Source organism: Paracoccus aminophilus JCM 7686 (assembly GCF_000444995.1).
Lineage (GTDB): Bacteria > Pseudomonadota > Alphaproteobacteria > Rhodobacterales > Rhodobacteraceae > Paracoccus > Paracoccus aminophilus.
In genome coordinates, this window is sequence record NC_022041.1 from 434828 (window position 1) to 546418 (window position 111591).

Genomic DNA, 111591 nt, shown 5'->3' on the forward strand with positions numbered 1-111591 from the left:
CTGATCGGCGCACGGCGCGGCGATCTCTGGCTGCGTCCCGAGCGTCCCATTGCCCAAGCTGGGCTGATCGGTGCCTTCTACTTTGCCGTGGCGATTGCCGTGACCGGGATGCCGCCGCTTTCGGGGTTCATCGGCAAGCTGATGGTCATGGAGGCGACCGCCGCCGCGGCCCAATGGGTGCTGATCTGGTCGGTGATCCTGATCTCGTCGCTGATCGCGATTGCCGGGATGATGCGGGCGGGCTCAGTGGTGTTCTGGAAAGCGCGCGAGATCGGCGCGGCCGCCGAGCATCCCAGTGACCCGCACGCCGGGCTGAAGCTCGAACCCGACGAGCCGGTGCAGGACGCCGCTGACGCGCCGTCGCCCGCGCTGGCCTTTGCCGCGGTGGGCGCGCTTCTGGCGGGGCTTGCGCTGCTCACGGCCTTTGCCGGGCCGGTTGCCGATTACGCGCAGGCCATCGCCGCGCAGCTGCAAGATCCCGGTGCCTATGTCGGCGAAGTTCTGATCCGACAGGAGGGCACACGATGAAGACGTGCTTGCGCCGCCTGTTCCCGCATCCGCTGTTGTCGCTGATGGTGCTGGCGGTCTGGATGATGCTGGTCAACCGCTTCGCTTGGGGCTCGCTGGTCTTTGCCGCGATCCTCGCTGTGGTGATCCCGCTGGCGACCGCGCCCTATTGGAAAGGCTTGACCCGGTTTCGCAAGATCTCGGGGCTCGTGGGCTTTGCCGCCGTCGTCGGCGTCGATATCGTCAAGGCCAATCTCGCCGTGGCGAAGGTCGTGCTGTTTCTGCCCAAATCCGCGCTGCGCCCGGCCTTTATCAGCGTGCCCTTGGATCTGCGCCACCCCGAGGCGATCACCATGCTCGCGAGCGCCGTCACGCTGACGCCCGGCACGGTCTCGTGTGATCTTTCCGAAGGCCATGACGCGCTTTTGGTCCATTGCCTGCATGCCCCCGATCCCGATGCCGTGCGCGACGAGATCAAGACCCGCTACGAGGCCCGTCTGAAGGAGATCTTCCCATGATCCTCTATGCGCTCTGGTTCGCCTTCGGCTGTTTCGGTCTGGCGATGCTCTGCTGTCTTTACCGCGTGATCGTCGCACCGGGGCTGACCGACCGGGTGCTGGCGCTGGATACGCTGACGATCAATGTGATCGCGCTGATCACGCTTTTCGGCATCCTGCACGGCACCAGCGCCTATTTCGAGGCGGCGCTGATCTTCGCCATGTTCGGCTTTGTCTCGACCGTGGCTTTCGCCAAATTCGCCCTGCGCGGCGATATCATCGAGTGAGGCGGGCATGGAGTTGATTGCGGAAATCATCGTCTCGGCCCTGCTGATCGCGGGGGGCTTTTTCGGGCTGGTCGGATCGCTCGCACTGATCCGGCTGCCCGATCTGATGTCGCGGCTGCATGGGCCGGGGATGGCGACGACCTTGGGCGTGGGTTCGGTCCTGATCGCGGCGCTGATCTGGTTTCCGGTCTTTGGCGGCGGCTGGAGCTGGCATGAGCTGCTCATCACCATCTTCCTTCTGGCGACCGCGCCGATCACCGGCCATTTCATCGCCAAGGCGCATCTGCATCTCAACCGGATGAAGGATCAGGTGCCGAAACCGCCGAAAGGCGATTGGGCGACCTTCAGCGCCGCAGAGAAAAGCGGGGCAGAGAAAGATAACGCTGCCCGCTAGGGGCCTCAGAACGAGAAACGCCGCCCGAGAAAGGCGGCGTTTGCGTTTCACGGGAAACGGTGAGCGGGGTGCTTAGAGCAGGCCCGCATGTTCCAGCGCAGCGTCGATCTTGTCGCGGGTCGGGCCGGTCAGCGCGACCAGCGGCAGGCGCACGCGCTCGCTGCACAGGCCCAGACGCGACATGGCGTATTTCGCACCGGCCACACCCGGCTCGATGAAGATCGCCTCATGGAGCGGCATCAGCTTGTCCTGATATTCCAGCGCCTTGGCGTAATCGCCCGCGAGCGTGGCGTTCTGGAACTCGGCGCACAGGCGCGGCGCGACGTTTGCGGTGACCGAGATGCAGCCCGTGCCGCCATGGGCGTTAAAGCCAAGCGCGGTGGCATCCTCGCCCGAAAGCTGGATGAAATCCGCCCCGCAGGTCGCGCGCTGCATCGAGACGCGCTCGATCTTGCCGGTCGCGTCCTTGACGCCGATGATGCGCGGCAGTTTCGCGAGCTCGCCCATGGTCGCGGGCGACATGTCGATGACCGAGCGGCCGGGGATGTTGTAGATGATGATCGGCAGGTTCGAAGCATCATGCAGCGCGCGGAAATGCGCGATCATGCCTTCTTGCGTCGGCTTGTTGTAATAGGGCGTCACGATCAGCGCCGCATCCGCGCCCGATTCCTCCGCATGTCTGATCAGGCTGATGCCTTCGCGGGTCGAGTTCGACCCGGCACCTGCGACGACCGGCACGCGCCCTGCGGCGACACGCGCGACCTCGCGGATGACCAGATTGTGCTCGTCATGGCTGAGCGTCGGGCTTTCGCCCGTGGTGCCGACAGGAACCAGCCCGTGGCTGCCCTCGGCGATATGCCACTCGACCAGCTTCTCGAGCGTGGCGAGATCAAGTTCTCCATCGTGATCGAAGGGGGTGACCAGCGCGGGCATCGAGCCTTTGAACATGCGTGCATCCTGTGAAGCTGTTTCATTTGGCCTTACTACCCGAATCCCTCCTTGCCAAGGATGTGAGTTGCACCTGCGCGAATCCGAGGTCACAACTGGCGCATGTTGTATCCTCTGCGCGACAGACTTTTGGGGCTGATCCTTGCGGTCGCCGCGGCCTCTCCGGCTGCGGCTGAAAATCTCGTCGATATGGGCAGAGCGCTTGGCGCGGCCTCGGGGCGCGACTGGGCGGGGGCCGAGATGGCCGCAGCGCGCTCGGGGCCGATCGCGCTTGATCTGATCTTTTGGCAGAAGCTGCGCGCGGGGCAGGGCAGCTGGCCCGAATACCGCGATTTCGCGCTGAGAAACGGCGATTGGCCGGGGCTCGAGCTGTTTTACCGGCGTGGCGATGCGGTGCTGACCCCCGATCTGCCGCCCGCCGAGGTTATCCGCTGGTTCGAGACCCGCAAGCCCGACACGCTGAACGGCGAGACCGCCTATATCGCCGCCTTGCAAAAGGCCGATCCCAAGGCCGTCGCGGCCGAGCTGGCCCGGTTCTGGACCGAGGTCGTCCTGACCGCACCCGAGGAAACCGCCTTTCTCGCGAGCTATGGCGACCGGGTCAAAGGGGCCGATGACGCGCGCATCACCCGCCTGCTCGATCAGGGTGAGGCGCTGGCCGCCGAGCGCATGATCGGCCGCGCCAGCCCCAATGTGGCGGCTGTGGCAAAAGCCCGCATCGCATTGCAGGCCGGTCGGCCCGGCGTCGATACCGCGATTCTCGCGCTGCCGCAGGCGCAGCAGGCTGATGCCGGGCTCGCGCTTGATCGCTTCCGCTGGCGGGTCAAGAACAAGCTCAGCGATCTCGCCCGTGATCTGATGATCGAGCGTTCGACCAGCGCCGAGGCTTTGCGCGATCCCGGCGCCTGGTCGGGCCTGCGCGCCGATTACGCCCGCGCCGCGCTTCGGGCCCGCGACTGGGTGCTGGCCGAGAAATTCGCGGCCAATCATTTCCTGCCCGAAGGCCATAAGGATTATCCCGATCTCGAATGGCTTGCGGGTTATGCCGCGCTGAAGGGCGGCGCGCCGGATCGCGCGCTTGGCCATTTCCGCCATCTCGAAGCCAAGGGCGCGACGCCGATCACCTTGTCTCGCGCGCTTTACTGGCAGGGCCGCGCCTATGAGGCGATGGGCGCGCCCGCGGCGGCCAAGGCCGCCTATACCCGCGCGGCCGATCATCAGACCGCCTTTTACGGCCAGCTCGCCTCTGAGAAAATCGGCGCGCCGATGCGGCCCGAGCTGGCGCTGCCGGGCCGGGCGGTCGAGAGCCTGCCCGAGTGGCGCGGCACGCCGCTCACCCAGAACCGGCTCTGGCAGGCCGGGGTCTGGCTCGCGGCTGCGGGCTATCCCGAGCAGGGCCAGCGCTTTTTCATGCAGCTTGCCGAAACCGCGCCGCCCGAGGATATCGGGCGCATGGCGCGGCTGATGATGGAGCTGCGCCAGCCCTGGCACGCCTTGCGTCTGGCCAAGGCGGCGGCGGCCAAGGGCGGGATCTATCCGGCGGCCTATTTCCCGCTCACCGGGCTCGAGCTCAACGATCACGGCATTGCGCCCGAGCTGGTGCTGGCCATCGCGCGGCGCGAAAGCGAATTCAACCATACCGCCAATTCCCATGCCGGGGCCAAGGGGCTGATGCAGGTCATGCCGGGCACGGCGCGCGACATGGCCCGCGTCATTGGCGAGCCCTATGATTTCGCGCGACTGACCACGGATGCCGAATATAACGCGCGTCTGGGCTCGGCCTATCTGCGCGGGCTCGAGGATCGCTTCGGCTATTCGGTGGCGCTGATCTCGTCGGGCTACAACGCCGGGCCGGGGCGTCCGGCGCGCTGGCTGACCGATCTTGGCGATCTACGCAAAAACGCCGATCCGATTGATTGGGTCGAGATGATCCCGCTCGACGAGACGCGCAATTACGTCATGCGCGTGGCCGAGGCTTTGCCGATTTATCGCGCGCGCATCCATGGCACGCCGCAATCGCTGATCCCGACCTGGGATCTGAACGGCGGCGGGCTGATGCCGCCACCGCCGCCACCACCGATCCGGCTGGCGGTCTCGGCGCGGCCACCAAAGCCAATGCGACCGCTGATCGAGATGGCCGCGGGCGGGGTGTTGCGGGCTGTGCTGGCTCCGGTCGGGGTTGCTCCGGCAGGGATGGCTTCGGGGGCCGCGCCCGGTCCGGCAGCGGTTTCACCCGCTCCGGCATCCGCTCCCCAAGGAGGAACCGGAACCGAGACGATGACCGAGGCCAGCGCCTCTGGCTCTAACCCTGCCGGCTCTTCTGCAGCGTCCGCCACCAGGTAAAGAGCCCCGCGCCGACGACAATGGTCGCGCCGACGGCGACATTGGGCGCAAGCGTTTCGCCGAGCAGCAGCACGCCGATGAACGAGACCCAAACAAGCTGGGTATAGGCGAAGGGCTGCAGGCTTGAGGCCTCGGCCATTTCATAAGCCTTGATCAGCAGGAAATGCGACAAAGCGCCAAGCGCACACAGCGCCAGCAGCAGCGGCACGTCGTAAAGATGGATCGGCTCGATCCAGGCAATGCCGATCGCGGTCGAGGTGACGGCTCCGGCGATCCCGGTCCAAAAGAAGCTGACGCCCGACGGATCCTCGAGCGAGACCATCCGGGTCAGCAGGCTATAAATCCCGAACATCGCCGCCGCGAGGAAAGGGATCAGCGAATCTGCGGCAAAGACTCCGCTGGTCGGCTTCAGCACGATCAGGATGCCGATGAAGCCGACGCCGACCGCGACCCAGCGCCGCCAGCCGATCTTTTCGCCGAGCAGCCGCCCCGACAGCGCAACCACGATCAGCGGCGAGCAGGCAAAGACCGCATGGGTGTTGATCAGCCCCAGCCGCACGAAAGCGGTGACGATCAGCAGCGTCTCGGTAATCAGCAGCACGCCGCGCAGGATTTGCAGAACGGGCCGTTTCGAGCGCGCCGCTGCCCTGAGCCCGCCCGGTTTGCGCAGCGCCAAGATGATGACGAAAGCCGCCATGAACCAATAGCGCAGCATGACGACGAACATCGGCGAATAAGCGGCGCCGAGATGACGCGAAAGCCCGTCTTGCACCGCGAAGACGAAAGCAACGAGGCACATCAACAAGATGGCGCGTGGTTGCTTGTCGCGTGCCGCATCAGAGCTGGCAGGCGAAGACACGACGCCCGCGGTGGCGGGCGACGAAAGAGGGCCCGGCGCGGGGGCTGGATTTGGCATGACGGACTCGCTGGCTGACAGCCGAGACCTGCGCCCATGTGTCGGGAAGGTCAAGGGGGCGCGATGCGCCCCCGTCGTGCCGGAACCGGCCTGCGTGACGGCCTTGTGCGCAGCGCATAGCTGCTGCGCATAAGGCTTTTAGGAGATTAAGCCTTACGCGGCTCGGGGCGTTCGCGGATGATTTCCGCGAATTGCGGGAAGAGCAGCGCATTGCCCGCGACGATATTGCCCGAAGTGACCGGGTTTTCCTCGCTGCGGATCGACTCGACGAAGCCACCGGCCTCTTTGACGAGCAGAATGCCCGCCGCCACGTCCCAGGCGTTGATCCCGCGCTCCCAATAGCCGTCGTAGCGGCCCGAGGCGACATAGGCGAGGTCGAGCGCGGCTGCGCCCCAACGGCGCACACCGGCGGTCATCGGCATCAGGCGGGCCAGATCGGCCAGGGTCGCGGGCAGGGTGCCGCGACCGCCGAAGGGCACGCCGGTCGCGAAGATCGACTCGATCATCTGGCGGCGGCCCGAAACCCGGATGCGCTGGTTGTTCATAAAGGCGCCATCGCCTTTTTCGGCGGTGAACATCTCGTCCTTGGCCGCGTCATAGACGACGGCGGCGACGATCTCGCCCTTGTGCTCGAGCGCGATCGAGATCGCCCAATGCGGCAGGCCGTGCAGGAAGTTGGTGGTGCCATCCAGCGGATCGACGATCCAGCGGCGGGTCGGGTCTTCACCGGCATCCTCGCCGGTTTCCTCGCCGAGCCAGCCATAGTTCGGGCGCGCGGCGCGCAGCTCTTCCTTGATGACGCGCTCGGCCTCGCGGTCGGCGCGGGTGACGAAATCGCCCGCACCCTTGACCGAGACCTGAAGGTTCTCGACCTCGCGGAAATCCTTGACGAGGGAGCGGCCCGCCTTGCGCGCGGCCTTGATCATGACATTGAGGTTGGCGCTGGCCATCGGGCTGTCCTTTTTCGGCTAAGCTCGCGTCATAATGCGATGCGCGCGCAAAGTGAAGTCTTGGAAAGGGTGGGCTGTCGTTGCGTCAAGCCCTGAGCCCTTGCCGCCACGACCCGTCAGAATGCGCCACGACCGGGATCAGCGCAAAAACCGCAGCGGCTCGGTCCGGGCGAGGCGCAGGACATAGGCCATATAGGGTTGGGCGAGATCCTCTTCGCGCAAGGCGGCGTAAAGGCGGCGCAACTTGCCCTTGGGGCCAAGCGGGATCGTCACCAGCTCGGGGTTGGTGGCCTGCGCGCGCAAGACCCAGTCGGGCATGACCGAGACCCCGCGCCCCGAGGCCACCAGCATCAGCGCGACGGCGGTCTGCTCGACCTGCCGGATCTCGGCGGGCTCGACGCCTGCGGGATCGAGAAATTGCGAAAAGACATCGAGACGCGCGCGCTCCATCGGATAGGTGATGAGCGTCTCGCTGCGCAGATCCTCGGGATCGGCATAGCCTTTCGCGGCCAAAGGATGATCGGCGGCGACGACCAGCGTCGGGGCATAGTCGAACAGCGGCTGGAACGTGACCCCGGCGATCTCTTCGGGGTCCGACGAGATCACCAGATCGACCTGACCCTTTTGCAGCGCGGGCAGGGCCTTCAAGGACAGCGAGGCGCGGATGTCGAGATCGACCTCGGGCCAGGCGCGGCGGAAGCGGTCGATGACCGGCAAAAGCCAGTCGAAGCAATGATGGCATTCCATCGCGACATGCAGCCGCCCGGCGCGGCCCTGCTCGACGGCGCGAAACTCGGCCTCGGCCGCGTCGATCAGCGGCAGGACCTGCTCGGCGGTGCGCAAGAGCCGCATCCCGGCAGCCGAGAGCCGCAAGGGCTTGGTGCGGCGCAAGAAAAGCTCGACCCCGGCCTGCTCCTCCAGCGCCTTGACCTGATGGGACAGCGCCGATTGCGTCAGATTGAGCACTTCGGCCGCGCGGGCGAGCCCGCCCTGTTCATGGATCGCGCGCAGGCTGCGCAAATGCCGAAGCTCGAGGTGCATCTTGAATGGAACTCATAACCATGTTGCGGATTATGAATTTGTCTCACGACGGGCGACATGCGACAAGCCCTCTACGATAAAGGAATGAGACCATGACCGCGAAGCCCGGAATCAGCTTTGAATTCTTCCCGCCCCGGAACCTCGACCAGTCGTTCCGCCTGTGGGAAACCGCGCGTGTGCTTGCGCCGCTGATGCCGGATTTCGTGTCGGTCACCTATGGCGCGGGCGGCACGACCCGCCAGCTGACCCATGAGGCGGTGACGGCGCTGACCTCGCATTGCGGGCTCAATGTCGCGGCGCATCTGACCTGCGTTGACGCGACCCGCGACGAGACGATGAAGATCGTTGACGATTACGCCGCCGTCGGCGTGCGCGAGATCGTGGCTCTGCGCGGAGACGCGCCGCAGGGGCAGGCGAAATTCACGGTCCATGAAGATGGTTTCGCGAGCTCGGTCGAGCTGATCGAAGCGATCGCCAAGCGCGGCGGCTTTACCATCCGCGTCGGCGCCTATCCCGAGCCCCATCCCGAAAGCCCGGATACTGCCGCCGATGTCGCCTGGCTCAAGCGCAAGATCGATGCGGGCGCAAGCTCGGCCATGACGCAATTCTTCTTCGAGCCCGAGACCTTCTTCCGCTTCCGCGACGCCTGTGCGGCAGCGGGGATCGACGCGCCGATTCTTCCGGGGATCCTGCCGATTCAGGGCTGGGCCGGGGCCAAGCGCTTTGCCGAGCGCTGCGGCACCTCGGTCCCGGCTTGGGCGGATGAGGCTTTCTCGAAAGCGGGCAAAGAGGGTGAAGCCCGTCTCGCGCATGAGCTTTGCGTCGATCTGTGCGAAAAGCTGATCGCGGGCGGCGTCGACCGGCTGCATTTCTACACGCTGAACAAGCCCGATCTGACGCTTGCGGTCTGCGAGGCCTTGGGCGTTCATCCCCAGCCGGGCTTGAGCCAAGTCGCCTGACCCGCGCCGAGGCACTTAACGATCCGCCGCGTCCTTGGGGTCCAAGGGCGCGGTTTTTGTTTGTGCGGCCTGCACGCCCGAGGCTTTCGCCTTCGCGCCTGTCGCGGTTTTCGCGCGGCCAAGTCGAGGGGTTTTGCTCGGGCCTGACGCGGCGCGCTTGACCCGAGGCCTGCGCGGCTTTGGCTTGTCGAGACCAAAGCGCGCGAGCGCGCCGCTTAAAATCGCCGGGCCGGTATAGGGTTGGGGCACGGTCGGATGGAGCTGCTCGGTCAGGGTCGTGCCCGCGACGCGGGGCGCGCGCGCAAGGAAGGCCTTGCCCCAGCTGCGCCACGAGCCGACCGAGGGCGCGGTCGCATCGCAGGGCAGATGATCGCGCCAGCCCTGCGGCAAGGGCAGGCCCGCCGCCTCGGCCTCTTCCATCATCCAGACCAGCGGAATATTGGCGAGCGGACGCGCATATTCCGCCCCGCTCAACTGCCCGCCAATATCGGGATGACAGCCGCGAAACCACATCTGGCGGATGCGCGCGGGTTCATCCTCGTCCCACAGAAGCGGGGCGAAAGCGGCGCGGGTTTCGTCAAGCGCCAGCGCCTGCGCGCCGCGCTCGGCATAGGCGCCAAGCCGGAGGTCACGAAAACGAAACCCCGGACGACCCACCATCCAGAGCAGCGGAAGCCGCACGCCCAGACCGACGACCGTGTCAAAGACGCCGATCATGCGGATCGGGACATGGGGGTGGCAATGGGCGCGGCGGAAATGGGTCATCGCGGCCTCGTCACCGCCCGCGCTGTAAAGCTCCCAAGCGATGCGCACGCTGTCGTCGGACAAGGCCTCGCGTCGCAAAAGTCCCACCTGACCGATCATCCCGGCCAGCGCACGCACGGCAAAGGCGCCGCGCGAATAGCCAAAGAGAAACAACGGATCGCCCGGCTGCCACTGATGGGCAAGCCACGTATAGGCCGCGAGAATGCGGCTTTCGAGTTCATTTCCCGCAGCAAGTCCCGGCAGAGAGCGCCAGTTTTCCCATTGAAACCCCGGCGAATAACGCACGCGCAGCCGCATCGGCAGCTCGCCCCACCAGCCTGACAAAGCGGCATAAAGCCGGCCGATCGAGCTGCGATGTGCGGGGTCAAGCGAGGCCTGGGTTCCGTCGATCAGAACGACATGGGGCAGAGGGGGGCGCGGTGATTCCATGCCTCACGCTAACATGGATTGGTAAAGATGCGCCCCTCTTGGGCTGGCCTGCGGGCGCTTGGCCGCTCGCGGATCAGCCAAGGGCGCGAACGGTCAGATGCTCCATCTCGCCAAAGCCGTTGAAGCGGGTGTTCGTGGCGGTCGAATAGGCCCCGGCGCCGTGGAAAATGACGTAATCGCCGTCCTTCAGATCTTCGGGCAGATCCAGCTCCCCCGGCAGGCGGTCGACCGAATCGCAGGTCGGGCCGAAAATCGTGCGGCTGAGGGGCTCGCCGCGCCGTGGTTGGCCCTTAGGATCAAGCACCTCGATCCGGTCGAGATTGCCGACGATCGGCAATTCGGAGAGGCCGCCATAGACGCCATCATTGAGAAAGATAGTCTGCCCGTCGCGCAGAGCCTTGACCCGCGTGATCAGCGAGAAGGCATCGGCGCAGAGCCCGCGTCCGGGCTCGCAGACAAGTGCGGGGGCGGAAGCGCCGAAGGTTTCGCGGGTGACGCGGGCGATCAGGGCGAAAATCGCCTCGAGATCGGGGGCGGCGCCGGTGACGCGATGCGAGGGAAAGCCGCCGCCGACATTGAGCCGCGCGGGCGTGATCCCTGCCTGCGTGGCGATGTCACCCGCGGTGCGGATGTAGCTTTCCCAAGCGGCGGGGTCGGTGCATTGCGTGCCGGGGTGGAAGGTCAGCGAGGGGGTAAAGCCGCGCGCGGCGACCTCTTGCAAAAGCGTGACCGCAAGCTCGGGCGGCGCGCCGAATTTCGAGCCGAAATCATAGATCGCCCCAGAGACCGGCAGTTTGAAACGCGGCGAGATCTCGACCCCGTCGGGCGGGACGCGGGCGATGATCTTGGCGAGCTCCGACTGGCTGTCGACCGACCATGCCCGGATGCCCGCCTTGGCCGCATGGGCGATCTCGGCACTGGCGCGAACGGGATTGTGGTAGTGCCTCGCGGCTGCGGGCGCGATCTGGCCGATCAGGTCGATCTCGGCGGGCGAGGCGACGTCGAAACCGGTGACGCCGGTTTTATACAGCACGCGGATGATCGAGGGATCGGGATTGGACTTCACCGCATAGGTGACCTGACCGGGAAAACCGTCCAGAAACCGCCGCGCCGTGGCTTCGAGCGCCAAGGGCGAAAAGGCCATCACCGGATGGTCGGGAGCGCGGCTGCGGATGATGTCGGAGGGATTGTCCCAGATGGTTTTCTGCATCTCGCTTGCGGGCTTTGTCATCGAGCTTCCCCGTGCCGTCGCGTGTTCACAGCAAACGACTGCCGCCGCAATCGGTTCCGGGTCATGCCGCCTTCGGGATGGCAATCTTGCGAGATTTCGTTATTTTGTTCGGAGACTTGGCAAAATGACGGAGAGCGCCTTGGACGATCTGGATCGCGGGATTCTGGCCCAGCTAGCGCAGGATGCCCGCATGTCGGTGGCGGTGCTGGCGCGGCGGCTGAAAGTGGCGCGTTCGACCGTGCAAGCGCGGCTGGAGCGGCTGGAAAGCAATGGCTCGATTGCGGGCTATACTCTGCGTCTGGGCGAGGCCGCGCGCGAGGGGCGGATCCGCGCGACCTGTCTTCTGACCATCGAGCCGCGCTCGCAAGCGGCGATCATTTCGCGCCTTCGCACCGTGGCCGAGGTCGAGCGCATTCATACGACCAGCGGCAGGGTCGATCTTTTGTTGCAGGTTTCCGCCGAATCGACGAGCCGATTGGACGATGCGCTCGATCAGATCGGCAGTTTGACCGGCGTGAAGTCAAGCGAGAGCCTGATTCACCTGTCAACCAAGCTCGATCGGGCGATTTAACCGGCGCGGCGCAGCAATGTGACGAGCGTATCGCCATAACGGCGCTGGTCGATCTGGACGAGGCCCGCTGGCGGCACCGGAGGCTGACTTTCCTCCCAGACGACCACCGCTTCCGGGGTGAGCCAGCCGCCCTTGAGCAGATTGGCCATGGCGCGTTCTCCGAGCCCCATCGCATAGGGCGGGTCGAGAAAGATGAGCCCATAGCCCGCGCCTCGATTCTCGCCCAGATCGGTCGCGTCGCGGCGCCAGACATCGGTCACGCCCATCGCCCGGGCCTTCTCGATATTGCTGCGCAGGAGCGCGCGCGCCTTGACGCCATCATCGACGAAAGCCACCCGCGCCGCGCCGCGCGACAGGGCCTCAAGCCCGAGCGCGCCGGTTCCGGCAAAGAGATCGAGCACCCGTGCGCCGGGGATCGGATTGCCATGGGTGCCGTTGATCAGCAGGTTGAAGATCGATTCGCGCACCCGGTCGGTGGTCGGGCGCAGATGAGCTGCCGCATCGCCCTCGCCGACATCGGTCAGTTTGAGGCCGCGAAGATTGCCGCCGACGATTCTCATGCTTCTGTCCTTGGGATGTTCGGTCTGGTGGCGGGGAAGAAAAGGGGGGCTGTCTGCCCCCCATCCTCTGCGAGGATTCCCCCCGAAGGTATTTGCGTCAAAGCGAAGCTCACTTCATCAGCGCTTTGAGATCGGTCTCGGTTTCGACCTGTTCAGGGCTCGGGGAGCGGCCTGCGTCGATCAGGCGTTTGCCGACCATATAGGCGCGGCCGTCATTCAGGGCATCGACGGCGATCAGGTGGTTGTTGCGGAAATACCAGACGCTGCCGGCATGGTCGTGCTCGCCCTTGCGGGTGACCGTGCGGTCATAGCCGCTGTTGAGCCCTGCGATCTGGAGTTTCGCGTCATATTGGTCGGACCAGAACCAGGGTTTGGGCAGGTAATCGCTGGTTTCACCTTGAGATTGGCCGAGGATATTCGTGGCGACGAGTTCGGCCATGTCGATGGCATTGCCGACGCTTTCGAGGCGGAGCTGGCCCGCCGCCGTGGTGAAGCTGGCGCAATCGCCCGCCGCCCAGATCGCCGGATCGGAGGTGCGGCCCTGGGCATCAGTGGCGATGCCATTGTCGATCCGGAGCCCGGCATGGGCTGCGAGAGCGGTTTCAGGATAGACGCCGATGCCGCAGATCACGAAATCGGCGACCAGGAGGCGGCCATCGGCGAGCTCGACGCCTTCGGCGTGATCGGTGCCGGTGATGCGGATGAGGCCGACGCCTTCGATGATCTCGACGCCATGGGCCTGATGGAGCGCGCGGATCATATTCGCTGTTTCCTCGGAAGCGACGCGGCCGAGAATGCGCGGGGCGGCCTCGACCAGCGTGACCTCGAGCCCGATCTTGCGGGCGACGGCTGCCGCCTCAAGCCCGATATAGCCGCCGCCGATCACGACGAGTTTGCGGCCGCGTTCGAGCTCGTCGACCAGCAGATCGACATCGGCAAGGTTGCGCACGACATGGGTGCCGGGCAGCTCACCGCCGATCATCGCCGGGAGCCTGCGCGGGGTCGCGCCAAGTGTCAGGGCCAGATTGTCGTAGCGGATCAAGCCCTTGTCGGTCGTCACCGTCTTGTTCGCCCGGTCGATCGCGGTGGCACGTTCGCCCAGACGCAGGGTGATCCCGTTCTCGGCCCACCAGTCGTCGCCGCGCAGGGTGAGCCGGTCGAGCTCCATCGTGCCGAGCAAATAGGCCTTGCTCAATGGGGGGCGTTGATAGGGCGGCGCGGTTTCCTCGCCCACGATGGTGATGCCGCCGTCATGGCCAAGCGTCCGCAGTTTTGCAGCCATAGAGGCCGCAGCCTGCCCTGCTCCTAGGATTACGATTTCCATTTCGCCTCGCTGGTCGATCGGTGGGCCACAGCCTATAGTCGCGACGCACGCGATGCAATTCATGGAGATACAGCATGGCCATCACCACTGGAGAGAAGCTGCCCCATTCGGAGCTTTTGAAACTGGGTGCAGAGGGGACCGAAAAGGTCGATCTGTCGGCGCTCTCGGGCAAGATCGCGATTTTCGGGGTTCCCGGCGCCTTCACCCCGGGGTGCAGCCAGGCGCATATGCCGAGCTTCATCCGCACCGCCGATCAGTTCCGCGCCAAAGGGGTGGCGGGGATCTATTGCGTCACCGTCAATGATCCCTTCGTGACCAAGGCCTGGGCCAAGGACACCGGCGCGGATCAGGCCGGGATCGAGGTTCTGGCCGATGCCGATGGCGCCTATACCAAGGCGCTCGGGTTGAATTTCGATGCGGCGGCGGCAGGGCTTTACGGGCGCACCAAGCGCTATGCCATGTTGGTCACGGATGGCGTGGTCGATGTGCTCGAGCTTGAGGTGAGCCCCGGCGTTTGCGAGCTTTCGGCGGGTGAGAACCTGCTGAAATCGCTCTGAGCCTCAGTCAGAGCCTGACGACAACTCTGCGCGGCGGCGGGCTCGCCGTGCAGAAACCCCGATGCGGTCGGGGTGCTGTGATCCTTTTGGGCGGGCGGGGCCCGCGGACGGTCACGATTTTTTCGGATGATTCTCGTGCAGGGAAGGCGCAAGCTTAGCCGGTGCGCACGAGACCTCTCGGGGCCTTTCGGGGCTGCGAGACGGTAGAACCATCTCGCGCCGCTTGGTTTTGCGCCTCTCTTGACTGCGATAACCCTCGGAAATCGGAGAAAGATCATGAGCGATCACGGTAGCCCTTGCTGGTACGAGTTGACCACGCCGACCGGGCGGCTTGATGCCACCTGCGCCTTTTATGGCAAGGTTTTCGGCTGGACGGTGCAAAGCGCCGGGATGGAGGGGTTCGATTATCGGCTGGCGGGCGATGCGCGCGGCATGGTTGCTGGGCTGATGGCCCTGCCGCCCGAGGAGGTGCCGCCGCATTGGAAGATCTATTTCACCGTCGAAAGCGCCGATCAGGCGGCGGCCGAGATCTCGGCTGCGGGCGGGCGCGTGTTGCAAGAGCCTGCCGATATTCCCGGCACCGGGCGTTTCGCGGTGGTCAGCGATCCGGCGGGCGCGGTTTTCGGCCTGTTGCAGCCTTTGGAAATGACGGCAGAGGCGGCGGCGAAGTTCCAACCGGCCTTTGACCAGAAATCCACCGGGCGCGGCAATTGGCACGAGCTGATGGCTCCGCAGCCCGAGGCTGAGTTGTCCTTCTACGCCAAGCTCTTCGGCTGGGAAAAGTCGCGGGCGGTCGAGATGGGCGAGGATCGCGGCATCTATCAGCTCTTCAGCCACAAGGGCGCGGATATCGGCGGCATGATGGATCTCGGGGGCGCGCCCGCCCCGCATTGGCTCGCCTATTTCGGGGTGGACGGCATCGATTCGGCGATGTCGCGGGTCTCGGACGCGGGCGGAAAGATCCTCTTTGGGCCGATGGAGGTCCCCGGCGGCGCCTGGGTTGCGGGCTGCACCGATCCCGAAGGCGCGGCTTTCGCCATTGTCGGTCCCAAGGGCTAAGGGCGGGCGCTCACCTGTTCCGCTCGGACAGGCGCGGGACGGTTGGCGGGCGGCGAAACCGCATCTTCTCTTGGACTTTCCGGCGGGTTTCGCTATCCCCTAACCCAGATTTACGGGTGATTGACCGATGAGCATGGACAAGAGTTTCGACGCGACCACTGCCGAGGCGCGGATCGCGAAAGAGTGGGAGGCGAGCGACGCCTTCGCCGCGGGCGCCAACGCCAAGCCGGGGGCCGAGAGCTTCTCGGTCGTCATTCCGCCGCCGAACGTAACCGGCAGCCTCCATATCGGCCATGCGCTGAACAACACGCTGCAGGATATTCTGGTGCGCTGGCACCGGATGCGCGGCTTCGACACGCTTTGGCAGCCCGGTCAGGACCATGCCGGGATCGCGACCCAGATGGTCGTCGAGCGCCAGATGGCCGAGCGTCAGGAACCGAACCGCCGCGACATCGGCCGCGAGGCCTTTGTCCAGAAGATCTGGGCCTGGAAGCAGGAATCGGGCGGCACGATCATCAATCAGCTGAAGCGTTTGGGCGCGTCTTGCGACTGGTCGCGCAATGCCTTCACCATGTCGGGCGCGCCGGGTGCGCCTGCGGGCGAAGAGGGCAATTTCCACGAAGCCGTGCTGAAAGTCTTTGTCGATATGTATGACAAGGGCCTGATCTATCGCGGCAAGCGTCTGGTCAACTGGGACCCCCATTTCGAGACCGCGATTTCCGATCTCGAGGTCGAGAACCGCGAAGTCCCGGGCCATATGTGGCATTTCAAATACCCGCTGGCCGGTGGCGAGACCTATGAATATGTCGAGCGCGACGCGGACGGCAACGTCACCCTGCGCGAGACCCGCGATTACATTTCGATCGCGACGACCCGGCCCGAAACCATGCTGGGCGATGGCGCGGTTGCGGTCCATACCGATGACGCGCGCTATGCGCCCATCGTCGGCAAGCTGGTCGAGATCCCGGTCGGCCCCAAGGAACTCCGCCGCCTGATCCCGATCATCACCGATGAATATCCCGATCCGAATTTCGGCTCGGGCGCGGTCAAGATCACGGGCGCGCATGACTTCAACGACTATGGCGTCGCGCAGCGCAACGGCATCCCGCTTTATGCGCTTTTGGACACCAAGGGCGCGCTGCGCACCGATGGGCTGAGCTATGCCGAAAGCGCCGAAATCGCCAGCCGCGCGGCGCGCGGCGAAGATGTCGGCGATGTCTCGAACGTCAACCTCGTGCCCGAAGAATTGCGCGGGCTTGACCGCTATGAGGCCCGCGAGCGCGTGATCGAGGCGATCACCGCGGAAGGTCTCGCGGTCACCTATCTGCACAAGGAAATCGAGAAAGAGACCGGGGCCGAGCATCTCGAACGCCGCCCGCTGGTCGAGGCGAAGCCGATCATGCAGCCCTTTGGCGACCGCTCGGGCGTCGTGATCGAGCCGATGCTGACCGACCAATGGTTCGTCGATACCGCGAAAATCGTCGGCCCGGCGCTTGATGCGGTGCGCTCGGGCGAGACCCGGATCCTGCCCGAACAGCACGAAAAGGTCTATTTCCACTGGCTCGAAAACATCGAGCCCTGGACGATCTCGCGCCAGCTGTGGTGGGGCCACCAGATCCCGGTCTGGTATGGTTTCGACATGGCTGCGGGCAATTTCAAGGATGATGAGGGCGACGGCGCGCTGGACGAGGTCGAGATCTTCTCGTTGCTGGCCGATGGTCTGGTTCAGCGCGGCGACTTCCACCATGCGGCGGCGAATTTCGCCGATGTCGCCGGGAAGTTCCGCGACGATATCGCCGGTCTGCCCCATCCGTTGCAGATCTCGCGCGTGATCGAAGTGGCTGACCGTGCCGCCGCCGAAGAGGCGTTTGCGGCGGGGCTCGCCGCCTATAATCTCTCGCAAGATCCGACGGTTCTGGTCTATCCGGTCTGGCGCGATCCCGATGTGCTCGACACCTGGTTCTCGTCGGGCCTGTGGCCGATCGGCACGCTTGGCTGGCCGGAAAATACGCCGGAACTCCAGAAATATTTCCCGACCTCGACGCTGGTCACCGGCTTTGACATCATCTTCTTCTGGGTCGCCCGGATGATGATGATGCAGCTCGCCGTTGTCGGCAAAGTCCCGTTCCACACCGTCTATGTCCACGGTCTGGTGCGCGACGAAAAAGGCGCGAAAATGTCGAAGTCGAAGGGCAATGTCATCGACCCGCTGACGCTGATCGACGAATTCGGCGCCGATGCGATGCGCTTCACCCTGACCTCGATGGCCGCGATGGGGCGCGACCCGAAGCTTGGCCCGCGCCATGTCGAGGGCAACCGCAACTTCGTCACCAAGATCTGGAACGCCACCCGTTTCGCCGAAATGAATGGCGTGCGCGGCGGCGGGGCAAAGCCCGAGCCCCAGCATACCGTGAACCGCTGGATCATCGGCGAGGTCGCGCGCACGCGTCTGGCCTTTGACGAGGCGCTGACGACCTATCGCTTCAACGATACCGCGCAAATCCTCTACGCTTTCGTCTGGGGCAAGGTTTGCGATTGGTATGTCGAATTCGCGAAGCCGCTCTTTGATGGCGAGTTCGCCGAGGAAACCCGCGCGACCATGGGCTGGGTGCTCGATCAGTGCTTCACGCTGCTCCATCCGATCATGCCTTTCGTGACCGAAGAGCTTTGGGCGCTGACCGGCGACCGCGCCAAGATGCTGGTTCACGGCGACTGGCCGGTCTATGGCGCCGAGCTGATCGACGCTGCTGCTGACCGCGAGATGAACTGGGTGATTTCGCTCATCGAATCGATACGTTCGGCCCGCGCGCAAATCGGCGTTCCTGCAGGCGCGAAGCTGGATCTCGTGGTGACCGAGGCCGATGAGGCCGCGCGCGCGGCCTTGGCGGCGAACGGCCCGCTGGTTCAGCGCATGGCGCGCATCGAGACGGTTCGCGACGGCGCGATGGGGCGGGGCATGATCGCGGTCTCGGTGCAGGGCGCAAGCTTCGCGCTGCCGGTCGGCGATGTGATTGATGTCAAAGCGGAAACCGCGCGTCTCGAAAAGGCCGTGGCCAAGACCGACAAAGACGCGAACGGGCTGCGCAACCGTCTGGGCAACCCGAAATTCGTCGAGAATGCCGAGCCTGAAGTCATCGAGGAAACCCGCGAAAAGCTGGTGGCTCTGGATGACGACATCGCCCGCACCCGCGCCGCTTTGGCGCAGCTGGCGGCGATGTAAGCTGTCGCAACAGACATAGAAAAGGCCCGCAACGCGCAAGCATTGCGGGCCTTTTTATGTGGGGCGTGCAGAAGCGCGAGGCCCCTGCAGGCTTAGTTTTCGCGGAAGGCCCGGCGGAAGTAATCCGAGAGCGGCTTCATCAGATAGGCTATCGGCGTGCGATCCCCGGTCTTGATATAGACCTCGACCGGCATCCCCGGCACCAGCGTCTTGTCGCCAAGCTTGGCGATTTGCTCCGAGGGGATCGTCACTTCGGCGCGGTAATAGGGCGCGCGCGTCATCTCATCGATCAGCGAATCCGGTGAGATGCGGCTGAGGACGCCGTCGATTTCCGGCGTCGTGCGCGAGGAAAACGCCGAGAAGCGCAGCACCACCGGCTGGCCGGCATGAACCTCATCGATATTGATCGTCGCGAGTTTGGCGCTGATCACCAGCGGACGGTCCTGCGGGATAATATAGAGGATCGGCTCGGCGGCGCGGATGACCGAACGCGGCGTCGTGACCTGCAGCTCTTGGACGATGCCGGAGACCGGGGCGCGGATTTCCAGCCGGGCGATCTGCTCCTGTAGGCCGCGGCGGCGCTCGGCCAGTTCAAGCTCGCGGTAGCCGAGGTCGCGCAATTCAGTTTCGGCTTGTTCGCGATGCTCGGCGGTCTTTTCGAGCTTGCTCAGGTCGATCTCGGTCAGCCGGGTCACCGCCTGCGCCCGGTTCGAGACCAGCTCGCCGCTTTGACCGGACAGCCGCGCGGTCTCACGCTCCAAGGCCAGAACGCGCGCCGACTGGGCCAAGCCTTTGTCGAGAAGCGATTTTTGCCCCTTCAGCTCTTCCTGAATAAGCTTGTATTGTTCATTTTGGGCCTGCGTTTGGGCATCGATCCCGGAAATCTGCGATTTCACTTGCTCGGCCTGTGTCGAGAGCTGGCCAAGCGCTTGCTGCAAGGTGTCGAGCCGGGCGTGAAAGAGGCTTTGCTGACCCGCCATCACCGCCGCAAGCGCGGGATTGGCCGTGGCGGCTTCGGTCAGTTCGGGCGGGAAGGTGATATCGCTCGCGCCAGCGCGCTCGGCTTCAAGCCGGCCGCGTCGGGCAAGGATCTCGAAATACTGGCCCTCAACGATCGCGAGCTCGGTTTGCAGCATGGTGCCATCAAGCAGGATCAGCGGATCGCCGGCTTTGACGCTTTGCCCTTCCTTGACCAGAATCGCCGAAACCACACCACCATCGGGATGCTGGACGACCTGACGGCGCTGGTCGACCTCGACCTGACCCGAGGCAACGACCGCGCCCGAAATCTCTGACATGCTGGCCCAGAGCACGAAACCTCCGAACAGCAGAAAAATCGTGAGAAAGCCGGTGATCAAAGATCCGCGCGCCGACCAACGTTGCTCGGGCGCCTGACGGGGCGGTAAGGGTGGCAGGGCGTCGTCGGCAATGCGTTGGGCGCGCAAGCTGCGGTTCTCTTCGCTGCGGGGGCTGGTCAGTGAGGGCAGCTTCTCAACCGGCGCGCGGGCGGTTGCAGGCGAGGCATTGGGGGGCGTGGTCTGGTCGTCGCTCGTCATATCACGCCCCCCTGTTTGCCCTTCGATTGGGCGATCTGTTCGGCGTTCTTGACCATCGAGCGCAGCACCTCATCCCTTGGCCCGAAAGCGCGGCGCGTGCCCTGATCCATGACCAGAAGCAGCTCGCATTCTGCGATGGCGGCGGGGCGGTGGGCCATGATGATGACCGCGCCGCCTCGCGCCTTGATGTTGCGAATGGCGACGTTAAGCGCCTCGGAGCCCTCGTTGTCGAGGTTCGAGTTCGGCTCATCGAGCACGAAAAGCACCGGATCGGCGTAAAGCGCGCGGGCCAGACCAATGCGCTGGATCTGCCCGCCCGAGAGGCGCCCACCCGCCTGCGACAGCGGCGTGTCATAGCCCTGCGGCAGATCGAGGATCATCTGATGCGCGGCCGCAGCCTGAGCGGCGGCGACCACACGGCGCGGGTCCGGCACCGGCGACAGGCGCGCGATGTTTTCGGCAATCGTGCCGTCAAAGAGCGTGACCTGCTGCGGCAGATAGCCGATCAGCGCGCCGAGCACGTCGGGTTCATATTGATCGAGCGTCGCGCCATCGAGCCGGATCGAGCCCCCGGCGAGTGGCCAAGCGGCGATGATCGCGCGGGCGAGGGTCGATTTGCCAGAGCCCGAGGGCCCGATCACGCCAAGTGCTTGGCCGGGGCCCATCGAAAAGCTGACACCCCGCAGGGTCGGCGCGCTTTGGCCGGGCGGGATGACGGTGGCCTGATTGACGTCGAGCCGGGCCTCGGGGCGTGGCAATGGCGTGCGCGCTTGCAAGGCCGGGCGGCGGGTGAGCAGGCCCGCAAGCCGTTTCCAGCCGTCGAGTGCGCGCTGGACCATGGGCCAGCCGCCGACGACCTGCTCGATCGGGGCCAGCGCGCGGCCCATCAGGATCGACGAGGCGATCATCGCGCCCGGCGTCACCTCTTGGCGCAGCACGAGATAGGCGCCCGCCGCCAACAAGGCGCTTTGCAAAAAGAGCCGGAAGGTGCGCGAAAAGACCGCGAAAGCCGAAGAGCGGTCATTGCCCGCCATATTGGCCTCTGTCGCGAGATCGCGCGATTCCTGCCAGCGGTGGAAGGCCGCGCCGCGCATCCCGAGCGCGCCAATGATCTCGCCCTCCTGACGATACAGATCAGACATCCGCTCGGAGGTATGGGCCGCAATCGCCGCCTCTTGCAGCGGGGTCTTGGTCATCACCTGATTGAGCAGCGTCGAGACGACCAGCACGAACAGCCCAACCGTCGCGACGAGGCCCAGAACCGGGTGGAAGATATAGACCGCCGCCAGAAAAAAGGGCGCCCAAGGCAGATCAAAAAGCGCCATCAGCACGGGCGACGAGATCAGCCGCTGCACTGCCTCAAGATCGCGCATCCCACCGCGTGTGGCGGCCTCGCTGCCAGTCACAGCGCCGTCTTGCAGGGCGGCGGTAAAGACCCGGCCCTCCATCCGTTCCTGAAAGCGGGCGGCGACGCGGTTCATCACGCGGCTGCGGCAAAAATCGAGCACGCCCATCAGCGCGAAGAGAAAGACCACGAGCAGGAAAAGCGCGGTCAGGGTTTCAACCGAGCGGCTGCCGAGGACGCGGTCATAGACCTGCATCATAAAGAGCGGCCCGGTCAGCATCAGCAGGTTGACCACCGCCGAAAACAATCCGACGAACACGAACAAATGCCAGGTGAGGCCGCGCGCGCGACGCAGCTCGTGTAGACCGTCATGTCGCGTTGCTGGCGAAGCCATGCCGATACACCCCCATAACAACAACGGGCAGACTTGCCCTACCAGATGCCTCCGTCTATCCCAAACGGGGAACGGGTGACAGTCTTTCCACCACCGAGTCGCGGTCCACCGCCGCTCGACGGACCAGCACATAGATCGCATCAAAAGGTTAGGATTTCCTTGCGCCTCCTCCTTCTTGCCGCTCTTTGCCTTGCCTCCTGCAGCGCCTCGCGGGCGCCCGAAGGGATCAATGATCCGTTTGAGGGGATGAATCGGCGATTTCATGCCTTCAACGCCGGGCTGGATCAGAAGGTCGTAAAACCCGCGACCAGCGGTATGGGCGGCAGCAAAGCCGCGCCGGGTGAAGGCCGCGGGATTGGCGGCACCATGCTGCAGGGGGTGGGCAATTTCGGCGCGAATATCTCGCTGCCGGGCAAGGTCGTGAACCATCTGCTGCAAGGCAAGCCCGAGCCCGCGATCAAGAACACCTTCCGCTTTCTGGTGAACACGACGCTTGGCTTTGGCGGGGTGCTCGACCCGGCGGGCAAGGATTTCGCTTTGCCCGAGCAAGGCACCGATTTCGGCGAGACGCTTGCGGTCTGGGGCGTGCCCGAGGGGCCCTATCTCGAATTGCCGCTGGTCGGTCCGACCACCACGCGCGACGGGCTGGGCAAGGTTGTCGATATTGCCATCGACCCGATGCGGCAATGGCTCAACCGCGATCAATATCTGATCGGCATGGCGACACGCGTCGCTTCAAAAGTCAGTCAACGGGCGCAATACGGGGATGCGGTCGATTCCGTTCTGCATGACAGTGCCGACAGCTATACCCAGACGCGGCTGATCTATCTGCAGCACCGTCGCCACAAGCTAGGACAGGAGGAAGAGGCAATTGACCCTTATGCCGATTGAGACCCGCCGTGGATTTCTTGGGATGCTTGGCGCGGCGGTTGCCGTCTCGCTGACCCCGCTGCGGCCCGCCTATGCGATGAATGCCGCTCAGGCGCAGGCGATGATCCAGACCGCGGTCGATGCCGTGTTCAAGGTCATCAACTCGGGCCATGCTCCCGCGCAGATGTATCAGGAGTTCGAGCAGGTCTTTGCCCGCTATGCCGATGTCGAGGTGATTGCGCGTTCGGCGCTGGGTCCGGCGGGGCGCGGCGTGACCGGCGCGGCCTTCGCCGACTATAAGCGCGCCTTTCAGGGCTATATCGGGCGCAAATACGGCAAACGCTTCCGCGAATTCGTCGGCTCGAAGATCGAGGTCGGCGCGGCGCGCCCGCTCAAAAGCTTCTATGCCGTCAGCTCGACCGCCTATCTCAACGGGCGCGCGCCGATGGAGGTCGAGTGGCATGTCTCGGATAAATCCGGGCAGGTCCGCTTCTTCAACATGATTATCGAGGGGATCAATATGCTCGCCTCGGAGCGCGCCGAGATCGCGGCGATGCTGGCCAAACGCAAGGGCGATCTCGCCGGTCTGACCGAGGATCTGCGCAAGGCCGGTTGATCCCGGCAAACCAGTTGCGACGCAAGAAAAAAGCCGGGCAGATCTGCCCGGCTTTTTCAGTTCTGCGAGGGGGCAGGGGTCAGAAGACCCCGTCGATGCCCTTGAGCGCGCGCGTGAGCGCGTCGTCATCGCCCGGCGGCGCCTGAAGCGGATCGTCGCCGATATTGCCGCTGTTCGGGAGATTGGGCGAAAGTTCGAGATCGGCGCCATTGCCCGGCTCGCCAAAGCCCGCATTCGGGTCGAAGGTCGAGGTGGTGTTACCCGCGCCACCATCGCCAGACAGGCTGCTGCTCGACACCGAGCTGCTGGGCGTGTGCAGCGCGGTTCCGTCCTGCGGCATGTCTTGCGGCAGCATCCCGACGGTCGCGCCACTGGTGTCGCTCGATTGCGGCACCACGGCGCCCGGCGACGGATTGGGCTGGCCAAGCGCCTCCGAAAGCGCCGCCGCCAGCGGATCCGAGGCCTCGCCGCCACCGGCATTGACGACCTGCGGCACGGCGCGGTCATTGTCCGGCGCCCAACCGCCAAGCGGCTCTGCGGGCAGGCCATCGTGGATCTCGGCCATGACCGCTTGCCAGATCTCGGCGGGCAGACCGCCGCCCGTCACGCCCTTGAGCGGCGTGTTGTCGTCATAGCCCATCCAGACGCCGGTCACATATTGCTCGGTAAAGCCGATGAACCAGGCGTCGCGATAGCTTGAGGTGGTGCCGGTCTTGCCTGCCGCCTCGCGTCCGGGCAGCTTGGCGCGCCCGCCGGTGCCCTTCTGGATGACGCCTTTCATCATATCGATGAGCTCGGCCGCCGAGTTTTGCGAGATCACGCGCTTGCCGATCCCGCCGGCCTGACCGATCAGCGGCTGCTCATCGCCCTTGATGCGCAGCTCGATCAGCCCGTAGGGCTTCACCGCCGAGCCGCCGTTGCGGATGCCCGCATAAGCGCCGGTCATCTCGAGCAGCGTCGATTCCGACACGCCGAGCCCCAGCGCCGGGCCGTTGGCAAGATCGTTGGCAAAGCCGAAATCTTCGGCGACACGGCGCACGGCATCACGCCCGGCGATCTCTTGCAGGCGGATCGTCGCGGTGTTGAGCGATTGCGCCAGAGCGGTCGCGAGCGTGACCTCGCCGTGATATTTTCGCGTGTAGTTCTGCGGCGACCACGGCGCCGAGCCCTTGATCGGGATTGTCAGCGGCCCGTCGAGGACCAGATCATTCGGCGTATAGCCTTGATCGAGTGCTGCGGCATAAACGAAGGGCTTGAAGCTCGACCCGGTCTGACGTTTGGCCTGCGTCGCGCGGTTGAAAACGCCCGCGACCCCGCCTTCGCGACCGCCAATCATGGCGCGCACCGCACCATCGGCCGACATCACCACGACGGCGACCTGAACCTTCGAATTGTCCGAGAGCTTGCCCTTGAAGACCCGGTTGACCGCCCGCTCCGCCGCGCGCTGGACGCGTTGGTCGAAGGTGGTCTGGATGGTGACATCCTCGGTGGTTTCGCTGGTCAGGAAGCCCGGCCCGGCATCCATCACCCAGTCGGCGAAATAGCCGCCCGCGCGCGCCGCCGCCGCCTTCGACAGCACCGCCGGATGCGCTTTGGCATCCTTATAGGCGGCATCGTCGAGATAGCCCTGTTCATGCATCAGATCGAGAATGACGCTGGCGCGATCCTGCGCGCGCTGCAGATCCGAGGTCGGTGCGAAATAGGACGGCGCCTTCAGCAGACCCGCGAGCATCGCCGCTTCCGAGGCCGAAACATCGCTGGCATGTTTGTCGAAATAGCGCTGGCTCGCGGCTTCGAAGCCACGCGCGCCCGCCCCGAGATAGGAGCGGTTCATGTAGATATTGAGGATATCGTCCTTCGAATATTTCGCCTCCATCGCGAAGGAGTAGGGGATCTCCTTCAGCTTGCGCCACAGCGAGGATTTGCGGCACTCGGCCTCATATTCGGATTCGGATTTCCATTTGATCGGATCAAAGCTCTCGCCCAGGCAGAGCAGTTTCGAGACCTGCTGGGTGATGGTCGAGCCGCCGTTGCCCTGCAGCGCGCCGCGCCCTTGCGACAGGTTGATGCGGATCGCGCTGGCGATGCCGCGCGGATCGACGCCGAGATGTTCGTAAAAGCGCTTGTCCTCGGTGGCGACCACGGCCTCTTTCAGGACCGGCGCGATCTTGTCGGCGCCAACCATGCCATAGGTCTCGCCGCGCCAGGCGAAGGGGCGGCCATCGCTGTCGAGCATGGTGACAGAGCCGCGCGCGCGCCCGTCAAAGAGCGCGGTCGCCTCGGGCAGGGTGGTGTAATAATAGGCGCTCGCCGCGAAAAGAATCAGGAAGGCCGTCAGCACCAGCCGCCAGACCGAGCCCCAGATCACGCGCCAGATCAGCGTGATCAGCCCGACAATGCCACCCGTAACCGCGCTTCCGGCGCGACGACGCGAGCGGCGCGGCTGTTTCTTCGGCTTTTGCGGCTTCTTGGGCTGCTTCGGATCAGGGAATTGCCGCTTGTCCGCGACGATGCGGTTGCTGCCGGTCGGTTTCTTCATGCCTGCTTTCCTGCACGGCCGCGTCTCCGGCCCATTTTTCCGGACCATACAGGAAGAGAAACGGGTTGAGAACCTGCCTGACCGAGAGGTGATGAACAGGTGATGAAGGATCGCGGCTCTCGGCGGAGGACCGCCAGCCGGGGCAGGACGCGACGGGACGGGGTGAGACGGGACGGGATGAGACGAGACGGAGCGGGCGCCCGGCCTCGGCCCGGATCAGGCGACGCGCGCCGTGACGAAATCGGCGAGATCGGCCAGCATGTCGCGCAGCTCGCTTGGCGGCAGCGGTGCCAGCGCCGCCCGTGCCTTCGCCGACCAGCTCAGCGCATCAAGCCGCGCCGCTTCCAGCGCGCCATGGGCCTGCATGATCCTGAGCGCCTCCTCGAGATCGCCCTCGCGCTGGTCGCCCTTCTCGATGGTGCGCACCCAGAAGGCGCGCTCCTCGGGGCTGGCCTTGGCGATCGCCTTGATCACCGGCAGCGTCAGCTTGCGCTCGCGGAAATCATCGCCGGTGTTCTTGCCGATGGTCTCGCTGACCCCGCCGTAATCGAGCAGATCGTCAACGATCTGGAAGGCGATCCCCAGCGCGTCGCCATAAGCGAACATGGCGCGGATGTGGTCTTCCGGGGCTCCGGCAATCACCGCGCCGACCTCGGTCGCGGCCGAGAACAGCGCCGCCGTCTTGCCGCGCACGACCTGCAGATAGATCGCCTCGTCGGTTTTCAGATCCTGCGCCGCCGTCAGTTGCAGCACCTCGCCCTCGGCGATGGTGGCGCTGGCATTGGCGAGGATCTCCATCACCCGCATCGAGCCGGTTTCGACCATCAGCTGAAAGCTGCGGCTGAAGAGATAATCGCCGACCAGCACGCTCGACTTGTTGTCCCACAAAAGGTTCGCGGTCGGGCGGTTGCGGCGCTGTTTGCTTTCATCGACGACATCGTCATGCAGCAAGGTCGCGGTATGGATGAATTCGACGGTCGCGGCGAGAAGCTGGTGATGCGTGCCCTCATAACCGAAGAGCCGGGCCGCGGCGACGGTCAGAACCGGGCGCAAACGCTTGCCGCCAGCCCCGATAATATGGGCGGTGACCTCGGGAATGCGCGGCGCATGCGCGCTGACCATGCGGCGGTCGAGCAGCGTCGAGACGGCTGCCATATCGTCGGCCAGCAGGTCCAGAAGCCGGTCCAGCGGCTTGGCGACGTTTTCGTTCATACCCATCTGCCACCCCTTTCGCGGCCAGCACTTGCCACGGCATGGACAGTTTCGCAACCTCCGCATAGAGTTTTCGGGACATGAAAGAAATCCTGCGAACAAATGATGTGGTTCTGATCACACGGGCGGCGGATCTGCTCGCCTCGGAGGGAATCGCCAGTTTCCCACTGGATCAGCATATGAGCGTGCTCGAAGGCTCGCTGGGAATCCTGCCCCGGCGACTGATGGTCGCAGATCGCGATCACTTCATGGCCAGCTCGATCCTGCGCGACAATGACCTCATCTCCTGAGATCCGGCACGACGGTTTTCTGGGCGGCGCGCTGCGGTTTGCGCAACCCGCCGAGGGCTATCGCGCGGGGGCGGATGCGGTGATGCTGGCGGCGGCCTGCCCGGCGCGGCCCGCCGAGCGCGTGCTGGAACTGGGCTGCGGGGCCGGGGTCGCGCTGCTCTGTCTGGGCTGGCGCGTGCGCGGTGCGCGGCTGACCGGGGTCGAGTTGCAGCCGCAATATGCCGAGCTTGCGCGCGAGAATGCCCGCGCCAATGACATCGAGGCGCGGATCGTTACCGCCGATCTTGGCGCGCTGCCCGCCGAGCTACGGGCCGAAAGCTTTGACCATGTCATTGCCAATCCACCCTATTTCCTCGGCGGAACCGCTGCGCCGGATCAGGGCCGGGGGATTGCGCGGCACGAAGGTCTTGCGCTTGAGCACTGGATCGCCGTCGGTCTGCGGCGGCTGCGCCCGAAGGGCTGGCTGACGTTGATCCAAAAAGCCGACCGTCTCGCCGAGATCCTCGCAGCACTTCATCCCGCCGCCGGGACGATCTCGGTTTTGCCGGTCGCGGGGCGTGTGGGGCGCGATGCTGGTCGCGTTATTGTGACGGCGCGCAAAGGCACACGCGGCCCGCTGCGTTTGCTGCCGCCCTTCGTGATGCATGCGAAAAGCGCGCATTTACAGGATGGTGAGGATCTGACCCCCGAAGCGCAGGCGGTTCTGCGCGCGGGAGAGGCGATTAACCGGCGCGACATTTAAACTCATGACAGAATCATGAATGTGTGCTGCAATCCTCTTGTTTGCCGAACCAAACAGGAGGACGACATGTCGGTTACTTCCCATGTGGAGGAACTTCGCCGTAAGCACCAGTCGCTGACCGTTGCCGTGGAAGCCGCGGAGCGCAATCCGGGCCGCGACTCGCTCGATATCACCAAGATGAAACGTGAGAAAATGCGCTTGAAAGAGGAGATTTCCCGGCTGACGCATTAGGGTTCGCATGTCGGTCCAAGCTGCGTGCGACGCGTTTGGACCATCCTGATCCATAGAAAACGGCCCGCATCTGACTGCGGGCCGAATTCATTTTGTCAGTTCTGTTGCTCAGTTTGGCCAATGTTGGCCGAAGATTTGATTAACCGAAGACCCGATTAGCCGAAGAATTGGCCGCCGTTGGCGCTGATGGTCGAGCCGGTGATGAAGCCTGCATCGTCCGAAGCCAGGAAGACCACGGCGCGCGCGATCTCGTCAGGCTCGCCAAGGCGTCCGACCGGGATCTGCGGGATGATACGCTCGGCCAGCACTTTTTCGTCGATGGCGAGCACCATTTCCGTGCCGATATAGCCCGGGGCAATCGCGTTCACGGTGATGCCAGCGCGGGCTCCTTCCTGCGCGAGCGCGCGGGTGAAGCCGATGTCGCCTGCCTTGGCCGCCGAATAGTTGGCCTGACCGGCTTGACCCTTCTGGCCATTGATCGAGCTGATGTTGATGACGCGGCCGAATTTGCGGTCACGCATCCCGCCCCAGATCGGCTGGGTCATGTTGAACAGGCCGTTGAGGTTGGTGTCGATGACCTCTTTCCACTGCTGGACGGTCATTTTGTGGAACATGCCATCGCGGGTGATGCCCGCGTTATTGACCAGAACCGCGATCGGGCCGAGCTCTTCTTCGACCTGTTTGATCCCTGCGGCGCAGGCGTCATAATCGGCGACCGACCATTTATAGGTCTTGATGCCGGTTTCTGCCGTGAAGGCGCGGGCGGCATCGTCATTGCCTGCATAGTTGGCGGCGACGGTATAGCCGGCCTCTTTCAGAGCCTTCGAGATCGCGGCCCCAATTCCCCGCGAGCCCCCCGTGACAAGTGCGACTTTGGCCATGATTCCCCCTCTAGAACAGATAGCTCGGTAATTGAATTACATATGTGACTGTCTGTGCGCAAGATAGTTGCGCACAGACTTTCGTCTCTGTTTACGGACGCTCAAGGCACATGGCGACGCCCATGCCGCCGCCGATGCACAGGGTTGCGAGGCCTTTCTTGGCGTCGCGGCGCTTCATTTCGTACAGCAGGGTGTTGAGAATGCGCGCGCCCGAAGCGCCGATCGGGTGGCCGATGGCAATGGCGCCGCCGTTCACGTTCACGATCGCCGGATCCCAGCCGAGCTCTTTGTTGACGGCGCAGGCCTGTGCGGCAAAAGCCTCGTTGGCTTCGACGAGATCAAGATCCGCGACCTTCCAGCCTGCCTTTTCCAGTGCCTTGCGGCTGGCCGGGATCGGGCCGGTGCCCATGATGGCGGGATCAAGCCCGGCGGTCGCATAAGAGGCGATGCGCGCAAGCGGCGTCAGCCCACGGCGCGCGGCCTCGTCCTCGGTCATCACCAGAACCGCCGCGGCACCGTCATTCAGGCCCGAGGCATTGCCTGCCGTGACCGAGCCCTCTTTGGTGAAGGCCGGGCGCAGCTTTTCCATGGCCTCGAGCGTGGCGCCGTGACGGATATATTCGTCGGCATCGACGCTGATCTCGGATTTCTTGGTCTTCACAATATGGGGCACGATCTCATCGGCGAATTTCCCGGCCTTCTGCGCGGCCTCGGCCTTGTTTTGCGATGCGACCGCGAAATGGTCCTGCTCATCGCGCGAGATCTGCCATTGATTGGCGACGTTTTCGGCGGTCTGGCCCATGTGGTAGTTGTTGAACGCATCCCACAGGCCGTCGCGGATCATCGTGTCGATGAGCTGCATGTCGCCCATCTTCTGGCCCGAGCGCAGATAGGCGGCATGGGTCGAAAGCGACATCGATTCCTGACCGCCCGCGGCGACGATCGTTGCATCGCCCAGAATGACCTGCTGCGCGGCAAGCGCCACGCTGCGCAGGCCCGAGCCGCAGACCTGATTGATCAGCCAGGCGGCCGATTCCTTGGGAAGCCCGGCCTTGATATGCGCCTGCCGGGCCGGGTTCTGGCCTTGTGCGGCCGTCAGGACCTGGCCGAGGATGGTTTCGCTGACTTCGGACGGATCGATGCCGGCGCGCTCGACCACGGCGCGAAGGACGGTCGCACCAAGCTCGTGGGCGGGGATATGCGCGAACGCCCCCATAAAGCTGCCCACAGGGGTGCGCGCAGCAGAGACGATGACGGCCTTAGTCATAGGGGATCTCCTGGTTACTCCGTAGCCGGTTCATTCCGGCTTTCGTACCCATGTGATCCTTGTTGACGCGCCCACGTCAAGCGATCTGGCCGCAGGCGGCGTCGAATAGGACTTAAGCCGCTCCGACCTTGGTGGGTCATTGCCGCCGGGCGGTCGATTGCGGGGAGCGCCACGGGGGGACAATGGTCGGAGCTCCGAAGTAGAAGCCCTGCATGCAGTCGATCCCCATATCGATCAGATAGGCGGCATCCTCGGCGGTTTCGACCGATTCCGCGACGGTGAACATGTCGAAATGATGCGCGATGGTCTGAAGCGCTTGAGTCAGCACCTGATTATCTGCGGTTTCCGAGATTTCGCGGATGAAGCGGCCGTCGATCTTGATCATGTCGAAGCTGAATTCGCGCAAATACCGGAAGGAGGTATAGCCCGCCCCGAAATCGTCCAGCGCGAAGCTGACGCCGTGATCTTGCAATTCCGACATGAAGCGATTGACCATCGAGGGCATGTCCATCGCCGAGCTTTCGGTGATTTCCAGAATGAGCCGCTCGGCAATGCGGGGATCTTGCGAGAGCCCGTCGCGCAGGGTGCGGATCCAGTCGGGATAGCCGATCGAGCGGGCCGACATATTGATCGAAAGCCGCACCCCGGGCTCTTCCGCGAGGGTCTTGAGCCCCATATCCAGCGCGATGCAGTCGATCTGGCGACCAAGCTCGGTCGATTCGACATGCGGCATGAAATCGCGCAGCGGAATGAAGCGTCCGGTCTGATCCATGACGCGAATCAGCCCTTCGTAGAAGGCGACGCGATTGGGGCGGTCGGATTGGACCACGGGCTGATAGGCGAGGACGGCGTTCTTGTTCTCGATCGAGGTCTGAACGGTCTCCAGCGTCAGGCGCGCCTGTTGTTCGATTGCGAAGTCCAGGGGCGAGCTGCGGCCCCCCGGAGGGAAAAGGTTCGTGGCCATGTCGGGACTCCTTGCCAATGTGACGCACACTGGCGGATTTTCCCTTAAATCGGGTAAATATGGCGAAGATTCTGGATTCGAGGTTAACCCACCATGTCCCCAACGACCGCCCCCTCAGAACCGCAGCGTTGCAGCTGGTGCGGCACCGATCCGCTTTATGTGGCCTATCATGACGAGGAATGGGGCGTGCCCGAATATGATTCGCGCGCCCTGTGGGAAAAGCTCGTGCTCGACGGCTTTCAGGCCGGTCTGAGCTGGATCACCATCCTGCGTAAGCGCGACACGTTCCGCGAGGTCTTCGAGGGCTTCGACCCCGAGCGCGTCGCGCGTTGGGGCGAGCCCGAGATCGCGAGCGCCTTGCAAAATCCCGGCATCATCCGTCATCGCGGCAAGATCGAGGCCGCCGTCACCGGCGCGCGGCGCTATCTTGAAATCGAAGCGCGCGAGGGCTTTTCGCCCTTCATCTGGTCCTTCGTCGGCGGCGCCCCGATCCAGAGCAATCTGCGCTCGATGGCCGAGGCTCCGACCAAGAGCGCGGAATCCGAGGCGATGGCCAAGGCGCTGAAGAAAGAGGGCTTCAAATTCTGCGGCCCGGTCATCACCTATGCCTTCATGCAGGCTTGCGGTCTGGTGAACGACCATTTCGCCCATTGCCCGCGGCAGGCGGAGGTCAGGGCGCTTGCAGCTCGCGGATGACCTGTTTCGCGGCCTCGCTCGCCCAGTCGGCGCCGCCGATCAGGCGGGCGCGCTCGCGGCCCTCGCGGTCGATGAGCACGGTGACCGGCATCCCCATGACGCCGGTTGCCCGCGCGAGCTGCTGGCGTTCATCGGTCAGGATCGGCAGGTTCTTGACGCCGATCTCGTCGTAGAATTTCTGGATCGCGGGCAGGGGGTTGCGGCCCGTGGCCACCGTCACGACCTGAAAATCATCGCCGCCGAGCTCGTTTTGCAAGGCCTCGAGTGAGGGCATTTCCTCGCGGCAGGGCGCGCACCAGGTCGCCCAGAAGTTCAGCATCACGACCTTGCCCTTATAGTCCTGAAGGCGGTGCTCGTTGCCCTCGGGGTCGAGGAAGGCGATGTCGGAAACCTCGGTGCCCTCGACGGCGGTCAGCTTGGCCAGACCATTGGCATGGGCGGCCTCGAAGTCGATCGCTCCGGCGGACGCGGCATTTGCACCGAAAACCAGCGCCGTATAAAGCAGAAGCGAACGAAGCATGTGACCTCCGAAGGGCAAGATATGACCGACACGTCCGACAACACCGCCAACACCATGTGGGGCGGCCGTTTTGCCGCAGGACCGGACGCGATCATGACGGCGATCAACGCCTCGATCGAGTTCGACCAGCGGCTCTACCCGCAGGACATCCGCGGCAGCCGGGCCCATGCCGCCATGTTGGCCGCGCAGGGCATCATCAGCCCTAGCGATGAGAAGGCGATTGGGGAAGGGCTGCTCACGGTCTTGTCAGAGATCGAATCGGGGGAGTTCACCTTCTCGGTCGCGCTGGAAGACATTCACATGAACGTCGAATCGCGCCTGAAAGAGATCATCGGCGAGCCTGCCGGGCGTCTGCATACGGCGCGTTCGCGCAATGATCAGGTGGCCACGGATTTCCGCCTCTGGGTGCGCGACCGCTGCGACATCGTCATCGAGTGCCTCGAGGCCGTGATCCGCGCTGCTTTGTCGCAGGCTGAACAGGGCGCGGATTGGGTCATGCCGGGCTTCACCCATCTGCAAACCGCGCAGCCGGTGACCTGGGGCCATCACATGATGGCCTATGTCGAGATGTTCGGCCGCGACAAATCCCGGTTCGAGGATGCGCGCAAGCGCATGAACGAATCGCCGCTTGGCGCGGCGGCTCTGGCCGGGACGAGCTTCCCGATTGACCGCCACGCGACGGCGGCAGCCCTGGGCTTTGACCGCCCGATGGCCAACAGCCTCGATGCCGTCTCGGATCGCGACTTCGCGCTGGAGTTCCTGTCTTCGGCGGCGATCTGCGCGGTCCATCTGTCGCGTCTGGCCGAAGAGCTGGTGATCTGGTCCTCGGCCCAGTTCCGCTTTGTCACTTTGTCGGACCGCTTCTCGACCGGCTCGTCGATCATGCCGCAGAAGAAGAACCCCGATGCGGCCGAGCTGATCCGCGCCAAGATCGGGCGGATCCTTGGGGCGACCGTGGCGCTCTTCGTCGTGATGAAGGGCCTGCCGCTCGCCTATTCCAAGGATATGCAGGAAGACAAGGAACAGGTCTTTGATGCCGCCGACAATCTGGTGCTGGCCTTGGCCGCGATGTCGGGGATGCTGACCGATCTGACCGCGAACCGCGACAAGCTGGAAGCGGCGGCGGGCTCGGGCTTTTCCACCGCGACCGATCTGGCCGATTGGCTGGTGCGCGCGGCGGGCCTGCCCTTCCGCGACGCCCACCACGTCACCGGCACGCTGGTTGCGATGGCCGAGAAGAAGGGCATCGACCTGCCCGAACTGACCTTGGCCGAGATGCAATCGGTTAACCCGACGATCACACAAGAGATCTATTCTGTGCTGGGCGTTCACAACTCGGTCGCCTCGCGTCAAAGCTATGGCGGGACCGCGCCCGATCAGGTGCGCGCCCAGATCGCGCGCTGGAAGGAGAAACTGGCATGAAGCTTTGGCCCCTGATCGCGCTTCTGGCGCTGGCGGCTTGCGGCGTGGATGGGCCTCCGGTCCGTCCGGGGCCGCAAAGCGACACGCCGCCGCCGGGTCTTTCGGTCTCTGGCGAGGGTCGGATCGGCGTTGTTTCGACGCTTTGACCTGACCCCCTTGCGGCTGTTGTGGCTGGGGCTCGCCCTTTTGGGGGGCGGGCTTGGCCTGTGGCGGGGCGTCAGCCTTGATGCCTCGCAAGGGGTCGCGCTGGTGGTTCTGGCCTTGTGGTGCCTGATCGAAACCACGATACGGCGCAACTGGACCGCTTTGCTCACCTTTCCGGCGATGGCGTTGGGCATTGGCTGCGCGCTTCCGCTTTATCTTTTCCTCCGCTCTCGCAGGATCGTCTGATGGATCACTTCAACTACAAGGATGGCGTGCTCTGCGCCGAGGACGTGCCGCTGGCCCAGATCGCCGAAGCGGTCGGCACGCCGGTCTATGTCTATTCGACGGCGACGCTGACGCGCCATTTCCAGCAGTTCCAGAAGGCGCTGGACTGGACCGACCATCTGGTCTGCTTTGCGGTCAAATCGAATTCGAATATCGCGGTCCTGAAGGTGCTGGGCGATCTCGGCGCGGGGATGGATGTGGTCTCGGGCGGCGAGTATGCGCGCGCCAAGGCAGCAGGCGTCCCGGGCGAGCGCATCGTCTTTTCCGGCGTCGGCAAGACCGAGGACGAGATGCGTCTGGCGCTGGAAGGCGGCATCCGTCAATTCAACGTCGAATCCGAGCCGGAGCTGCTGCTGCTCTCGGAGGTCGCGACCTCTTTGGGCGTCACCGCGCCGATTGCTTTGCGCGTGAACCCCGATGTCGATGCCCATACCCATGAAAAGATCGCGACCGGCAAATCCGACAACAAATTCGGCATTCCGATCGCCAAATCCCGTGCGGTCTATGCGCTTGCGGCCAGCCTGCCCGGGATCGAGGTCGTCGGCGTCGATATGCATATCGGCAGTCAACTGACCGAGCTCGAGCCCTTCCGCCAAGCCTATGCCAAAATGGCCGAGCTGGTCACGGCTCTGCGTGAAGACGGCCACGACATCCGCCGTCTGGATATGGGCGGCGGGCTTGGCATTCCCTACCGCCGCGACAACAACGCCCCGCCACTTCCGGTCGAATATGGCAAGGTCGTGCGCGAGGCGGTTGGCCATCTTGGCTGCGAGATCGAGATCGAGCCGGGCCGCAATATCTCGGGCAATGCCGGGATTTTGCTCTCGTCGGTGATCTATCTCAAGGAAGGCGAGGGCCGCGATTTCCTGATCCTCGACGCCGCCATGAACGATCTGATGCGCCCGGCCATGTATGGCGCGCATCATGACATCGTCCCGGTGATCGAGCCCGAACTCGCCGCCGAAGTCGCCCCCTTCGACGTGGTGGGTCCGGTCTGCGAATCCGGCGACACCTTCGAAAAAGGGATGCAGCTCAACCGCTTTGCGGCGGGCGATCTGGTGGCCTTCCGCTCGGCGGGCGCTTATGGCGCGGTGATGGCCTCGGAATATAACACCCGTCCGCTGGTGCCCGAGGTTCTGGTCTCGGGCGATCAATTCGCCGTCATCCGCGCGCGCCCCTCGATCGAAGAGATCATTGCGCGCGACGCGATCCCCGGCTGGATGACCGCGAAAAGCTGAGCTTTCGCGGCTTTTCGCAAAAGCCTGCCTGCGCGGCGCGGCGGTGTCGCCGCGCTTGTTCCCCGCCGGAGGGCGTGAAATAGTCGCGGCAGACGATTAAGGGAAAAGCGCCGGGCATGACCACTCCCGACAAGCAGACGGACCGGAGATCTGTCTCCACCGCCGACAGCCCCCGCGTGGCCTATGCGGTGGGGCTGACGCGGGCTGGCATGGTCTGGGAGCAGGCGGCGCGCGGCTTCTGGCCCCTGCTGGTGGTTCTGGCGCTGGTTCTCGCCGCGCTGGCCTTTGGGCTTTTGCCACTTCTGTCGCGCAGCTGGCTGATCGCCGCGCTTGTTGTCGCGGGACTGGCGCTTGTGGGCGCGGGGCTCTGGGGGCTTTGGCGCTTTCGCAGGCCCAGCCGGATGGCGGCGCGCGCCCGCGTCGATGCCGCTCTCGACGGCCGCCCGCTGTCGGCCCTGTCCGATGAGATGGCGCTTGGCGGCGAGGATGCCGGTGCGACGAGCCTCTGGCAGGCCCATCTGGCGCGGATGCGCGCCGAGGCTGACCGCGCCCGTCCGATTGCCCCCGATGCGGGACTTGCCCGCCGTGATCCTTTCGCGCTGCGTCTGGCCGGGCTGACCGCGCTGGCGATGGTGCTGGTCTTTGCCCCGCCCGGGGAAATCGGGCAGGGGCTCGCCGCGCTTGGCTCGACCTTCCGCCCGGTGCCGCCCGAGACGCCCACGGTCGAGACCGGTCCGGGCTGGGAAGGCTGGGCTCAGCCGCCCGCCTATACCCGCCGCCCGACGATCTATCTGAACGCGCTGCCGGTGGACGAGGCGCTGGTTCTGCCCAAGGGCAGCCGCGTCAGCTTCCGCCTTTACGGCAAGGATGCCGAGGTCTCGCAAGACATTGGTCAAGCCGTCGCGGGCGAGCGCCCCGATCCGCTGGCCCCGGAATTCACCGCCGAGAAAGACGGCAGCATCCGCGTCGCGGGCCGCCGTTTCGCGGTCACGGTCCAGCCCGATGCGGCGCCGACGGTCAGCCCCGGCGCCGCACCCAGCCGCCGCGCCGATGGCAAGCTGGTGCAGCAATTCACCGCCAAGGACGACAATGGCGTCGTGTCCGGCAGGGCCACGATCTCGCTCGATCTCGCGGCCGTGGACCGCCGCTTTGGCCTGAGCATCGCGCCCGAAAAGCGCGAGGATATCTCGATTGATCTGCCGCTGCCCGCGACTGGGCCGCGCAAGGAGATCAAGGGCCAGCTTGTCGCCGATCTCGCGCGCCATCCTTGGGCGAACCTGCCGGTGACGGTGCGGCTTGAGGTCACTGACGGGATCGACCAGACCGGCCAATCGGCGCCGATGAAGATGATCCTGCCGGGGCGGCGCTTCTTCGACCCGCTGGCCGCCAGCCTGATCGAGATGCGGCGCGATCTGCTGTGGTCGCGCGAAAATCGCACCACCGCCGCCGAGATCCTGCGCGCGGTGACCTGGCAATCCGATGGTTTCATGGACGACAAGCTCGCCGTCGGGCTTGAGGCCACGATTGCCAAGCTTGAAAGCGGGCCGCTGTCTGACAAGGACCGCGACGCCATGGCCCAGATGCTCTGGGAGGCGGCGATTGCGCTGGAGGATGGCGGGCTCTCGGATGCTTTGGCGCGGATGCGACAGGCGCAAGAGCGGCTCTCCGAGGCGATCCGCAATGGCGCCAGCCCCGACGAGGTCCAGCGCCTGATGGACGAGCTGCGCAAGGCGACCGATGCCTATACCGACATGCTGGCCGAGCGCGGCACCGACCCTTCCGCGAAATTCGACCGCTCGCCCAAGCAGCAGCGCCAGCAGATCACCGGCGATCAGATCCAGAAGATGATGGATGAGATCCAGCGCCTGATGAACGAGGGCCGCATGGCCGAGGCGCAAGAGCTGCTCGATCAGTTCAACCGCATGATGGAAAACCTGCAGGTCAATGACAGCCCGGACGGCAATGGCGCGCGCCAGCGCCCGATGAACCGGCTGGCCGAGACTCTGCGCGATCAGCAAAAGCTTTCGGATGAGATCATGCGCGATTTGCAGGATCAGTTCATGCAGCCCTTGGACCAGCAGGGCCAATCCGGCCAGCAGGACGGTCAGCAGGGGCAACAGGGTGAACAAGGCCAGCCCGGCCAACCGCAGCAAGGCCAGTCTCAGCAGGGCCAGTCGCAGGGGCAGGGCCAGCCCGGCCAACCGGGCGCGCAGCAAGGCGAACCGCAAGGCGGCGGCAGCTTCGCCGATCGCCAGCGTCAGCTGCGCGAAGAGCTGGGCCGTCAGCGCGGGCTGATGCCGGGGCAGGGCACCGCCGAGGGCGATCAGGCACGGCAGCGGCTCGACGATGCGGGCCGGGCGATGGAAGAGGCCGAGCAGGCTCTGCGCGACGGCGATGCGCCGGGCGCGATGGAGCGGCAGGCCGAGGCGATCCAGAACATGCGCGAGGGGATGCGCGCGCTTGGCGATCTCGCGAACCGCAATCAGCAGGACCAGCGCGCCGAGGGCCAGAACGGCCAGCAGGGCCAAGAGGGCGACAATCCGCAGGGCCAAAGCGGCGATGAGCGCGGCCAACGCGGACTTGGCCTGCCCTATTCGCGTCAGGCGGGCACCGATCCCTTGGGGCGGCAGCTCTCGGGGCAGGGCAATACGATGACGAATGGCGATCCTCTGGCCGAGGGCGTCGATCCGTCGCGGCAGGCGCGCAATCTGCTCGACGAGATCCGCCGCCGTATGGGCGAGCGCGAGCGTCCCGAGGATGAGAGGGATTATCTGGGCCGCCTGCTCAATCGGTTCTGATCGGGCGGAGCGCGGGCCGGGATAGTGTCGGGCCTATAGCGGGCCGGGCTTTTGTCGTGTCAGGTGGGGTTTGGATTGGCGCTTATCGGGCGCGTAAACAGCCTGCGAAGTTCAGGCGCTCGATTAGGCCCTAGATCAAGCCCTCGGTCGAGCCAATCCGGCGCGCAAGGGATCGCGCGCCGGATTTTGGCTTAGCTTCGGCCCTGTGTCTTGCCCGGGCGTTTCATCTCGTCGGGGCGCATGACGGGCTTGGCATTGCCCATCTTCGACTTCTCGGCCTTGCCCGCGACCGCAGCCTTGTCGTTGGCGGCTTTGGGATCGAGTTTCTTGCTCATGCTGGCGACCTCCGATTGCCGACAGGACCTGTCCTGCCGCGCAAAAAGCCAACGAGGAAAGCCTCGCCGCGTTTCGTCAAGCCTTCGTGAAGGGCCCGGAAAAAGCCGCGCCAGTCGGAGGCGTTACTCGGCGTCGGGTGTCCGGCCCAGCAGCTCGCCGGTGGTGGTGTAAAGCCAGATCCGGCCGCGGTCGATGTCCTCGCGCCATTCCATCAGCTTGGCGCCGACCGCGCCTTGCCCGGCGATGCGGGGGGCGAGGAAATAGCCGCCGATGACGATCAGCGCGACCATCGCGGCGATGCCGAAGCCGGTGCGGTAGCTCTCGGCCTCGGTTCGCTGGCTGAGAACGATGGTCGAGGGCAATTGCTCACGCCGCCGGGTCGGAGGCGTCGGGGCGTCATCGGGCGGGTTCACGGCGGTGGCCGCTTCTGCGGGTGCAGAGCTTGGCGCCTCGGATACGGGCGCCTCGGAGACGGGCGCTGCGGAAGCAGGGGCTTCTGGCGCGGGCGAGAGCGGCGTCGCTGCCTCAGCCGGGGTTGCCGTTGTCGATGTCGATGTCGATGCCGGGGCACGGATGCCGGGGTCGGCCAGATCACCCGGCGATGCGGGCTCTGAGTTCTGTGTGTCGGTGTTGAATAGCTCGGTGCTCAGCGTCTCTGCGCCCGGCCGTTCGGTTTCCAGCTCCGGTGCGGGATCGGCGGGCAAGGTATCGCCGGGCAAGGACAGGGCGTCGGTGTCACCCTCGGTCCCATCATCGGGCGTTGCCATCTCGGGCGTCTCGGGCGCGGCGGCAGGCGTCACCGGCGCGAAGGTCAGCGGCCCGAGCGTGGCCGCCAGCTTCTCGGCATCGGGCAGGGTCAGCGGCGGCAATTCGATGCGCCCGGCGCGCGTGCCCATGCGGTGGCGCTCGTCGAATTCCGAAACCGTGGTCGCGGGCCAGTCGATCAGCGGCGGATCCGCCGGGCGCTCCTTCGCCGGAGGCTCGGGCAGATGCAGCGCGGTTTGCGAGAGCGGCTTGGGTGATTCGCTCGGCGCAAAGCCAGCGGCATCCGTCGTTTCCTCTGTGCCCGGCACACTGCGGTCGCTTTGGCGCGCGCCCAATTCACGCGCGGCCTCTTCACGCAGGATCGAGAGCACGGAATCCGACAGAGGGCGGCTCAGAACCGGCGCCACAGCCGCGGGAGCACTGCGTTCGCCGGGTTGAAACCAGACCTGACCACAAGAGGAGCATTCGACATCACGGCCCTTGGGCGGCACCAGAGTGCTGTCGATTTCATACTGGGCGTCGCAATTCGGGCAGATCAGCCGCATTCGTCACTTTCCGTTTTCATCAATTCGCACAGGAATCCGCATCGGGATTTTCACTGGCGTCTCGCATTCGCCGCTGACCTGTTCTATCAAGCCCCGACCCCCGCGCCAAGAAGCTCGGGGAAAGGAGGTTCTCGTGATCGAAATGCAGGGTGTGTCCTTCGGCTACCACGGCAGCGGAGAACTCTTGTCCGATATGACGATCAGCCTGCAACCGGGCTCGTTTCACTTCCTGACGGGGCCGTCGGGGTCGGGCAAGACGACGTTTCTGCGCCTCTGTTATGCCGAGCTTTTGCCGTCCGGCGGTCGGCTGAATGCCTTCGATCAGGATGTGACGACACTTGGGCGCGACGGCATTGCCGCGCTGCGCCGCCGCGTCGGCGTGGTCCATCAGGATCCGCAGTTTCTCGATCATCTGCCCGTCGCCGAAAACGTCGCCTTGCCGCTGACGGTCGCGGGCCAGCCGATTGATATGGAAGAGCTCAAGGCGCTGCTTTCCTGGGTGCAGATGACCGGGCACGCCCGCGCCATGCCGCCCGAGATTTCCGGCGGCGAGCGTCAGCGCGCGGCTTTGGCGCGTGCGGTGATCCTCTCGCCCGATCTGATCCTTGCCGATGAGCCGACCGGCAACCTCGATTGGGAGATGTCGATGCGCATTCTCCAGCTGCTGGTCGAGCTGAACCGTTCAGGCAAATCGGTCCTGATCGCGACCCATGATCTCAACCTGATCCGCGCGGCCAAGGCGATGGTCTCGGCGCGTGTCCTGCGGATCGCGGGCAAATCGCTGCAACTGGCAGGAGCGGATCTGTGAAAAAGCCCGAGCTCAAATTCCGCAAACCCGATCTGAAGGCGCTGGATCTCGCCGCGCTCTGGCGCGGCCTCATCCGCCCCGAGGCCGGGATTGCCGACCGCGTCGTGCCCCCCACCGGCTTCACCGCGCAGCTCACGCTGTTTTCGGCGGGGGCGATGGCCTTTCTCGCGGTCTTCGCGCTGGCTTTGGCGCTGGCGACCGGACGGCTGGCCGAGCGCTGGTCAGAATCTTTGGCGCAGACCGTGACCATCCGCGTCTCGGCTCCGGCCAATGAGATCGACCATCAAAGCGCCGCCGTGCTCGAGGTGCTGAAATCCACGCCGGGCGTCGTGAAATCCGAGGTGGTTTCCGACGAAGAGGTCGAAAAGCTGCTCGAGCCTTGGTTCGGCCCCGATGTGCCGGTTGATGCCCTGCCGGTGCCGCGTCTGATCGAGGTCACGCAAAACAGCCATTTCGATTCGGCGGCGCTCCAGCTTCGGCTTGAGGCCGAGGCGCCGGGCGCGATTGTCGATGACCATACCCGCTGGCGCCAGCCTCTGGTCACGGCGGCGAACCGGCTGAAGGTGCTTGGGATCTTCTCGCTTCTGCTGATCGCGGCGACGGCGGGCGCGATGATCACGCTGGCGGCCAAAGCGGCGCTCGCTGCGAATGGGCAGGTGATCCGCGTGCTGCGCCTGATCGGGGCGCGCGACATCACCATCGCCACCGCCTTCGTGCGCCGCTTCACGCGCCGCGCGGCGATTGGCGCGGCGGGCGGCACCGCGCTTGGCATGGCCGCGATCTTCATGCTGCCCAATATGGATGCGGCGGGCGGCTTTCTGACCGGGCTTGGCTTTCACGGCTGGGGCTGGATCCTGCCGCTCTTCATCCCGGCGATCTGGGCGCTGATCGGCTTTCTCTCGACCCGGTGGGCGGCGCTGAAGATGCTGCGCGAGGTGCGCTGATGGCATCGCGCTATCACCCGCGCCCGGCGGGCGTGCTGGGCCTGCCGCGACTGGTGATCTTCTATCTCTGGATCGCGCTGGTCACGCTGGTGATGGGCATCTTCTGGCTGCCGGTGGTGCAGTTCACCCGCATGGGCGCGCATCGTTTGGGCGTTGCCTGGTCGGGACAGCTGCTGCTTGCGGCGCGCATCGCGCTTGGGGTCAAGGTCGAGATCCGGGGCACGCCGCCGAAGGAAGCCTGCATCATTGCGGCCAAGCACCAGAGTTTCCTCGATATTCTGACCATCGCCCATGCCGTGCCGCAATGCGCCTTCATCATGAAGCGCGAGCTCTTGCGCGTGCCGATCATGGGTTATTATGCGCGCAAGGCAGGCTGCATTCCGATCGACCGCGCCAAGGGATCCGAGGCGATGAAGCAGATCGCGGCCGAGATCGCGATTGCGCAGGCGCGCCCCGAGGGGTTGGGCCAGCTCATCATCTATCCCGAGGGAACGCGCACCGCGCCCGGGACGAAAAGCAAATACAAGCACGGCGTCGCCTCGATCCGCGCGGCAACCGGGCTGCCGGTGATCCCGGTTGCAGTGAATTGCGGGCTGTTCTGGCCGAAGAAGGGCTATCCGATGCGCCCGGGCACGGCGATTGTCGAATTCCTTCCGGTGATTGCGCCGCCCGCCGGGGCGTCCTTGGGCGCGAACCCCGAGACCGAGCAATCGGCGCGCGATCACGTCACCTTCATGCGCGAGCTTTACGCCACGATCGAAGGCGCGAGCGATGCGCTGCTGGCCGAGGCGGGCGGTCTTCCGGCACGCTGAGCCGGGTCAAACCACGCGTCTTTTGCGCCAAAGACCTGCGTTGCGCCATATCTCTGCCACGGGGATGTGGTAGAAGATAATTCCACGGGCTTTGCCAGATAATGCACCGCTGCCCCTTGATCGGGCAGGGGGCAGGGCATAGCTCGCGTGGCTCTGCGCAAGCGAAGGATCGACCCATGCCCCCTGAAAACCAGTCTCCGATTATCGAGGTCGACCACCTGACCAAGCGCTATGACAGCGGCACTCATGCGCTCAATGATGTCAGTCTGAACATCCGAGAAGGCGAGATTCTGGCGCTGCTCGGTCCCAATGGCGCAGGCAAGACGACGCTGATCTCGACGATCTGCGGCCTTGTCGTGCCGACCTCGGGCACCGTTCGCGTCGGCGGCCATGACATCCGCACCAACTGGCGCGCCGCGCGCCGCCTGATCGGTCTGGTGCCTCAGGAAATCGTGCTCGAACCCTTCGAGAAGGTCATTGATTGCGTGCGCTTCACGCGGGGGCTTTACGGCGAAAAGCCTGATGACGCCTATATCGAGGAAATTCTGCGCAGCCTCGCGCTTTGGGAAAAACGCGACGCCCGCACCCGCGAGCTGTCGGGAGGGATGAAGCGGCGCGTGCTGATCGCGAAAGCCTTGTCCCATCGCCCCAAAGTGCTTTTCCTTGACGAGCCGACCGCGGGCGTCGATGTCGCCCTGCGCCGCGAGATGTGGACGGTGGTCGATGGTCTGCGCAAGCGCGGCGTCACCATCATCCTGACCACCCATTACCTTGAAGAAGCCGAAGAGATGGCCGACCGCATCGGCGTCATCAATCGCGGCAAGCTGATTTTGGTGAAGCCCAAGGACGAGCTGATGGGCGAGTTCGGCAAGAAGCATCTGACCATCGAGCTGACCGAGCCGCTTGCCGCTTTGCCCGAGGGGCTGCCGCCCCATGTCGTGCTGGCGCCGGACGGGCTGTCGCTTGGCTATGATTATGATACCCGCGCCGAGCGCTCGGGGATTGCCCGGCTTTTGGCGGCCTTGGCCGCAGAAGACATCTCGGTGCGCGATGTCGCCACCAAACAGAGCTCGCTCGAAGAGGTCTTCATGTCACTTCTGGAGAATGCAGAATGAACTGGTCCGCCGTTCGCGCGATCTATGTGCACGAAATGATGCGGTTCTTCCGCACGATCTGGCAATCCATCGCCTCGCCGGTCCTCTCGACCGTGCTTTACTTCGTGGTCTTCGGCGCCGCCATTGGCGGGCGCATCCAGACGATCGAGGGCGTCGCCTACGGCGCTTTCATCGTGCCTGGCCTGATGATGCTGACCCTGCTGCAGCAATCGGTGTCGAATGCGAGTTTCGGGATCTATTTCCCGAAATTCTCGGGCACGATCTATGAATATCTGGTCGCGCCTGCGGGCTGGATCGAGGTCACGGCGGGCTTTGTCGGCGCGGCTGCCTCGAAGGCGATGCTGATCGCGGTCATCATCTTGCTGACGAGCTTCTGGTTCAACGGCGTCCACATCGCCCATCCGTTCTGGATGCTGGCCTTCCTGATCCTCACTGCCGTCAGCTTCTCGCTTCTGGGCTTCATCATCGGGCTCTGGGCCAAGAATTTCGAACAGCTCCAGATCGTGCCGATGATGGTGATCACGCCGCTGACCTTCCTGGGCGGGGCCTTCTATTCGGCCTCGATGCTGCCGCCCTTCTGGGAGGCGGTCGCGAAGCTCAACCCGGTGCTCTATCTCGTGTCGGGCTTCCGCTGGTCCTTCTTCGGGCTGGCTGATGTGCCGGTCGGAACCTCGCTGATTGCGGTCACGATCATGCTGGTGGTCTGCCTTGCGGCAATCCGCTGGATCTTCGCGACCGGCTGGCGTCTGCGCGAGTAACCACCCTTAGCGTGGGCAGAGCCTCGTCTGAGGGTCTGCCGCGACATATTCCTTGGCGGAGATCTTCTGGATCTGCAGCGAATGCTTCCAATCGGCATTCCAGCGCTCCAGCACGCCATTGCGGTAATAGCTCCCCATGATGTCATCGACGCCCGGCGGAATGATCGTCGTGTTCGGGATGCGTGGTGCGTGGAAACCCACGGTCGCGTCGGGGGCGAGGCAGGCATTGGGCATGGTGATGAAGAGCGTGCAAGCCGAGCCGCAATAACCCCGGACCTCGACCGGCACGCCCGATTGCTCGAGCTGGCGGCGGCGCTGAATGGTCTGGACGACATTGCCGCCACGGTTGTTCAAGATCACCACCGGCTCGCCCGAGGCCCCGGGCTGAAGCGGCGGCTGGCCGACCAGATCATTGGCCGGGGAGTTCTTGAGGGACTCGATGGTGCTGACGCAGCCAGCCAGCGTCAGAACGGCGGCAAGGCCGAGAAGGTGAAGGGAAGGCATTCAGGTCATCGTGTCCTCAGAGGGTCTTGGCCTCTAGAATGCCGCGCCCCTCGCAGGTTGAAAAGCCACGATGGCGTGCGTGACGCTGTGCTTTACGTCAAGTGATCTTGCGCTTCGGCCCTCCGGCGCTATATGCGCGGACATGAGCGCCAATCCCTCGAATCTGAACCCGCCGAATCTCCGCCCCGATCTCGCGAAAGCCGCCGTCCCAGACGAGCGTCGCGCGGGCCAGCCGACGATTGGCATGGTCTCGCTCGGCTGCCCCAAGGCGCTGGTCGACAGCGAGCGCATCCTGACGCGTCTGCGCGCCGAAGGCTATGCGATCAGTCCGGATTATACCGGCGCCGATGCGGTCATCGTGAACACCTGCGGCTTCCTTGACAGCGCCAAGGCCGAAAGCCTCGAGGCGATTGGCGAGGCTCTGGCCGAGAACGGCAAGGTCATCGTCACCGGCTGTCTGGGCGCCGAGCCCGAATTCATCACCGGCGCGCATCCCTCGGTTCTGGCGGTCACCGGGCCCCAGCAATACGAGCAGGTTCTGGACGCCGTTCACGGCGCCGTGCCGCCGTCGCCCGATCCGTTCATCGACTTGCTGCCCGCCTCGGGCGTCAAGCTGACGCCGCGCCATTACAGCTATCTGAAGATTTCGGAAGGCTGCAATCACGCGTGCAAGTTCTGCATCATCCCCGATATGCGCGGCAAGCTGGTCAGCCGCCCGGCCCATGCGGTCGTGCGCGAGGCCGAAAAGCTGGTCGCCGCTGGGGTCAAGGAACTGCTGGTCATCAGCCAGGATACCTCGGCTTACGGGCTCGACCGCAAATATGCCGAAGAGCGCGGCCACCGTGCCCATATCACCGATCTCGCCCGCGATCTCGGCTCGCTCGGCGCTTGGGTGCGGCTGCATTACGTTTATCCCTATCCGCATGTGCGCGATCTGATCCCGCTGATGGCGGATGGGCTGATCCTGCCTTACCTCGACATTCCCTTCCAGCACGCGCACCGCGATGTGTTGAAGCGGATGGCGCGGCCTGCGGCTTCGGCGAAAACCTTGGACGAAATCGCCGCTTGGCGCGATGTTTGCCCGGACATCACGCTGCGCTCGACCTTCATCGTCGGCTACCCCGGCGAGACCGAGGCCGAGTTCCAATATCTGCTCGATTGGCTGGACGAGGCACAGCTCGATCGCGTCGGCTGCTTCCAATATGAAAACGTCAAAGGCGCGCGCGCGAACTTGCTGCCCGATCACGTCCCGGACGAGGTCAAACAGGAACGTTTCGAGCGGTTCATGGAAAAGGCTCAGGCGATTTCCGAGGCGAAGCTTGCCGCCAAGGTCGGCTCGCGCATCGAGGTGATCGTGGACAGCGTGGACGAAGAGGGTGCAACCTGCCGCACCAAGGCTGATGCGCCCGAAATCGACGGCAACCTCTTTATCGATGAGGGTTTCGAGCAGCTTTCGCCCGGCGATATCGTCTCGGTGACGGTGGACGAGGCTGGGGAATACGATCTCTGGGGCACGCTTTAAGCGCGCCGTCCCCAAGCGGACAGATCCGCACTGCCAGATCACAAAGGCGAGCCCGAGGGCTCGCCTTTCGCATGTTTCGCCTGCAAAGATCGCGGCTTTACTCGCAGGTCGAGAGGATCTTCATCACCTCTTCGGTCTGTTTGCGGAAGCGGTCCATGACCTGTTTGCGGTTCGCGGTCAGCATGGCGCGGCTGCTGTCGAGGCCAGATTTGATCTCAAGCCGCCGGTTGAAGACGCCCTCGATTTCGCGGTTATAGGCCGAGGTGGCCTTCACCACCCCCGCGACGCCGCTTGCCGCATTCAGCTTGATCTTGTCGGCACCCGGGCTGGCCGCCATCGTATCGGCGGTGCGCTGGACCATGCCCGCAAGCCCCTCGATCCCTGCCTCGGTCGTGCGTGCCGTGGCCGAGGGGGTGCCCTGCGCGGCAATGATATTGTCGAGATTGCTCCATCCGGTCAAAGCGAGATCGGCGGTGCCCTTGGCATAGGCCCCGCCCGCGCCGCTGGTCTTGGTATGGGTCACCGCGCGGCTGGCGGCGGTGCGCAGGGCATCCTTGACCGAGCCGCCGTTTTGCAAAACGCTGGCCGCCGCCAGATAGGTGTCGCTCGCGGTCTGGGTGCCATCGGCGATGGTGCGGCCGAGCTCTGCCTGAGGCTGGCCGGTCGCGCTCATCAGGCTGGCCGCCATGTCGAGGCTGGCGAGCGCGGTCTTGTGGATGAAATCGACCGCCAGCCACCAGCGGCCCTCGCGGTCGAGGCTGTCGAGCTCCATCATGCTCTTGCGATATTCGGTTTCCGCAGCGGCGCTCAGGCGGCGGATGTTGTCGAGCCGGGTGCGCGCATCCGTGCACATCTGCGGCGGGACGATGCGATGCTGACGCTCGGCCTCGCTCAGATTGATCGGCCGTTTGGTGGTCATGGCGGCGGCGGGCTGAGCGGTCGTGCCGCGGGTTGGCGCTGAACTCGACATCAACAACTCCCTGAGAGCGGTCCTTCACAAAGGCCGCTGGATTTTAGGACTGAATGCAGACAAATTAGTCGTTACTTTCAGGCCTGTCCACGGTCTCGATCACGAGCCATAGGTATTTGATGGAACGGGCTCTTTTCCACAGCCGGGCTCTGGCCTAGACAGGGACAAACCACCCAGCCGGGGACATGCGATGAAATGGGATGCCGAGGGCAAGCCGAAGAAGCCGACCATCATCGGCATCGGGGCGCAAAAAGCCGGGACGACCTGGCTCAGCCAGATGCTCGGGCAGCATCCGGGGGTCTGGGCGCCGCCGCTCAAGGAAATCCAGTATTTCAACTATCTGCATAATCCCGAGCACCGCGACTGGCTGCCCTGGCATTTCCGGCGCGGCAAAGCCAATATCGAGAAACGCTATGCGACCCGGGGCGAAGAGATGCCGGGCGTGGTCAGCCAGTATCTTTCGCGGATCACCCGCGACCCGATGTTCACCCGCCATTGGTACAAGCAGGTCTTCGCGCCCGCGCCCGAAGGGACGCAGCCGATGGATGTCACCCCGGAATATTCGACCCTGCCGGAAGACGGGGTTGCCGAGGTTGCGAAATTCCTGCCCGAGGCGCGCTTCATCTATATCATCCGCCATCCCGTCGATCGCGCGATTTCACAGATGAAGATGAACATCACCCGGGCCGGGCGAAAGCCCGCCTCGCTTGAGGATTGGCTGCGCGAGATCGAGGATCCGGTTCTCGCCGATCGCGGGGATTACCAAAGCTATCTGCCGCGCTGGACCGCCCATTTCGGCCCTGACCGCCTGCTCGTGCTGCCCTTCGGCATGATCGAGAAAGCGCCCTTGGAGTTCATGCGCCGGATCGAGGCCTTTCTGGGCCTGCCCGAGTTCTCTTATCAAGGTCTGCGCAGCAAGGTCTTCGCCGCCAAGACCGGGCTTTCGGTCCCCGATGCCGCCCGCGCCCGGCTGCGCGCGCAGTTCGAGCCGCAGTTCGCCTTTCTTGAGGAAACCTTCGGCCAGGATTTCATGGCGCGCATCCGCTAGGGGCTCCGCCCGAGGTCACGCTTCCCCTTTGATGCGCTTTCGCCTACATAGCGGGGCAAGTTTATTCAAAGGGGAAAGATCATGGCCTCCTACCAGTTTGTTTATCACATGGACGGAGTGTCCAAGGCCTATGCCGGCGGAAAGAAGGTCTTCGAGAACATCCGGCTGAACTTCCTGCCGGGCGTGAAGATCGGTGTGGTCGGCGTCAACGGCGCCGGTAAATCGTCGCTTCTGCGCATCATGGCCGGGATCGACAAGGATTTCACCGGCGAGGCTTGGGCCGCGAAAGGTGCAACCGTCGGCTATCTGCCGCAGGAACCGGCGCTCGACCCGCAGCTCAATGTGCGCGGCAACGTCATGGAAGGCGTCAAGGCCAAGCAGGCCAAGCTCGACCGCTATAACGAGCTTGCCATGAACTACTCGGACGAGACCGCCGACGAGATGGCGAAGCTGCAAGACGAGATCGATGCCGAGAACCTCTGGGATCTTGACAGCCAGATCGACATTGCGATGGAAGCCCTGCGCTGCCCGCCCGATGATGCCGATGTCGAAAGCCTCTCGGGTGGTGAGCGCCGCCGCGTCGCTTTGTGCAAACTGCTGCTCGAACAACCCGACATGCTGCTTCTCGACGAACCGACCAACCACCTTGACGCCGAGACCATCGCCTGGCTGCAAAAGCACCTGATCGAATATCCCGGCACGATCCTGACCGTCACGCACGACCGCTATTTCCTCGACGATATCACCAGCTGGATTCTCGAGTTGGACCGTGGTCGCGGCATCCCCTACGAGGGCAATTACTCGGCATGGCTGGAGCAGAAAGCCAAGCGGCTCGCGCAGGAATCGCGTGAGGACAAGGCCAAGCAAAAGACCCTTGAGCGCGAGCTCGAGTGGATCCGCGCCGGTGCGAAAGCCCGTCAGGCCAAGCAAAAAGCCCGGATCAACGCCTATAACGAGATGGCCGGTCAGTCCGAGCGCGAAAAGCTCGCCAATGCGCAGATCATCATTCCGAACGGCGAACGCCTTGGGAATAAGGTGATCGAGGTCGAGGGTCTGAAAAAGGCCATGGGCGACAAGCTTCTGATCGAGAACCTGACCTTCAGCCTGCCGCCGGGCGGCATTGTCGGCGTCATCGGTCCGAACGGCGCCGGTAAATCGACGCTGTTCAAGATGCTGACCGGCAATGAGGCACCCGATGAGGGCACGATCTCTTATGGCGATACGGTGCAGTTTTCCTATGTCGACCAGTCGCGCGATGCGCTGGATGCGAATAAAACCGTCTGGGAGGAAATCTCCGGCGGGGCAGAGCTGATCGATCTCGGTGACGCTCAGGTCAACAGCCGCGCCTATTGCTCGTCCTTCAACTTCAAGGGCGGCGATCAGCAGAAGAAAGTCGGTCTGCTGTCGGGCGGTGAACGCAACCGCGTCCATATGGCGAAACTGCTGAAAGCCGGTGGCAACGTCCTGCTGCTCGACGAACCGACCAACGATTTGGACGTCGAAACCCTGCAGGCGCTGGAAGCCGCGCTCGAAGATTTCGCGGGCTGCGCGGTCATCATCTCGCACGACCGCTTCTTCCTCGACCGTCTCTGCACGCATATCCTGGCCTTCGAGGGCGACGCCCATGTCGAATGGTTCGAAGGCAACTTCGAGGATTACGAAGCCGACAAGATCCGCCGCCTCGGCCCGGATTCGGTCGAGCCAAAGCGGGTGAAGTATAAGAAGTTCACGCGGTAAGATTTGAAAGAAGACCAAGGGGGCGTTAGCCCCCTTTTTTATTGGGTGTTGTTTATGAAGAAAGTGATTGTTTTCGGAAATGGCTTAGGACGCGCGATCGATAATGACTTCTATTCATTGACGCGTGTGCTGCGGCAATCTTGGGCGGACGATGATGTCGTCAGTCGTGAGTATAAGCGCTTAATCTCCAACTGCTTGAACAACGGGGTTTTCGAGTGCGACGAACCGCCAGCCCCGACCAAAGAAGACGAGCTCTCAGATCTTCAGCGAGTGATAGATGCCTGCGATACGATCCTGCAGTTTGAAGCAGAGGACGGGGAGGAGGATGTTGGGTGGCTGACCGATTACGGGCGAAAATTCCCGGCCGCGATCCGACGGTATTTCCACCACGCGGCCAGTCAGTTTCACGATCCAGACCGACGCTTACCTGAGGAGTTTGCCAAGAGCCTGAGGGCTTGGGTCATCCGTGACCGTCCAACCGTCGCAACGCTCAACTATGACGACCTGCTTTACGAATGCTTCACCGAAACTCGCGTCTTCAAAGAGCATATGCTGCGCGACGGATTTCTAGGCGGCAAATTCGACATCGAGCGCCATGAGAAGCTGTATAATCCCAAGACCGAAGGATGGTTTCTTCATCTTCACGGATCGCCTCTTTTCGTTAACCGTCAAAACGCGGCTTGCAAGATTACCAGAGCGAAGCTGGCGGAGTATCGCGGCGAAAGCAGTGTCCATCTTGTGTTGACCAATGCGGATGCAAAGCCCGGCGTTATCTTCGGCTCAGAGATCCTTCGAGCATATTGGCTAAAGTTTGAAGCTTTGGTTCAGCGCGCTGAGGAAATCACCTTGTTCGGTTATGGAGGCGGTGACCTTCACTTGAATTCTCTTCTTGCTCGGACCGGGCCGCAGCAAACGATCAGAGTCATATGCCGAGCCGGCGCGCGTGACGACGAGGCCTGTCGTGCCGAATGGGTCGAACGCCTCACACCGAAGCCTGCGAAGCTCATTGATGTAATTCCCTGCGAGAACGTCCTGATGTTCAATGAATGGTAGATCCTTCGCGTGATCGGCGGCTATTTTGTGACGGGTACCTATAGGTTATCCCCATGCTCCGCCTCGCCACCCCCTCCGATCTCTCCTTCATCCGCGCCCTCTGGCGGCGGCCCGGCAATGAGATGTTTCTCGCCCCCGAGGAAGCGGGCGAGCTCGAGGAGGCGCTTGAGTACGATCATCTCGTGATCTGGGAGCGGGCGGGGGCACCTTTGGGCTTTGCGCTGCTCACGCGCTGGGTTCTGGGCAGCTATGCGGTCTCGGCCTTGGCGATCACCGCGCCGGGGCAGGGCGAGGGGACGCGGTTTCTCGCGGCGCTCCTTGATTGGCTTTTCGCCGAGCCTGAGGCCCATCGCATCGCGCTGGACACCACCGTCGACAATGGCCCGGCGCTGCGGCTTTTCGAGAAGCTCGGCTTTCAGCGCGAGGGGCTTTATCGCGAATGCTGGAAGCGTCCCGATGGGCGGCGGGTGGATTGCGTCGCTTTGGCGATCCTGCGACGGGAATGGCAGGGCCACGGCTGAGGCCGCCTAAAACACCCGACCGTGAAAACCCGGCGGGCGCTTGGCGATCCAGGCCACGAAACGCGCGATCCGGGGATCGGCCTGCAACGCGGCAATCGTGTTGTAGCGCCGCGCGAGCTCGGTTTCCGAGAAGGTCGCATGGATCGTCTTGTGGCAGATGTGGTGCAAAAGCACCGTCTCGCCGCCCTTGCCGCCGCGCAGCTTCGGGATCAGGTGATGGCGGCTTTGCGGGGTGCCTGCGGGGATCTCGCGGGCGCAGAGCGGGCAGATCGGAACCGGCCCGCTCATCGGCGCTCGCTCAGGCCCATTCCCAAGGCCGGGTGAATTCCCCGAGCTTTTGCTTGACCGCCGCCTCATCCGTGGCCGGGCCGCGTTTGAGTTTGGCGACAAGGCCGCGTTTCTTGTCTTCGACAACATCGACCACCTGCGCGCCGGTCTCGGCCAGAGCGGCATTATAGACGCGGGTGATCGCCATCTTGCGCAGGTCGGGCTTGAAGATCTTGCCCACGGCGGTTTTCGGCAGCTCCGGCAGAACTTCCAGATATTTCGGCACGGCGGCGCGCTCCGAGATATGGCTGCGCGCCCAGTCCAGCAGCTCATCGACGGTGGCATTCGCCCCGGCGACCAGCTCGATATAGCAGCAGGGCAATTCGCCCGCGAAAGCGTCGGGCTGGCCAATCGCGCCGGCGAAAGCGACCTTGGGATTGGTCATCATCGCCTCTTCGATCTCGGCCGGGTCGATATTGTGCCCGCCGCGGATGATGAGATCCTTGGCGCGGCCGGTGATCCAGAGATAGCCATCCGGGTCGAGCCGCCCGAGATCGCCGGTGCGCAGGAAGCGGCCTTCGGCAAAGAGATCGCGGTTCTTATCGGCCTCGGTATAGGTCGAACCCTCGAAGACGCCGGGATTGGCAATGCAGATCTCGCCGACCTCATCGGTCAGGCATTCGTAAAAGCCGGTCTCGGTTTTGCGCAGGATGCGGATATTCGTATAGGGGAAGGGCAGGCCGACCGAGCCCACTTTCTTCACGCCATCGACCGGGTTGCAGCTGACCAGACAGGTGGCCTCGGTCAGCCCGTAGCCCTCGGCGACCTCGACCCCGGTGGCCTGACGGAAGCGGTTGTAAAGCTCCATCGGCAGCGGCGCCGAGCCCGAGATCGCGCTGCGCAGCGACGACACATCAGCATTGACCGGACGCTGGACCATGGCGGCGATCGCGGTCGGCACGGTGATCAGGAAGGTCGCCTGCCAGCGCTCGATCAGCTTCCAGAAATTGTCGAACACCCCTTCGCCGCGATAGCCCGCAGGCGTCGGCATCACCATATGCGCGCCCGAGGAGATGCAGGACATCAGGATCGGATAGGCCGCGAAGACATGGAACAGCGGCAGCGGACACATCAACACATGCGTCTCGTCAAAGAGCAGCGTCGAGCCGAGCCAGCCGTTATAGATCATGCCCGAATATTTGTGCTGGGCGACCTTCGGCATCCCGGTGGTGCCGCCGGTGTGGAAATAGGCGGCGACACGGTCTTCTTGCGGATCGTCGAATTGCAGCGAGCGGTGGTTTTGCGCGCTGGCGGCAGCATCGAATTGCAGGATTTTCGCGTGGTGCTTCACCGGCATCTTCGGCCGGATCAGCGGCACCAGCAGGCGCTTGAGCCCGGTCAGATAGCCGCGCAGATCGACCTCGATGACGGTTTTGACATTCGGGGCCAGTGCCACGGCGGCGGCGGCTTTCTGGGCGACATCGCTTTTCGGGAAGGATTTCAGCGTGACCAGAACCTTCGCGCCGGTCTCGCGCAGGATGGCCGCGATCTGATCGGCATCGAGCAGCGGGTTGATCGGATTGACCACGCCCGCGACCATCGCGCCAAGAAGGACAATGGCGGTCTCGTTGCTGTTCGGCAGCAGATAGGCGACGGTATCCTTGGGCCCGACGCCGAGGCTGCGAAAGAGGTTCGCGGTCTCGGTCACGCGCTCATGCAGCTCGCTCCAGCTCAGCGTCTTGGCCGGAGCGCCCGGATCCGAGAAAAGCTGAAAGCTGATCGCGGGGCGTTCGGGGAAGCGGTCGCGGGTTTGCGTCAGCAGCGCGTAAAGGGTTTTCGGCAGCGCGCGCGCTTCATAGGGCATCTCATTTTCGATGGCATTGCGCATCGCGAGATCAACAAATTTCCCCATTCAGTGCCTCCTCCCCAGCCGGCCCGTCTTAACCTTGTTTCGCAGGATGGGCCAGAAGCTCTGGACAACACAAGAGCGCCCCGCGCCGCAGTCCAAAGCGCAACGCAGCGTCAGAGCAGCGCGGGGCAGCGTCGGATTCGGTGACCGAGATGGGCGCGTTCTCGCGCTGATTGCAGAGAAAATTGCGCATATCCCAGCAAAAGCGGGTCAGAGCACCCCGTTATCGCCGATTCAGGCAAGTTTTTGCCCATCCGGGAATCGTCGCCGTTTTCAAAGGTTAACTTGGGATCTCGGGCCTCGACAGAGCCGGAGCCTGCCGGACCGGCTGGCAGTAATTCGCCACTCGGTCTGGTTTGAGTCAATTGCAGTCTGGATTCTCCTTGTTCCTCAACCGGATGGTATGAAACATTCGCGGGAGCAAAGCCGGGGCTTTCATTTCCCGGACAGGCCGACAGATCAGGTTGTTTCCCCCGTAGGGCGCCGTGTGAGTCAGGCGTGACGAATATCGAAGGTTCGGCGTTAGCCGGATCGCGATCGAGAGTTGGATAATTTTATGGTTCTGAAGACTATTTCCCGCACGGCATGCCTTTGCCTGGGACTTTTCGCAGCGGGTCTGCCCGCAGATGCGCAGCCGGTCGCGCAGGGTCTGCGCACCGCGACCGGCGCGGCGGCGGGGCAGGTTCAATGTCTCGGCACCAGCGCGCGCGAAACCAAGGCGGCGCTGGTCCAAACCAACGAGATCCGGCGCAGCAATGGCCTGCCCGCATTGCGCGCCAATCCCAAATTGGTCGAGGCCGCGGCGCGTCACGCTTGCGACATGGCCCGGCGCGGCCAGATGACCCATGCGGGATCGAGCACGCGCGGCCCGTCGCAGCGGGTCAAGGCTTTGGGCTATCGGATGCGGCTCGTCGCCGAAAACATCGCCATGGGCTATAACAGCACGGGCGATGTGATGCAGGCTTGGCGGGATTCGCAGGGGCATTTGCAGAATATCATGCTGCCGCAGACCCGCGATTTCGGCATAGGCCGCGCGATCGGTGCCGATGGGCGCACGGTCTATTGGGCGGCGGTCTATGGGGTCTCGCAGTAAGCATTAAGCCCGCTGCGATCAGGCGGAAGGGCCAGCCTTGCGGGCGGCCCTTCACGCGTTTGGCTTAATTGGCCCCGGCGGTGAATTGCAGCCGCGCCAGCCGCGCATAAAGGCCGTCTTGCGCGACCAGCTCGTCATGGCGGCCCTGCGCCACGATCCGGCCATGATCGAAGACGACGATGCGGTCGGCCTTTTTCACGGTGGCGAGACGGTGGGCGACGATGATCGTCGTGCGCGTGCGCGCCAGATCATCCACCGCCGCCTGCACCAGACGCTCGGATTCCGCGTCCAGCGCCGAGGTCGCCTCGTCCAGAAGCAGGATCGGCGCATCGCGCAGGATCGCGCGGGCAATCGCGATCCGCTGTTTCTGACCGCCCGACAGCATGACGCCGCGCTCGCCGACATAGCTGTCATAGCCCTCGGGCAGCTCCATCAGGAAATCATGGGCATGGGCGGCGCGGGCAGCGGCCTCGACCTCGGCATCCGAGGCGGCGGGGCGGCCAAAGCGGATATTCTCGCGCGCGGTGGCGGCGAAGATGACCGGATCCTGCGGCACCAGCGCAATCGCCTGGCGGAAGTCGTCGCGGGTGAGATCGCGCAGGTCGATCCCGTCGAGCCGGACCGTGCCGGTTTCCGGGTCCCAGAAGCGCTGGATCAGCTGCACGACCGTGGTCTTGCCCGCGCCCGAGGGGCCGACCAGAGCAATGGTTTCGCCGGGCTCGATCGCGAGCGAGATGTCATCGAGCGCCGAAGTATCGGGGCGCGAGGGATAGTGGAAGGTGACGCGCTCGAAGTCGATGCGGCCCTTGACCGGACGCGGCAAAGCGACCGGCTGGGTGGGATCGGTGATCGTATCCTCGGCGGCCAGAAGCTCGGCCAGACGCTCGGTCGCGCCGGCGGCGCGCTGGATCTCGCCCCAGATCTCGGACAAAGCACCGACCGCGCCCGCGACCAGCACGGCATAGATGACGAATTGCACCAGCTCGCCGATGGTCATGGTCTGGTGGTAGACATCGCGCGCGCCGATCCAGAGGATCCCCAGAACGCCCGAGAAGATCAGGAAGATCACGATCATCGTCATGATCGCGCGGGTCTGGACCCGGCGCAGCGCCGAGACATAAGAGAGGTCGGTCACGCGGCCAAATTCGGCGCGGGTGCGGTCCTCATTGGTGAAAGCCTGCACGGTCTGGGCCGAGAGCAGGCTTTCCGAGGCCGCCCCCGACGAGACCGCGATCCAGTCCTGGTTTTCGCGCGACAGGATGCGCAGCCGCCGCCCCATGACGATGATCGGCACGATCACCACCGGCACCAGCAGCAGCACCAACCCCGAGAGCTTGGCCGAGGTCAGCAAGAGCATGACCATGCCGCCGATCAGGATCAGGAAGTTGCGCAGCGCAATCGAGACCGACGAGCCGATCACCGATTGGATCAGCGTGGTGTCGGTGGTGATGCGGCTGATGATCTCGCCGGTCAGGACGCGCTCGAAGAAGGCCGGGCTCATGCCCATGACGCGGTTGAAGACCGCCTTGCGGATATCGGCCACGACCCGCTCGCCCAGCCGGGTGATGAGGTAATAGCGCGAGCCCGTGCCGACGGCGAGCGCGACGACGATGAACAGCGCCGCGCCGAAATACTGGTCGAGCAGCTTTGAGCCATCGCCGAAACCGTCCACGACCCGACGCACCGCGATCGGCAGGACAAGGCTGACCGAGGCGGTCAGCACCAGCGCGATCAGCGCCGCGCCCAGCAGCATGCGATAGGGCCGGATGAAGGGCCAGAGGGCCGCAAGCGCTCCGACGCGCTTGGTGGTGGGACGGTCGACGATGACTTTAGGCTGGCGTGCCATGGATATTCCTTCGCAATTACCCGCCCTTTAGGCAGGGGGGCGGGGCGGCGCAAGGCAAGCTGGCCCTGCGCGCCGTGAGGTCAGCCTTTCAGGCCGCCTGCAAGTTCGAGAATGGTCGCGAATTCCTCGGCCGAGACCGGCTGGACCGAGAGGCGCGAATTGTTGACGAGCACCATCTGCGACAGACGCGGCTCGGCCTTGGCTTCATCCAGCGAGATCGGCCGAATCACCGGGGCAATTGCCTTGATGTCGACGCATTCCCAGCGCGGATCGTCGGATTTGCTGTCGGGATGGGCCAGCGCGATCACCTCGACCACGCCCACGACTTCCTTGCCGATGTTCGAATGGTAGAAGAAGCCGCGATCACCGAGCTGCATGGCGCGCATATTGTTGCGCGCCTGATAATTGCGCACGCCGTCCCATTCCTCGCCCTTGTCGCCTTTGGCGGTCAGGTCATCGAAGCTGAAGACATTGGGCTCGGATTTGAAGAGCCAGTATTGCATCAGCCGATGACCTTTTTCCATTCGACGACCTCGACCGAGGAAAACAGCCCCGCCGCGACATAGGGGTCATTGCCTGCCCAAGCGCGCGCGGCCTCAAGATCGGCGGCCTCGATCACCACCAACGAGCCGATGGGATTGCCGTCTTCCAGCAGCGGCCCGGCGACGAAGAGCCCGTCATAGCCGTTGAGGAAGGCGAGATGTTTCTCGCGGGTGGCTTTGCGGACTTCGAGATGGTCGGGTTTGTCACGGCAGATCAAAGCGAAATGGGGCATCATTCTTCCTTCAGCGGACGATTCAACAAAAGCTCAAGGGCTTGTCCCATGCCGATGCGGCCCTGGGCAAGTCCGGCAATCAGGCTGGCAATCGGCATGTCGAGGCCAAGCGTCGGCGCCAAGGCCGCCACCGCCTGCGCGGTCGCCGCCCCCTCGACCGTGGTCGCGGCGTCAAAGCTTTCGCCCGCGCCAAGCGCATGGCCATAGCGGAAATTGCGCGATTGCGCCGAGGTGCAGGTCAGCACGAGATCGCCAAGCCCCGACAGCCCGGCCAGCGTTTCGGCCTGCGCCCCCATGGCGGTCGCCAGACGCGACATTTCGGCAAAGCCGCGCGTGATCACGGCGGCGCGCGCACTGTCGCCGTATCCGGCGCCAATCGCGGCACCCGCCGCAATCGCAATGACGTTTTTCAAGGCGCCGCCAAGCTCGGCCCCGGTCACGTCCGTGGTGCGGTAAAGCCGCAGGTTTGGGGTCGAGAGCTGGTGTTGCAGCGAGCGCGCGGTCTCGGGCGCGGTGCAGGCAAGCGTCAGCGCCGTCGGCAAGCCGCGCGCGATATCGGCGGCAAAGGACGGCCCGGTCAGCACCGCGACCGTCGCCGCAGGGCAGGCGGTGGCAATCAGCGCAGAGGGGCCGGTCAGCGTGGTCAGGTCGATCCCCTTGGCGCAAGAGACCAGCCTGCGGCCGTCAAACCGCGCGCCATGCTCGCCCAGAAACGCGCCGAGCTTCTGGGCGGGCAGGGCCAGCAGCACAGTCTCGGCGGTGATCTGCGCCAGATCATCGGTGATCGTGATCGCTTCGGGCAGAGTCACCCCCGGAAGTTTCGGATTGTTACGGCTCCATCCGATATTCCTGCCCCAAAGCGTAACTTGGCCATTCGCGGCGAGGGACACCGCCAGCGCGGTCCCGAAAGCCCCCGCGCCCAGAACCGCGACGCTCATGCCTTGGCCCCTTTCTTGCCCGCGCCCAGCATCGGGGCGGCGTGTTTGTCGAGCGGCCAGCGCGGGCGCGCGGCCAGATCCATGCCGTCGCGCTGACCGGCCTTGAAGGCTTCAAGCCCGGCCCAGGCGATCATCGCGCCATTGTCTGTGCAAAGCCGCAGGGGCGGCGCGAGGAACTCGGCCCCCGCACGGGAGGCCACGGTTTCAAGCGCGCGGCGCAGCTCGGTATTGGCGGCAACGCCGCCCGCGACCGCGAAGGTCTTGACCGGATGGGCTTCGAGCGCGCGGCGCGATTTCTCGGCCAGAACTTCGGCCACGGCGCGCTGGAAGGCGGCGCAGATATCGGCGCGGTCTTGCGCATGAAGCCCGCCCTGCGCCTTGACCAGATCGTCGCGCAGCCGCAGCACGGCGGTCTTCAGCCCGGAAAACGAGAGATCGCAGCCCGGACGGTCGAGCAGCGGGCGCGGCAGCGAAAAGCGTTTGGCGTCGCCCTTGGCGGCCTCGGCCTCGACCACGGGGCCACCCGGTTGCGGCAGGCCCAAAAGTTTGGCGACCTTGTCGAAGGCCTCGCCCGGGGCATCGTCGATCGTGCCGCCGATGCGGGTGAACTCATCCGGGCCATCGACGCGCAGAAACTGGCAATGCCCGCCCGAGACGAGCAGCATAAGATAGGGATAGGCGACAGCATCGGTCAGCCGCGGCGTCAGCGCATGACCGGCAAGATGGTTCACCCCGACCAGCGGCAGCCCGGTTCCAGCCGCCAGCCCCTTGGCCAGCATCACGCCCGCGAGCACGCCGCCGATCAGCCCCGGCCCGGCAGTGACCGCGATCCCGTCGAGATCGGCCAGACCAAGACCGGCTTCCGCGAGCGCCTCTTCGACGCAGAGGTCGAGCTTCTCGGCATGGGCGCGGGCGGCGATTTCCGGGACGACGCCGCCGAAATCGGCATGAAGCTGGGTCTGGCCCGCCACGACCGAGGCCAGAATCTCGCCCCCATCGGTGACGATGGCGGCGGCGGTGTCGTCGCAGCTGCTTTCGATGCCAAGGAAGGTCAGGGTCATGTCGTCGCGGGTCCGGCTGTGTCGAGATCTGGGCGTGAGGTGGGGCGTCATGTGGCGGGGCCCGGCTTGTGATGGGCGCGCCGAGCGCCTAGGCAGGGGATAACTAGCACCGCAAGAGGACGATTGCCATGCCGCTGCTGCTTCTGACCCGGCCCGAACCGGCCGCGCGCCGTTTCGCCGCAGAGGCGGCGGGGCTGGGGCTTGATGTGGTGATCTCGCCGATCCTGCGGATCGTGGGCCTGCCCCATGACGCGACGCGGATCGCTGCGGCGACCGGGCTCGTCTTCACCTCGGAAAACGGCGTGGCCTTTGCCGGTCCGGGGCGCGGGCGGCCTGCGCTGTGCGTTGGCCCGCGCACGGCGGCGGCGGCGCAGGCAGCGGGTTATGAAGCGGTGGCGGGGCCGGGCGATGCGGCGCGGCTTTTGCCGATGCTGCAAGATCTGGGCCCGGGCTGGGTCCATCCCCATGGCCGCCATGTCGCCAAGGTCCTGCCGGTCGAGGGGATCGCGGTTTACGACCAGATCGCGCAGCCGCTCAATGCCGAGGCGCGGGCGCATCTGGCGGGGGCCGAACCGATCTGCCTGCCGCTCTTTTCGCCACGCTCGGCGCGCCTTTTGTCGCAGGAGGCCGAGGCCGCGCGGGCGCCTTTGTGGCTCGCGCCGATCAGCCTTGCGGCTGCGAAAGCATGGCAGGGGCCCGCCGCGCGGCAGGTTCTGGCCGAAACGCCTGATGCGGCGGGAATCCTCGGCGCGCTTGGCGCGCTCCTGCGGTCGGAACATTCCTGATCGCGCCGGGTTGAGAGGAGGAAAGCAGGCGTCTAGAGTATCCGCAATCCGCGTCCGATTGTGACCGGCAGAGTTGTGCGCTCCGTCTGCGCCGGGCGCGCCAGAAATCAGGGATCCGACCGTGACCAAGCCAGAGACCTCCGCCAGCGACGCCACCCCTCTCCCCGAATCGTCGGGCGGAAAGACCGCAGCCACCACGCCCACCGTGCCCAATCGCCCGATCGAGACCCCGGCCACGGCAGAGGCCTCGGCGTCCGAGCCGAAAGAGGCGGTGGATTCGGTTCTGGTCGGCATCCCGCAAGATCCGACTCGCGAGGCCGCCGTGCCGAAGACCGAGCTTTCGCTGGACGACGCGCCCGTCGAAACCTCCGAATCCGCCGAAACCGCAGGCAAAAGCCGCTTCCCCGAGACATCTGCGCCGGGGACGGGGCTGGCAAGCGATCCGGTGGTCAAGCCGTCAAGCGCCTCCTCCGACCGCGCCCCCGAACGGGTGGTCGAGGTTCGCAAGGCCGGTTTCGTGCCGACCGTTCTGGGCGGGATCATTGCCGCCGCCTTGGGTGCGGGCGTGACCTGGTATGCGCTGCCCCATCTGCCTGCCGCTTGGCAGCCCATGCCCCCGGCCGATCCGGCGGCCCAGCTTGCCGCCGCGCGTCAGGCCGCGACCGAGGCCGCGACGACCGCCGCCAAGACCGAGGTCGCTGCCGTGCGTCCGCAGCTTCTCAGCGATGCGACCGCTGCGGCACTGACGGCGGCGCGTGACGCTTTGCCGCCGCCCGCAGCCGATCAGAGCGGCGATCTCGCCGGGCTCAAGGACGAGCTGACCGCGCAGGCGGGCAAGATCGAGGCGCTTGGCGTGGCGCTGGATGCGATGCGCAACAGCGCGCCTCTGGCTTCGACCTCCGGGGTGGCGGGCGATGGCGCGAGCGGCGTGGATCTATCGCAGGTTCAGGCGCTGCAATCGGTCGTGGCGCAGCTGCGCGCGCAGGTGGACGGGCAGGAGAGCCGCTTGAGCGAGCTCGCCGCGCGGCCCGCGCTGGACGCTTCGACGGCGGCCCAGCTTCAGCAGCTGACCGAACAGGCGAGCACCGTGCAGGATCAGATCAAGACGGCCGCCGAGCAGGCGCAAAGCCAGATCGCCGCCGCGCAGGCCGAGGCCGATCGCGTGCGCCAAGAGACCGAATCCGTCGGTCGCCGCGCGCAAGTCGCCGCTGCTGTCGCAAGCCTGCAGACCGCGCTGGAAACCGGCGGCAATCTTGCTGGCGGTCTGGGCGATCTCAAGGCGGCGGGCGTTGACGCGCCTCCGGCTCTGAGCGCCGATCTGCCCTCGCTGGCCGCGATTCAGGGCGGTTTCGATGCGGCGGCCCGCGCGGGTCTGCGCGCCTCGCTGAAAGCGGAATCGCAAGGCGGCGGCGCTTTGGGCGCGATCGGGAACTTCCTGCGCGTGCAGACCGGGGCCCGCTCGGTCGAGGCCCGCGACGGCAGCGATCCCGATGCGATCCTCTCGCGTGCTGGCGCCTCGGTGCGCGCCGGAGACCTCGCCGCCGCGCTTGGCGATATCGCGACCCTGCCGCAAGCCGGTCAGGATGCGATGGCGGCTTGGGTGGCGCAGGCGAAGCGGTGGGCCGATGCCCGCGCGGCTTTGGCCGGTTTGACTGCGAATTGAGGGGCCGGACATGCTGCTATCGCTTCTGAAAATCCTGATCTTCTTCGCGGTGGTTCTGGCCATTGCGCTGGGGGCTGTGCATCTGTCTGAAACCGGGCAGGCGCTGCGTCTGGTCTATGGCGGCACCGAATATACGCTGGGTCCGGTCCAGCTGTTCGTCGCGCTGGTCATCGTCATGATCCTCGCCTGGGCGGCGATGCGCCTGCTGGGCCTCTTGGTCGCGACCCTGCGCTTTGTGGTCGGCGACGAGACCGCCGTGAACCGCTATTTCGCCCGCTCGCGCGAGCGCAAGGGCTATGACGCCTTGGCCGAGGGGATGCTCGCCGTCGCCTCGGGTGAGGGCAAGCTTGCGCAAGACAAGGCCGCTAAGGCCTCGAAATATCTGAATAAACCGCATGTCACCGATGTGCTGGCCGCGCAGGCTGCCGAGATTTCCGGCGATACTGCCAAGGCGAGCGCCGCTTATCGTCGCCTGCTCGGCGATGACCGCACCCGCTTTGTCGCCATTCGCGGGCTGATGCGGCAAAAGCTGGCCGAGGGCGATACCGCGACCGCGCTCAAGCTGGCGGAAAAGGCCTATGCGCTCAAGCCCAAGCACCGCGAGTTGCAAGACAAGCTCCTCGAGCTGCAAACCAGCGAAGGCGATTGGAAGGGCGCGCGCCAGACGCTGAAGGAAAAGCGCAAACAGGGCCAGCTGCCGCAGGATGTCGCCACGCGCCGCGATGCGGTTCTGGCGCTGCAAGAGGCGAGCGAGATCTTGGCCGAGGGCAATTCGATCTCGGCCCGCGAGGCGGCGATTTCCGCCAACCGCGCCAGCCCCGATCTGATCCCGGCAGCGGTTCTGGCGGCGCGCAGCTATATCGCGCAGAAAGACCCGCGCAATGCCGCTCGCGTCTTGCAAAAAACCTGGTCGGTGCGGCCCCATCCGGCGCTGGCCTCGGCCTATGCCGAGATCGTTCCGGACGAGACCCCGGTCCAACGCCTGCGCCGCTTCGAGCAGCTGATTAAGCAAAACCCGAACAACGAGGAATCGCATCTGCTTCAGGCCGAGCTTTTGCTCGGGGTCGAGGATTTCCCCGATGCGCGCCGCGCGCTTGGCGATCTCGCCCAGACCCATCCGACGGTGCGCACGCTCTCTATTCTGGCCGCGGTCGAGCGCGGCGAGGGCGAGGATGACGCCATCGTCCGCACGACGCTGACGCGCGCTCTTTCGGCCAGCCGCGGCCCGCAATGGGTCTGCGACAAGTGCCAGAACGTGATGAGCGACTGGGCGCCGGTCTGCGACAGCTGCCATGGCTTCGACACGCTGAGCTGGCGCGAGCCAGAGACCCTGCGCAAGACCCAATTCGGTGCGACCAGCGGTGCCGATATGCTGCCGCTGCTGATCGGCAGCACCGCGCTGCCGCCTCAGGCCGCTGCGGCTGCGGCCAATATGGGCCCAGCCTCGACGGTGGTCGCCGCCGAGCTGGTCGAGCCCGGCATCGTCAGCGAAAGCGACGAGCCTGCCGCTCCGGTCACGCCCAGCCGCCCGGTCGAGCTGGCGCGTGTCGCTCCCGGCATGGTCCCGCGCGAGTCGGATTACGTCCGCATCGACGGCGATGACGGCTTTGCGGGCGATTTTGGCGGGCCCTCGATGACGGTGACCGATCCCGACCCGGCTCCCGCCGAAAAGGGCGCGGCCAAGGGCACCGACAAACCTGCCGAGAAGATCGTCGAGATCACGCCGCCCAATGCTCCGGCAGCCGAGGTTCCGGCGGCCGAGATCACCCCGCCGCGTCGCGATCCGCGTTTCGTCGATCCAAGCGAATTCGCTCCGGTCCGGCCTGATCTCGAACCGATCGACGAGGAATATCTCTCGGACACGAAAAAGGCGCGATAGCCCCTTTCCCCCCGCGCCGGAACCTGCTATCCGGCGCGGACACTGCCCCAATGGGGCCAGAGGCCGCAGTAGCTCAGCTGGTAGAGCACGTCATTCGTAATGATGGGGTCGGGGGTTCGAGTCCCTTCTGCGGCACCACTAATCAAAAATTTAGCGCATTTTCTGCTTTGGTCGGGATGATCTCGTAGGCCGAAAATCGGCAGGCCTTGCGCCTGCATTGTTGCTTCATGACCTCCCCTTACCTTCAGACAGATCCGGAGCTTCTGCTTCTGGGGCCCGATATCCCGCTGTTGTGGCATTAAGGTTTCGCGGTCACAGATAAAATACATCCATAGGTAGAATTCTTGGTAAATAAGTACCCTACTGATAGTTGTTGACGGTACGTAAAATTCGGAGTGTCCGTCGTGTCAGTAGTTTTTCGCACCCTGATTGGGGCAGTATTTGGTTTCTTCTGTGCTTTCGCATTGTCGCCCGCAATAGCTGCGCTGCATAGCGACGGCTCGAACTTTGCAAGCGTTTCCACCATTGTCATCGTCGCTATCATGGCGGCGCTCGGCTACTTCGCGCCGACGGTTCGTCGTGCCTTTGGACGCGGTTTCCTGCTGTTGGGGCTGTGCTTCTTTGCGCTCCCCTTCTCTGCGATGCTGCTTTCTGGTCGCGCCGCGAGCGAGGTGGTTGCGCAGGCGTCGGCCGATGGTCAGGCCGCGGCTGTTCTTGGCGCTGGGGCGGCTGGTCTTGCGGTGACTGGCATTGCCACGTTCATTGGCCTGATTGCCGGCGCGATCTTCGTAATCCTTGGATTGGTTCTGGCTCTGGGCGGGCGTCGCGAGGTCATCGTGGTTACTCGCTAAGGCTGTAGACGCCCCTTTCTAAGGGGCGTCATTGTCCCAATGCTGTCCGCCCCAAGGCAAAGCGCGCGTCAGCCCGCCTTGCCCCAATCGGCGTCGCGCATTTCGTGAAGGCGGCTCGCCGTGCGTTCGAATTCGAACGAGCCTTCGCCCTCGGCGTAAAGGCGGTCCGGATCATCGGCGGCGCTGGCGTAGAGCTTGACCTTGGCCTCATAAAGCGCGTCGATCAGCGTGACGAAGCGCTTGGCCTCGTTGAAATTCGACATGGTCAGCCGCGGCACGCCGTCGATGAACAAGACATCGACCGCCTCGGCGATGGCGATGTAATCGGCGGGGCCAAGCGGGCGGCCGCAGAGATCCCAAAAGCCCGCGCGGGCGATGCGGCCAACGTGATCGGGCAGCACGACCTCGCGGCCCAGAACCGGGATCGCGAGCGGCGTGGTCGCGGCGCCATGGGTCAGCTCGGACCAGATGTGATCAAGCGCCATCTTGGCCTCGCCATCAGCCGGAGAGAACCAGACCTGACCGCCTTCGAGCCGGTTCTGGCGGTGATCCTGCTCGCTGATCAGCTCGACCACATCCATATTCTGGCGGATCATCGAGATGAAGGGCAGGAAGAGCTGGCGGTTGAGGCCGTTCTTGTAAAGCTCCTCGGGGACGCGGTTCGAGGTGGTGACGATGACCACGCCGCGCTCAAACAGCACCTGAAACAGCCGCCCGACGATCATCGCATCGGCGATATCGGTGATCTGCATTTCGTCAAAGCACAGCAGGCGGCACTGATCGGCGACCTCGCCCGCGACCGGGGCCACAGCATCCGCGACGCCCTTCTTGCGCATCCGCTCAAGCCCGGCCTGAATTTCCTGCATGAATTCATGGAAATGGACGCGCCGCTTGGCCGTGGTCGGCGCGGCATCCATGACCAGATCCATCAGCATCGACTTGCCGCGTCCGACCCCGCCCCAGAGGTAAAGCCCCTTGGCCACCACCGGCTCGGTCTTTTCAGAGCGCATCAGCCGCGACAGCCAGCCGTTCTTGGCCGGAGCAGGCGCCGGTTCCGAGAGCCGCGCGACAAGGGCGTCAAGCGCGGGCAGAACCGCCCATTGGGCCGGGTCAATGGTCAGGTCGCCCGAGGCGACGCGGGCGGTATACGCTTGGGTCACTGTGCTCATGTGCTACCCCTGCCAAAGTCTTGAGATCGCTGCAAGAGGCAGAGCTTGAACCGCGCCGGTGCGATGCTACCTTTACCCGAGCTGGCATGAGGCGAAAATGACCCCGGACGACATCAACGCACGGTTTCTCGCGATGAAAGCGGCGTCGCGGCAAGAGCTTGCGCCGGATCACGCGACGCGCCTGCAGCATCTGACCGCGCTGCGCCGGCTGATTCTTGACCATCGCAAGGCGCTTGGCGCGGCGATCTCGGAGGATTTCGGCCAGCGTCCGCAGGCGGAAACCGATCTGGCCGAGGTCTTTCCCTCGCTTCAAGAAATCGCCCATGCGCGGCGCCATCTTGGGCGTTGGATGCGGCGGCGGCCGGTCGCGCCGGGGATCTGGTTTCGCCCCGGGCGGGCCTGGGTCCAGCCGCAGCCGCTTGGCGTTGTGGGCATTGTCGTGCCTTGGAACTATCCGCTGCAACTGACCATCGGCCCGCTGGTCGGCGCTTTGGCTGCGGGCAACCGGGCCATGGTCAAACTCTCGGAACATGCGCTCGCCTTTGCCGCGCTCTTTGCCCAGCTTGCGCCCGATTATCTGCCGCAGGACCGGGTCGCGGTGGTGACCGGAGGCCCCGAGACCGGTATGGCCTTTTCGGCTTTGGCCTTCGATCACCTGCTTTTCACCGGCTCGACGGCGGTCGGGCGGCGAGTCATGGCGGCAGCGGCGGCCAATCTCGTGCCGGTCACGCTTGAACTTGGCGGCAAGTCTCCGGCGCTGATCGCGCCCGATGCGCGGCTCGATCATGCGGTGGCGCGGATCATGGCGGGCAAGATGCTGAACGCGGGCCAGACCTGTATCGCGCCCGATTATGTGCTGCTCCACCGCGATCACCTCGACCAGTTCATCGCCAAGGCCAAGGGCTGGGTCGAGCGCCATTACCCAAAGCTCGAGACCAATCCCGATTACAGCCGCATCATCAATGACGCGCAATTCGCCCGGCTGACGGCGGCGCTCGAGGCCGCGCAAGCGGGCGGGGCCGAGATCCTGCCGCTCTCGACAGCGCCCGCCGATCCGGCGCGGCGGATGATGCCGCCGGTGCTGGTCACCGGGGCCGAGGGGCCCTTGGCTGAGGATGAGATCTTCGGCCCGATCCTGCCCGTCGTGCCCTATGACGATCTGCGCACGGCGGTCGCGTACATCACCGCGCGGCCACGTCCGCTGGCCTTTTACCCCTTCACCGAAAGCGCCGAGACCCGCGACCTTCTGCTCGCCAGCGTTTCGGCGGGGGGCGTGACGGTCAATGACACGCTGCTGCATGTCGCTCAGTCCGGGCTGCCTTTTGGCGGGGTCGGGCCAAGCGGGATCGGCGCCTATCACGGTCAGGCCGGGTTCGAGCGGATGTCGCATCTTCTGCCGGTCTTTGCGCAAAGCCGGATCAACGGGGCAGATTGGCTGGCTCCGCCCTATGGCGCGCGCTTCCGGGCGCTGATGCGGCTGATGCTGCGCTAGATTTTAGCCGATCGCGCGGTTGCGGGTCTCGACCCCGATGAAGAGCGTCGCGACCAGACCGACCAGAAGCAGCACCGCGAAAAGCCCGATGGCGACGCCAAAACCCTGCGCGATGATGCCCCCCAGCAGAGAGGGCGCGATCAGACCGCCGACACGCGCCACCGCGCCCGCCATGCCCATGCCAGAGCCGCGCAGGCCGGTCGGGTAAAGTTCGGGCGTATAGGCGTAAAGCGCGCCCCAGGTGCCCAGAAGCGCGAAGCTCATCAGCAACAGCGAGAAGGCGACAAGCGCGGTCCCGCTCGCCACGGTGAAGAGCAGGCAGCCCGCAGCGGCAAGGATCAGGAAGATCTGGAGCGTCGGGCGACGACCCCAGCGTTCGACCCCGTAGGCGGCGAGGGCATAGCCCGGGATCTGCGCCAAGGCCATGAGCACGAGGAAGCCATAGCCGCGCACGAAGCCGAAGCCGCTTTCGGCAAGCTGCGGCGGCAGCCAGACGAAAATCCCGTAATAGGACAGCGAGACGAAGAACCACACCGCGAGAATCGCCACGCTGCGCTGGCGCAGCGCGCGCCCGAAGAGTCCGTCAGGATCGGTTTCCGACGGCGTCGGCACGATGCGGACGGAGGGGTGCAGCGGCTCGGCGCCGTTGACGGCAAGAACGCGCGAGATGACCTCGCGGGCCTCGGCATCGCGGCCATTGCGGATCAGATACATCGGTGATTCCGGCACCCAAAGCCGCAGCCAGACGCCGATCAGCGCCGGGAAGGTGGCGACGGCAAAGATCCAGCGCCAGGCGGTTTCAGGGGCGTAATGGCTGGTCGCCCAAGCGGTCAGCGCGATGACGATCGTGCCGACCGCCCAGAAGCCCTCGAGCCAGACGAGCCAGCGCCCCCGGTTCTTCGGTGGCAGATATTCGGCCATCATCGCGTAATCGACGGGCAGGGTGCCACCCACCGCCATCCCGGTCAGGAAGCGGAAGAAGACCAGCAGGCCAAAGCTTGGGGCAAAGACCGAGAGCGTGCCGAAAACCGCCTCGGCGGCCACGGTCAGCAGCAGGATGCGGCGTCGGCCAAGCCGGTCCGCGAGCCGCCCGAAGAGCGTTGCGCCGACAAACATGCCGAGGAAAAACAGCGTGCCGGTCAGTAGCGCCTCTTTGACCGTGAGATCGAAGCTGCGGGCGATCGAGGCAGCGGTAAAGCCAATCGCGATGACCTGCATCGCATCGGCCATCCAGACCAACCCGAAGATGCCCATGAGGCGTCTTTGGAAACGTCCTGCTCCGGCGCGTGCCAGAGCATCGTCGATCATGACATCCATCGGGGCTCTCCTTCGGTCCGTCTGCCTTCACTTGCCCGAGCCGGGGGCCGATTGTCCAGAGGGCCACCTGTGCCGCGCACGGTGCGGGTTCAGGCCGGGCATTGACGCCTTGGGGCAAAGCCTGCGAAATGCTGGAAAATTCGAGACGGGGGATCCGAATGAAGCAAATCGTTGCCAGCGCCTTTTTCGCCAGTGCCCTAGGGGCGCTCTTTCTGGCGGGCTGCGCGCCGCAGGACAAATATGCCAGCGTGATCGCGGGTTCGGTGCCGCCGAGCGCCGAGGTCAAGGCCAAGATCGTCAGGAACGCCAAGGCGATCGTTTACGATCCCTCGTCGATCCGGGGCGCCGAGATTTCCAATATGGCGACCTTCGCCGATGGCACGCAGGGCGTTTGCGTCAAGGCGGATGTCAAGAATGCGCAGGGCAAATACCTTGGCGTGCATACGATGGGCGTGGCTTTGAACGACGACCCCCATCTGGCGGCCAATGCGCTTCAGCATCCGGTCTGCGACCGCGCCGATGTCACCTGGCATCCCTTCCCCGAGCTCAATCACCTCAAGAAGCGCTGAGGCTCGGTCGCGGGGCGCGAAGAGGGGACGGGCGGCGCGAGCCGCTCGCCCCATCTGCCGCGATCAGCCGTTGTCCTTGAGGACCTGACCGGCGAGATAGAGCGAGCCGCAGATCAGAATCCGCGCCTCGGGATGGGCGGCTGCGATCTTTTGCACGGCCTCTTGCGCATCTGCGGCAATCTCGACCGGCAGACCGGCGCGACGCGCGGCTTCGGCGGTTTCCTCGGCGGGCAGCGTATTCGGCTCGTTCGGGATCGAGATCGCGATCAGGCTTTCGGCGACCGGCACCAGCGGGCGCATATAGCCCACGACATCCTTGGTGTTGATCATGCCGCAAACCAGAAAGGTCGGACGCTTGGGCATGGCGGCCAGCGTCTTGGCCACCGCTTCGCCCCCGGCGGGGTTATGGCCGCCATCGAGCCAAAGCTCGCAACCCTTGGCCGCCTCGACCAACGGGCCGTGTTTCAGGCGCTGCATCCGCGCGGGCCATTCGGTTTCCGTCACCGCGGCCTTGGCCTCGATCCGGCCAAAGCCCAGCTCGCGCAGCGCGGCAATCGCGGTGCCGGCATTGTCATATTGATGCGGCCCCGGCAGGACCGGCAGCGGCAGGTCCATCAGCCCGTGCTCGTCTTGATAGATCAGCGCATCGCCCTCGCGGTAGGAGGTCCATTCCTGCCCGTGGATCTTCAACGGTGCGCCAAGGCTGTCGGCGCGCTTTTCGATGACCTCACGCGCGCCGGGCAATTGCTTGGCGACGATGCAGGGCACATGGCGCTTGATGATCCCGGCCTTCTCGCCCGCGATCGCTTCCAGCGTGTCGCCGAGATATTGGGTGTGGTCGATCGAGATCGGCGTGATCACCGTAAGGCGCGGATCGGGCACGACATTGGTCGCGTCGAGCCGCCCGCCAAGGCCGACTTCCAGTAGCGTATAATCCGCCTCGACCCGCGAGAAGGCGAGGAAGGCCGCTGCGGTCGTGATCTCGAAGAAGGTGATTGGCAGGCCGCCATTCGCAACCTCGCATTCCTCGAGCATCTCGGCCAGCAGCGGCTCGGGGATCAGCTCTCCGGCCAGACGGATGCGCTCGTGGAAGCGCGCGAGATGGGGCGAGGTATAGGCATGGACTTTGAGCCCCGCAGATTCGAGCCCGGCGCGGATCATCGCTTGCGTCGAGCCCTTGCCATTGGTCCCGGCCAGATGGATCACCGGCGGGATCTTGCGCTCGGGGTTGCCAAGTGCGGCCAGAATGCGGTGCATCCGGTCCAGCGACAGGTCGATGACCTTGGGGTGAAGCGACATCAGCCGCTCGAGAATGACGTCGGAACCGGACATGCGGGCCCCCCGGCAAAAGGATGGAAGAGGAAAGGGCCGGGATTAACCGGCCTTGCTGGGCTCGGGCTGGGCTTCGGCGGGCAGGGTGCCGATATGACCCGGCGCGGGCAGGTCCGCGATCACCGGCGCGGGCTGACGCGTCAGCATCCGGATGATCGAGATCAGCTCGGCGCGCAGGTCCTTGCGATGGGTCACGCGGTCGAGCATGCCATGCTCGAACAGATATTCGGCGCGCTGGAAGCCCTCGGGCAGCTTTTCGCGGATGGTCTGCTCGATCACGCGCGGACCGGCGAAGCAGATCAGCGCATTGGGCTCGGCGATCTGGATATCGCCCAGCATCGCATAAGAGGCCGTGACCCCGCCCGTGGTCGGATGGGTCAGCACGACGATATAGGGCAGCTTGGCTTCCTTGAGCATCTGCACGGCGACCGTGGTGCGCGGCATCTGCATGAGCGAAAGAATGCCTTCCTGCATCCGCGCGCCGCCTGCGGCCGAAAAGAGCACGAGCGGGCGCTTCAGCTTCACCGCGCGTTCGGCGGCGGCGACGATGGCATTGCCGACATACATGCCCATCGACCCGGCCATGAAGGCGAAATTCTGGGCGGCGGCAACGACCGGCGTGCGGCCGATCTCGCCCTCGGCGACCAGCATCGCCTCTTTCTCGGCCGTGGCCTTTTGCGCGGCCTTCATCCGGTCGGGATATTTCTTCTGATCGCGGAAATGCAGCGGGTCGGCGATCGGCTCGGGCACCTTGACCTCAAGGAAGACGCCGCCGTCAAAGAGCGACGCAAAGCGGTCGCGCGGCGAGATCGCGAGGTGATGCTCGCAGTTGGTGCAGACGTTGAGGTTGTCCGCCAGCTCCCGGTGAAAGAGCATCGTTCCGCATTCCGGGCATTTGGTCCACAAATTCTCGGGCACTTCGCGGCGCGAGAAAAGCGAGTTGATGCGCGGACGGACGTAGTTTGAGATCCAGTTCATCGGGGGCCTTCTTCGCTAAACTTGCGCCATGAAATAGGCCGCATGGCTTGGAATTGCAATTCCGCTGTGGTCAGGCATTACTGTGTCTCATGTGGACAGAAACATTTGCCGCCCTGCACTATGGCGCCGCCTTGCTGGTTTCGATCCGGGTGCTTCTGCGCCCGAGGCTCGAACCGACGGTGCGGCTCTCGTGGATCCTTGTGATCGAATTGGTGCCGCTGGTCGGCATCATCGCCTATATCCTCTTCGGCGAGATCCGAATGCGCGGGGCCGAGGTCCAGAAGATGGCCGATGTCCGCGACCGGCTGTCAGGCAGCTTCCAGCCAAGCCCCGAGCTGATCCGCGACCCGCCCGACTATGCCGCGCCGATCGTCGCCACCAATGAGGTGATCGGCGGCATGGCTGCGGTTTCGGGCAATGCCATGGCGCTTTTGCCCGAGGATGACAGCGCGATTGACGCTTTGGTCGACGCGATGGATCAGGCCGAGGATCACATCCACATCCTCTTCTACATCTGGCTCGACGACACCTCGGGGCGCAAGGTCGCCGAGGCGACGATCCGGGCCGCCGGGCGCGGTGTGCGGGTGCGCGCGATCATCGACGCGATCGGCTCGCGCGCTTTTGCCCATAGCGACAGCTGGGCGCAGATGAAGGCGGCGGGCGTCGTTTGTGTCGAGGCGCTGCCGCTGGGTCTGCCGGTGATTGGCGCGCTTTTCCAGCGCATGGATCTGCGCAATCACCGCAAAATCGTGGTGATCGACAATGCCACCGGCTTTACCGGCAGCCGCAACTGCTCGGACAAGGCCTTTGCGGTCAAACCGAAATTCGCGCCTTGGGTCGATATCTTCATGCGCATCGACGGGCCGGTGGTGCGCCAGATGCAGGTGATCTTCCTGCAGGACTGGATCAGCTATACCGGCGAGGATCTGGGCGAGATGCTCGACCTCGTGCCCGCGATCTCGGAGCCCGGCGTCGCGGCGCAGATCGTGGCGACCGGGCCGGACCGCCGGCAGGGCTCGCTGGCGGATTCGATGACCGCGCTGGTCTATGGCGCGCGCGAGCGGCTGACGATCACGACGCCCTATTACGTCCCCGATGCCGCGCTGGATAGCGCGATCCGGGCTGCCGCGCGGCGCGGGGTCGAGGTCACGATGATCCTGCCCGAACGCAATGACTCGCTGGTGGTTCAGGCGAGCTCGCAAGGGTTCTACTATGGGCTCGTAAACGCGGGCGTGCGGCTTTACCTGTTCAAGCCGGGGCTTTTGCACGCCAAGATCATCACCGCCGACGGCCGGATGGCGATGATCGGCAGCGCCAATATGGACCGGCGCAGCTTCGAGCTGAATTACGAGATGAACGTTTTCGTGATTGACCGGGATGTGACGGCCAGCCTGGTTGCCCGGCAGGAGACTTTCATCGCACGCTCGCGCCAGCTCAGCCGCGAGGACATCCTCGGCTGGTCTGTCTGGCGGCGGCTGCGCAACAACCTTCTGGCGCTGGCCGCACCTCTGTTGTGAGGAGAACGATGATGTCGGATGCACTATCTCGCGAGAAAATCGTCAACGGGGCGGCGCTGCTGCCCGAAGAGACCGTGCGCGATCTGCTGGGCGCGCTGGATGGCTGGGTGCTGACCGAGGATGGCAAGGCCATCGAATGCCAGCTGACCACCAAGACCTTCCTCAAGGCGCAGGCGCTGGCTGCGCTCGCTGGCGGCATCGGAGAATTGGCGAATCATCACCCCGATCTCAGCTATGGTTGGGGCTATTGTCGCATCCGTTTTTCCACCCATTCAGCGGGGGGCGTGACGATGAATGATCTGATATGTGCGTCACGGCTGAACAGCGTTCTTTAAAATATTCTCGGCGAATGCCCGCTGGCGAACGAATAGTCTGGTTTTAACATTAACTAAGACTGGAAAATCCTGCCCAATCAGGACTAAGCGGATGGATATCGGGCGCCGATCCTCAGCCCGATGCCCTGCGAGTCCCTGTCGGATCGCGCGGCGATCAGGGGTATCGACGGACAAGGACTGACATGGCGCTGCCTGCCCGCACATGGTTTGATCGGATCTTGCGCGAGCGGGCCAACCGCCGTTGGGCAGAGCTTGCAGATGACAAACAGGGACTTGCCTCGTCACGCAAGCGCATGTTGCGCGAAGAGGCTCTGGTCCTGCGCCGCAAGCTCGATCAGTTCCTGCAACGCACCGACCGTCGCGCCGAGATCTCGGGCGAGGCTCTGGATGCGATCAACCTGCCGATCGGCACCGATTGGCGCTGGCGTCCGGGCTTTATGACCGCGCCGATCGTGCCGGAAGGCGTGGTCTCGCCGGAAAACGGGGCGCGTCTGGGGCAAGAGGCCGCGGTTTGGCATGACTGTGCCGAGCGCGCGTTGATCCTTGAGCAGATGCGCAACCACCGCGCCACCGATCTGGCGCCCTTCGGGATGCGGATGGAGATTTTCGCCTTCGCGGGCAGCTTCCTGTCGGTCTCGATCGATCTGCCGCAAGACGCACTTCAGGGGTTGACCCGCAACTACGTCCTGCGCCTCGAGACCGGGCTTGCGATCGAGCGCGAGATGAGCGTTTTCGCGCGGCTGAACATCGCCAACGGCCCGAACACCGACCAGATTCTGGTCAAGCTCGATGACCTTACGCCGGATGCGCAGGGCCATCACATCACCGAATTCGATCTTGCGGCGACCGAGATCGACGAAAGACGCCTTCAGAAGATCTGGATCGACCTGATCTTCGAACGGCCCACCATGAACGCGCTTGAAGTGCGCGAACTCTTTGTTTCACGCCATCTGCGGGCCGAGTTTTAGGCGCGACGCGGCGTGACGAAAGGAAGCGGGACATGAACAGTTTCGAATCGCTTGGGGTCAAGGCCGGGTCGTGGCAGGGGATCCTCTCAGCCGCGCAGGAACCGCGCCGTCTGGCGCTGATCCATCTGGGCGAGATCGTCGCCCGGGGTGAGCTGCAACCCTCGGGCGAGGGGCAATGGCGGGTCAATTGCCCGCTGCCGGCCGAGCGTCTGGCCGATGGCGTCCAGACCTTCCTGCTCTTTCAGGACGAGGGCGAGGGCAATGAGCCGCTGCAGCCCGGTGCCGCCGAGCTGGCCAGCCTGCCGATCATCACCAGCAAGCTGATCAACCACGATATTCAGGTCGAGGTCGCGCTGCTGAAATCAGAGCTCGACCTGCTCAAGCGCGAGCTGCGCCGGGTGGCGGCCGCTCAGCGCGACCAGTAGCCGTAGCGCGCGACCGGAGCGAAGCCCAGTTTCTCATAAAGCGCGATCGCGGGCGCATTCGCGGCGGTCACGGCCAGCGCAAGACGGCTGGCGTCGTGATCGCGCGCCCAATGGGCCGCGCCACGCAACAGCCAGTCGGCCATGCCCTTGCGGCGCATCTTCGGCTCGACCTCGATCGCATGGATCATCGCAACATCGCCATCGGCGGCGACAAAGGCCGAGGCCGAGGCATGATCCTCGATCCGACCCAGAAGCGAGGTATGGGGCAGGGGAGCGACCCTTTCCATCGCGGCCTGACGCGGGCCTGCGATATTGCCCTCGGCCCAGATCTCGCGCTGGATCGCCAAGGGCGGCCAGATCGGAAAAACCGTGACCAGTGGAATCTCGCGGTCGGTGAGCTGCGCGGCCTCGACCGCCATGACCAGCGTCGGGCGGTCCTGGCGAAAGCCGCGCGCGGTCAGGGCGTCGGCCAGCGCGGTTTCCTCGGACCAGACGCGGAAGGTCTCGGGCTGGTCCCAGTCGCGCTGAAGCTGTGCGGCGGCCTCGATCCCGTCCGCGTGCCAATCGGGCCCGAGCGCGCGCGCCGAGCTGATCCGCCCGCCGCCACCCAAACCGCGTCCGACGCGAAAGCCGCCAATGTCATGGTATTCGGCAGCGGGCCAGGTGGTCTCGAAAGCCTGGGCAAGCGCGGGATCGAGGGTCATGGGCAAAGCTCCTTCAAGGGGCGAGGCGGTCGCGCAGTGCCGACATGGCCGCGCTCACACGCGCGCCGTCGAGCCCCCGGATCACCAGATTGGTGCCGTAACTATCGCCGCGTTTGAACGGATAGGAACCGAGCGAAAGGTCCGGGAACTCGCCTGCCACGGCGCGCAGGGGGCCTGCGACATCGGATTCGGGACGCAGGACCTCGAGCGCCTCGCTGACGGTCGGGCGACCCTTGGCGAGCTCGGGCTGGATCGCCTCGACCATGGCGACAAAGACATTCGGCACCCCGGCCATGACATAGGTATTGCCGATGTGAAAGCCGGGCGCGGCCGAGACCTTGTTCTCGATCAGCCGCGCGCCATGCGGGATGCGCGCCATGCGCAGCCGGGCCTCGGTGATCTCGACGCCGCGGCTTTCCCAGTTCTCGGTCAGGATGCGGCGGGCCTCGTCATTGTGGGAAATGCCGGTGCCGAAGGCCTTGGCCACCGCATCGGCGGTGATGTCGTCATGGGTCGGCCCGATGCCGCCCGAGGTGAAGAGCATGTCATAGGCGCCGCCGAGCGATTTATCGAGCGCGCGGATCGCGGCGACGATCTGATCTTCGTCATCGGCGACAATGCGGACCTCGCGCAGATCGACGCCAATGCTGTTGAGAACCTGCGACAGATAATGCGCATTTCCCTCGCGGGTGCGGCCCGACAGGATTTCGTCACCGATCACGAGAATGGCGGCTGTGGGGTTGTCCGACTGCATCTGAAGGCCCTCCGACCTGAAATCTGATCTCTGCGAAAGGTATAGGTCGGCCTGCAGGACTGGAACAAGGGGCGCGTGGGGGCTATCTGTGGGGGCAACAGAATGTGAGGACGCGATGAACGACGGTCGGATGACGAAAGAGGGGATCCGCATCCACGATCCCCAAGACTTCAAGGGTATGCTTGCGGCAGGGCAGATCACGGCGCAGATTCTCGATGAGGTCGGCCCACTGGTCCAACCCGGCGTGACCACGGCAGAGCTTGACGATTTCATCCGCCGCCGCGTCGAAGAGCTGGGCACGGTGAGCGCCACGATCGGCTATCGCGGCTATCAGCACGCGAGCTGCATCAGCGTGAACCATGTCGTCTGCCACGGCATCCCCAGCGAGAAGATCCTGCGCGACGGCGATATCCTGAACATCGATGTGACCGTGATCTTGGACGGCTGGTTCGGCGATTCCAGCCGGATGTATGTCGCGGGCAAGGCCAATCGCAAGGCCGAGCGGCTGATCAAGGTCACCCATGACAGCCTGATGAAGGGCATCGAGGCGGTGCGCCCCGGCGCGACCTTTGGCGATATCGGCCATGCCATCCAGAGCTATGCCGAAGGCTTCGGCATGTCGGTCGTGCGCGATTTCTGCGGCCACGGCCTTGGCCGGACCTTCCATGCGCCGCCGAACGTGCTCCACTATGGCCGCTCGGGCAAAGGGCCGGTTATCGAAGAGGGCATGTTCTTCACGATCGAGCCGATGATCAACCTCGGTCGCCCCGAGACCAAGGTTCTCGCCGATGACTGGACCGCCGTGACCCGCGACAAGTCGCTGTCGGCGCAGTTCGAGCATTCGATCGGCGTGACGGCGGATGGTTGCGAGATCTTCACGCTGTCGCCGGGCGGGGTGTTTTACCCCAATCTCGCCGAGTGACCCGCGTTGCGTGACTAAGGTAGGGTGCGGTTCGACCGCACCCTTTTTAGTCAGATCGGCCGGTCGATGTTGTTGTAGATCTGATCGAGCTGGCCCTGACGGCGCTTGTAGGCGTCGCGGATGCAGGCAACATCGGCCTTGCAGGCCTGGCGCTGTTTCAACCAGCTCGCCTGATCGTCCATCATATTGCCCCGCACTCCCATCGCAAAAAGCCCCGCGAGCAGATGCAGCGTCGTGACCATGCGCACATCGGCGTCATTCAGGTCGCGATTGGCGCAGATCGCCTTTTCATCCGGCGCGAGCCCGGTCTTGGTGCAGTTAAAGCTGGCCGCGGCCCCGGGATTGGGGGCGAGCAGCAGGGTCAGTGACAAAGCGGAGAGGATGGGGCGCATGGCGATCTCTTCTTTGGGTATTTGGATGATGAAGAACGCGGGCGCGGCTTAAAAGGGCGCGCTTAGATCCGGCGGATCGTATCGCCGGGGATGAAGGTCGGGGTCAGCGCGACGATGCCGTTTTCGGGGGCGGCTTCCTTGCCGGAGACAATTCTTGCCGCGCGGCGACCGATGTCGATGCGGCGGGCGTCGGTCGTGGCCAGACGCATCGGCAAGCCGTCGAGCAGCTCGACCGCATTGAAGCCCGCGAGGCCGAGTTTGCCGGGGATGTCGATGCCTTGTTCGAGGCACCAGATGAGCCCGCCTGCTCCGATCATGTCATTGGAATAGTAGAGGAAATCGAGGTGCGGCTCGCGTGCGAGGATGCGCTGGGTGAGCTCTCGGCCCTTGAGAAGCGAGGAGCCGCCCTGGTAGAACTCTCGGGCGGCGAGCGTTACCCCGGCTTCGGCGAGGCGCTCTTCGAACCCCGCGAGGCGTTTGCGGGCGCGGTGGTCTTCGGGCATATGCGTGCCGATGAAGCCGATCTGGCGGTAACCGGCCCTGAGGATCTCTTCCGCCATTTCGCGACCCGCGCGGCGATGGGAAATGCCGACAGCGGTGTCGATCGGATCGCCGTCAATGTCCATGACCTCGACCACCGGGATCGCGGCATTGTCGAGCATCGCGCGCGCGGCCTTGCTGTGTTCGAGCCCGGCCAGAATGACGCCCGTCGGTCGCCAGGAGAGCATGTCGTAAAGGACCGCATCCTCGCGCGCAGGGGAGTAATGCGTGACCCCGACCACCGGCTGGAGCCCGGTGTCATCGAGCTCGGCCGAGATGCCGCCGAGGACCTCGGGAAAGACCATATTCGAGAGGGAGGGGATCACGACGGCGACGAGGTTGACGCGCTGGCTCGCCAATCCGCCCGCGATCTTGTTCGGAACATAGCCAAGCGTGCGCGCGGCGGTCAGCACTTTTTCCCGCGTGGCAGCCGAGACATCACCACGGTTGCGCAGCACGCGGCTCACGGTCATTTCCGAAACGCCAGCGGCTTCCGAGACGTCGCGCAGCGTCAGGGGGCGGGGCGGGCGTTTGGGCGACATGAGAAATCCATGGATGGGAATAAAGTTACCGTTAGCAAAGCGCTCGGCTCGCGGCAAGCTTGCCAATCCCCACGCGCGCAGGCAAAAGAAAGGCGGCGGTCCCGTGGCTCAACTGGATAGAGCAGCCCCCTCCTAAGGGGCAGGTTACAGGTTCAAGTCCTGTCGGGATCACCAAACCAGCATCTTTTGCTTGCCATGATCTGCTTGCCCGCAAGATATCACGATGGGATTTCATGCTTTTAGGGTAAGCGCCGCCGCCTTGGATCGCTCAGCGTTACACACACATGGCTCGCGCTTCGGCGCGTCGCTCCCAGGGGCCAACAAACGCGCGCCGATCCATCAAAGTCGCAGCCCAAACAGGCCATCGCTTCGCCGCCAGAAGCCACCGGGCCAATCCGGGCGTGCCAACACCCCAAACAAAAAGGCCGATCCCGCAGGACCGGCCTTTTTGTTTGGAGCGGGCGATGAGATTCGAACTCACGACCCTAACCTTGGCAAGGTTATGCTCTACCCCTGAGCTACGCCCGCACTCCGTCCCGGTAACTCTCGCTGCCGGTGAGGGGTGATCTAGAGGATGACGCGCGCACTCGCAAGTGAAAAACGCATAGCATCTGCGCGATCTGCCGCGCTTTCTTCATCACCCAAATACCCATGAAATCGTGCCGGGAGGCGCTGATCCAGGCCCCGGAAAAACAAAAGGCCGATCCCGCAGGACCGGCCTTTTTGTTTGGAGCGGGCGATGAGATTCGAACTCACGACCCTAACCTTGGCAAGGTTATGCTCTACCCCTGAGCTACGCCCGCACTCCATCCCGGTAACTTTCGCTTCCGGTGAGCGGTGATGTAGGCGAGCCGGGCCGGGGCCGCAAGCGAAAAATGCGAGAGAGGGGCAAAAAGCGCGCCAATCTGCTCTTTCGCGAGCGGGGGAGGGGAGAGGCCGTGGCCTCTCCCGCAGGATCACTCCAGCTCGACCAGCAGGTCCTTGGCGTCGATCTGGGCCGCAGCGGTGACGTGAACCGCCTTCACCACGCCGTCGCGGTCGGCATGAATGCCGGTTTCCATCTTCATCGCTTCGATGGTCAGCAGCAGATCGCCGGTTTTGACCTTCTGGCCAACGGTTGCCACCACCGAGGCGACGACACCCGGCATCGGTGCCCCGATCTGGCCCGGGTTGGCTGGGTCGGCTTTCGGGCGTGCCTTGGTCTGGGCCTTGATCAGACGGTTCGGCACGCGGATGACGCGCGGCTGGCCGTTCAGCTCGAAGAAGACCTTCACATCGCCGTTCTCATCGATCTCGCCGAGCGTCTGGAACAGGATCTCCAGCTTCTTGCCCGGATCGATCTCGACGGTGATCGCCTCGCCCGGCTGCATCCCGTAGAAGAAGGTATGGGTCGGCAGGGTGCGGACCGGGCCATACATGCGGTGACGGCCCATGTAATCGAGGAAGACCTTCGGATACATCAGGTAGCCGTTCAGGTCCTCGTAATCGATGGTCATGCCTTCGAGCTCTTCCGAGAGCTTGACGCGCGTCGCTTCCAGATCGACCGGCGGCATCGAGGCGCCCGGGCGCGTGGTCAGCGCGGTTTCGCCCTTCAGGACCTTCTTTTGCAACGCGGCGGGCCAGCCTCCGGGCGGTTGGCCAAGGTTGCCCTTCATCATATCGACGACCGAATCGGGGAAGGACACTTCGGAATTCGGATCCTCGACCTGCGCGCGGGTCAGGCCTTGAGCCACCATCATCAGCGCCATGTCGCCGACAACCTTGGACGAGGGCGTCACCTTCACGATATCGCCGAACATCTGGTTCACATCGGCATAGGTCTGGGCAACCTCGTGCCAGCGCTCTTCCAGCCCCATCGAGCGCGCTTGCGCCTTGAGGTTGGTGAACTGGCCGCCGGGCATTTCGTGCAGATAGACCTCGGAGGCGGGCGATTGCAGGCCCGATTCGAAGGCTGCATATTGCTCGCGCACCGCTTCCCAATAGTTCGAGATCGCGCGGATCGCGGCGATATCAAGCCCGGTGTCGCGATCGGAATGGCGCAGAGCCTCGACCACCGAACCCAGAGCGGGCTGCGAGGTCCCGCCCGAGAAGGCATCCATGGCCGCATCGACCGCATCGACGCCCGCTTCGGCGGCGGCGAGGATCGAGGCTCCGGCAATGCCCGAGGTGTCATGGGTGTGGAAGTGGATCGGCAGGCCGACCTCTTCCTTCAGCGCCTTGACCAGCACGCGCGCCGCGCCCGGTTTCAGAAGGCCCGCCATATCCTTGAGGCCCAGCACATGGGCGCCTGCGTCACGCAGCTGACGCCCCATGTCGACGTAATATTTCAGATCATATTTGGCGCGGGCCGGGTCAAGGATATCGCCGGTATAGCAGACGGTGCCTTCACAGATCTTGCCCGATTCGACGACCGCATCCATGGCGACACGCATGTTCTCGACCCAGTTGAGGCTGTCGAAGACGCGGAAGACATCGATGCCGGACGCGGCGGCCTGACGCACGAATTCCTGCACGACATTGTCGGGATAATTCGTATAGCCGACGCCATTCGAGGCGCGCAGCAGCATCTGGGTCATCAGGTTCGGCATCCGCTCGCGCAGGTCGCGCAGGCGCTGCCACGGGCATTCCTGCAAGAAGCGGTACGCCACGTCGAAGGTCGCGCCGCCCCAGCATTCGACCGAGAAGAGCTCGGGCAAGTTCGCGGCATAGCTCGGCGCGACCTTGATCATGTCGAGCGAGCGCATCCGGGTTGCCAAGAGCGACTGGTGGCCGTCGCGCATGGTCGTATCGGTCACGAGCAGGCGCTTCTGGTCGAGCATCCAGTCCGCAACCGCCTTCGCACCCTTTTCCTCGAGCAGCTGGCGCGTGCCGGGGGCAGGGGCGGCTTTCGACGCGGGCGGAATCGCCTTGCGCGCATCGGCCGGAGGCTTGGCGCGGCCGGTCGTCTCGGGGTGACCGTTGACGGTGATATCGGCGATATAGATCAGCAGTTTCGTCGCGCGGTCGCGGCGCTTGCGGAAGGTGAAGAGATCATCCGTCGTGTCAATGAACTTGGTCGTATAGGTGTCATTGAGGAAGGTCGGGTGCTTGAGCAGGTTGATGACGAAGTCGATGTTCGTCGACACGCCGCGCACGCGGAATTCGCGCAAGGCCCGGTCCATCCGCGCAATCGCCTTTTCCGGCGTCTGGGCATGGGCGGTGACCTTCACCAGCAGCGAATCATAATAGCGCGTGATGACGCCGCCTGCGTAAGCCGTGCCACCGTCCAGACGGATGCCATTGCCGGTCGCCGAGCGATAGGCGGTGATGCGGCCGTAATCGGGAATGAAGTTGTTTAGCGGATCTTCGGTCGTCACGCGGCACTGCAGCGCATGGCCGTTCAGATGAATGCCGTCTTGGCTGGCGATGCCGGTCGCCTCGGCCAGAGTCGCGCCCTCGGCGATCAGGATCTGGCTTTGCACGATGTCGATGCCGGTGACCTCTTCGGTCACGGTATGCTCGACCTGAACGCGCGGGTTCACTTCGATGAAGTAAAACTTCTGCGAATCCATATCCATCAGGAATTCGACAGTGCCCGCGTTCTGATAGCCGACCGCGCGACCGATCTGGAGCGCGAGATCGCAGACCTCGGCGCGCTGCGCGTCGCTCAGATAGGGGGCGGGGGCGCGCTCGACAACCTTTTGGTTGCGGCGCTGGACGGTGCAGTCACGCTCGAAGAGATGGTAAAGACCGCCATGGGTGTCGCCCAGAAGCTGAACCTCGACGTGGCGAGCGCGCAGGATCATCTTTTCCAGATAGCCCTCGCCGTTGCCGAAAGCGGCCTCGGCCTCGCGACGGCCCTCGCGGACCTTTTCGACCAGCTCACCCTCGGCATTGATCGGACGCATCCCGCGCCCACCGCCGCCCCAGCTGGCTTTCAGCATCAGAGGATAGCCGATCTCGCCAGCTTCGCGCTTGATCGCGTCGAAATCGTCGCCCAGCACCTCGGTCGCCGGAATGACCGGAACACCCGCGCGGATCGCGACCTTGCGCGCCGAAGCCTTGTCGCCAAGCGCGCGCATCGTGTCCGAGGTCGGGCCGATGAAGGTGATCCCGGCGGCGGTGCAGGCATCAACGAAATCGGGGTTTTCTGAAAGGAGCCCATAGCCCGGATGGATCGCATCGGCACCCGATTCCTTGGCGACGCGGATGATTTCGGGGATCGAGAGATAGGCTGCGACCGGGCCGAGACCTTCGCCGATCAGATAGGCCTCATCCGCCTTGAAGCGGTGCAAACCCAGCTTGTCTTCCTCGGCATAGACCGCGACGGTCTTTTTGCCCAGCTCGTTCGCCGCCCGCATGACGCGGATCGCGATTTCCCCACGGTTCGCAACAAGAATTTTGTTGAACACGCGCTCACTCCCTTCAGACATAGTGGTGGCATCCTTCACGATGCTGCGCTGCAGCGCAAGCGCGGCGAAAGGATTAACGAAAAATTTCAATACCGATCGGTTCAGCGCCGCGCGCCAAAGAAGTCCTGCAGCAAGGTTTTTGATTCACTGGCGGAAAAGCCGGAATAGATCTCGGGTCGGTGGTGGCATTGGGGATGATCGAAGACGCGGGCGCCATGCACGACCCCGCCCATTCTTGCGTCATCCGCGCCGTAATAAAGCGTCGCGATCCGCGCCGCCGAGATCGCTGCGGCGCACATCGGGCAGGGCTCGAGCGTCACCCACAGGACCGCGCCCGGCAGCCGCTCGGATCCGAGCTTGGCGCAGGCCGCGCGAATGGCCAGGATTTCGGCATGGGCGGTCGGGTCTGACAGCTCGCGCGTGCGGTTACCGGCGCGGGCGAGTTCGCGGCCCTGAGCGTCCAGCAAAACCGCGCCAACCGGCACCTCGCCGCGCGCCGCTGCGATGCGGGCTTCGGCCAGAGCTTGCGGCATATGGGTCAGGAACGGCGTCGCGGTCATGGCAGCTATTCATCAAGGATTACGCTTTCGTGCAAGAACCGCTTTGCGCTTTCCCGCGTTGGGCGCTAGATCAGCCACCTTTACCACCGCAGCGATGCGCAGGAGATCGCCATGACCGACGAAAATTCCACCCCCGAAACCGAGGGGACTGTCCCCGCTGCGGAAACCTCCGCGGAAGAGACCTCTGCCCAAACGACCCCTGCCGCGGACGAGACCGCCGCGCAGCAGGATCAGGCTTTTGCCGAGGACGCCGCAGAAGACGATTCTGACGAGGCCTTCGAAGACGGCGCTGATGACGAAGACGCGGATGCGTTCGAGGACGACTCCTTTGAGGATGAGGCGGAAGAGGACACTCTCGACGCAGACGATGAGGCCGATGAGGCCGAAGACGCGCCCGAGGGCGAGCGCATCGCCAAGATGATGGCGCGCGCCGGTGTGGCCTCGCGCCGCGAAGCCGAGCGCATGATCCTTGAAGGCCGCGTGACGGTGAATGGCCAGAAGGTTGCCAGCCCCGCTCTGGACATTCTGCCGACCGACAAGGTCCGCATTGACGGCAAAGCCATGGAAGAGCCGCAAGAGACGCGGCTTTGGCTCTATTACAAACCGACCGGGCTCGTGACCTCGGCCTCCGATGAAAAGGGCCGCCAGACGGTCTTTGACGCGCTGCCGCGCGATCTGCCGCGGGTGATGACTGTGGGCCGTCTCGACCTCAACTCGGAAGGCCTGCTGCTTTTGACCAATGATGGCGAGCTGAAGCGCCGTCTCGAGCTGCCGACGACCGGCTGGCTGCGCCGCTACCGCGTGCGCGTGAATGGTCTGCCCAATGACCTGACCTTCGATCCTTTGCGCCGTGGCGCCCAGATCGACGGCGAGGATTTCCGGCCGATGGAAGTCAAGCTCGACAGCCAGCAGGGCGCGAATGCCTGGCTGACCGTCGGCATCCGTGAGGGCCGCAACCGCGAGATCCGCCGCGCCATGGCTCATGTCGGGCTGGTGGTGAACCGGCTGATCCGCGTCAGCTACGGCCCGTTCAAGCTGACCGGCATGGAAGAAAACGAGGTCCGCGAGGTCAAGCGCAAGGTCCTGCGCGACCAGCTTGGCAACCTGCTGACGGGTGAAGAGGAAGAACGTCCGCGCGAATTCCGCGCCCGTGGCGCCGAGCGCGGCGAAGATCGCCGCGACGACCGCAAACCCTTTGGCCGTCGTGAAGACGGCGACCGGAAGCCCTTCGCACGTCGCGAAGATGGTGACCGCAAACCCTACGCACCGCGTCAGGATGGCGATCGCAAGCCTTGGGCGAAGCGCGAAGATGGCGACCGTAAACCCTACGCGCCCCGTCAGGACGGCGACCGTAAGCCTTGGGCCAAGCGCGAAGACGGCGACCGCAAGCCCTACGCTCCCCGTCAGGACGGCGACCGTAAGCCTTGGGCCAAGCGCGAGGACGGTGATCGTAAGCCCTACGCACCGCGTCAGGACGGCGATCGCAAGCCTTGGGCGAAGCGCGAAGACGGCGACCGGAAACCCTACGCGCCGCGTCAGGATGGCGACCGTAAGCCTTGGGCGAAGCGCGAGGACGGCGACCGTAAACCCTATGCGCCCCGTCAAGACGGTGACCGCAAGCCTTGGGCCAAGCGCGAGGATGGTGACCGGAAACCCTACGCGCCCCGTCAGGAGGGTGATCGCAAGCCTTGGGCGAAGCGCGAAGACGGCGACCGCAAGCCTTGGGCGAAGCGCGAAGACGGCGACCGCAAGCCCTACGCACCGCGTCAGGATGGCGATCGCAAGCCTTGGGCGAAGCGCGAGGACGGCGACCGGAAGCCTTACGCGCCGCGTCAGGATGGCGACCGCAAGCCTTGGGCGAAGCGCGAAGACGGCGACCGCAAGCCCTACGCACCGCGTCAGGATGGCGATCGCAAGCCTTGGGCGAAGCGCGAGGACGGCGACCGGAAGCCCTACGCGCCCCGTCAGGACGGCGACCGCAAGCCTTGGGCGAAACGCGAAGATGGCGACCGCAAGCCTTACGCGCCCCGTCAGGACGGTGACCGTAAGCCGTGGGCCAAGCGCGAAGACGGCGACCGTAAGCCCTATGCGGGTGGCGGCGACAAGCGCGGGCCGAAACCTGCTGGCGGCTCGTCCTTCAAAGGGCCGCGTCCGGGCGGTAAGGGGCCGGGTGGTAAAGCGCCAGGCGGCAAAGGTCCGAGCAGGCCGCGCGGCTGAACTCGGCGCATCGACGGGACTGATACATGCCGGAAGGGTTCTCCTTCCGGCATTTTGCTTGCCTGCATGCGGAGCGAACTTGCCCGGGATAACCCGTGCCCTGCGCGAACCCTCAGCCCAAAAGCAATCGCGCCCCCTTTTGGGAGGCGCGACGCGAGAGTGACCATCCGGGGAACGACCCGCAGACGACGGTCAGAGAGATTACTTCGTCAGGATCAGCTTGCCTGCGCGGGTGATGCGCAGGTTATAGACTTGATCTCCCAGCACAATCAGCGCCTGATTGCCGCCATGGGTCAGGTCGGTCGCATCATGCTCGGGCAGACGGTTCAGGGCAGTGATCCCGGGGCGGGAAAATTCGGCAGGGCGTGTCGCGGTCATTTCCGGTCCTCTCGATGTCGCGCTATCTGTAATCTGACTAAATCACTCTGGAATGTCAAAGGGATTTTGTCGGGAATTAAAAAAGGCGGTTGCGAACCTCGTTGCAACCGCCTTCCAGAGCGCTTTCGGGTCGGAGGAACCCATATTAGCGCTTTGATCTATAATATTAATCCTTGAGGCAAGACAGCATGGTCCCGGCCAAAGACTGGATGACATCAAGGTAAAGATCCGGCCCGATCGCGAGCGCCGAGCCTTCGGGATCAAGTGCTGCACCCGGACGAACGGCAGTGCCTTCGGTCACAGCGGCGATCAGGCGCGCATCGTGATTCTGTTCAGGGAAGGCGCAGACGGCCTTGGCGCTGGCAAGCTGAGCCTTGATGTCGGTCAGCCGTGCCGCCGAGGGGGTCGCAGCATCGCCAAGCGAGACCGGGATCGCGCTTTCGAGGCCGAAATGCTCGGTGAAATAACCATAAGCATCATGGAGCACGACGAAGGGTTTGCCGCGCGCCGGAGCCAGCTCGGCGGTGAGCGTCGCATCGACCGCGCCGATCCGCGCCGCGGCTTTCTCGGCATTCTCTTGATATTGCGCGGCATGGTCGGGATCCTGCGCCGCCAGAGCCCCGGCAATCGCCTTCACCCAAAGCTGGGCATTGCTTGGGTCCAGCCAGGCATGGGGATCGGTGCCGGTGTGGACGTGACCGGCCTCGCCGTGGCCTGCATCGGCATGATCGTGGTCGTCGTGACCCGCCTCGCCGTGGTCGTGATCGGCATGGTCGTGCTCATGCTCGCTGTCCGCGTCATGGTCATGGGCGTGGTCGTGATCGTCGTCCTCGCCGCCATAGCTGCGGGTTTTGGTGCCCGGCACGGCCAGCAATTGCAGGCTCTGCGCCTTGCCGCCAAGATTGGTCGCCGCGCGGTCGAGCCACGGCGTCAGCGCCGGACCGACCCAGATCAGCAGATCGGCATCCTGCGTCGCCCCCGCTTGCGAGGGGCGCAGCTGATAATTGTGCACATCGCCGCCCGTCGGCAGCAGCACATCGGGCTTCCCAAGATCGCCCATCACCATTTCGATGAGCGCGCCGGTGATCGGCATATCGGTCACGACCTTGGGGACCTCGGCGAAAGCGGGCAGCGCGCTCAGGCAGAGCGGCAGGGCCAGAAGCTTTGAGTGGAGGTTTGGGCGAAAGCTTGGACGAAGGGTGGGACGAAGGGTGTGCATCGGGCTCTCTGAACTTGCGGAATCGCTGCAATATCTTATGTTATAGAGTAACAGGTCAAGAGAAATGTGATAATATTACAAATGCACAGCGATCCTCCCACCGACCCGATCGATCCGTTCGAAGAGCATGACCACGGCGCCTGCGCCTCTCATGCGCTGGAACATGCACTTCAGCATAGCGAGGAAACCGGCGTGCGCCTGACCCCGGTGCGGCGGCGTGCGCTGGAAATCCTGCTCGAATCGCATCGCGCCATGGGGGCCTATGAGGTGCTGGAGCGGCTGGTGGCCGACGGGTTTGGCAATCAGCCGCCAGTGGCTTACCGGGCGCTCGATTTTCTGGTCGAGAATGGGCTCGCGCATCGCGTTCAGCGCCTCAATGCCTATGCCGCCTGCCTCTCGCCCGAGCGCGACCATTCGCCGGTCTTCCTGATCTGCCGGTCCTGCGAGAAGGTCGCCGAGGCGGAATCGCCGGAATTGCGCCAGGCGCTGCGCACGCTTGCCTCTGGCTCGGGGTTCCGCATCGAGCGCACCACCGTCGAGGTGCTGGGCCTGTGCGCCGTCTGTGCCGCCGCAGAGGCCGCCACGGAAGCTTCCTCCGAGGCGCAACCATGACCGGCGCGCTGATCTCGGCCAAGGGCCTGACGGTCAGGCCGCCGGGGCTGGGCGCGCCGGTGCTCAACGAGGTCGATTTCGCGATCCAGCCCGGCGAGATCGTGACCGTGGTCGGACCGAACGGCTCGGGCAAATCGACCTTCGTGCGCGCGCTTCTGGGCTATCTCGCTCCCCAATCGGGCACGGTGACGCGTCAGAGCGGGCTGCGCATCGGCTACGTCCCCCAACGCGTCCATGTCGAGCGCACAATGCCAATGACCGTCCAGCGCTTCCTGTCGCTGCCCCATCGCGTGCCAGAGGATCAGGCGGCGCAGATGCTCGAGCGCACCGGGGTCGCGGGGCTGCAGTCCCGCCAGCTCTCGGCGCTTTCGGGCGGGCAGTTCCAGCGCGTTTTGCTGGCGCGGGCGCTGCTCAACCACCCCCAGATCCTCGTGCTCGATGAGCCGACACAGGGGCTCGACCAGCCCGGCATGATCTCCTTCTATCGCCTGATCGAAGAGGTCCGGGCCGAGACCGGCGCGGCGATCCTTATGGTCAGCCATGATCTGCTGGTGGTGATGCGCGCCTCGGATCGGGTGATCTGCCTCAACGGCCATATCTGCTGCGAGGGCACGCCGCAGGATGTGAGCTCGGCCCCGGCTTACCGCGCGCTTTTCGGCGCCGAAGCGCAGGGGATGCTGGCGCTTTATCAGCACCACCATGACCACGAGCACGAGCATTTCCACGATGCGACCTGTGGGCATGACCATGCCCCCGGACAGACCCATTCCCATACCGACACCCATACCCATCCGCATGGCCTAAGCGCCGTGCCCGAAAGGCAAGGGCTCTGATGCTCGACGATTTTTTGACCCGCGCGGCTGTCGCGGGGCTCGGACTGGTGCTTGCGACCGGCCCGCTGGGGTCCTTTGTCGTCTGGCGCCGCATGGCCTATTTCGGCGATTCCCTCTCTCATGCCGCGATCCTTGGCGTCGCCTTGAGCTTCGTCAGCCCGTTGCCGCTTTATCTCGGCACGATGATCGTGGCGGTGGGCATGGCGGTGCTGGTGACCTGGCTTGCGGGGCGCGGGCAGGCGATGGACAGCGCGCTTGGCGTCATCGCCCATTCCGCGCTGGCGTTGGGGCTGGTTGTGGTCAGCTTCGTGCCCTCGCTGCGCGTCGATCTTCAGGCCTTTCTGTTCGGCGATATTCTGGCGGTTGGCAAAAGCGATCTGATCTGGATCTGGAGCGGCGCGCTCGCGGTGCTGGTCGTGCTGATCTGGCGCTGGCAAAGACTGGTCACGGTCTCGGTCAATGAAGAGCTGGCGATGGCTGCGGGAATCAGGCCCGCTGTCGAAAAACTGATTTTGGCTCTTGCACTTGCGCTTGTTGTTGCAATTGCGATTCGAATTGTCGGCGCTTTGTTGATTTCGGCCATGCTGATCGTCCCCGCCGCCGCGGCGAGGGGATTCGCCCGGACCCCCGAGCAAATGGCGCTAATTGCAACATTGATCGGCGGATTTGCGATCATCGGCGGACTTGGTGCAAGCTTGCGGCTCGACACGCCGGCTGGCCCCTCGATTATTGTCGCCGCAGGGGCAATTTATGCTTTGTCTTTAGTGGGTTGGCGAAAGCGTGGCTAGGGTTTGGCAGCGGGTGTCACGGCTGCGGGGAGAGGGGCTTTTGAGGGCGTTTTTTCCAGCCCCTGCTGGTGTTGTCGATTATGCAACACATCGGTTAAACCCGCGCCACCATTCAATCAATCACGCTTTCCAAGAACGTGCTATTATGCGACTGTCCGCTGGATGTTGCTGTAAACAGCAGCCTTCCAAAGTACTGAACGGAGCATGATCATGACCAAATTTGCTACTTTCGCCCTCGCTCTGGGCCTGACCGCTTCGACCGCTCTCGCCGGTGGCTATGTCGCCCCCGTCGTCGACGTCGAGCCGGTTGTTATCGACCAGAAACCGGCTTCGTCGAACGCTGGCCTCGTTGTTCCGGCTCTGCTGCTGCTCGGCGTCATCGCCGCTGTTGCTTCGGACAACAACGACAACAAAAACTCGACCAACACCAACTAATTGTCCCTTTCGGACAATGGTGACAGGGGCTGACCTTCGGGTCGGCCCCTATTTCATTTGCGCTCTGGCTGGTGTGGATCTGTCGGTGCAGAACCCCGGCACAGCATCTCCAACCGCGCGGTCGCAGAGACCCGGAGGCCGCGCTCAGCGGCTCGGAACGCAAAAGGCCCGCCGGGAGACGGGCGGGCCTTGAAATTGCGGTCCAGAGGCGGCGCAGGGCTTAGTAGCGCAGCTCTTGGATGGTGACATAGCCAAGCGCCGGGCTGACCCATTGGCGCGACACCGTCGCCCGCCCGCCCGAGACGATATAGCTGTTTTGGAAACTCGCACCGTGACCCGAGCAGTTTTCCAAGATGACGCCGGGCTTCGGACCTGCGCCGATCGAGCAGGTGAAGTTCAGCGGCCGCTCAAGCCCGTCGCCCGCATAAAGCCGCATGGTGCGCTCGGCCTGACCGCCGCGCCCCGACAGGATCAGATTGGCCGAACCTGCCGCTTCGGCGACCGAGAGGTCGTTGCCCAGCCCGCGCGTGCCGACCAGAATGCCGTTGCGCAGGATCAGCGCCTGCTCGTTCTTGGTCATATAGGTGCGCATGCCGCGGTTGTCGCCGGTCATGGCCAGCACCTGATTGGTGCCAGAGCTTTCCAGCCCGACGAGGATCAGCGGGCCCTTGTTGACCGACAATGCCTCCGAGGCCATGGCTGCGGGCGAGACCGGCGGCGCTTTGGGCGCGTTGCGCGCCTTGCGATCGGCTGCCAGCGCGCCCACGGCCTGCGAGGCGATGGTAAAGGCCGAGCTGTCCTGTTTCTTGTCGTTGCCGCAGGCGGCCACAGAGACGGTCAGGGCCAGAGCCCCGGCGATGCGCAGAGAGGTGGCGATCATCTCCAGAATTTCCCCCAGCCTTGATAGAGATCGCGCGACTGGCTGTCGCGGATGGTTTCGTAGAGACGGCCCTCGACGTAAAGCTGGGCCCCGCCGTCACGCGACAGCGAACGGATCGAGCCGCCAACCTTGCGCAGCGACGGATCGCCCGTGCCCCAGGCCAGCGGGATCGAGATATTCACGCCCTTATCGAACGAGCCCTCGCCGAATGCCTCAGAGCTCATATCGGTCTTGGTGACCCAAGCGCCCAGACGCCAGCCATTGGCGAACTGACGCGACAGAGTCAGCGTCGCGCCCTTGTCGCCAGCCAGATATTTGCCGACCGACAGTTCTGCGTCGATGCCGTTCTGGAACTGGTAATAGGCCGAGACCGAACCCATCGTGACGTTATAGTCGCGGAACTTGAGCAGGCCGTCGAAGTCGCGCTTCTTGACGCTGTTGATCTCGGCGCCCACGGCGAAGGGCGAATTCGTCGGCCACCACAGAGCCTCCGCCGAGACGCCGCCATAGGCGCGCTCAAGCAGACCAACGGTGACGCGCGTATAGACCTCGTTGCCGGGCTTGGCATACCAGGCCAGCGTCAGGCGCGGAATGACCGGGGTCTTGATCCCCGAATACATCTGGCTGTCCGAGCGCACGCGCGGCACGCCGAATTCGTTATAATCGTGATCGGCATCGGCATATTCATCCGGCGTCAGCGAACTGACCGGCGATTCCTGCTTGCTCGACCCAAGGACGCGCTGGCGCACCGAACCGGCGATGACCAGACCGGGCTGGAGCTCGTAGCGGAACGGAGCCTCGGCGCCGATTTCATAGCGGATCGGATCATCCGGGTCGAAGAGCGAGGTCGCGACGTAGGGCTGCAAGGCCCAACGGAAGCGCGGATACTGGCCCGGGGTCAGCATCAGCCCAGCCGGATTGGGCTCGGCGCTGACCAGGGTCGCGGCATTGGCGATCTGACCGGCTTCGGTGTTCTCGAGCCGCTCGACATCCGAGCGACGCACGACGACCGAGCTGATCGGCATACCGCGTTCGGTGGAGGTGATGACGAATTCCTCGACCGAGGGCGGCAGCGCGCGGGTCATCAGACGCGCGGTGCGCCCAACGGCCTCGGCCTGCTGGATATAGCGGCCGTTGTTGATCCGCACTTCGGCGCGCTTCGCGGTCAGGACCATGCCCTGAAGCTCTTGGCCCTCTTTGGCCAAGGCATCGCCGAGCGCCTTCTGGATTGCAGGTTGCGCGGTCGGATCGGCGGCCCAGGCCCCCGACCAGCCCTCGGGATCGGCCGAGGGAGCCACGCGCGGCCGCACCGGCGCCCCGGCTTTTTCAAGCCCCGACGGATAGGCGGTCTGGCGCGGGTTCATCGCCACGCTGAACTGCAGGCCGACCTGTTTCGCGCCCAGCACATAGCCGCCCAGCTGATAGCTGTCGCCGAGCTGATAGGTAAAGCCGAGGTTGATCTTGTTCTTCAGCTTTTCCTTGTCGCTCAGCCAAGGGCTGCGGCGGCATTCGTCGGGGATATCGGTTTCGCAGGCGTAATTGTCGTTCGAATATTCCGCCGTCAGCGTCAGCTTGTCGGTGGCCTGCCACGAGACGTTGGCGAAAGGCGCCATCGGGCCGCGGAACCATTCGTCGATATTGGGCTTGCCGCCCGTGCCTGCATCCGGCGGCGGGCGGTTGCCGAAGGGGCTGCCCCAGCCGCCGGTCGTGGCCAGACGGCCCCAGCCGAGACCGGCGCTGACGCGCAGGCGCGGGGTGAGGGATTTGGTCGCGACCAGATATTCGGCGCTATAGATGCCGGTGCCGATGAAATCCTGCATACCGATCGCAACGGCAGGCATCCAGCCATCGGGATTTTCATCGAGCACTTGATAGCGCAGGTCGAAGCTGCGGTCCCAGATGAAGCCGCGCGGGTCCTCGGTGCTGTCGATGCGCGAATAGCGCAGCGCGACCGTCAGGCGCGGCGTGGCCTGAAAGACCAGCGTGTTGCGGCGGAAAAGGTTCGAATAGCTCAGCGTCGCGCCAAGCGTGCCATCGGGCAGAACTTCGGCGCTCGGCGTGTCGATGCCGCCGGGCAAGCCGTAATTGTTGACACGCGTGGCCAGCAGCGGCTCTGCGACCGCAATGCTGCCACCCGAGGCGAGCAGGAGCGAAACGGGAAGTGCCGAGCTCAGCAAACGGCGGGTCAAGGGCGAGTGCAAGCGCATGGGCAGGGTCCTCTCGGGTCACGTCCCGGGCAGTTACGTTTTAACGGTGAGGTCCGCCCGAAGGCTCGCGCGGACCAATGGGCCAAGGCCCCTCGTTGCTCAGTTCGTCGCGCCAGTCGCGGGCGCGGTTTCAACCGGCGCCGGCGCGGTGATGACCGGGGCGGGCGTCGTCACGACAGGAGCCGTCACGACAGGCGCTGCCGGGACCGGAGCGCTCGGCGTGGTTTCGGATTTGATCTCCGGAACCGGGGCTGCAGGAGTCGCAGGGGTGGTCGTCGCGGGCGCAGTCGTCGCCGGGGCCGTCGTCACCGGAGCCGGGGTCGCCGGCGTGGTGGTTTCCGGCGTATGCGTCGTTGCAGGCGTCGAGGTTGCCGGGGTGGTTTCGGCAGGCTTGGTCTCGGTCGTTGCAGCCGGGCTCGCAGCGGGCGTCTCAGCCGGTTTCGCGGCTTCGGCGGCCGGGGCTGCAGCAGGCTTCGGCGCGGCAGCTTTGGGCTTGCCGGTGGCCGACGAGGCCTTGATTTGCGCCTTCGGCTGGCTGTCGGTCGCGTCGGCGCAGCCGGTAAGCTTGGCGCCTGAGGCGGTCAGCCGTGCGGTGAAGGGATGTTTCGCGCCCGCAGCATCGGTGCATTCCGCCGCCTGAACGTTCAGCGAGAACGGTTTGCCGCTCATGATGCCGATGAATTCGACGCCGCGCGCATAGGAAATGCGGCGGGTGGTGACGCCGACCGATTTCTGGCCGGGACGCTCATAGACGACCGAGCTTTCGCCGCCCGTCGCCGTCCAGCCCTGACCCGAAGCGCGGATCAGTTTGGTCGCGCGGGTGGTCGCTTCGCTGGTGGCCAAAGCCACGCCAGCCGCGCCGGTTTCGATCGGCTGATCGATCGGCGAAACCGCCGGCGGACCCGAATGGGTCGGCGCGGTTTCTTCGGGGGCTGCTGCTGGCTTTTTCTGCCAGGGCATCTCGCTGCCGCAAGCCGCAAGCGCCAGAGTCATCGACAGCACTGCGAATGCTGGACGGAATTTCATGTTGGCTGTCCCGGTTCCTGTGGGTTTTCTTTTGTTCTTGGCTACAGGAACCCCCGTCGCGGGGCAAGAACTGATGAAGCAAATGGGCAAGTGAACGCCGAGACCAAAGGCGCAAATGACACTGATCTCGGCGAATTTTACCCGTTCAAGGCGAAGCTCAGCAGTTCGGCACGTTGACGGCGAGCCCGCCGAGCGAGGTTTCCTTGTATTTCTCGGACATGTCCTGCCCGGTCTGGCGCATGGTCTCGATCGCGGCATCCAGCGGCACGAAATGCTGGCCATCGCCACGCAGCGCGAGGCTCGCGGCCGAGACCGCCTTGATCGCGCCAAGGCCGTTGCGCTCGATACAGGGCACCTGCACCAGCCCGCGCACCGGATCGCAGGTCATGCCGAGGTGATGCTCCAGCGCGATTTCCGCGGCATTCTCGACCTGCATGACCGAGCCGCCGAGCACCGCGGCAAGCCCCGCCGCCGCCATCGCCGAGGCGGAACCGACTTCGGCCTGACAGCCGCATTCCGCGCCCGAGATCGAGGCATTGTGCTTCACCAGCCCACCAATCGCCGAGGCGGTCAGCAGAAAATCGGGGACATTGCGTTCTGACGCGCCCGGCACATGGTCGAGCCAATAGCGGATGACTGCAGGCACGACGCCCGCCGCACCATTCGTCGGCGCGGTCACGACCTGACCCCCGGCGGCGTTTTCCTCGTTCACCGCCATGGCATAGGTCGACATCCAGTCGTTGATCACATGGGGCGCGGTCAGGTTCATGCCTGCTTCGCGCTGCAGGCTTTCAAGAATCGCAGGCGCGCGGCGGCGGATGTTCAGCCCGCCCGGCAAGGTGCCTCCGGTGGCCAGACCGCGATCCATGCAATCGCGCATCACCTGCCAGATCTTCATGATCCCCTGCCGGATATCGGCCTCCGAGCGATATTGCAGCTCGTTTTCCATCTTCATCTCGGCGATGGATTTGCCGGATTTCGCGGCCATATCGAGCATCTCGGCGGCGGTTTGGAAGGGATAGGGCACGCGCGGGCTGGCATCCGAGCGGGTCTCGTCGCCCTTGGCGGCCAGTTCGGCTTCGGTCATCACGAAACCGCCGCCGATCGAATAATAGACCTCTTGGATAATGACATCGCCCTGACTGTCGGTGGCAAACAGGATCATCCCGTTGGCATGGCCGGGCAGGTTGCGGTCATAATCGAAGATCAGGTCCTTTTCCGGGTCAAAGCGCAGATCGCCCAGACCCTCGGGCGAGAGCACATGGGTTTCGCGGTTGAGCGCGAGCGCGGCCTCTGCCTTTTCGGCATCCATGGTCGCGGGCACGAAACCCGCTAAGCCGAGGATCGTCGCGCGGTCGGTCGCATGGCCTTTGCCGGTGAAGGCAAGGCTGCCGTGCAGGCTGGCGCGGAGCCCGTAAACCTTGAAAGGTTGCGCCCGCAGTTTATCGAGGAATCTGGCTCCGGCGACCATCGGCCCCATTGTATGGGACGAGGACGGTCCGACCCCGATTTTGAACATGTCGAACACCGACAGGAACATGGCGCGTCTCCTTGAACTTGCTCGCTAGACTGCCCGCTCTATCTAAGGCTTGCCAGTCAGATTACGACGGGTTCAAAGCAAGGCTGCGACATTTGGCAAGTGATTTTCTGCCTGAATTTCGTGCATTCTGTCTCGAAATCGTGCAAAGACAGCGATCTTGCCGGATTCGCACGTCCCGGTGAGCATGTTCGGCCTTCGCGGCGCCCCTGAGAAACCATACGAGAAGATCATGACGCAGCCCGATCCCATCACTCTTGGCACGATCCGGCTTGGTGCGCCGGTCTTTCTGGCGCCGATGGCCGGGATCACCGATTTGCCTTTCCGCCGCGCGGTCGCGCGCCATGGTGGCGCGGGGCTGATGGTCAGCGAAATGGTCGCTTCAAGCGAGATGGTGACGCCGCGCCCGTCGAATCGCGCCTCGGTGCGCGCCAAGGCTTTGACCGAGGGCGAATTGCCGGTCTCGGTCCAGATCGCCGGACGCGAGGCCGGGGCGATGGCCGAGACCGCGCGGATCGTGGCGGGCATGGGCGCGCGGATCATCGACATCAATATGGGCTGCCCGGCCAAAAAAGTGACGGGCGGGCTGTCGGGCTCGGCGCTGATGCGTGATCTCGACCATGCTTTGCGGCTGATTGATGCCGTGGTTGGCGCGGTTGATCTGCCCGTGACGCTGAAGATGCGGCTGGGCTGGGACAGCGATTGCTTGAACGCGCCAGAGCTTGCCTGTCGCGCCGTGGCGGCGGGAGTGCGGATGATTACCGTTCACGGCCGCACCCGCGCGCAATTCTATACAGGCACCGCCGATTGGTCGGCGATCCGCGTGGTGCGCGATGCGGTCGCGAATTTGCCGGTGCCGCCGCCGCTGGTCGCCAATGGCGATGTCGTCGATGCGGCCAGCGCCCGCGCGGCTGTGGCGGCGTCCGGCGCGGATGCGGTGATGGTCGGGCGCGGTGCGCAGGGCGCGCCATGGCGGCTCGCGCAGATCTCGCATGAGCTGTGGGGCACGCCCGCGCCTGTTGTGCCGCAAGGCGCGGCGCTCGCCGATGCGGTCGAGGAACATTACGAGGATATTCTGGCGCTTTACGGCACCGAACTGGGCGCCCGCGTCGCGCGAAAGCATCTCGGCTGGTATGCCGAGGAGGCCCACGCGCCGAACCGGGCCGAGCTGTTGCGCGCGCCAAGTGCGGATGCCGCCCGCGCCGCGATCCGCGCGGGTTTTGCCGATGCGCCGGGGCAGGGCACCGTCACCGCTGACGACAGCGCCCCATCATGAGCGCCCCCTTCATTCCCGCAGAGATCGGGCCCAATTGGTCACGTCTGCCGCTTCCCGCGCTGATCATCGACGCAGAGGGGCGGATCGCGGGAATGAACGATCTGGCCGAGCCTTTCCTGAATCTCTCGTCGCGCTCGGCCTTGGGGCAGGAACTTGAGGGCGCGCAAATGCAGATGCGGCTGCGCATCGTGCCGCCTCTGGCGCCGTTGATCGCGCGGGCGCGGGACGGCCATGACGCGCTGACCCGACCCGGGCTGCGGTTTGAGATCGGCGACCGCGCCGGTGGGCACAGCGACCACAGCGCGACGGTCCATCTGGGCCCGGTCGCCAGCCCCGCGGGCAGCGTGATGGTGCTGATCGCGCCGGATGGCTCGGCGCGGCTGGGGCAGGGAGTCGCGGTGCGCTCTGCGGCGCGGGCGGCGATTGGCATGGCCGATATGCTGGCCCATGAGATCAAGAACCCGCTGGCAGGCATTAGGGGCGCGGCGCAGCTTCTGGCGATGAACCTGCCCGACAGCGACCGCGATTTGGCCGATCTGATCGTCGAGGAATCGCGCCGCATCGTCGCGCTGCTTGAGCAGGTCGAGCGGTTCGGCGACACCTCCGCGCCCCGGCTGGCCCCGGTCAATGTCCATGACGTGCTCGAACGCGTGCGCCAATCGGCCTCGGTCGGTTTCGCGCGGGATCTGCGGATCGTCACCGATTACGACCCCTCGCTGCCGCCCGCCTTGGCCGATGCCGATCAATTGGTGCAGGTCTGCATGAATCTGGTCAAGAACGCCGCCGAGGCGCTTTTGCGCGCGAGCCAAATCGAGGGCCGGACTGATGGCACCATCCGGCTGCGCAGCTTTTACGACGGCACTTTGCGGCTTTCCCCCTCAGCCGCGCATCCGGGCGGGCAATCGCTGCCGCTCCAGATCGAGATCGAGGATGACGGCCCCGGTATCCCGGAGGCGATTGCCGACCAGATCTTCGAGCCTTTCGTCTCGGGCCGCGAGAACGGGACCGGGCTTGGCCTCGCGCTCGTCAGCAAGATCCTGAGCGATCACGGCGCCTGGCTGCATGTCGACTCGCGCCCCGGCCGCACCACTTTCCGCATTTCCCTGCCCAAAGCCTGAGGAGCCCGCCATGGACGGAACCGTTCTGATCGCCGACGACGACCGCACCATCCGCACCGTGCTGACGCAGGCGCTGACGCGGGCGGGCTGTCGGGTCCATGCGACAGGCAGTCTTGGCCAATTGCTGAAATGGGTCGAGGAAGGGCGCGGCGATCTGGTCATCACCGATGTGATGATGCCCGATGGCAATGGCATCGACACGATCCCCGCGATCCGCAAATTGCGCCCCGATCTGCCGGTGATCGTGATCTCGGCGCAGAACACCATCGTGACCGCGATCCGCGCGACCGAGGCCGAGGCCTTCGACTATCTGCCGAAGCCCTTCGATCTGCCCGATCTGATGACGCGTTCGGGTGAGGCCTTGGCGCGGCGTCCGAAGCTGCGGCGTCCCGAGGCCGAGCCCGCCCCGATGGTGAGCGATCCGACGCTGCCGCTGATCGGGCAGGCGCCCGCGATGCAGGTGCTGTTTCGCATGGTCGCGCGCGTGCTCAATGCCGATCTCGCGGTTATCATCGCGGGCGAGCCGGGCGCGGGCAAGACCACCGTCGCTCATTCCTTCCACGATTTTTCCGATCGCAAGGGGCAGGGCGTTGCGATCCTGACCTCGGCCGATCCGGGCGAAGAGGCGATCCGGCAGGCCGGGCTTCGCGCGCGCGGCGGCACGCTGCTGATCGAAGACCCGGCCTCCTTCGAGCCCGCGGCTCAGGCGCGGCTGATCGGCTTTATCGAAAGCTGGGAAAGCGGCTCGGACCGCGCTCATGCGCCGCGGCTGATCTCGACCACCGGGCCCGAGCCGCAAAACGATGTCGCGCAGGGCCGGTTGCGCGCCGATCTCTACTATCGGCTGGCCGGGGTGACGCTGACGGTGCCGCCGCTGCGGGCGCGGGTCGATGACATCCCGCCGCTGGCGCGCCATCTGCTTGCCCGCGCCGCCGAGCAGGGCCTGCCCCAGCGCAGTCTCTCGGAGGGCGCGATGGCACTGGTGCGCGCCTATGCGTTCCCGGGCAACATTCGCGAGCTGGAAAACCTGATGCGCCGGCTTGCGCTGACCGCCGCTGGGGCCGAGATCACCGCAAGCGAGGTCGAGGCCATTCTGGCCCAAGGCGCGCCAGCCTTCGCGCTGGCGGGGCAGGGGCGCAGCACCGCCCAGCCTGTAGCAGAACCCGCTTTGTCGCGCGCCGTGATCCGCAGCCCAGAGCCCGGCGCATCACCGCTCTCGCAATCGGTCGAGATGCATTTGCAGCGCTATTTCGATCTGCACGGCGACCAGCTGCCGCCGCCCGGCCTTTATGACCGCATCATGCAAGAGGTCGAGCGTCCGCTTTTGGAGCTCGCGCTCGATGCGACCGGGGGCAATCAGCTAAAGTGCGCCGATCTTCTGGGCATAAATCGCAATACCCTGCGCAAGAAGCTCACCGAACTTAATATCGAGGTGACAAGACGCCGCAAGCTGATGTAAAACCGCCACAGATGGCCGCGAAACAGTCGCATTGAGGCCACAACTTAACCGCGTATAGCGGGACAGACCGCGAGAAACGCGGTGGCGGAGACGGAACAGTTGACGGGAACGTTGTCGAAACGAACCTGGGCCCGGCTGGAGCGCCTGCGGCGCCAGCGGAAGCTTCAGAACTTCTCGGCGGTCGGATTGGCCGTCCTTGGCCCTATTCTGGCTGCCGTGACTTTCTTTGTCATGGGCGAGATCGGGCGCGAACATACCAGCCAGTCGGTGCTGCGGCTGGTGCTGCTGGCCGACCTTATCTATCTGATTTTGCTGACAGGTCTTGTCGCGGCGCGCATGGTGCAGATCGTCGCGGCGCGGCGCAAATCGGCCGCCGGATCGCGGCTCCACATGCGGCTTGTCGGCGTCTTTGCCGCGGTCGCGCTGATCCCGACCGTGCTGGTCGCGATCTTTGCCGGGCTCACCTTCACCATCGGTCTTGAGGGCTGGTTCTCGGGCCGGGTGCAATCGGTGGTCTCGAGCTCGCTGGCCGCCGCCGAGGCCTATCAGGACGAGCATCGCCGCGATCTGACGAATGACGCCCAGCTGCTCGGCGATGCGTTGAAACAGGCGGCGCGGGCCAATCCGATGCTGGATGATGGCGAGCTGCGCGTGCTTCTGGGGCAGGGCCAACCGCTGATCCAGCGCGGCCTGCGCGAGGCCTATGTCATTGACGGACGCGGCACGATCCGCGCGCGCGGCGAGCGCAGCTATCAATTCTGGTATGAGCAGCCCACGCCCGAGGAATTCGACGAGGCCAGCTCGAAAGGGCTCGTGCTGATCGAGGATTGGCCGAACAACGAATTCCGCGCGCTGGTGCCCTTGCCGCCTCTGGCTGACCGCTTCCTTTATGTCACCCGCGATGTCGATGGCAAACTGCTGGGGCTCTTGGACGACACCCGCCAGACTGTTGGCGAATATCAGCGGCTTGAACAGGAACGCGGTCGGGTTCTCTTTGAGTTTTCCCTGCTTTATCTGGGCTTTGCGCTGCTTCTGGTCGCGGCGGCGATCTGGCTGGGGCTGTGGTTCGCTGAACGGCTCTCGCGCCCGATCGGGCGTCTGGCCGAGGCCTCGGAACAGGTCGGCGAGGGCAATCTCGATCTTCAGATCCCCGAGCCCGATACCGGCGACGAAATCCAGACGCTCGGCCAGTCCTTCAACCGCATGACCCGTCAGCTCAAGGCGCAGCGCGTCGAGCTGATGGAGTTTTACAGCGCCGCCGAAGGCCAGCGCCGGCTGTTCGATTCCGTGCTGTCGTCGGTGACGGCTGGGGTGATCGGGCTTGATGCGGCGGGCGAGATCGATTTCCTCAACCGGTCCGCGACGCGTCTCGTCGGGCTCGACCCGAACCGCGACATTGACCGGCCTCTGGCCGAGGCGGTGCCCGAATTCGCGCCGCTGTTCGAGCGGTTGTCGCAGGGCCAGACCGTCTCGGAAATCGTGCAGGATGAAATCCGCATGTCGCGCGGCGGCCAGATTGAAAGCCTGCTGGTGCGCATGGCGATGCGGCGCAGCGAGGCGGGCGATGTCGAAGGCTATGTCGTCACATTCGACGATGTGACCGAACTGGTCGGCGCGCAGCGTATGGCCGCCTGGGGCGATGTCGCGCGCCGGGTCGCCCATGAGATCAAGAACCCGCTGACCCCGATCCAGCTTTCGGCTGAGCGCATCAAGCGCAAGTTTTCCAAGGTCGCGGGAGATGATCTCGATGCGCTTGAGCAATATACCGGCGTCATCATCCGCCAGACCAATGATCTGCGCCGGATCGTCGATGAATTCTCGCGCTTTGCCCGGATGCCAGAGCCCGATCGCAAGGAAACCGATCTGGCGAAGCTGTTGCGCGAGGCGGTGGTGATCCAGCATGACGCGCTGCATGGTTCGGTCTTGACCGAGATCCCGGACACGCCGGTCAAGGTCGATTGCGATCCCGGCATGATGAATCAGGTCTTCACCAATCTGCTGAAAAACGCGGGCGAGGCGGTCGATGAATTCGCGCCGAACGCGCCCGAGGGCTGGGCTCCGGTCATCCGCGTCTCGCTCGAGACCGCGCCCGATGCGGTCACGGTGCGGATCATCGACAACGGCCCGGGCCTTCCCGAAGACCGTGGCCGCTTGTTCGAGCCCTATGTCACGATGAAGCCCGGCGGAACCGGGCTCGGCCTCCCGATCGTGAAGAAGATCGTCGAGGAACACGGCGGTAGCCTGACCCTCACCGATGCGCCTGACGGACAGGGCGCGATGGCTGAGGTCCGGTTGCTGAAGGAAAGACAGGCCGTGCGGATGGCGAACCGTCGGCAAAACAACAACAAACCCGAGCAGGAAACAATAAAATGAGCGATATTCTGATTGTCGACGACGAAAAGGACATCCGCGAACTCATCTCGGATATCCTGCAAGACGAGGGCTTCGCGACCCGCATGGCCGCGAACTCCGACCAAGCGATTGCCGAGCTCAATACCGAAGAGCCGTCGCTGATGATCCTCGATATCTGGCTGAAGGACAGCAAGATGGATGGGATCGACATTCTCAAACAGGTCAAGCGCAACAACCCCGATGTGCCGGTGGTGATCATTTCCGGTCACGGCAATATCGAGATCGCGGTTGCCGCGATCAAACAGGGCGCTTACGACTTTATCGAAAAACCCTTTAATATCGACCAGTTGATGGTTGTCATCAGCCGCGCGCTGGAAGCCAACCGCTTGCGCCGCGAGAATGCCAGCCTCAAGCGCGGCGACAGCAAGACTGCGGAAATGCTGGGCGGCTCGACCTCGTTCAAACGGTTGCGCGACAATCTCGACAAGGTCGCGAAATCGAATGGCCGGGTCATGCTGACCGGCGAGCCCGGCGTCGGCAAAGAGCTGGCGGCGCGCTATATCCACGCCCAATCCCCGCGCGTGACCGAGCCTTTCGTCGTCGTCTCTTCGGCCACGATCGAGCCCGAGCGCATGGAAGAGGTGCTTTTTGGCCGCGAGACGCCCGAACGCGGCATCGAGGTCGGTCTTCTTGAGCAAGCCCATGGCGGCGTGATCTATTTCGACGAGGTCGCCGATATGCCGCTTGGCACCCAGCCGAAGCTCTTGCGCGTGCTGACCGAGCAGCAATTCACTCGCTCGGGCGGGACCGACAAGGTCCGGGTCGATCTGCGCGTAATCTCCTCGACGAACCGCGATCTGACGGTGGAAATCGCCACTGGCCGGTTCCGCCAGGAGCTCTATGACCGCCTGAACGTCGTGCCGATTGCCGTGCCCGCGCTCTCGGACCGGCGCGAGGATATTCCGGTTCTGGCCGAATATTTCATCGAGCAGTTCAACGCGACGCAAAGCCTGCCCCTGCGCGAATTGCCCGAGGAAACCGTGGCTGCGCTTCAGGCGATGCGCTGGCCGGGCAATATCCGCCAGCTGCGCAATGTCATCGAGCGGATCCTGATCCTCGGCGAGGGCACCGGCCCGATCCAGCCGGCCGAGCTTGAGACGCAGAATGGCGGCTCGGAAAACGGCGATGTGCTGGCTTTGGGGCCGCAAATCACCTCGCTGGCGCTGCGCGATGCGCGCGAACTTTTCGAGCGCGAATATCTTCTGGCGCAAATCAACCGTTTTGGTGGCAATATCAGCCGGACCGCTCAATTCGTGGGGATGGAGCGCAGCGCGCTGCATCGCAAGCTGAAATCTCTGGGCGTCGTCGGCGGGGTCCGGGTCGAGGATGAGCTTGTCGGTCACTGACCGAGGAGGCGCCACCCACACGGTGGCGCTTTGCCTCTTTTGCGCCGAACGGAGACCGGCATGGATCTGACTTTCTTCACGCCCTATATGCTCAGCCTGTTGCGGATCATGGTCGGGCTTTTGTTCCTCAGCCACGGCACCGCCAAGGTGCTGGGCTTTCCGAAATGGGACGAGCGTCCGGCGGTCCTGTCGATCTATTGGGTGGCGGGCCTCTTCGAGCTGGTGCTCGGCACCTTCCTGACCATCGGGCTCTTCTCGCGTCAGGCGGCCTTCGTCGCTTCGGGCGTGGCGGCCTTCGCCTATTTCATCGGCCATGCCCGCAAGAGCTTCTATCCGTTCCTGAACGGCGGCGAGGCGGCGGTTCTGTTTTGCTTTGTCTTCCTCTATCTGGTCTTTTCGGGACCGGGGCCGATCAGCGTCGATGCGTTGATCGGGCTTTTCAGCTCCTCCACGACGCAATAGCCGCGCTCAAGCACCGGACGGGACATGAAGATCATCATCTGCGGGGCCGGTCAGGTTGGCTGGAACATTGCGCGCCATCTGTCGAATGAGCGCAATGATGTGACCATCATCGACACCAGCCCCGAGCTGATCCGCCGCGCCACCGATGCGCTGGATGTGCAGGGCGTCACCGGCTTTGCCAGCCATCCCGATGTGCTCGACCGGGCCGGGGCGCGCGATGCCGATCTGGTCATCGCCGCGACCCATTCGGATGAGGTCAATATGGTGACCTGTCAGGTCGCCCATTCGGTCTTTCAGGTGCCGCGCAAGATCGCGCGGCTGCGTTCTCCGGCCTATCTCGATGCGATCTATTCGAGCCTTTACCGCACCGACCACTTGCCGATCGACGTGGTCATCAGCCCGGAGCGCGAGGTTGCGCGCGCGGTGTTGCAGCGCCTGTCCGCGCCCTCGACCTTTGACGCCGAGACCTTCCTTGATGGCAAGTTGCAGCTTCTGGGCATCGTGCTCGAGGCCGATTGCGCGGCGCTGAACACGCCTTTGCGTCAGCTCGACGAGATGTTTCCCTCGCTCAACGCCATCGTGGTCGGCGTGCGCCGCAATGGCAAGCTGATCGCGCCCGATCCGGGCGATCAGCTTTTCGCGGGCGATCAGATCTATATCTGCGCGCTGATGTCGGATGTCGAACGCACGCTCGAAATCTTCGGCAAGCCGCCGGAAAAGCAGGAACGCGTCGTCATCATCGGCGCGGGTCTGGTCGGGCTTTCGGTCGCACAAGAGCTGGAGCGCCGCCCCGAGCGCATTCGCACCCGTCTGATCGAGCGTGACCGCTCGCGCGCCGAAGAGGCCGCGGATGAACTGGACCGCACCATCGTGTTGCATGGCGACGGGCTTTCGGCCGAGCTGCTCGACGAGGCCGGGGTCGCCCGCGCCGATGCGGTTGTCGCGGTGACCGAGGATGACAAGACGAATATCCTCGCCGGGGTGCGCGCCAAACAGGCGGGGGCGAAGCTTGCGATCTCGCTGGTCAATGACCCGACCATGATGCCCTTGATGAGCGCGCTCGACATCGACGCCTTCATCAACCCGCGCGCCACCACCGTCTCGACGATCCTGCGCCATGTCCGTCATGGCCGGGTGCGCGACATCTATTCCATCGGTGACGCCGAGGCCGAGGTGATCGAAGCGCAGGTGCTTTCGACCTCGCCGATTTCCGGCCGGGCGGTGCGCGATATCGACTTCCCAGAAGGCGCGCTGCTGGGCGCGGTGCAAAAGGGCGACAAGGTCTTGAAACCCCATGGCAATCTGCGCATCGAAGAGGGCGATATCGTCGTCATTTTCGCGCTCGCCAAGGATGTCGCCGAGGTGGACCGCCTGCTTCAGGTCTCGATCGACTTTTTCTGACGGAGGCGCGCGGGATGACCATTCTCAACCGCCTGCCGCTTCTGGTGATCCTTGCCGGGATCGGCACGGCCCTGATGCTGATCCCGGCGAGCTATGCCGCGGTTTTGGGGCAGGAAAAGCTCGCCGATATCTTCCGCATGTCGGCCTTGGTGCTGATGGTGCTGATCGTCGTGACTGGCATCGCCAGCGCCGCCGCGCCGCGCGGCGACACCACGCGCACGCTTTTGCTGACGGTGATCGGGGTGATGACCATCCTGCCCGCGCTTTTTGCCGTGCCGGTGATGGTCGCGCTGCCCGATACCGGCTTTTTCAACGCCTGGTGGGAGATGGTCTCTTGCCTGACCACCACCGGCGCCTCGCTTTACTCCCCCGACCGCGTCGCCGAGCCGCTGCATCTGTGGCGCGGTATCGTCGGCTGGATGGGCGGGCTCTTCATCCTCGCCTCGGCCACCGCGATCCTCGCGCCCTTGCGCATCGGCGGTTTCGAGCTGATGTCGGATGCTTATGGTGAGGACAGCCGCAGGCAACGCGCAGCCGCCCGCGCCGGAGGCCGTGCGAGCGGACAGAGCTTTTCCTCCTCCCCCGCCTTCAACACCGAGCTCATCGATCCGGTCAGCCGGGTCTTGCGCATCGGCAAGACCGTGCTGCCGATCTATGCCGTGCTGACGCTGGCATTGTGGATCATCCTTCTGATGCTGGGCGATCCCGGCCTTGTCGCGCTGATGCGAGCGATGGGCACGATCTCGACCAGCGGGATCACGCCTCTGGGCGCGGGCACCGGGCAATATAGCGGGCTTGGCGGCGAGGTCGTGGTCGTGCTTTTCATGCTGCCCGCGCTGTCGCGCCGGTTCTGGCCGGGCGGGGGCGAGCTGCGCGCAAGCGAGCTCTGGCGCGACGACCCAGAGCTGCGGCTGGCGGCTCTGGTGGTTCTCGGCGTGGCTTTCGTGCTGTTCGCGCGCCATTTCATCGGCGCAGTCGAGATCAGCCGCAACCAGCCGGAGGATCTGCGCTCGAGCTTCGACAGCGCGCTGGTCGCAGGCTGGGGCGGGCTTTTCAATGCGCTGAGCTATCTCACCACCACCGGCTGGAACTCGGGCTCTTGGCAGGGCGCGCGCAGTTGGTCGGGGCTGACCTCGCCGGGGCTGATCCTCGCGGGGCTGGCCATGATGGGCGGAGGGGTCGCGACGGCGGCGGGGGGCGTGAAGCTTTTGCGGATCTATGCGCTTCTTGCTCATGCCGAGCGCGAGATGGAAAAGCTGATCCATCCGAATTCCGTCGCGGGCGGGGGCCGGATGGCGCGGCGGCTGCGCACCGAGGGCGCGTTTCTCGCCTTCATCTTCTTCATGCTGTTCGCGATCTCGATTGCCGTGGTCGTCGCGCTGATCTCGCTGCAACGGATCGAGTTCGAAAGCGCGACCATTCTGGCGGTCTCGGCGCTCACGAACACCGGCCCGCTCGCCGGCGCGATCCCGCTGACGCCGACCTTCGAGGGCAGCGCGGGGGCTGCTGGCGCGCCTTGGGCGGGCTGGGCCGGGCTGCCGGATTTCACCAAGGCGGTGCTTGCGGGCGCGATGATTGTCGGGCGGATCGAGACACTTGCGATCCTCGCGCTCTTCAACCCCGAAATCTGGCGGCGTTGATTTGAGGTCACGCATTTTGTTTGACTGATACAGCCCGCCTTGCAAGGCTGGATTGGCTAACGTAGATGTTCACAAAACAAAACCAAGAATCCGGGAGGGTGTCATTCATGGCCGGTGACAAGCAAAATCTGCAAGACGCATTTCTGAACCATGTGCGCAAAGCCAAGGTTCCGGTCACGATCTTCCTGATCAACGGCGTCAAATTGCAGGGTGTCATCACCTGGTTTGACAATTTCTGTGTGCTTTTGCGTCGTGATGGCCAATCGCAACTGGTCTACAAACATGCGATCTCGACGATCATGCCGGGCCAGCCGATCAGCCTTTACGAAGGCGAGGACTGATTGTCCGACAATAACGAGACGCGGGCCCTGCCGACGCGGGCCTATGTCCTCCATCCCGATCTGGGAAATTCGCGCACCCGCCGCTCGCCCGAGCTTGCGCTTGAGGAGGCGGTGGCGCTGGCCCATGCTCTTCCCGCGATCACCGTCGAGGGGGCCGAGGTCGTTCGCCTGCGCACGCCCGAGGCCGGGATGCTCTTTTCCAAGGGCAAGCGCGAAGAGGTCGCCCAGCATCTGAAGGCCGTCGCCGATGGCGAAGGCGCAGAGCTGGTCCTGATCGACGGGCCGGTCACCCCGGTGCAGCAGCGCAATCTGGAAAAGGAATGGGGGGTCAAGATCCTTGACCGCACCGGCCTGATCCTCGAAATTTTCGCCGACCGCGCCCAGACCCGGGAAGGCGTCTTGCAGGTCGAGCTGGCCGCTTTGGCCTATCAGCGCACCCGGCTGGTCCGCGCCTGGACCCACCTCGAGCGTCAGCGCGGCGGGCTTGGCTTCGTCGGCGGCCCCGGCGAGACCCAGATCGAGGCCGACCGTCGCGCCATTGATGAGCAGATGACGCGCCTGCGCAGGCAGCTGGAAAAGGTCGTGCGCACGCGCGAGCTGCACCGGCGCTCGCGCGCGAAGGTGCCCTATCCAATCGTGGCGCTGGTTGGCTATACCAACGCCGGAAAATCGACACTGTTCAATAAGTTGACCGGGGCCGAGGTCGTGGCGAAAGATCAGCTTTTCGCGACGCTAGACCCGACGATGCGCCAGATGCGGCTGCCCTCGGGGCGCAGGGTGATCTTGTCGGATACGGTGGGTTTCATCTCGGATCTGCCGCACGAGCTGGTCGCGGCCTTCCGCGCCACGCTGGAAGAGGTGCTGGAAGCCGATCTGATCCTGCATGTCCGCGACATCAGCCATCCCGAGACCGAAGAGCAAGCGGGCGATGTCGGCGAGATCCTCGACGGGCTTGGCGTTGACGAGGATGTCGCGCTGATCGAGGTCTGGAACAAGATCGACGCACTCGGCCCCGAAACCCGCGCCGCGCTGTTGCGCACCGATGCGCGGACCGAAGGGGTGCAGGCGGTCAGCGCGCTCTCGGGCGAGGGGATCGACGCGCTGTTGCAAACGGTCGATAGCGTGCTGACCAAGGCGCTCGACGATCCGATCCATGACTCGGTGGTCGAGCTTTCGCATGGCGACGGCCGCCGCCGCGCCTGGCTGCATGAGCAAGGCGTGGTGACGAGCGAGCGCCCGACCGCAAGCGGCGTGCGGCTGCAAGTGCGCTGGACCGAGCGTCAGGAAAACACGTTTAACGCGCTTTGAAGGCGCGCCCTTTCGGGGGCGTGCTCAGGGCTGCCCGCGCGCAAGCTCATCCGCCCAAGGCGGATTGGCGCCACTGCGCGAGACGGTGAGCGCGGCGGCTTTGATGCCAAGCGTCAAAGCCGCGCGCAGGTTGGTCTCATTAAGCGCGATCTGACCCGGCGCGGCCCCCCTTCGCCCCAGCGCGCCCGACTGGCGGAGCGCGGCCAGCACGCCCGCATTGAACGTATCGCCCGCGCCAATCGTATCCGCGACCTCAACCGGCTGCGCGGGCAGGCTGAGACAGCCGCCCGCCCACCAGACCTCGGCCCCCGCCGCGCCGAGCGTGCGGAAGATCGCCTTCGGGCCTTTCGCCAGAAGCGAGGTCATCAGCTCTTCGGGGGGCGTATCGGGCCAGAGCCAGTCGATATCGTCCTGCGACAGTTTCACCAGATCCGCGAGCGCGATCAGCCGATCTAGTCTGGCGCGGTAGCTGGGTATTTCCGTGATGAAGAAAGGGCGGATGTTGGGATCGATCATCACCGGGATCCCGAGGGCATGAGCACATTCTGCGAGGGTCTCGATCGTGGTGCCGCAGGGCTCGGGGACGAGGCTGATGCCGCCGATGAAGAGGGCGGCGGTGCTCGCGGGCAGCACGGGGAGGTCGCTTTGCGCGAAGAGGCGCCCGGCCGAGCCCTCATCATAGAAGGAATAGCGCGCCTCGGTCCCCGTCAGGGTGACGAAGGCGAGCGTGGTGGGGCGGTCGGTGCGCGGGCAGAGGCGGGTCTCGACCCCGGCGGTATGAAGGGGGGCGAGCAGCGCCTCCCCGAAAGGGTCGGTCGAGATCGGCCAAAGATAGGCGGTGGGCTCGGCCATGCGGCCCAAGGCGATGGCGGTGTTATAGACCGCGCCGCCGGGCAGCGGCGTGAAGCCCGTGGGCGAGGGCACCATGTCGATCAGCGATTCGCCTGCGCAGAGGATCATCGGCGCGGGCTCATGGCGCAGGGGGCTGGGCGCGCGCCGGGAGCTCGAGCGTGATCGCGGCGGCGGTCGTCTCGGGCTCGGCGCTGCGCGCTTGGGTCGCGAGCATCACACCGGCGACGAGGATCAGGCCGAGCAGGATGGCGAAGGCGATCTTCCAGATCGAATAGGGCCGCTCGCCCTGCACCCGACCGGACTGGCCGTTGACCACGAAGCGGTAGGAGGTGTTGTTGTAGCGATAGGCGGCGGTCCAGACCGGCAGCATGATATGTTTGAAGGTCTCGCTCGAGAAATCCGATTGCAGCGTCTCGATGCGTTGGACATTGCCGCCGATGTCGCGGCGCGCATCCATCGCAATCACCCCTGCCATTTCCTCGCGCGCGATCTGATGGCCATCCGAGAGCGCGATCGTATAGCCCTCGGCCATGAAGCCCGCGAGATATTCCGGGCGGTAGCTCGCGAGATGCGAGAGGTCCCAAGGCGCGAGCGCATCGGTAATCCGGCGCGGCAGCGAGCTCGAGGCCAGGACCAGCACGTCGTTGAAATGGCGCGAGATTCTGCCGCTGACCGAGGTCCAGCGGATTTTCTGGACCTGACGCGGGACCTGCTGGCGCTTGCCGTTGACCTCCATCGTCACCCATTCGGTCTCGTAGTAATAATCCCCGCGCTGGCCGGAATAGACCGAGCGGCTGTCGGCGTCGAAGGTCCAGAAGGGCGAGTAGATCCCGCTCATCCGTCGCCCGCGCTTGGCATAGGCGGTGAGCCCCGAAGGCGCGAACCACAGCCCTTTCATCCAGGCGTCGAGTGCGGTGCGCGCCTGTGCCTCGGTGATGAGGAAGGGCAGCACGCCTTGCGGTTTTAGCTGTCGCGAGATGCCGGTGTCGGTCACCACCGGGGTGGCGCAGAAGGGGCAGGTCGAGGCGGTTTGCTCGGATGTGACCTCGATCTTCGCGCCGCAATTCGGGCAGGAGAGCGTCTTGATCTGTTCGGTCAGGTCGCTGTTCTGGTCAAGCCGCAGGCCCTTTTCGAGCGGGATTTCTTCAAGCTCGGGGGCTTTGCGACCGGCGTCCCATTGGATGGCGCGGCCGGTTTGGCCGCCGGTCTCCGGGTCGTCGCGAATGGCCTCATCGCCCCAGGGGCCGCCGGTCGATTGCCGGGCCGGGGCCCGCGCGGGGCCGGGGCCGATGTCCTGGACATGGCCGCAATAGGGGCAGGTGAGCTTTTGCTGGCCGGGCGAGAAGGCGAGGCTCGCGCCGCAATTGTCGCAGGGATAGCGGTATTCGGTCGGAGGCGTGGGCATGGGGATGGCCGGGCGAGAGGGGACGGCGTCAGGCGGCCGTCCCGCAGGGCAAGGGATCAGGCGCCGGTTTTCGGCGCGGGCGGAACCGGAGGCAGCGGCGGCGGTGTCGCGGCAAAGAGCCGGGCGAGCTCGGCGATCTCATGCGCGGGCTGCCAGCCGTCCTGACCGGGGGTCCAGACGAGGGTGTCGCGGGTGAGGCGGCCTTCGCCTTGCAGCCGCTCGAGCTCGGTGGGCGCGAAGGGGCCGCTGGCCTGACCGTCGAGCGCGAGATGCCAGACCTTGGCGGGCTGGGGGATCGGCGGCGGGGTGACGGCGGTCGAAGGGGGCTGGGCTGGCGGTTGGGCGGGTGGCGTTGCAGGCTGGGGCGCGGCGCCCCATGAGCCTTGCAGCATCCCGCCAGCCATGCCCATGCCCATTGCGGCGCCCATGCCGGCGCCGAGGCCCGCGCCCATGCCGCCG

General features: G+C 64.7%; 104 protein-coding genes and 4 tRNA genes (2 of these 108 only partly in view). 60 read left to right on the forward strand and 48 right to left on the reverse strand.

Going from position 1 to position 111591, the window contains the following annotated elements; translation table 11 throughout:
• The 4 genes in view from JCM7686_RS02210 to JCM7686_RS02225 are tightly spaced (at most 7 nt apart) and all read left to right on the forward strand, a layout consistent with a single transcriptional unit that may run on beyond the window.
• Positions 1 to 528: the final stretch of a monovalent cation/H+ antiporter subunit D gene (locus JCM7686_RS02210; protein WP_020949235.1), read on the forward strand. Its footprint begins 1047 nt before the window's first position; 528 of the gene's 1575 nt are visible here — the last part of the coding sequence; its start codon lies off the left edge, out of view; the stop codon is at positions 526 to 528.
• Positions 525 to 1025, forward strand: a complete 501-nt coding sequence (locus JCM7686_RS02215; protein WP_020949236.1) for a Na+/H+ antiporter subunit E — start codon at positions 525 to 527, stop codon at positions 1023 to 1025. Before JCM7686_RS02210 ends, JCM7686_RS02215 begins: the two co-directional genes overlap by 4 nt.
• On the forward strand, positions 1022 to 1291 hold the full coding sequence (locus JCM7686_RS02220; protein WP_020949237.1) for a K+/H+ antiporter subunit F: 270 nt from the start codon (positions 1022 to 1024) through the stop codon (positions 1289 to 1291). Before JCM7686_RS02215 ends, JCM7686_RS02220 begins: the two co-directional genes overlap by 4 nt.
• Positions 1292 to 1298: 7 nt before the next feature.
• Complete coding sequence (locus tag JCM7686_RS02225) at positions 1299 to 1685, forward strand: Na+/H+ antiporter subunit G (protein ID WP_020949238.1); 387 nt, start codon at positions 1299 to 1301, stop codon at positions 1683 to 1685.
• A 72-nt stretch (positions 1686 to 1757) separates the two neighbouring features.
• Here JCM7686_RS02225 and dapA read toward each other — a convergent pair whose 3' ends face one another.
• Complete coding sequence (gene dapA / locus JCM7686_RS02230) at positions 1758 to 2633, reverse strand: 4-hydroxy-tetrahydrodipicolinate synthase (protein WP_041527076.1); 876 nt, start codon at positions 2631 to 2633, stop codon at positions 1758 to 1760.
• A 102-nt stretch (positions 2634 to 2735) separates the two neighbouring features.
• On the opposite strand from dapA, the gene JCM7686_RS02235 reads away from it, so the two are divergent.
• Complete coding sequence (locus JCM7686_RS02235) at positions 2736 to 4976, forward strand: lytic transglycosylase domain-containing protein (RefSeq protein ID WP_020949240.1); 2241 nt, start codon at positions 2736 to 2738, stop codon at positions 4974 to 4976.
• On the opposite strand, the gene JCM7686_RS02240 is transcribed toward JCM7686_RS02235, so the two are convergent.
• The 3 genes from JCM7686_RS02240 to JCM7686_RS02250 all read right to left on the reverse strand — a co-directional run bounded on the left by JCM7686_RS02240 (position 4936) and on the right by JCM7686_RS02250 (position 7883).
• A complete protein-coding gene (locus JCM7686_RS02240) occupies positions 4936 to 5892 on the reverse strand; it encodes a DMT family transporter (RefSeq protein WP_020949241.1) in 957 nt (318 codons plus the stop codon). The two genes, JCM7686_RS02235 and JCM7686_RS02240, sit on opposite strands and share 41 nt — an antisense overlap.
• A 146-nt stretch (positions 5893 to 6038) precedes the next feature.
• Positions 6039 to 6842, reverse strand: coding sequence for an inositol monophosphatase family protein (locus JCM7686_RS02245; protein WP_020949242.1), 804 nt, complete (start codon positions 6840 to 6842; stop codon positions 6039 to 6041).
• Between the two features lie 138 nt (positions 6843 to 6980).
• The gene (locus JCM7686_RS02250) at positions 6981 to 7883 is read right to left on the reverse strand and encodes a LysR family transcriptional regulator (RefSeq protein ID WP_020949243.1); all 903 of its coding nucleotides are present in this window, start codon (positions 7881 to 7883) and stop codon (positions 6981 to 6983) included.
• A 92-nt stretch (positions 7884 to 7975) separates the two neighbouring features.
• Between JCM7686_RS02250 and metF the strand changes: the two genes are divergently transcribed.
• Positions 7976 to 8842, forward strand: coding sequence for a methylenetetrahydrofolate reductase [NAD(P)H] (metF, locus tag JCM7686_RS02255; RefSeq protein WP_020949244.1), 867 nt, complete (start codon positions 7976 to 7978; stop codon positions 8840 to 8842).
• Between the two features lie 15 nt (positions 8843 to 8857).
• On the opposite strand, the gene JCM7686_RS02260 is transcribed toward metF, so the two are convergent.
• Together JCM7686_RS02260 and JCM7686_RS02265 are read right to left on the reverse strand one after the other, a co-directional pair.
• On the reverse strand, positions 8858 to 10036 hold the full coding sequence (locus tag JCM7686_RS02260) for a DUF2235 domain-containing protein (RefSeq protein ID WP_020949245.1): 1179 nt from the start codon (positions 10034 to 10036) through the stop codon (positions 8858 to 8860).
• Between the two features lie 73 nt (positions 10037 to 10109).
• A complete protein-coding gene (locus JCM7686_RS02265; RefSeq protein WP_020949246.1) occupies positions 10110 to 11267 on the reverse strand; it encodes a type III PLP-dependent enzyme in 1158 nt (385 codons plus the stop codon).
• A gap of 139 nt (positions 11268 to 11406) precedes the next feature.
• On the opposite strand from JCM7686_RS02265, the gene JCM7686_RS02270 reads away from it, so the two are divergent.
• Positions 11407 to 11838 (forward strand): Lrp/AsnC family transcriptional regulator, encoded by a 432-nt coding sequence (locus tag JCM7686_RS02270; RefSeq protein ID WP_041527519.1) that lies wholly within the window; start codon positions 11407 to 11409, stop codon positions 11836 to 11838.
• Here the strand turns inward: JCM7686_RS02270 and rsmD are convergent.
• Together rsmD and JCM7686_RS02280 are read right to left on the reverse strand one after the other, a co-directional pair.
• Positions 11835 to 12398 carry a 16S rRNA (guanine(966)-N(2))-methyltransferase RsmD gene (rsmD, locus tag JCM7686_RS02275; protein WP_020949248.1) on the reverse strand — a complete coding sequence of 188 codons (564 nt, stop codon included), beginning with the start codon at positions 12396 to 12398 and terminating at the stop codon, positions 11835 to 11837. The genes JCM7686_RS02270 and rsmD overlap by 4 nt on opposite strands.
• Before the next feature lie 109 nt (positions 12399 to 12507).
• Positions 12508 to 13722 carry an NAD(P)/FAD-dependent oxidoreductase gene (locus tag JCM7686_RS02280; RefSeq protein ID WP_020949249.1) on the reverse strand — a complete coding sequence of 405 codons (1215 nt, stop codon included), beginning with the start codon at positions 13720 to 13722 and terminating at the stop codon, positions 12508 to 12510.
• A 74-nt stretch (positions 13723 to 13796) separates the two neighbouring features.
• On the opposite strand from JCM7686_RS02280, the gene JCM7686_RS02285 reads away from it, so the two are divergent.
• The 3 genes from JCM7686_RS02285 to JCM7686_RS02295 all read left to right on the forward strand — a co-directional run bounded on the left by JCM7686_RS02285 (position 13797) and on the right by JCM7686_RS02295 (position 18558).
• Complete coding sequence (locus tag JCM7686_RS02285; RefSeq protein ID WP_020949250.1) at positions 13797 to 14279, forward strand: peroxiredoxin; 483 nt, start codon at positions 13797 to 13799, stop codon at positions 14277 to 14279.
• 276 nt (positions 14280 to 14555) lie between these two features.
• A complete protein-coding gene (locus JCM7686_RS02290) occupies positions 14556 to 15338 on the forward strand; it encodes a VOC family protein (protein WP_020949251.1) in 783 nt (260 codons plus the stop codon).
• A 127-nt stretch (positions 15339 to 15465) separates the two neighbouring features.
• Positions 15466 to 18558: a valine--tRNA ligase gene (locus JCM7686_RS02295; RefSeq protein WP_020949252.1), complete on the forward strand. Its 3093-nt coding sequence runs from the start codon at positions 15466 to 15468 to the stop codon at positions 18556 to 18558.
• A 92-nt stretch (positions 18559 to 18650) separates the two neighbouring features.
• On the opposite strand, the gene JCM7686_RS02300 is transcribed toward JCM7686_RS02295, so the two are convergent.
• On the reverse strand, positions 18651 to 20114 hold the full coding sequence (locus tag JCM7686_RS02300) for an HlyD family type I secretion periplasmic adaptor subunit (RefSeq protein WP_020949253.1): 1464 nt from the start codon (positions 20112 to 20114) through the stop codon (positions 18651 to 18653).
• Positions 20111 to 21853, reverse strand: coding sequence for a type I secretion system permease/ATPase (locus JCM7686_RS02305; protein ID WP_020949254.1), 1743 nt, complete (start codon positions 21851 to 21853; stop codon positions 20111 to 20113). Before JCM7686_RS02305 ends, JCM7686_RS02300 begins: the two co-directional genes overlap by 4 nt.
• Before the next feature lie 159 nt (positions 21854 to 22012).
• Here JCM7686_RS02305 and JCM7686_RS02310 point away from each other — a divergent pair, with 159 nt between their 5' ends.
• Entirely contained in the window at positions 22013 to 22744 is a 732-nt protein-coding gene (locus tag JCM7686_RS02310) for an MlaA family lipoprotein (protein ID WP_268935164.1), read from the forward strand.
• Entirely contained in the window at positions 22734 to 23339 is a 606-nt protein-coding gene (locus JCM7686_RS02315) for an MlaC/ttg2D family ABC transporter substrate-binding protein (RefSeq protein WP_020949256.1), read from the forward strand. Before JCM7686_RS02310 ends, JCM7686_RS02315 begins: the two co-directional genes overlap by 11 nt.
• Positions 23340 to 23418: 79 nt before the next feature.
• Here JCM7686_RS02315 and JCM7686_RS02320 read toward each other — a convergent pair whose 3' ends face one another.
• On the reverse strand, positions 23419 to 25878 hold the full coding sequence (locus JCM7686_RS02320; RefSeq protein WP_020949257.1) for a transglycosylase domain-containing protein: 2460 nt from the start codon (positions 25876 to 25878) through the stop codon (positions 23419 to 23421).
• Between the two features lie 216 nt (positions 25879 to 26094).
• A complete protein-coding gene (locus JCM7686_RS02325) occupies positions 26095 to 27096 on the reverse strand; it encodes a polyprenyl synthetase family protein (RefSeq protein ID WP_020949258.1) in 1002 nt (333 codons plus the stop codon).
• Between the two features lie 74 nt (positions 27097 to 27170).
• Between JCM7686_RS02325 and JCM7686_RS02330 the strand changes: the two genes are divergently transcribed.
• The 3 genes from JCM7686_RS02330 (at position 27171) to JCM7686_RS23805 (ending at position 28353) form a co-directional block, all read left to right on the forward strand.
• Positions 27171 to 27380: a putative signal transducing protein gene (locus JCM7686_RS02330; protein ID WP_020949259.1), complete on the forward strand. Its 210-nt coding sequence runs from the start codon at positions 27171 to 27173 to the stop codon at positions 27378 to 27380.
• Positions 27364 to 28122, forward strand: a complete 759-nt coding sequence (locus JCM7686_RS02335) for a tRNA1(Val) (adenine(37)-N6)-methyltransferase (protein ID WP_020949260.1) — start codon at positions 27364 to 27366, stop codon at positions 28120 to 28122. The genes JCM7686_RS02330 and JCM7686_RS02335 overlap by 17 nt, the downstream gene beginning before the upstream one ends.
• A gap of 66 nt (positions 28123 to 28188) precedes the next feature.
• Positions 28189 to 28353 (forward strand): YdcH family protein, encoded by a 165-nt coding sequence (locus JCM7686_RS23805; protein WP_020949261.1) that lies wholly within the window; start codon positions 28189 to 28191, stop codon positions 28351 to 28353.
• A 155-nt stretch (positions 28354 to 28508) separates the two neighbouring features.
• Here the strand turns inward: JCM7686_RS23805 and phbB are convergent, their stop codons facing one another.
• From phbB to JCM7686_RS02350, 3 genes are all read right to left on the reverse strand, one after another.
• Positions 28509 to 29234, reverse strand: coding sequence for an acetoacetyl-CoA reductase (gene phbB / locus JCM7686_RS02340; RefSeq protein ID WP_020949262.1), 726 nt, complete (start codon positions 29232 to 29234; stop codon positions 28509 to 28511).
• A 91-nt stretch (positions 29235 to 29325) separates the two neighbouring features.
• Positions 29326 to 30501 (reverse strand): acetyl-CoA C-acetyltransferase, encoded by a 1176-nt coding sequence (locus tag JCM7686_RS02345; protein ID WP_020949263.1) that lies wholly within the window; start codon positions 30499 to 30501, stop codon positions 29326 to 29328.
• A 136-nt stretch (positions 30502 to 30637) separates the two neighbouring features.
• Positions 30638 to 31465, reverse strand: coding sequence for an EAL domain-containing protein (locus tag JCM7686_RS02350; protein ID WP_020949264.1), 828 nt, complete (start codon positions 31463 to 31465; stop codon positions 30638 to 30640).
• 93 nt (positions 31466 to 31558) lie between these two features.
• Here JCM7686_RS02350 and JCM7686_RS02355 point away from each other — a divergent pair, with 93 nt between their 5' ends.
• Positions 31559 to 32161 carry a DNA-3-methyladenine glycosylase I gene (locus JCM7686_RS02355; RefSeq protein WP_020949265.1) on the forward strand — a complete coding sequence of 201 codons (603 nt, stop codon included), beginning with the start codon at positions 31559 to 31561 and terminating at the stop codon, positions 32159 to 32161.
• Here JCM7686_RS02355 and JCM7686_RS02360 read toward each other — a convergent pair.
• Positions 32136 to 32681 carry a TlpA disulfide reductase family protein gene (locus JCM7686_RS02360; RefSeq protein ID WP_020949266.1) on the reverse strand — a complete coding sequence of 182 codons (546 nt, stop codon included), beginning with the start codon at positions 32679 to 32681 and terminating at the stop codon, positions 32136 to 32138. The genes JCM7686_RS02355 and JCM7686_RS02360 overlap by 26 nt on opposite strands.
• Before the next feature lie 21 nt (positions 32682 to 32702).
• On the opposite strand from JCM7686_RS02360, the gene argH reads away from it, so the two are divergent.
• The 5 genes from argH (at position 32703) to JCM7686_RS02380 (ending at position 38568) form a co-directional block, all read left to right on the forward strand.
• Positions 32703 to 34103 (forward strand): argininosuccinate lyase, encoded by a 1401-nt coding sequence (gene argH / locus JCM7686_RS02365; protein ID WP_020949267.1) that lies wholly within the window; start codon positions 32703 to 32705, stop codon positions 34101 to 34103.
• On the forward strand, positions 34100 to 34249 hold the full coding sequence (locus JCM7686_RS24805) for a hypothetical protein (protein ID WP_169449574.1): 150 nt from the start codon (positions 34100 to 34102) through the stop codon (positions 34247 to 34249). Before argH ends, JCM7686_RS24805 begins: the two co-directional genes overlap by 4 nt.
• Complete coding sequence (locus JCM7686_RS02370) at positions 34233 to 34493, forward strand: DUF2834 domain-containing protein (protein WP_041527077.1); 261 nt, start codon at positions 34233 to 34235, stop codon at positions 34491 to 34493. Before JCM7686_RS24805 ends, JCM7686_RS02370 begins: the two co-directional genes overlap by 17 nt.
• Positions 34493 to 35770 (forward strand): diaminopimelate decarboxylase, encoded by a 1278-nt coding sequence (gene lysA / locus JCM7686_RS02375; RefSeq protein ID WP_041527078.1) that lies wholly within the window; start codon positions 34493 to 34495, stop codon positions 35768 to 35770. The genes JCM7686_RS02370 and lysA overlap by 1 nt, the downstream gene beginning before the upstream one ends.
• A gap of 116 nt (positions 35771 to 35886) precedes the next feature.
• Positions 35887 to 38568 (forward strand): DUF4175 domain-containing protein, encoded by a 2682-nt coding sequence (locus JCM7686_RS02380; RefSeq protein ID WP_020949269.1) that lies wholly within the window; start codon positions 35887 to 35889, stop codon positions 38566 to 38568.
• Between the two features lie 191 nt (positions 38569 to 38759).
• On the opposite strand, the gene JCM7686_RS24620 is transcribed toward JCM7686_RS02380, so the two are convergent.
• Both JCM7686_RS24620 and JCM7686_RS02385 read right to left on the reverse strand, forming a co-directional pair.
• Complete coding sequence (locus JCM7686_RS24620) at positions 38760 to 38903, reverse strand: hypothetical protein (protein WP_158442333.1); 144 nt, start codon at positions 38901 to 38903, stop codon at positions 38760 to 38762.
• A gap of 123 nt (positions 38904 to 39026) precedes the next feature.
• Entirely contained in the window at positions 39027 to 40214 is a 1188-nt protein-coding gene (locus JCM7686_RS02385) for a zinc-ribbon domain-containing protein (protein ID WP_020949270.1), read from the reverse strand.
• A 133-nt stretch (positions 40215 to 40347) separates the two neighbouring features.
• Between JCM7686_RS02385 and JCM7686_RS02390 the strand changes: the two genes are divergently transcribed.
• The 5 genes from JCM7686_RS02390 (at position 40348) to JCM7686_RS02410 (ending at position 44651) form a co-directional block, all read left to right on the forward strand.
• Positions 40348 to 41022 carry a cell division ATP-binding protein FtsE gene (locus tag JCM7686_RS02390; protein ID WP_020949271.1) on the forward strand — a complete coding sequence of 225 codons (675 nt, stop codon included), beginning with the start codon at positions 40348 to 40350 and terminating at the stop codon, positions 41020 to 41022.
• Between the two features lie 41 nt (positions 41023 to 41063).
• Complete coding sequence (locus JCM7686_RS02395) at positions 41064 to 41966, forward strand: cell division protein FtsX (protein ID WP_041527524.1); 903 nt, start codon at positions 41064 to 41066, stop codon at positions 41964 to 41966.
• Entirely contained in the window at positions 41966 to 42778 is an 813-nt protein-coding gene (locus JCM7686_RS02400; RefSeq protein WP_020949273.1) for a lysophospholipid acyltransferase family protein, read from the forward strand. Before JCM7686_RS02395 ends, JCM7686_RS02400 begins: the two co-directional genes overlap by 1 nt.
• 176 nt (positions 42779 to 42954) lie before the next feature.
• Positions 42955 to 43893 (forward strand): ABC transporter ATP-binding protein, encoded by a 939-nt coding sequence (locus JCM7686_RS02405; RefSeq protein ID WP_020949274.1) that lies wholly within the window; start codon positions 42955 to 42957, stop codon positions 43891 to 43893.
• Entirely contained in the window at positions 43890 to 44651 is a 762-nt protein-coding gene (locus JCM7686_RS02410; protein ID WP_020949275.1) for an ABC transporter permease, read from the forward strand. The genes JCM7686_RS02405 and JCM7686_RS02410 overlap by 4 nt, the downstream gene beginning before the upstream one ends.
• A 6-nt stretch (positions 44652 to 44657) precedes the next feature.
• Here the strand turns inward: JCM7686_RS02410 and JCM7686_RS02415 are convergent, their stop codons facing one another.
• A complete protein-coding gene (locus tag JCM7686_RS02415; RefSeq protein WP_020949276.1) occupies positions 44658 to 45155 on the reverse strand; it encodes a hypothetical protein in 498 nt (165 codons plus the stop codon).
• 142 nt (positions 45156 to 45297) lie between these two features.
• On the opposite strand from JCM7686_RS02415, the gene rimO reads away from it, so the two are divergent.
• Positions 45298 to 46677 (forward strand): 30S ribosomal protein S12 methylthiotransferase RimO, encoded by a 1380-nt coding sequence (rimO, locus tag JCM7686_RS02420; RefSeq protein WP_041527079.1) that lies wholly within the window; start codon positions 45298 to 45300, stop codon positions 46675 to 46677.
• A gap of 97 nt (positions 46678 to 46774) precedes the next feature.
• Here rimO and JCM7686_RS02425 read toward each other — a convergent pair whose 3' ends face one another.
• Positions 46775 to 47647: a hypothetical protein gene (locus JCM7686_RS02425; RefSeq protein ID WP_020949278.1), complete on the reverse strand. Its 873-nt coding sequence runs from the start codon at positions 47645 to 47647 to the stop codon at positions 46775 to 46777.
• Positions 47648 to 47837: 190 nt separating this feature from the next.
• Here JCM7686_RS02425 and JCM7686_RS02430 point away from each other — a divergent pair, with 190 nt between their 5' ends.
• From JCM7686_RS02430 to JCM7686_RS23265, 4 genes are all read left to right on the forward strand, one after another.
• Entirely contained in the window at positions 47838 to 48695 is an 858-nt protein-coding gene (locus tag JCM7686_RS02430; protein ID WP_020949279.1) for a sulfotransferase family protein, read from the forward strand.
• 81 nt (positions 48696 to 48776) lie between these two features.
• Positions 48777 to 50432, forward strand: coding sequence for an energy-dependent translational throttle protein EttA (ettA, locus tag JCM7686_RS02435; RefSeq protein WP_020949280.1), 1656 nt, complete (start codon positions 48777 to 48779; stop codon positions 50430 to 50432).
• Positions 50433 to 50486: 54 nt separating this feature from the next.
• Positions 50487 to 51485: a DUF4917 family protein gene (locus JCM7686_RS02440; protein WP_020949281.1), complete on the forward strand. Its 999-nt coding sequence runs from the start codon at positions 50487 to 50489 to the stop codon at positions 51483 to 51485.
• Between the two features lie 53 nt (positions 51486 to 51538).
• Positions 51539 to 52006, forward strand: a complete 468-nt coding sequence (locus JCM7686_RS23265) for a GNAT family N-acetyltransferase (RefSeq protein WP_020949282.1) — start codon at positions 51539 to 51541, stop codon at positions 52004 to 52006.
• 6 nt (positions 52007 to 52012) lie between these two features.
• On the opposite strand, the gene JCM7686_RS02450 is transcribed toward JCM7686_RS23265, so the two are convergent.
• The gene (locus JCM7686_RS02450; RefSeq protein ID WP_041527080.1) at positions 52013 to 52294 is read right to left on the reverse strand and encodes an HNH endonuclease family protein; all 282 of its coding nucleotides are present in this window, start codon (positions 52292 to 52294) and stop codon (positions 52013 to 52015) included.
• Positions 52295 to 52304: 10 nt separating this feature from the next.
• On the reverse strand, positions 52305 to 54185 hold the full coding sequence (locus tag JCM7686_RS02455; protein ID WP_020949283.1) for an acyl-CoA synthetase: 1881 nt from the start codon (positions 54183 to 54185) through the stop codon (positions 52305 to 52307).
• 553 nt (positions 54186 to 54738) lie between these two features.
• Here JCM7686_RS02455 and JCM7686_RS02460 point away from each other — a divergent pair.
• Complete coding sequence (locus JCM7686_RS02460; RefSeq protein ID WP_020949285.1) at positions 54739 to 55275, forward strand: CAP domain-containing protein; 537 nt, start codon at positions 54739 to 54741, stop codon at positions 55273 to 55275.
• Between the two features lie 64 nt (positions 55276 to 55339).
• Here JCM7686_RS02460 and JCM7686_RS02465 read toward each other — a convergent pair whose 3' ends face one another.
• The 5 genes from JCM7686_RS02465 to tsaD form a co-directional block, all read right to left on the reverse strand.
• Positions 55340 to 57121: an ABC transporter transmembrane domain-containing protein gene (locus JCM7686_RS02465; protein WP_020949286.1), complete on the reverse strand. Its 1782-nt coding sequence runs from the start codon at positions 57119 to 57121 to the stop codon at positions 55340 to 55342.
• An 80-nt stretch (positions 57122 to 57201) separates the two neighbouring features.
• Positions 57202 to 57624 (reverse strand): EVE domain-containing protein, encoded by a 423-nt coding sequence (locus JCM7686_RS02470; RefSeq protein ID WP_041527081.1) that lies wholly within the window; start codon positions 57622 to 57624, stop codon positions 57202 to 57204.
• A complete protein-coding gene (locus tag JCM7686_RS02475) occupies positions 57624 to 57896 on the reverse strand; it encodes a YciI family protein (protein ID WP_020949288.1) in 273 nt (90 codons plus the stop codon). The genes JCM7686_RS02470 and JCM7686_RS02475 overlap by 1 nt, the downstream gene beginning before the upstream one ends.
• The gene (locus JCM7686_RS02480) at positions 57896 to 58834 is read right to left on the reverse strand and encodes an NAD(P)H-dependent glycerol-3-phosphate dehydrogenase (protein WP_020949289.1); all 939 of its coding nucleotides are present in this window, start codon (positions 58832 to 58834) and stop codon (positions 57896 to 57898) included. Before JCM7686_RS02480 ends, JCM7686_RS02475 begins: the two co-directional genes overlap by 1 nt.
• The gene (gene tsaD, locus JCM7686_RS02485) at positions 58831 to 59895 is read right to left on the reverse strand and encodes a tRNA (adenosine(37)-N6)-threonylcarbamoyltransferase complex transferase subunit TsaD (protein WP_041527082.1); all 1065 of its coding nucleotides are present in this window, start codon (positions 59893 to 59895) and stop codon (positions 58831 to 58833) included. Before tsaD ends, JCM7686_RS02480 begins: the two co-directional genes overlap by 4 nt.
• Before the next feature lie 128 nt (positions 59896 to 60023).
• On the opposite strand from tsaD, the gene JCM7686_RS02490 reads away from it, so the two are divergent.
• From JCM7686_RS02490 to JCM7686_RS02510, 5 genes are all read left to right on the forward strand, one after another.
• Positions 60024 to 60680 (forward strand): uroporphyrinogen-III synthase, encoded by a 657-nt coding sequence (locus tag JCM7686_RS02490; protein WP_020949291.1) that lies wholly within the window; start codon positions 60024 to 60026, stop codon positions 60678 to 60680.
• A gap of 121 nt (positions 60681 to 60801) precedes the next feature.
• Entirely contained in the window at positions 60802 to 62343 is a 1542-nt protein-coding gene (locus JCM7686_RS02495) for a COG4223 family protein (protein WP_020949292.1), read from the forward strand.
• A gap of 10 nt (positions 62344 to 62353) precedes the next feature.
• Positions 62354 to 64222, forward strand: coding sequence for a heme biosynthesis protein HemY (locus JCM7686_RS02500; protein ID WP_020949293.1), 1869 nt, complete (start codon positions 62354 to 62356; stop codon positions 64220 to 64222).
• A gap of 62 nt (positions 64223 to 64284) precedes the next feature.
• Positions 64285 to 64360 (forward strand) — tRNA-Thr (locus tag JCM7686_RS02505).
• 266 nt (positions 64361 to 64626) lie between these two features.
• On the forward strand, positions 64627 to 65073 hold the full coding sequence (locus tag JCM7686_RS02510) for a hypothetical protein (protein ID WP_148292566.1): 447 nt from the start codon (positions 64627 to 64629) through the stop codon (positions 65071 to 65073).
• Between the two features lie 68 nt (positions 65074 to 65141).
• On the opposite strand, the gene zapE is transcribed toward JCM7686_RS02510, so the two are convergent.
• Positions 65142 to 66242, reverse strand: a complete 1101-nt coding sequence (gene zapE / locus JCM7686_RS02515; protein WP_020949294.1) for a cell division protein ZapE — start codon at positions 66240 to 66242, stop codon at positions 65142 to 65144.
• Positions 66243 to 66339: 97 nt separating this feature from the next.
• Here zapE and JCM7686_RS02520 point away from each other — a divergent pair, with 97 nt between their 5' ends.
• On the forward strand, positions 66340 to 67734 hold the full coding sequence (locus JCM7686_RS02520) for a coniferyl aldehyde dehydrogenase (protein WP_020949295.1): 1395 nt from the start codon (positions 66340 to 66342) through the stop codon (positions 67732 to 67734).
• Between the two features lie 3 nt (positions 67735 to 67737).
• Here the strand turns inward: JCM7686_RS02520 and JCM7686_RS02525 are convergent, their stop codons facing one another.
• Positions 67738 to 69051: an MFS transporter gene (locus JCM7686_RS02525; RefSeq protein ID WP_020949296.1), complete on the reverse strand. Its 1314-nt coding sequence runs from the start codon at positions 69049 to 69051 to the stop codon at positions 67738 to 67740.
• A gap of 158 nt (positions 69052 to 69209) precedes the next feature.
• Between JCM7686_RS02525 and JCM7686_RS02530 the strand changes: the two genes are divergently transcribed.
• Positions 69210 to 69620: a hypothetical protein gene (locus JCM7686_RS02530; protein ID WP_020949297.1), complete on the forward strand. Its 411-nt coding sequence runs from the start codon at positions 69210 to 69212 to the stop codon at positions 69618 to 69620.
• Positions 69621 to 69683: 63 nt separating this feature from the next.
• Here the strand turns inward: JCM7686_RS02530 and JCM7686_RS02535 are convergent, their stop codons facing one another.
• Positions 69684 to 70952: a bifunctional folylpolyglutamate synthase/dihydrofolate synthase gene (locus JCM7686_RS02535; RefSeq protein ID WP_020949298.1), complete on the reverse strand. Its 1269-nt coding sequence runs from the start codon at positions 70950 to 70952 to the stop codon at positions 69684 to 69686.
• Positions 70953 to 70994: 42 nt separating this feature from the next.
• Positions 70995 to 71930 carry an acetyl-CoA carboxylase, carboxyltransferase subunit beta gene (accD, locus tag JCM7686_RS02540; RefSeq protein ID WP_020949299.1) on the reverse strand — a complete coding sequence of 312 codons (936 nt, stop codon included), beginning with the start codon at positions 71928 to 71930 and terminating at the stop codon, positions 70995 to 70997.
• An 89-nt stretch (positions 71931 to 72019) separates the two neighbouring features.
• On the opposite strand from accD, the gene cls reads away from it, so the two are divergent.
• The 4 genes from cls to JCM7686_RS02560 all read left to right on the forward strand — a co-directional run bounded on the left by cls (position 72020) and on the right by JCM7686_RS02560 (position 75175).
• Positions 72020 to 73447: a cardiolipin synthase gene (gene cls, locus JCM7686_RS02545; RefSeq protein ID WP_020949300.1), complete on the forward strand. Its 1428-nt coding sequence runs from the start codon at positions 72020 to 72022 to the stop codon at positions 73445 to 73447.
• A gap of 11 nt (positions 73448 to 73458) precedes the next feature.
• On the forward strand, positions 73459 to 73782 hold the full coding sequence (locus tag JCM7686_RS02550; protein WP_051201502.1) for a 4a-hydroxytetrahydrobiopterin dehydratase: 324 nt from the start codon (positions 73459 to 73461) through the stop codon (positions 73780 to 73782).
• A gap of 182 nt (positions 73783 to 73964) precedes the next feature.
• On the forward strand, positions 73965 to 74750 hold the full coding sequence (locus JCM7686_RS02555) for a DUF6478 family protein (protein WP_020949302.1): 786 nt from the start codon (positions 73965 to 73967) through the stop codon (positions 74748 to 74750).
• Between the two features lie 32 nt (positions 74751 to 74782).
• Positions 74783 to 75175 carry a hypothetical protein gene (locus tag JCM7686_RS02560; protein WP_020949303.1) on the forward strand — a complete coding sequence of 131 codons (393 nt, stop codon included), beginning with the start codon at positions 74783 to 74785 and terminating at the stop codon, positions 75173 to 75175.
• Here the strand turns inward: JCM7686_RS02560 and JCM7686_RS02565 are convergent.
• Both JCM7686_RS02565 and JCM7686_RS02570 read right to left on the reverse strand, forming a co-directional pair.
• The gene (locus tag JCM7686_RS02565) at positions 75160 to 75879 is read right to left on the reverse strand and encodes a GNAT family N-acetyltransferase (RefSeq protein WP_020949304.1); all 720 of its coding nucleotides are present in this window, start codon (positions 75877 to 75879) and stop codon (positions 75160 to 75162) included. The two genes, JCM7686_RS02560 and JCM7686_RS02565, sit on opposite strands and share 16 nt — an antisense overlap.
• A 13-nt stretch (positions 75880 to 75892) precedes the next feature.
• Positions 75893 to 76633: a competence/damage-inducible protein A gene (locus JCM7686_RS02570; protein WP_020949305.1), complete on the reverse strand. Its 741-nt coding sequence runs from the start codon at positions 76631 to 76633 to the stop codon at positions 75893 to 75895.
• 115 nt (positions 76634 to 76748) lie between these two features.
• Here JCM7686_RS02570 and map point away from each other — a divergent pair, with 115 nt between their 5' ends.
• The gene (map, locus tag JCM7686_RS02575) at positions 76749 to 77555 is read left to right on the forward strand and encodes a type I methionyl aminopeptidase (protein WP_020949306.1); all 807 of its coding nucleotides are present in this window, start codon (positions 76749 to 76751) and stop codon (positions 77553 to 77555) included.
• Between the two features lie 50 nt (positions 77556 to 77605).
• On the opposite strand, the gene JCM7686_RS02580 is transcribed toward map, so the two are convergent.
• On the reverse strand, positions 77606 to 77947 hold the full coding sequence (locus JCM7686_RS02580) for a lysozyme inhibitor LprI family protein (protein WP_020949307.1): 342 nt from the start codon (positions 77945 to 77947) through the stop codon (positions 77606 to 77608).
• A gap of 62 nt (positions 77948 to 78009) precedes the next feature.
• Positions 78010 to 79029, reverse strand: a complete 1020-nt coding sequence (locus JCM7686_RS02585; protein ID WP_020949308.1) for a LacI family DNA-binding transcriptional regulator — start codon at positions 79027 to 79029, stop codon at positions 78010 to 78012.
• A 97-nt stretch (positions 79030 to 79126) separates the two neighbouring features.
• On the opposite strand from JCM7686_RS02585, the gene JCM7686_RS02590 reads away from it, so the two are divergent.
• Positions 79127 to 79203 (forward strand) — tRNA-Arg (locus JCM7686_RS02590).
• 279 nt (positions 79204 to 79482) lie between these two features.
• Here the strand turns inward: JCM7686_RS02590 and JCM7686_RS02595 are convergent.
• From JCM7686_RS02595 to JCM7686_RS02610, 4 genes are all read right to left on the reverse strand, one after another.
• Positions 79483 to 79557 (reverse strand) — tRNA-Gly (locus JCM7686_RS02595).
• A gap of 200 nt (positions 79558 to 79757) precedes the next feature.
• Positions 79758 to 79832 (reverse strand) — tRNA-Gly (locus tag JCM7686_RS02600).
• 153 nt (positions 79833 to 79985) lie between these two features.
• Positions 79986 to 83420 carry a pyruvate carboxylase gene (locus JCM7686_RS02605; RefSeq protein ID WP_407946430.1) on the reverse strand — a complete coding sequence of 1145 codons (3435 nt, stop codon included), beginning with the start codon at positions 83418 to 83420 and terminating at the stop codon, positions 79986 to 79988.
• Positions 83421 to 83521: 101 nt separating this feature from the next.
• The gene (locus JCM7686_RS02610; RefSeq protein ID WP_020949310.1) at positions 83522 to 83980 is read right to left on the reverse strand and encodes a nucleoside deaminase; all 459 of its coding nucleotides are present in this window, start codon (positions 83978 to 83980) and stop codon (positions 83522 to 83524) included.
• Between the two features lie 111 nt (positions 83981 to 84091).
• Here JCM7686_RS02610 and JCM7686_RS25150 point away from each other — a divergent pair, with 111 nt between their 5' ends.
• Positions 84092 to 86197, forward strand: coding sequence for a pseudouridine synthase (locus tag JCM7686_RS25150; RefSeq protein ID WP_020949311.1), 2106 nt, complete (start codon positions 84092 to 84094; stop codon positions 86195 to 86197).
• 201 nt (positions 86198 to 86398) lie between these two features.
• Here JCM7686_RS25150 and hemP read toward each other — a convergent pair whose 3' ends face one another.
• Together hemP and JCM7686_RS02620 are read right to left on the reverse strand one after the other, a co-directional pair.
• Positions 86399 to 86575: a hemin uptake protein HemP gene (hemP, locus tag JCM7686_RS23815; RefSeq protein ID WP_020949312.1), complete on the reverse strand. Its 177-nt coding sequence runs from the start codon at positions 86573 to 86575 to the stop codon at positions 86399 to 86401.
• Positions 86576 to 86741: 166 nt separating this feature from the next.
• Entirely contained in the window at positions 86742 to 87794 is a 1053-nt protein-coding gene (locus tag JCM7686_RS02620) for a zinc ABC transporter substrate-binding protein (protein WP_020949313.1), read from the reverse strand.
• Between the two features lie 81 nt (positions 87795 to 87875).
• Here JCM7686_RS02620 and JCM7686_RS02625 point away from each other — a divergent pair, with 81 nt between their 5' ends.
• The 4 genes from JCM7686_RS02625 (at position 87876) to JCM7686_RS02640 (ending at position 90462) form a co-directional block, all read left to right on the forward strand.
• Entirely contained in the window at positions 87876 to 88406 is a 531-nt protein-coding gene (locus JCM7686_RS02625) for a Fur family transcriptional regulator (protein WP_020949314.1), read from the forward strand.
• Positions 88403 to 89239 (forward strand): metal ABC transporter ATP-binding protein, encoded by an 837-nt coding sequence (locus JCM7686_RS02630; RefSeq protein WP_020949315.1) that lies wholly within the window; start codon positions 88403 to 88405, stop codon positions 89237 to 89239. Before JCM7686_RS02625 ends, JCM7686_RS02630 begins: the two co-directional genes overlap by 4 nt.
• Positions 89239 to 90027: an iron chelate uptake ABC transporter family permease subunit gene (locus JCM7686_RS02635; protein ID WP_020949316.1), complete on the forward strand. Its 789-nt coding sequence runs from the start codon at positions 89239 to 89241 to the stop codon at positions 90025 to 90027. The genes JCM7686_RS02630 and JCM7686_RS02635 overlap by 1 nt, the downstream gene beginning before the upstream one ends.
• Positions 90028 to 90237: 210 nt before the next feature.
• Positions 90238 to 90462 carry a hypothetical protein gene (locus JCM7686_RS02640; protein WP_020949317.1) on the forward strand — a complete coding sequence of 75 codons (225 nt, stop codon included), beginning with the start codon at positions 90238 to 90240 and terminating at the stop codon, positions 90460 to 90462.
• Positions 90463 to 90682: 220 nt separating this feature from the next.
• Here JCM7686_RS02640 and JCM7686_RS02645 read toward each other — a convergent pair whose 3' ends face one another.
• The 4 genes from JCM7686_RS02645 to JCM7686_RS02660 all read right to left on the reverse strand — a co-directional run bounded on the left by JCM7686_RS02645 (position 90683) and on the right by JCM7686_RS02660 (position 96115).
• On the reverse strand, positions 90683 to 91342 hold the full coding sequence (locus JCM7686_RS02645) for a YjbF family lipoprotein (protein WP_020949318.1): 660 nt from the start codon (positions 91340 to 91342) through the stop codon (positions 90683 to 90685).
• Complete coding sequence (locus tag JCM7686_RS02650; protein ID WP_020949319.1) at positions 91339 to 93549, reverse strand: YjbH domain-containing protein; 2211 nt, start codon at positions 93547 to 93549, stop codon at positions 91339 to 91341. Before JCM7686_RS02650 ends, JCM7686_RS02645 begins: the two co-directional genes overlap by 4 nt.
• A 99-nt stretch (positions 93550 to 93648) precedes the next feature.
• Positions 93649 to 94575: a hypothetical protein gene (locus JCM7686_RS02655; RefSeq protein WP_020949320.1), complete on the reverse strand. Its 927-nt coding sequence runs from the start codon at positions 94573 to 94575 to the stop codon at positions 93649 to 93651.
• A gap of 157 nt (positions 94576 to 94732) precedes the next feature.
• The gene (locus tag JCM7686_RS02660) at positions 94733 to 96115 is read right to left on the reverse strand and encodes an L-serine ammonia-lyase (protein ID WP_020949321.1); all 1383 of its coding nucleotides are present in this window, start codon (positions 96113 to 96115) and stop codon (positions 94733 to 94735) included.
• A 229-nt stretch (positions 96116 to 96344) separates the two neighbouring features.
• Here JCM7686_RS02660 and dusB point away from each other — a divergent pair, with 229 nt between their 5' ends.
• From dusB to hflX, 10 genes are all read left to right on the forward strand, one after another.
• Positions 96345 to 97388, forward strand: a complete 1044-nt coding sequence (gene dusB / locus JCM7686_RS02665) for a tRNA dihydrouridine synthase DusB (protein WP_051201503.1) — start codon at positions 96345 to 96347, stop codon at positions 97386 to 97388.
• Entirely contained in the window at positions 97385 to 98506 is a 1122-nt protein-coding gene (locus JCM7686_RS02670; protein ID WP_020949323.1) for a two-component system sensor histidine kinase NtrB, read from the forward strand. Before dusB ends, JCM7686_RS02670 begins: the two co-directional genes overlap by 4 nt.
• Before the next feature lie 10 nt (positions 98507 to 98516).
• Entirely contained in the window at positions 98517 to 99965 is a 1449-nt protein-coding gene (locus tag JCM7686_RS02675; protein WP_020949324.1) for a response regulator, read from the forward strand.
• Positions 99966 to 100076: 111 nt separating this feature from the next.
• Positions 100077 to 102338 carry a sensor histidine kinase NtrY-like gene (locus JCM7686_RS02680; RefSeq protein WP_162471792.1) on the forward strand — a complete coding sequence of 754 codons (2262 nt, stop codon included), beginning with the start codon at positions 100077 to 100079 and terminating at the stop codon, positions 102336 to 102338.
• Positions 102335 to 103723, forward strand: a complete 1389-nt coding sequence (ntrX, locus tag JCM7686_RS02685; RefSeq protein WP_020949326.1) for a nitrogen assimilation response regulator NtrX — start codon at positions 102335 to 102337, stop codon at positions 103721 to 103723. The genes JCM7686_RS02680 and ntrX overlap by 4 nt, the downstream gene beginning before the upstream one ends.
• 60 nt (positions 103724 to 103783) lie before the next feature.
• Complete coding sequence (locus JCM7686_RS02690) at positions 103784 to 104185, forward strand: DoxX family protein (protein WP_020949327.1); 402 nt, start codon at positions 103784 to 103786, stop codon at positions 104183 to 104185.
• Between the two features lie 24 nt (positions 104186 to 104209).
• Entirely contained in the window at positions 104210 to 105586 is a 1377-nt protein-coding gene (gene trkA / locus JCM7686_RS02695) for a Trk system potassium transporter TrkA (protein WP_020949328.1), read from the forward strand.
• Between the two features lie 14 nt (positions 105587 to 105600).
• Positions 105601 to 107226 (forward strand): TrkH family potassium uptake protein, encoded by a 1626-nt coding sequence (locus JCM7686_RS02700; RefSeq protein WP_020949329.1) that lies wholly within the window; start codon positions 105601 to 105603, stop codon positions 107224 to 107226.
• Positions 107227 to 107333: 107 nt separating this feature from the next.
• Complete coding sequence (hfq, locus tag JCM7686_RS02705; RefSeq protein WP_020949330.1) at positions 107334 to 107567, forward strand: RNA chaperone Hfq; 234 nt, start codon at positions 107334 to 107336, stop codon at positions 107565 to 107567.
• Positions 107568 to 108875, forward strand: a complete 1308-nt coding sequence (gene hflX / locus JCM7686_RS02710) for a GTPase HflX (protein ID WP_020949331.1) — start codon at positions 107568 to 107570, stop codon at positions 108873 to 108875.
• 24 nt (positions 108876 to 108899) lie between these two features.
• Here hflX and JCM7686_RS02715 read toward each other — a convergent pair whose 3' ends face one another.
• The 3 genes in view from JCM7686_RS02715 to JCM7686_RS02725 are tightly spaced (at most 56 nt apart) and all read right to left on the reverse strand, a layout consistent with a single transcriptional unit that may run on beyond the window.
• Positions 108900 to 109835 carry a carbohydrate kinase family protein gene (locus JCM7686_RS02715; protein WP_020949332.1) on the reverse strand — a complete coding sequence of 312 codons (936 nt, stop codon included), beginning with the start codon at positions 109833 to 109835 and terminating at the stop codon, positions 108900 to 108902.
• A 10-nt stretch (positions 109836 to 109845) separates the two neighbouring features.
• A complete protein-coding gene (locus JCM7686_RS02720; RefSeq protein ID WP_020949333.1) occupies positions 109846 to 111132 on the reverse strand; it encodes a zinc ribbon domain-containing protein in 1287 nt (428 codons plus the stop codon).
• Positions 111133 to 111188: 56 nt separating this feature from the next.
• Positions 111189 to 111591, reverse strand: the final stretch of a protein-coding gene (locus JCM7686_RS02725) for an SPFH domain-containing protein (protein WP_020949334.1). 776 nt of this gene lie beyond the right edge of the window; 403 of the gene's 1179 nt are visible here — the last part of the coding sequence; the start codon falls outside the window, past its right edge; its stop codon occupies positions 111189 to 111191.

Excerpts from the sequence above, each read along its gene's own strand:
- JCM7686_RS02215 (WP_020949236.1), top strand. The coding sequence starts at position 525 with ATGAAGACGTGCTTGCGCCGCCTGTTCCCGCATCCGCTGTTGTCGCTG.
- JCM7686_RS02220 (WP_020949237.1), top strand. The coding sequence starts at position 1,022 with ATGATCCTCTATGCGCTCTGGTTCGCCTTCGGCTGTTTCGGTCTGGCG.
- JCM7686_RS02225 (WP_020949238.1), top strand. The coding sequence starts at position 1,299 with ATGGAGTTGATTGCGGAAATCATCGTCTCGGCCCTGCTGATCGCGGGG.
- dapA (WP_041527076.1), bottom strand. The coding sequence starts at position 2,633 with ATGTTCAAAGGCTCGATGCCCGCGCTGGTCACCCCCTTCGATCACGAT.
- JCM7686_RS02235 (WP_020949240.1), top strand. The coding sequence starts at position 2,736 with ATGTTGTATCCTCTGCGCGACAGACTTTTGGGGCTGATCCTTGCGGTC.
- JCM7686_RS02240 (WP_020949241.1), bottom strand. The coding sequence starts at position 5,892 with ATGCCAAATCCAGCCCCCGCGCCGGGCCCTCTTTCGTCGCCCGCCACC.
- JCM7686_RS02245 (WP_020949242.1), bottom strand. The coding sequence starts at position 6,842 with ATGGCCAGCGCCAACCTCAATGTCATGATCAAGGCCGCGCGCAAGGCG.
- JCM7686_RS02250 (WP_020949243.1), bottom strand. The coding sequence starts at position 7,883 with ATGCACCTCGAGCTTCGGCATTTGCGCAGCCTGCGCGCGATCCATGAA.
- metF (WP_020949244.1), top strand. The coding sequence starts at position 7,976 with ATGACCGCGAAGCCCGGAATCAGCTTTGAATTCTTCCCGCCCCGGAAC.
- JCM7686_RS02260 (WP_020949245.1), bottom strand. The coding sequence starts at position 10,036 with ATGGAATCACCGCGCCCCCCTCTGCCCCATGTCGTTCTGATCGACGGA.
- JCM7686_RS02265 (WP_020949246.1), bottom strand. The coding sequence starts at position 11,267 with ATGACAAAGCCCGCAAGCGAGATGCAGAAAACCATCTGGGACAATCCC.
- rsmD (WP_020949248.1), bottom strand. The coding sequence starts at position 12,398 with ATGAGAATCGTCGGCGGCAATCTTCGCGGCCTCAAACTGACCGATGTC.
- JCM7686_RS02280 (WP_020949249.1), bottom strand. The coding sequence starts at position 13,722 with ATGGAAATCGTAATCCTAGGAGCAGGGCAGGCTGCGGCCTCTATGGCT.
- JCM7686_RS02285 (WP_020949250.1), top strand. The coding sequence starts at position 13,797 with ATGGCCATCACCACTGGAGAGAAGCTGCCCCATTCGGAGCTTTTGAAA.
- JCM7686_RS02290 (WP_020949251.1), top strand. The coding sequence starts at position 14,556 with ATGAGCGATCACGGTAGCCCTTGCTGGTACGAGTTGACCACGCCGACC.
- JCM7686_RS02295 (WP_020949252.1), top strand. The coding sequence starts at position 15,466 with ATGAGCATGGACAAGAGTTTCGACGCGACCACTGCCGAGGCGCGGATC.
- JCM7686_RS02300 (WP_020949253.1), bottom strand. The coding sequence starts at position 20,114 with ATGACGAGCGACGACCAGACCACGCCCCCCAATGCCTCGCCTGCAACC.
- JCM7686_RS02305 (WP_020949254.1), bottom strand. The coding sequence starts at position 21,853 with ATGGCTTCGCCAGCAACGCGACATGACGGTCTACACGAGCTGCGTCGC.
- JCM7686_RS02315 (WP_020949256.1), top strand. The coding sequence starts at position 22,734 with ATGCCGATTGAGACCCGCCGTGGATTTCTTGGGATGCTTGGCGCGGCG.
- JCM7686_RS02320 (WP_020949257.1), bottom strand. The coding sequence starts at position 25,878 with ATGAAGAAACCGACCGGCAGCAACCGCATCGTCGCGGACAAGCGGCAA.
- JCM7686_RS02325 (WP_020949258.1), bottom strand. The coding sequence starts at position 27,096 with ATGGGTATGAACGAAAACGTCGCCAAGCCGCTGGACCGGCTTCTGGAC.
- JCM7686_RS02330 (WP_020949259.1), top strand. The coding sequence starts at position 27,171 with ATGAAAGAAATCCTGCGAACAAATGATGTGGTTCTGATCACACGGGCG.
- JCM7686_RS02335 (WP_020949260.1), top strand. The coding sequence starts at position 27,364 with ATGACCTCATCTCCTGAGATCCGGCACGACGGTTTTCTGGGCGGCGCG.
- JCM7686_RS23805 (WP_020949261.1), top strand. The coding sequence starts at position 28,189 with ATGTCGGTTACTTCCCATGTGGAGGAACTTCGCCGTAAGCACCAGTCG.
- phbB (WP_020949262.1), bottom strand. The coding sequence starts at position 29,234 with ATGGCCAAAGTCGCACTTGTCACGGGGGGCTCGCGGGGAATTGGGGCC.
- JCM7686_RS02345 (WP_020949263.1), bottom strand. The coding sequence starts at position 30,501 with ATGACTAAGGCCGTCATCGTCTCTGCTGCGCGCACCCCTGTGGGCAGC.
- JCM7686_RS02350 (WP_020949264.1), bottom strand. The coding sequence starts at position 31,465 with ATGGCCACGAACCTTTTCCCTCCGGGGGGCCGCAGCTCGCCCCTGGAC.
- JCM7686_RS02355 (WP_020949265.1), top strand. The coding sequence starts at position 31,559 with ATGTCCCCAACGACCGCCCCCTCAGAACCGCAGCGTTGCAGCTGGTGC.
- JCM7686_RS02360 (WP_020949266.1), bottom strand. The coding sequence starts at position 32,681 with ATGCTTCGTTCGCTTCTGCTTTATACGGCGCTGGTTTTCGGTGCAAAT.
- argH (WP_020949267.1), top strand. The coding sequence starts at position 32,703 with ATGACCGACACGTCCGACAACACCGCCAACACCATGTGGGGCGGCCGT.
- JCM7686_RS24805 (WP_169449574.1), top strand. The coding sequence starts at position 34,100 with ATGAAGCTTTGGCCCCTGATCGCGCTTCTGGCGCTGGCGGCTTGCGGC.
- lysA (WP_041527078.1), top strand. The coding sequence starts at position 34,493 with ATGGATCACTTCAACTACAAGGATGGCGTGCTCTGCGCCGAGGACGTG.
- JCM7686_RS02380 (WP_020949269.1), top strand. The coding sequence starts at position 35,887 with ATGACCACTCCCGACAAGCAGACGGACCGGAGATCTGTCTCCACCGCC.
- JCM7686_RS24620 (WP_158442333.1), bottom strand. The coding sequence starts at position 38,903 with ATGAGCAAGAAACTCGATCCCAAAGCCGCCAACGACAAGGCTGCGGTC.
- JCM7686_RS02385 (WP_020949270.1), bottom strand. The coding sequence starts at position 40,214 with ATGCGGCTGATCTGCCCGAATTGCGACGCCCAGTATGAAATCGACAGC.
- JCM7686_RS02400 (WP_020949273.1), top strand. The coding sequence starts at position 41,966 with ATGGCATCGCGCTATCACCCGCGCCCGGCGGGCGTGCTGGGCCTGCCG.
- JCM7686_RS02405 (WP_020949274.1), top strand. The coding sequence starts at position 42,955 with ATGCCCCCTGAAAACCAGTCTCCGATTATCGAGGTCGACCACCTGACC.
- JCM7686_RS02410 (WP_020949275.1), top strand. The coding sequence starts at position 43,890 with ATGAACTGGTCCGCCGTTCGCGCGATCTATGTGCACGAAATGATGCGG.
- JCM7686_RS02415 (WP_020949276.1), bottom strand. The coding sequence starts at position 45,155 with ATGCCTTCCCTTCACCTTCTCGGCCTTGCCGCCGTTCTGACGCTGGCT.
- rimO (WP_041527079.1), top strand. The coding sequence starts at position 45,298 with ATGAGCGCCAATCCCTCGAATCTGAACCCGCCGAATCTCCGCCCCGAT.
- JCM7686_RS02425 (WP_020949278.1), bottom strand. The coding sequence starts at position 47,647 with ATGTCGAGTTCAGCGCCAACCCGCGGCACGACCGCTCAGCCCGCCGCC.
- JCM7686_RS02430 (WP_020949279.1), top strand. The coding sequence starts at position 47,838 with ATGAAATGGGATGCCGAGGGCAAGCCGAAGAAGCCGACCATCATCGGC.
- ettA (WP_020949280.1), top strand. The coding sequence starts at position 48,777 with ATGGCCTCCTACCAGTTTGTTTATCACATGGACGGAGTGTCCAAGGCC.
- JCM7686_RS02440 (WP_020949281.1), top strand. The coding sequence starts at position 50,487 with ATGAAGAAAGTGATTGTTTTCGGAAATGGCTTAGGACGCGCGATCGAT.
- JCM7686_RS23265 (WP_020949282.1), top strand. The coding sequence starts at position 51,539 with ATGCTCCGCCTCGCCACCCCCTCCGATCTCTCCTTCATCCGCGCCCTC.
- JCM7686_RS02450 (WP_041527080.1), bottom strand. The coding sequence starts at position 52,294 with ATGAGCGGGCCGGTTCCGATCTGCCCGCTCTGCGCCCGCGAGATCCCC.
- JCM7686_RS02455 (WP_020949283.1), bottom strand. The coding sequence starts at position 54,185 with ATGGGGAAATTTGTTGATCTCGCGATGCGCAATGCCATCGAAAATGAG.
- JCM7686_RS02460 (WP_020949285.1), top strand. The coding sequence starts at position 54,739 with ATGGTTCTGAAGACTATTTCCCGCACGGCATGCCTTTGCCTGGGACTT.
- JCM7686_RS02465 (WP_020949286.1), bottom strand. The coding sequence starts at position 57,121 with ATGGCACGCCAGCCTAAAGTCATCGTCGACCGTCCCACCACCAAGCGC.
- JCM7686_RS02470 (WP_041527081.1), bottom strand. The coding sequence starts at position 57,624 with ATGCAATACTGGCTCTTCAAATCCGAGCCCAATGTCTTCAGCTTCGAT.
- JCM7686_RS02475 (WP_020949288.1), bottom strand. The coding sequence starts at position 57,896 with ATGCCCCATTTCGCTTTGATCTGCCGTGACAAACCCGACCATCTCGAA.
- JCM7686_RS02480 (WP_020949289.1), bottom strand. The coding sequence starts at position 58,834 with ATGAGCGTCGCGGTTCTGGGCGCGGGGGCTTTCGGGACCGCGCTGGCG.
- tsaD (WP_041527082.1), bottom strand. The coding sequence starts at position 59,895 with ATGACCCTGACCTTCCTTGGCATCGAAAGCAGCTGCGACGACACCGCC.
- JCM7686_RS02490 (WP_020949291.1), top strand. The coding sequence starts at position 60,024 with ATGCCGCTGCTGCTTCTGACCCGGCCCGAACCGGCCGCGCGCCGTTTC.
- JCM7686_RS02500 (WP_020949293.1), top strand. The coding sequence starts at position 62,354 with ATGCTGCTATCGCTTCTGAAAATCCTGATCTTCTTCGCGGTGGTTCTG.
- zapE (WP_020949294.1), bottom strand. The coding sequence starts at position 66,242 with ATGAGCACAGTGACCCAAGCGTATACCGCCCGCGTCGCCTCGGGCGAC.
- JCM7686_RS02520 (WP_020949295.1), top strand. The coding sequence starts at position 66,340 with ATGACCCCGGACGACATCAACGCACGGTTTCTCGCGATGAAAGCGGCG.
- JCM7686_RS02525 (WP_020949296.1), bottom strand. The coding sequence starts at position 69,051 with ATGGATGTCATGATCGACGATGCTCTGGCACGCGCCGGAGCAGGACGT.
- JCM7686_RS02530 (WP_020949297.1), top strand. The coding sequence starts at position 69,210 with ATGAAGCAAATCGTTGCCAGCGCCTTTTTCGCCAGTGCCCTAGGGGCG.
- JCM7686_RS02535 (WP_020949298.1), bottom strand. The coding sequence starts at position 70,952 with ATGTCCGGTTCCGACGTCATTCTCGAGCGGCTGATGTCGCTTCACCCC.
- accD (WP_020949299.1), bottom strand. The coding sequence starts at position 71,930 with ATGAACTGGATCTCAAACTACGTCCGTCCGCGCATCAACTCGCTTTTC.
- cls (WP_020949300.1), top strand. The coding sequence starts at position 72,020 with ATGTGGACAGAAACATTTGCCGCCCTGCACTATGGCGCCGCCTTGCTG.
- JCM7686_RS02550 (WP_051201502.1), top strand. The coding sequence starts at position 73,459 with ATGTCGGATGCACTATCTCGCGAGAAAATCGTCAACGGGGCGGCGCTG.
- JCM7686_RS02555 (WP_020949302.1), top strand. The coding sequence starts at position 73,965 with ATGGCGCTGCCTGCCCGCACATGGTTTGATCGGATCTTGCGCGAGCGG.
- JCM7686_RS02560 (WP_020949303.1), top strand. The coding sequence starts at position 74,783 with ATGAACAGTTTCGAATCGCTTGGGGTCAAGGCCGGGTCGTGGCAGGGG.
- JCM7686_RS02565 (WP_020949304.1), bottom strand. The coding sequence starts at position 75,879 with ATGACCCTCGATCCCGCGCTTGCCCAGGCTTTCGAGACCACCTGGCCC.
- JCM7686_RS02570 (WP_020949305.1), bottom strand. The coding sequence starts at position 76,633 with ATGCAGTCGGACAACCCCACAGCCGCCATTCTCGTGATCGGTGACGAA.
- map (WP_020949306.1), top strand. The coding sequence starts at position 76,749 with ATGAACGACGGTCGGATGACGAAAGAGGGGATCCGCATCCACGATCCC.
- JCM7686_RS02580 (WP_020949307.1), bottom strand. The coding sequence starts at position 77,947 with ATGCGCCCCATCCTCTCCGCTTTGTCACTGACCCTGCTGCTCGCCCCC.
- JCM7686_RS02585 (WP_020949308.1), bottom strand. The coding sequence starts at position 79,029 with ATGTCGCCCAAACGCCCGCCCCGCCCCCTGACGCTGCGCGACGTCTCG.
- JCM7686_RS02610 (WP_020949310.1), bottom strand. The coding sequence starts at position 83,980 with ATGACCGCGACGCCGTTCCTGACCCATATGCCGCAAGCTCTGGCCGAA.
- JCM7686_RS25150 (WP_020949311.1), top strand. The coding sequence starts at position 84,092 with ATGACCGACGAAAATTCCACCCCCGAAACCGAGGGGACTGTCCCCGCT.
- hemP (WP_020949312.1), bottom strand. The coding sequence starts at position 86,575 with ATGACCGCGACACGCCCTGCCGAATTTTCCCGCCCCGGGATCACTGCC.
- JCM7686_RS02620 (WP_020949313.1), bottom strand. The coding sequence starts at position 87,794 with ATGCACACCCTTCGTCCCACCCTTCGTCCAAGCTTTCGCCCAAACCTC.
- JCM7686_RS02625 (WP_020949314.1), top strand. The coding sequence starts at position 87,876 with ATGCACAGCGATCCTCCCACCGACCCGATCGATCCGTTCGAAGAGCAT.
- JCM7686_RS02630 (WP_020949315.1), top strand. The coding sequence starts at position 88,403 with ATGACCGGCGCGCTGATCTCGGCCAAGGGCCTGACGGTCAGGCCGCCG.
- JCM7686_RS02635 (WP_020949316.1), top strand. The coding sequence starts at position 89,239 with ATGCTCGACGATTTTTTGACCCGCGCGGCTGTCGCGGGGCTCGGACTG.
- JCM7686_RS02640 (WP_020949317.1), top strand. The coding sequence starts at position 90,238 with ATGACCAAATTTGCTACTTTCGCCCTCGCTCTGGGCCTGACCGCTTCG.
- JCM7686_RS02645 (WP_020949318.1), bottom strand. The coding sequence starts at position 91,342 with ATGATCGCCACCTCTCTGCGCATCGCCGGGGCTCTGGCCCTGACCGTC.
- JCM7686_RS02650 (WP_020949319.1), bottom strand. The coding sequence starts at position 93,549 with ATGCGCTTGCACTCGCCCTTGACCCGCCGTTTGCTGAGCTCGGCACTT.
- JCM7686_RS02655 (WP_020949320.1), bottom strand. The coding sequence starts at position 94,575 with ATGAAATTCCGTCCAGCATTCGCAGTGCTGTCGATGACTCTGGCGCTT.
- JCM7686_RS02660 (WP_020949321.1), bottom strand. The coding sequence starts at position 96,115 with ATGTTCCTGTCGGTGTTCGACATGTTCAAAATCGGGGTCGGACCGTCC.
- dusB (WP_051201503.1), top strand. The coding sequence starts at position 96,345 with ATGACGCAGCCCGATCCCATCACTCTTGGCACGATCCGGCTTGGTGCG.
- JCM7686_RS02670 (WP_020949323.1), top strand. The coding sequence starts at position 97,385 with ATGAGCGCCCCCTTCATTCCCGCAGAGATCGGGCCCAATTGGTCACGT.
- JCM7686_RS02675 (WP_020949324.1), top strand. The coding sequence starts at position 98,517 with ATGGACGGAACCGTTCTGATCGCCGACGACGACCGCACCATCCGCACC.
- ntrX (WP_020949326.1), top strand. The coding sequence starts at position 102,335 with ATGAGCGATATTCTGATTGTCGACGACGAAAAGGACATCCGCGAACTC.
- JCM7686_RS02690 (WP_020949327.1), top strand. The coding sequence starts at position 103,784 with ATGGATCTGACTTTCTTCACGCCCTATATGCTCAGCCTGTTGCGGATC.
- trkA (WP_020949328.1), top strand. The coding sequence starts at position 104,210 with ATGAAGATCATCATCTGCGGGGCCGGTCAGGTTGGCTGGAACATTGCG.
- JCM7686_RS02700 (WP_020949329.1), top strand. The coding sequence starts at position 105,601 with ATGACCATTCTCAACCGCCTGCCGCTTCTGGTGATCCTTGCCGGGATC.
- hfq (WP_020949330.1), top strand. The coding sequence starts at position 107,334 with ATGGCCGGTGACAAGCAAAATCTGCAAGACGCATTTCTGAACCATGTG.
- JCM7686_RS02715 (WP_020949332.1), bottom strand. The coding sequence starts at position 109,835 with ATGATCCTCTGCGCAGGCGAATCGCTGATCGACATGGTGCCCTCGCCC.
- JCM7686_RS02720 (WP_020949333.1), bottom strand. The coding sequence starts at position 111,132 with ATGCCCACGCCTCCGACCGAATACCGCTATCCCTGCGACAATTGCGGC.